Source organism: Dyella sp. GSA-30 (genome assembly GCF_027924605.1).
Classification (GTDB): domain Bacteria; phylum Pseudomonadota; class Gammaproteobacteria; order Xanthomonadales; family Rhodanobacteraceae; genus GSA-30.
Window position 1 is genome coordinate 4979802 of record NZ_AP027042.1, and the last position, 113765, is coordinate 5093566.

General features: G+C 62.5%; 112 protein-coding genes and 1 tRNA gene (2 of these 113 cut by a window edge). 29 read left to right on the forward strand and 84 right to left on the reverse strand.

All coding sequences use genetic code 11. The annotated features are described in order from the left end of the window. The 5 genes from QMG46_RS21450 to QMG46_RS21470 all read right to left on the reverse strand — a co-directional run. Nucleotides 1–792, reverse strand: partial view of a methyl-accepting chemotaxis protein gene (locus tag QMG46_RS21450; protein WP_281849926.1) — the start only. 933 nt of this gene lie to the left of the window's left edge; 792 of the gene's 1725 nt are visible here — the first part of the coding sequence; its start codon is at nucleotides 790–792; its stop codon lies off the left edge, out of view. A 36-nt stretch (nucleotides 793–828) separates the two neighbouring features. Then, on the reverse strand, nucleotides 829–1353 hold the full coding sequence (locus tag QMG46_RS21455) for a chemotaxis protein CheW (protein WP_281849927.1): 525 nt from the start codon (nucleotides 1351–1353) through the stop codon (nucleotides 829–831). A gap of 653 nt (nucleotides 1354–2006) precedes the next feature. Next, on the reverse strand, nucleotides 2007–3980 hold the full coding sequence (locus QMG46_RS21460; RefSeq protein WP_281849928.1) for a chemotaxis protein CheA: 1974 nt from the start codon (nucleotides 3978–3980) through the stop codon (nucleotides 2007–2009). 4 nt (nucleotides 3981–3984) lie between these two features. Beyond that, nucleotides 3985–4347: a response regulator gene (locus QMG46_RS21465; protein WP_281849929.1), complete on the reverse strand. Its 363-nt coding sequence runs from the start codon at nucleotides 4345–4347 to the stop codon at nucleotides 3985–3987. Between the two features lie 22 nt (nucleotides 4348–4369). Beyond that, nucleotides 4370–4630, reverse strand: coding sequence for an STAS domain-containing protein (locus QMG46_RS21470; RefSeq protein ID WP_281849930.1), 261 nt, complete (start codon nucleotides 4628–4630; stop codon nucleotides 4370–4372). Nucleotides 4631–4840: 210 nt separating this feature from the next. Between QMG46_RS21470 and QMG46_RS21475 the strand changes: the two genes are divergently transcribed. Both QMG46_RS21475 and QMG46_RS21480 read left to right on the forward strand, forming a co-directional pair. Further along, nucleotides 4841–6010, forward strand: a complete 1170-nt coding sequence (locus tag QMG46_RS21475; RefSeq protein WP_281849931.1) for a flagellar hook-length control protein FliK — start codon at nucleotides 4841–4843, stop codon at nucleotides 6008–6010. Beyond that, a complete protein-coding gene (locus tag QMG46_RS21480; protein ID WP_281849932.1) occupies nucleotides 6007–6264 on the forward strand; it encodes an EscU/YscU/HrcU family type III secretion system export apparatus switch protein in 258 nt (85 codons plus the stop codon). Before QMG46_RS21475 ends, QMG46_RS21480 begins: the two co-directional genes overlap by 4 nt. Before the next feature lie 1118 nt (nucleotides 6265–7382). Here the strand turns inward: QMG46_RS21480 and QMG46_RS21485 are convergent. The 34 genes from QMG46_RS21485 to QMG46_RS21650 form a co-directional block, all read right to left on the reverse strand. Beyond that, nucleotides 7383–7754 carry a DUF2802 domain-containing protein gene (locus QMG46_RS21485; RefSeq protein WP_281849933.1) on the reverse strand — a complete coding sequence of 124 codons (372 nt, stop codon included), beginning with the start codon at nucleotides 7752–7754 and terminating at the stop codon, nucleotides 7383–7385. Nucleotides 7755–7756: 2 nt separating this feature from the next. Continuing rightward, nucleotides 7757–8230, reverse strand: a complete 474-nt coding sequence (locus tag QMG46_RS21490) for a chemotaxis protein CheW (protein WP_281849934.1) — start codon at nucleotides 8228–8230, stop codon at nucleotides 7757–7759. 2 nt (nucleotides 8231–8232) lie between these two features. After that, nucleotides 8233–9252 (reverse strand): flagellar motor protein MotD, encoded by a 1020-nt coding sequence (gene motD / locus QMG46_RS21495; RefSeq protein ID WP_281849935.1) that lies wholly within the window; start codon nucleotides 9250–9252, stop codon nucleotides 8233–8235. After that, nucleotides 9249–9989, reverse strand: coding sequence for a flagellar motor protein (locus QMG46_RS21500; RefSeq protein ID WP_281849936.1), 741 nt, complete (start codon nucleotides 9987–9989; stop codon nucleotides 9249–9251). Before QMG46_RS21500 ends, motD begins: the two co-directional genes overlap by 4 nt. A 3-nt stretch (nucleotides 9990–9992) precedes the next feature. Beyond that, on the reverse strand, nucleotides 9993–11864 hold the full coding sequence (locus QMG46_RS21505) for a chemotaxis protein CheA (protein WP_281849937.1): 1872 nt from the start codon (nucleotides 11862–11864) through the stop codon (nucleotides 9993–9995). Nucleotides 11865–11878: 14 nt separating this feature from the next. Continuing rightward, entirely contained in the window at nucleotides 11879–12520 is a 642-nt protein-coding gene (locus QMG46_RS21510; protein WP_281849938.1) for a protein phosphatase CheZ, read from the reverse strand. Next, nucleotides 12517–12924, reverse strand: coding sequence for a chemotaxis response regulator CheY (gene cheY / locus QMG46_RS21515; RefSeq protein WP_281849939.1), 408 nt, complete (start codon nucleotides 12922–12924; stop codon nucleotides 12517–12519). Before cheY ends, QMG46_RS21510 begins: the two co-directional genes overlap by 4 nt. A 79-nt stretch (nucleotides 12925–13003) precedes the next feature. Beyond that, nucleotides 13004–13780 (reverse strand): RNA polymerase sigma factor FliA, encoded by a 777-nt coding sequence (locus tag QMG46_RS21520; RefSeq protein ID WP_281849941.1) that lies wholly within the window; start codon nucleotides 13778–13780, stop codon nucleotides 13004–13006. Then, nucleotides 13777–14709: a MinD/ParA family protein gene (locus QMG46_RS21525; RefSeq protein ID WP_345781780.1), complete on the reverse strand. Its 933-nt coding sequence runs from the start codon at nucleotides 14707–14709 to the stop codon at nucleotides 13777–13779. The genes QMG46_RS21520 and QMG46_RS21525 overlap by 4 nt, the downstream gene beginning before the upstream one ends. A gap of 47 nt (nucleotides 14710–14756) precedes the next feature. Then, the gene (flhF, locus tag QMG46_RS21530) at nucleotides 14757–16184 is read right to left on the reverse strand and encodes a flagellar biosynthesis GTPase FlhF (RefSeq protein ID WP_281849942.1); all 1428 of its coding nucleotides are present in this window, start codon (nucleotides 16182–16184) and stop codon (nucleotides 14757–14759) included. 137 nt (nucleotides 16185–16321) lie between these two features. Further along, nucleotides 16322–18412, reverse strand: a complete 2091-nt coding sequence (gene flhA / locus QMG46_RS21535; protein ID WP_281849943.1) for a flagellar biosynthesis protein FlhA — start codon at nucleotides 18410–18412, stop codon at nucleotides 16322–16324. A gap of 14 nt (nucleotides 18413–18426) precedes the next feature. Further along, a complete protein-coding gene (gene flhB, locus QMG46_RS21540) occupies nucleotides 18427–19566 on the reverse strand; it encodes a flagellar biosynthesis protein FlhB (RefSeq protein WP_281849944.1) in 1140 nt (379 codons plus the stop codon). Between the two features lie 4 nt (nucleotides 19567–19570). Further along, complete coding sequence (fliR, locus tag QMG46_RS21545; RefSeq protein ID WP_281849945.1) at nucleotides 19571–20341, reverse strand: flagellar biosynthetic protein FliR; 771 nt, start codon at nucleotides 20339–20341, stop codon at nucleotides 19571–19573. Further along, on the reverse strand, nucleotides 20338–20607 hold the full coding sequence (fliQ, locus tag QMG46_RS21550; RefSeq protein ID WP_281849946.1) for a flagellar biosynthesis protein FliQ: 270 nt from the start codon (nucleotides 20605–20607) through the stop codon (nucleotides 20338–20340). Before fliQ ends, fliR begins: the two co-directional genes overlap by 4 nt. Before the next feature lie 73 nt (nucleotides 20608–20680). After that, complete coding sequence (gene fliP, locus QMG46_RS21555) at nucleotides 20681–21427, reverse strand: flagellar type III secretion system pore protein FliP (protein WP_281849947.1); 747 nt, start codon at nucleotides 21425–21427, stop codon at nucleotides 20681–20683. Then, nucleotides 21424–21804, reverse strand: coding sequence for a FliO/MopB family protein (locus QMG46_RS21560; RefSeq protein WP_281849948.1), 381 nt, complete (start codon nucleotides 21802–21804; stop codon nucleotides 21424–21426). Before QMG46_RS21560 ends, fliP begins: the two co-directional genes overlap by 4 nt. 15 nt (nucleotides 21805–21819) lie before the next feature. Further along, nucleotides 21820–22161, reverse strand: coding sequence for a flagellar motor switch protein FliN (gene fliN, locus QMG46_RS21565; protein WP_281849949.1), 342 nt, complete (start codon nucleotides 22159–22161; stop codon nucleotides 21820–21822). Beyond that, entirely contained in the window at nucleotides 22158–23174 is a 1017-nt protein-coding gene (gene fliM / locus QMG46_RS21570; RefSeq protein ID WP_281849950.1) for a flagellar motor switch protein FliM, read from the reverse strand. Before fliM ends, fliN begins: the two co-directional genes overlap by 4 nt. 13 nt (nucleotides 23175–23187) lie before the next feature. Beyond that, nucleotides 23188–23685 carry a flagellar basal body-associated FliL family protein gene (locus QMG46_RS21575; protein WP_281849951.1) on the reverse strand — a complete coding sequence of 166 codons (498 nt, stop codon included), beginning with the start codon at nucleotides 23683–23685 and terminating at the stop codon, nucleotides 23188–23190. Nucleotides 23686–24148: 463 nt separating this feature from the next. After that, nucleotides 24149–25360: a flagellar hook-length control protein FliK gene (locus tag QMG46_RS21580; protein ID WP_281849952.1), complete on the reverse strand. Its 1212-nt coding sequence runs from the start codon at nucleotides 25358–25360 to the stop codon at nucleotides 24149–24151. Nucleotides 25361–25420: 60 nt separating this feature from the next. Continuing rightward, nucleotides 25421–25843: a flagellar export protein FliJ gene (gene fliJ / locus QMG46_RS21585; RefSeq protein WP_281849953.1), complete on the reverse strand. Its 423-nt coding sequence runs from the start codon at nucleotides 25841–25843 to the stop codon at nucleotides 25421–25423. Beyond that, on the reverse strand, nucleotides 25840–27195 hold the full coding sequence (fliI, locus tag QMG46_RS21590; RefSeq protein ID WP_281849954.1) for a flagellar protein export ATPase FliI: 1356 nt from the start codon (nucleotides 27193–27195) through the stop codon (nucleotides 25840–25842). The genes fliJ and fliI overlap by 4 nt, the downstream gene beginning before the upstream one ends. Beyond that, a complete protein-coding gene (locus QMG46_RS21595) occupies nucleotides 27195–27842 on the reverse strand; it encodes a FliH/SctL family protein (RefSeq protein ID WP_281849955.1) in 648 nt (215 codons plus the stop codon). The genes fliI and QMG46_RS21595 overlap by 1 nt, the downstream gene beginning before the upstream one ends. Then, entirely contained in the window at nucleotides 27842–28831 is a 990-nt protein-coding gene (gene fliG, locus QMG46_RS21600; RefSeq protein ID WP_281852947.1) for a flagellar motor switch protein FliG, read from the reverse strand. The genes QMG46_RS21595 and fliG overlap by 1 nt, the downstream gene beginning before the upstream one ends. A gap of 10 nt (nucleotides 28832–28841) precedes the next feature. Beyond that, on the reverse strand, nucleotides 28842–30539 hold the full coding sequence (gene fliF / locus QMG46_RS21605) for a flagellar basal-body MS-ring/collar protein FliF (RefSeq protein ID WP_281849957.1): 1698 nt from the start codon (nucleotides 30537–30539) through the stop codon (nucleotides 28842–28844). Between the two features lie 71 nt (nucleotides 30540–30610). Further along, nucleotides 30611–30943: a flagellar hook-basal body complex protein FliE gene (fliE, locus tag QMG46_RS21610; RefSeq protein WP_281849958.1), complete on the reverse strand. Its 333-nt coding sequence runs from the start codon at nucleotides 30941–30943 to the stop codon at nucleotides 30611–30613. 138 nt (nucleotides 30944–31081) lie between these two features. Continuing rightward, entirely contained in the window at nucleotides 31082–32515 is a 1434-nt protein-coding gene (locus QMG46_RS21615) for a sigma-54 dependent transcriptional regulator (RefSeq protein ID WP_281849959.1), read from the reverse strand. A 389-nt stretch (nucleotides 32516–32904) separates the two neighbouring features. Continuing rightward, nucleotides 32905–33459 carry a PilZ domain-containing protein gene (locus QMG46_RS21620; protein ID WP_281849960.1) on the reverse strand — a complete coding sequence of 185 codons (555 nt, stop codon included), beginning with the start codon at nucleotides 33457–33459 and terminating at the stop codon, nucleotides 32905–32907. 100 nt (nucleotides 33460–33559) lie between these two features. Next, the gene (locus QMG46_RS21625) at nucleotides 33560–33865 is read right to left on the reverse strand and encodes a flagellar protein FliT (RefSeq protein ID WP_281849961.1); all 306 of its coding nucleotides are present in this window, start codon (nucleotides 33863–33865) and stop codon (nucleotides 33560–33562) included. Further along, entirely contained in the window at nucleotides 33862–34296 is a 435-nt protein-coding gene (gene fliS, locus QMG46_RS21630) for a flagellar export chaperone FliS (protein WP_281849962.1), read from the reverse strand. The genes QMG46_RS21625 and fliS overlap by 4 nt, the downstream gene beginning before the upstream one ends. A 19-nt stretch (nucleotides 34297–34315) precedes the next feature. Then, on the reverse strand, nucleotides 34316–35809 hold the full coding sequence (gene fliD, locus QMG46_RS21635; protein WP_281849963.1) for a flagellar filament capping protein FliD: 1494 nt from the start codon (nucleotides 35807–35809) through the stop codon (nucleotides 34316–34318). 198 nt (nucleotides 35810–36007) lie between these two features. Further along, on the reverse strand, nucleotides 36008–37210 hold the full coding sequence (locus QMG46_RS21640) for a flagellin N-terminal helical domain-containing protein (RefSeq protein WP_281849964.1): 1203 nt from the start codon (nucleotides 37208–37210) through the stop codon (nucleotides 36008–36010). 184 nt (nucleotides 37211–37394) lie between these two features. Next, complete coding sequence (locus QMG46_RS21645; protein ID WP_281849965.1) at nucleotides 37395–37616, reverse strand: hypothetical protein; 222 nt, start codon at nucleotides 37614–37616, stop codon at nucleotides 37395–37397. Nucleotides 37617–37673: 57 nt separating this feature from the next. Next, complete coding sequence (locus QMG46_RS21650; RefSeq protein ID WP_281849966.1) at nucleotides 37674–38876, reverse strand: flagellin N-terminal helical domain-containing protein; 1203 nt, start codon at nucleotides 38874–38876, stop codon at nucleotides 37674–37676. Nucleotides 38877–39303: 427 nt separating this feature from the next. Between QMG46_RS21650 and QMG46_RS21655 the strand changes: the two genes are divergently transcribed. The 3 genes from QMG46_RS21655 to QMG46_RS21665 are packed head-to-tail and all read left to right on the forward strand — an operon-like array spanning nucleotide 39304 to nucleotide 44579. Then, on the forward strand, nucleotides 39304–40440 hold the full coding sequence (locus tag QMG46_RS21655; protein ID WP_281849967.1) for a DegT/DnrJ/EryC1/StrS family aminotransferase: 1137 nt from the start codon (nucleotides 39304–39306) through the stop codon (nucleotides 40438–40440). Further along, a complete protein-coding gene (locus QMG46_RS21660; RefSeq protein ID WP_281849968.1) occupies nucleotides 40437–41009 on the forward strand; it encodes an acyltransferase in 573 nt (190 codons plus the stop codon). Before QMG46_RS21655 ends, QMG46_RS21660 begins: the two co-directional genes overlap by 4 nt. A gap of 33 nt (nucleotides 41010–41042) precedes the next feature. After that, nucleotides 41043–44579, forward strand: coding sequence for a glycosyltransferase (locus QMG46_RS21665; RefSeq protein ID WP_281849969.1), 3537 nt, complete (start codon nucleotides 41043–41045; stop codon nucleotides 44577–44579). A gap of 1033 nt (nucleotides 44580–45612) precedes the next feature. On the opposite strand, the gene flgL is transcribed toward QMG46_RS21665, so the two are convergent. Genes flgL through flgB form a run of 11 tightly spaced genes read right to left on the reverse strand, consistent with a single transcriptional unit; the run spans nucleotide 45613 to nucleotide 55944 of the window. Next, a complete protein-coding gene (gene flgL / locus QMG46_RS21670) occupies nucleotides 45613–46839 on the reverse strand; it encodes a flagellar hook-associated protein FlgL (protein WP_281849970.1) in 1227 nt (408 codons plus the stop codon). 6 nt (nucleotides 46840–46845) lie between these two features. Then, nucleotides 46846–48726 (reverse strand): flagellar hook-associated protein FlgK, encoded by a 1881-nt coding sequence (gene flgK / locus QMG46_RS21675; RefSeq protein ID WP_281849971.1) that lies wholly within the window; start codon nucleotides 48724–48726, stop codon nucleotides 46846–46848. Between the two features lie 17 nt (nucleotides 48727–48743). Next, the gene (gene flgJ / locus QMG46_RS21680) at nucleotides 48744–49763 is read right to left on the reverse strand and encodes a flagellar assembly peptidoglycan hydrolase FlgJ (RefSeq protein WP_281849972.1); all 1020 of its coding nucleotides are present in this window, start codon (nucleotides 49761–49763) and stop codon (nucleotides 48744–48746) included. A 1-nt stretch (nucleotide 49764) separates the two neighbouring features. Then, the gene (locus QMG46_RS21685) at nucleotides 49765–50871 is read right to left on the reverse strand and encodes a flagellar basal body P-ring protein FlgI (protein ID WP_281852948.1); all 1107 of its coding nucleotides are present in this window, start codon (nucleotides 50869–50871) and stop codon (nucleotides 49765–49767) included. Nucleotides 50872–50888: 17 nt separating this feature from the next. Next, complete coding sequence (gene flgH / locus QMG46_RS21690; protein ID WP_281849973.1) at nucleotides 50889–51575, reverse strand: flagellar basal body L-ring protein FlgH; 687 nt, start codon at nucleotides 51573–51575, stop codon at nucleotides 50889–50891. Beyond that, nucleotides 51572–52357, reverse strand: a complete 786-nt coding sequence (flgG, locus tag QMG46_RS21695) for a flagellar basal-body rod protein FlgG (protein WP_281849974.1) — start codon at nucleotides 52355–52357, stop codon at nucleotides 51572–51574. Before flgG ends, flgH begins: the two co-directional genes overlap by 4 nt. A gap of 31 nt (nucleotides 52358–52388) precedes the next feature. Next, the gene (gene flgF, locus QMG46_RS21700) at nucleotides 52389–53129 is read right to left on the reverse strand and encodes a flagellar basal-body rod protein FlgF (protein ID WP_281849975.1); all 741 of its coding nucleotides are present in this window, start codon (nucleotides 53127–53129) and stop codon (nucleotides 52389–52391) included. Between the two features lie 13 nt (nucleotides 53130–53142). After that, nucleotides 53143–54372 carry a flagellar hook protein FlgE gene (flgE, locus tag QMG46_RS21705; RefSeq protein WP_281849976.1) on the reverse strand — a complete coding sequence of 410 codons (1230 nt, stop codon included), beginning with the start codon at nucleotides 54370–54372 and terminating at the stop codon, nucleotides 53143–53145. 42 nt (nucleotides 54373–54414) lie between these two features. Then, nucleotides 54415–55101, reverse strand: coding sequence for a flagellar hook assembly protein FlgD (locus QMG46_RS21710; protein ID WP_281849977.1), 687 nt, complete (start codon nucleotides 55099–55101; stop codon nucleotides 54415–54417). 13 nt (nucleotides 55102–55114) lie between these two features. Then, a complete protein-coding gene (flgC, locus tag QMG46_RS21715; RefSeq protein WP_281849978.1) occupies nucleotides 55115–55549 on the reverse strand; it encodes a flagellar basal body rod protein FlgC in 435 nt (144 codons plus the stop codon). Then, nucleotides 55549–55944: a flagellar basal body rod protein FlgB gene (gene flgB, locus QMG46_RS21720; RefSeq protein WP_281849979.1), complete on the reverse strand. Its 396-nt coding sequence runs from the start codon at nucleotides 55942–55944 to the stop codon at nucleotides 55549–55551. The genes flgC and flgB overlap by 1 nt, the downstream gene beginning before the upstream one ends. Nucleotides 55945–56433: 489 nt before the next feature. Here flgB and QMG46_RS21725 point away from each other — a divergent pair, with 489 nt between their 5' ends. The 5 genes from QMG46_RS21725 (at nucleotide 56434) to QMG46_RS21745 (ending at nucleotide 60730) form a co-directional block, all read left to right on the forward strand. Then, a complete protein-coding gene (locus QMG46_RS21725) occupies nucleotides 56434–57744 on the forward strand; it encodes a methyl-accepting chemotaxis protein (RefSeq protein ID WP_281849980.1) in 1311 nt (436 codons plus the stop codon). After that, nucleotides 57741–58463 carry a flagellar basal body P-ring formation chaperone FlgA gene (gene flgA, locus QMG46_RS21730; protein WP_281849982.1) on the forward strand — a complete coding sequence of 241 codons (723 nt, stop codon included), beginning with the start codon at nucleotides 57741–57743 and terminating at the stop codon, nucleotides 58461–58463. The genes QMG46_RS21725 and flgA overlap by 4 nt, the downstream gene beginning before the upstream one ends. A gap of 121 nt (nucleotides 58464–58584) precedes the next feature. Next, nucleotides 58585–58890, forward strand: a complete 306-nt coding sequence (flgM, locus tag QMG46_RS21735) for a flagellar biosynthesis anti-sigma factor FlgM (RefSeq protein ID WP_281849983.1) — start codon at nucleotides 58585–58587, stop codon at nucleotides 58888–58890. A gap of 4 nt (nucleotides 58891–58894) precedes the next feature. Further along, a complete protein-coding gene (locus tag QMG46_RS21740; RefSeq protein WP_281849984.1) occupies nucleotides 58895–59341 on the forward strand; it encodes a flagellar protein FlgN in 447 nt (148 codons plus the stop codon). A gap of 114 nt (nucleotides 59342–59455) precedes the next feature. Then, nucleotides 59456–60730 (forward strand): EAL and HDOD domain-containing protein, encoded by a 1275-nt coding sequence (locus tag QMG46_RS21745; RefSeq protein WP_281849985.1) that lies wholly within the window; start codon nucleotides 59456–59458, stop codon nucleotides 60728–60730. A gap of 246 nt (nucleotides 60731–60976) precedes the next feature. On the opposite strand, the gene QMG46_RS21750 is transcribed toward QMG46_RS21745, so the two are convergent. The 7 genes from QMG46_RS21750 to rsmD all read right to left on the reverse strand — a co-directional run bounded on the left by QMG46_RS21750 (nucleotide 60977) and on the right by rsmD (nucleotide 67014). Continuing rightward, nucleotides 60977–62017, reverse strand: a complete 1041-nt coding sequence (locus QMG46_RS21750) for a TMEM43 family protein (RefSeq protein WP_281849986.1) — start codon at nucleotides 62015–62017, stop codon at nucleotides 60977–60979. Then, nucleotides 62014–62868: an MBL fold metallo-hydrolase gene (locus QMG46_RS21755; protein WP_281849987.1), complete on the reverse strand. Its 855-nt coding sequence runs from the start codon at nucleotides 62866–62868 to the stop codon at nucleotides 62014–62016. Before QMG46_RS21755 ends, QMG46_RS21750 begins: the two co-directional genes overlap by 4 nt. Nucleotides 62869–62972: 104 nt before the next feature. After that, nucleotides 62973–64706: a gamma-glutamyltransferase gene (gene ggt, locus QMG46_RS21760; protein WP_281849988.1), complete on the reverse strand. Its 1734-nt coding sequence runs from the start codon at nucleotides 64704–64706 to the stop codon at nucleotides 62973–62975. Continuing rightward, complete coding sequence (locus QMG46_RS21765) at nucleotides 64703–64963, reverse strand: YfhL family 4Fe-4S dicluster ferredoxin (RefSeq protein ID WP_281849989.1); 261 nt, start codon at nucleotides 64961–64963, stop codon at nucleotides 64703–64705. The genes ggt and QMG46_RS21765 overlap by 4 nt, the downstream gene beginning before the upstream one ends. Before the next feature lie 150 nt (nucleotides 64964–65113). Next, nucleotides 65114–65620, reverse strand: coding sequence for a hypothetical protein (locus tag QMG46_RS21770; RefSeq protein ID WP_281849990.1), 507 nt, complete (start codon nucleotides 65618–65620; stop codon nucleotides 65114–65116). 35 nt (nucleotides 65621–65655) lie between these two features. Next, the gene (gene coaD, locus QMG46_RS21775) at nucleotides 65656–66180 is read right to left on the reverse strand and encodes a pantetheine-phosphate adenylyltransferase (RefSeq protein ID WP_281849991.1); all 525 of its coding nucleotides are present in this window, start codon (nucleotides 66178–66180) and stop codon (nucleotides 65656–65658) included. Nucleotides 66181–66450: 270 nt separating this feature from the next. Beyond that, entirely contained in the window at nucleotides 66451–67014 is a 564-nt protein-coding gene (gene rsmD / locus QMG46_RS21780) for a 16S rRNA (guanine(966)-N(2))-methyltransferase RsmD (protein ID WP_281849992.1), read from the reverse strand. A gap of 89 nt (nucleotides 67015–67103) precedes the next feature. On the opposite strand from rsmD, the gene ftsY reads away from it, so the two are divergent. The 6 genes from ftsY to QMG46_RS21810 all read left to right on the forward strand — a co-directional run bounded on the left by ftsY (nucleotide 67104) and on the right by QMG46_RS21810 (nucleotide 71656). Beyond that, nucleotides 67104–68246, forward strand: coding sequence for a signal recognition particle-docking protein FtsY (ftsY, locus tag QMG46_RS21785; RefSeq protein WP_281849993.1), 1143 nt, complete (start codon nucleotides 67104–67106; stop codon nucleotides 68244–68246). 15 nt (nucleotides 68247–68261) lie between these two features. Then, a complete protein-coding gene (locus QMG46_RS21790; RefSeq protein WP_345781781.1) occupies nucleotides 68262–69323 on the forward strand; it encodes an AsmA family protein in 1062 nt (353 codons plus the stop codon). Beyond that, nucleotides 69320–70384: an A/G-specific adenine glycosylase gene (gene mutY, locus QMG46_RS21795; protein WP_281849995.1), complete on the forward strand. Its 1065-nt coding sequence runs from the start codon at nucleotides 69320–69322 to the stop codon at nucleotides 70382–70384. Before QMG46_RS21790 ends, mutY begins: the two co-directional genes overlap by 4 nt. Next, on the forward strand, nucleotides 70381–70653 hold the full coding sequence (locus QMG46_RS21800; protein ID WP_281849996.1) for an oxidative damage protection protein: 273 nt from the start codon (nucleotides 70381–70383) through the stop codon (nucleotides 70651–70653). Before mutY ends, QMG46_RS21800 begins: the two co-directional genes overlap by 4 nt. An 85-nt stretch (nucleotides 70654–70738) precedes the next feature. Continuing rightward, nucleotides 70739–70814 (forward strand) — tRNA-Phe (locus QMG46_RS21805). A 128-nt stretch (nucleotides 70815–70942) separates the two neighbouring features. Then, nucleotides 70943–71656: a hypothetical protein gene (locus QMG46_RS21810; RefSeq protein WP_281849997.1), complete on the forward strand. Its 714-nt coding sequence runs from the start codon at nucleotides 70943–70945 to the stop codon at nucleotides 71654–71656. A gap of 195 nt (nucleotides 71657–71851) precedes the next feature. On the opposite strand, the gene QMG46_RS21815 is transcribed toward QMG46_RS21810, so the two are convergent. Then, nucleotides 71852–72196 carry a helix-turn-helix transcriptional regulator gene (locus QMG46_RS21815; RefSeq protein ID WP_281849998.1) on the reverse strand — a complete coding sequence of 115 codons (345 nt, stop codon included), beginning with the start codon at nucleotides 72194–72196 and terminating at the stop codon, nucleotides 71852–71854. 194 nt (nucleotides 72197–72390) lie between these two features. Here QMG46_RS21815 and QMG46_RS21820 point away from each other — a divergent pair, with 194 nt between their 5' ends. Next, nucleotides 72391–73146 (forward strand): hypothetical protein, encoded by a 756-nt coding sequence (locus QMG46_RS21820; protein WP_281849999.1) that lies wholly within the window; start codon nucleotides 72391–72393, stop codon nucleotides 73144–73146. Further along, complete coding sequence (locus QMG46_RS21825; protein WP_281850000.1) at nucleotides 73146–73928, forward strand: hypothetical protein; 783 nt, start codon at nucleotides 73146–73148, stop codon at nucleotides 73926–73928. Before QMG46_RS21820 ends, QMG46_RS21825 begins: the two co-directional genes overlap by 1 nt. 68 nt (nucleotides 73929–73996) lie before the next feature. Here QMG46_RS21825 and QMG46_RS21830 read toward each other — a convergent pair whose 3' ends face one another. From QMG46_RS21830 to QMG46_RS21850, 5 genes are all read right to left on the reverse strand, one after another. Then, nucleotides 73997–77092: an error-prone DNA polymerase gene (locus QMG46_RS21830; RefSeq protein ID WP_281850001.1), complete on the reverse strand. Its 3096-nt coding sequence runs from the start codon at nucleotides 77090–77092 to the stop codon at nucleotides 73997–73999. Further along, the gene (locus QMG46_RS21835; RefSeq protein WP_281850002.1) at nucleotides 77089–78486 is read right to left on the reverse strand and encodes a Y-family DNA polymerase; all 1398 of its coding nucleotides are present in this window, start codon (nucleotides 78484–78486) and stop codon (nucleotides 77089–77091) included. The genes QMG46_RS21830 and QMG46_RS21835 overlap by 4 nt, the downstream gene beginning before the upstream one ends. Before the next feature lie 9 nt (nucleotides 78487–78495). Beyond that, nucleotides 78496–79119 carry a translesion DNA synthesis-associated protein ImuA gene (imuA, locus tag QMG46_RS21840; protein ID WP_281850003.1) on the reverse strand — a complete coding sequence of 208 codons (624 nt, stop codon included), beginning with the start codon at nucleotides 79117–79119 and terminating at the stop codon, nucleotides 78496–78498. Beyond that, the gene (gene lexA / locus QMG46_RS21845) at nucleotides 79119–79739 is read right to left on the reverse strand and encodes a transcriptional repressor LexA (protein WP_281850004.1); all 621 of its coding nucleotides are present in this window, start codon (nucleotides 79737–79739) and stop codon (nucleotides 79119–79121) included. The genes imuA and lexA overlap by 1 nt, the downstream gene beginning before the upstream one ends. Before the next feature lie 182 nt (nucleotides 79740–79921). After that, nucleotides 79922–80227, reverse strand: a complete 306-nt coding sequence (locus QMG46_RS21850; protein ID WP_281850005.1) for a hypothetical protein — start codon at nucleotides 80225–80227, stop codon at nucleotides 79922–79924. A 5-nt stretch (nucleotides 80228–80232) separates the two neighbouring features. Here QMG46_RS21850 and QMG46_RS21855 point away from each other — a divergent pair, with 5 nt between their 5' ends. The 5 genes from QMG46_RS21855 to QMG46_RS21875 all read left to right on the forward strand — a co-directional run bounded on the left by QMG46_RS21855 (nucleotide 80233) and on the right by QMG46_RS21875 (nucleotide 83787). After that, nucleotides 80233–80802, forward strand: coding sequence for a hypothetical protein (locus tag QMG46_RS21855; protein WP_281850006.1), 570 nt, complete (start codon nucleotides 80233–80235; stop codon nucleotides 80800–80802). 201 nt (nucleotides 80803–81003) lie between these two features. After that, on the forward strand, nucleotides 81004–81915 hold the full coding sequence (locus tag QMG46_RS21860; RefSeq protein WP_345781782.1) for an SOS response-associated peptidase family protein: 912 nt from the start codon (nucleotides 81004–81006) through the stop codon (nucleotides 81913–81915). A gap of 2 nt (nucleotides 81916–81917) precedes the next feature. Further along, complete coding sequence (locus QMG46_RS21865) at nucleotides 81918–82544, forward strand: DUF6988 family protein (RefSeq protein ID WP_281850008.1); 627 nt, start codon at nucleotides 81918–81920, stop codon at nucleotides 82542–82544. A gap of 1 nt (nucleotide 82545) precedes the next feature. Next, nucleotides 82546–82914: a hypothetical protein gene (locus tag QMG46_RS21870; RefSeq protein ID WP_281850009.1), complete on the forward strand. Its 369-nt coding sequence runs from the start codon at nucleotides 82546–82548 to the stop codon at nucleotides 82912–82914. Nucleotides 82915–82917: 3 nt separating this feature from the next. Continuing rightward, nucleotides 82918–83787: a GIY-YIG nuclease family protein gene (locus QMG46_RS21875; RefSeq protein ID WP_281850010.1), complete on the forward strand. Its 870-nt coding sequence runs from the start codon at nucleotides 82918–82920 to the stop codon at nucleotides 83785–83787. 90 nt (nucleotides 83788–83877) lie between these two features. On the opposite strand, the gene QMG46_RS21880 is transcribed toward QMG46_RS21875, so the two are convergent. The 7 genes from QMG46_RS21880 to QMG46_RS21910 form a co-directional block, all read right to left on the reverse strand. Further along, entirely contained in the window at nucleotides 83878–84318 is a 441-nt protein-coding gene (locus QMG46_RS21880) for a DUF6573 family protein (protein WP_281850011.1), read from the reverse strand. 444 nt (nucleotides 84319–84762) lie between these two features. Then, nucleotides 84763–85530, reverse strand: coding sequence for a hypothetical protein (locus tag QMG46_RS21885; protein ID WP_281850012.1), 768 nt, complete (start codon nucleotides 85528–85530; stop codon nucleotides 84763–84765). Between the two features lie 104 nt (nucleotides 85531–85634). Further along, nucleotides 85635–86645: a hypothetical protein gene (locus QMG46_RS21890; protein ID WP_281850013.1), complete on the reverse strand. Its 1011-nt coding sequence runs from the start codon at nucleotides 86643–86645 to the stop codon at nucleotides 85635–85637. 73 nt (nucleotides 86646–86718) lie between these two features. Next, the gene (locus tag QMG46_RS21895; protein ID WP_281850014.1) at nucleotides 86719–86994 is read right to left on the reverse strand and encodes a hypothetical protein; all 276 of its coding nucleotides are present in this window, start codon (nucleotides 86992–86994) and stop codon (nucleotides 86719–86721) included. A gap of 120 nt (nucleotides 86995–87114) precedes the next feature. After that, a complete protein-coding gene (locus QMG46_RS21900; protein WP_281850015.1) occupies nucleotides 87115–87603 on the reverse strand; it encodes a hypothetical protein in 489 nt (162 codons plus the stop codon). A 61-nt stretch (nucleotides 87604–87664) separates the two neighbouring features. Beyond that, nucleotides 87665–88195: an ankyrin repeat domain-containing protein gene (locus tag QMG46_RS21905; RefSeq protein WP_281850016.1), complete on the reverse strand. Its 531-nt coding sequence runs from the start codon at nucleotides 88193–88195 to the stop codon at nucleotides 87665–87667. Nucleotides 88196–88273: 78 nt separating this feature from the next. Beyond that, on the reverse strand, nucleotides 88274–88549 hold the full coding sequence (locus tag QMG46_RS21910) for a helix-turn-helix domain-containing protein (protein WP_281850017.1): 276 nt from the start codon (nucleotides 88547–88549) through the stop codon (nucleotides 88274–88276). Nucleotides 88550–89181: 632 nt separating this feature from the next. On the opposite strand from QMG46_RS21910, the gene istA reads away from it, so the two are divergent. After that, nucleotides 89182–90681 carry an IS21 family transposase gene (gene istA / locus QMG46_RS21915; RefSeq protein WP_281850018.1) on the forward strand — a complete coding sequence of 500 codons (1500 nt, stop codon included), beginning with the start codon at nucleotides 89182–89184 and terminating at the stop codon, nucleotides 90679–90681. Continuing rightward, nucleotides 90671–91390 carry an ATP-binding protein gene (locus QMG46_RS21920; RefSeq protein WP_281850019.1) on the forward strand — a complete coding sequence of 240 codons (720 nt, stop codon included), beginning with the start codon at nucleotides 90671–90673 and terminating at the stop codon, nucleotides 91388–91390. The genes istA and QMG46_RS21920 overlap by 11 nt, the downstream gene beginning before the upstream one ends. 458 nt (nucleotides 91391–91848) lie before the next feature. On the opposite strand, the gene QMG46_RS21925 is transcribed toward QMG46_RS21920, so the two are convergent. Next, on the reverse strand, nucleotides 91849–93279 hold the full coding sequence (locus QMG46_RS21925; RefSeq protein WP_281850020.1) for a MobA/MobL family protein: 1431 nt from the start codon (nucleotides 93277–93279) through the stop codon (nucleotides 91849–91851). A 363-nt stretch (nucleotides 93280–93642) separates the two neighbouring features. Between QMG46_RS21925 and QMG46_RS21930 the strand changes: the two genes are divergently transcribed. Further along, nucleotides 93643–94011, forward strand: a complete 369-nt coding sequence (locus tag QMG46_RS21930) for an H-NS histone family protein (protein WP_281850021.1) — start codon at nucleotides 93643–93645, stop codon at nucleotides 94009–94011. Between the two features lie 347 nt (nucleotides 94012–94358). On the opposite strand, the gene QMG46_RS21935 is transcribed toward QMG46_RS21930, so the two are convergent. Together QMG46_RS21935 and QMG46_RS21940 are read right to left on the reverse strand one after the other, a co-directional pair. Next, on the reverse strand, nucleotides 94359–95030 hold the full coding sequence (locus tag QMG46_RS21935; protein WP_281850022.1) for a hypothetical protein: 672 nt from the start codon (nucleotides 95028–95030) through the stop codon (nucleotides 94359–94361). Nucleotides 95031–95336: 306 nt separating this feature from the next. Continuing rightward, entirely contained in the window at nucleotides 95337–95693 is a 357-nt protein-coding gene (locus QMG46_RS21940) for a hypothetical protein (RefSeq protein WP_281850023.1), read from the reverse strand. Nucleotides 95694–95999: 306 nt separating this feature from the next. On the opposite strand from QMG46_RS21940, the gene QMG46_RS21945 reads away from it, so the two are divergent. The 3 genes from QMG46_RS21945 (at nucleotide 96000) to QMG46_RS21955 (ending at nucleotide 97855) form a co-directional block, all read left to right on the forward strand. Then, the gene (locus QMG46_RS21945; RefSeq protein ID WP_281850024.1) at nucleotides 96000–96389 is read left to right on the forward strand and encodes an H-NS histone family protein; all 390 of its coding nucleotides are present in this window, start codon (nucleotides 96000–96002) and stop codon (nucleotides 96387–96389) included. Nucleotides 96390–96742: 353 nt separating this feature from the next. Next, nucleotides 96743–97015: a hypothetical protein gene (locus QMG46_RS21950; protein ID WP_281850025.1), complete on the forward strand. Its 273-nt coding sequence runs from the start codon at nucleotides 96743–96745 to the stop codon at nucleotides 97013–97015. Between the two features lie 123 nt (nucleotides 97016–97138). Beyond that, complete coding sequence (locus tag QMG46_RS21955; RefSeq protein WP_281850026.1) at nucleotides 97139–97855, forward strand: hypothetical protein; 717 nt, start codon at nucleotides 97139–97141, stop codon at nucleotides 97853–97855. 58 nt (nucleotides 97856–97913) lie between these two features. Here QMG46_RS21955 and QMG46_RS21960 read toward each other — a convergent pair whose 3' ends face one another. From QMG46_RS21960 to QMG46_RS22010, 11 genes are all read right to left on the reverse strand, one after another. Continuing rightward, complete coding sequence (locus QMG46_RS21960; protein WP_281850027.1) at nucleotides 97914–99062, reverse strand: cysteine desulfurase family protein; 1149 nt, start codon at nucleotides 99060–99062, stop codon at nucleotides 97914–97916. 6 nt (nucleotides 99063–99068) lie between these two features. Then, nucleotides 99069–101327, reverse strand: coding sequence for a ParB N-terminal domain-containing protein (locus tag QMG46_RS21965; RefSeq protein ID WP_281850028.1), 2259 nt, complete (start codon nucleotides 101325–101327; stop codon nucleotides 99069–99071). Further along, entirely contained in the window at nucleotides 101328–101975 is a 648-nt protein-coding gene (locus QMG46_RS21970; protein ID WP_281850029.1) for a hypothetical protein, read from the reverse strand. Continuing rightward, nucleotides 101972–102811: a phosphoadenosine phosphosulfate reductase family protein gene (locus tag QMG46_RS21975; protein WP_281850030.1), complete on the reverse strand. Its 840-nt coding sequence runs from the start codon at nucleotides 102809–102811 to the stop codon at nucleotides 101972–101974. The genes QMG46_RS21970 and QMG46_RS21975 overlap by 4 nt, the downstream gene beginning before the upstream one ends. After that, nucleotides 102811–106137, reverse strand: a complete 3327-nt coding sequence (locus tag QMG46_RS21980) for a hypothetical protein (protein WP_281850031.1) — start codon at nucleotides 106135–106137, stop codon at nucleotides 102811–102813. The genes QMG46_RS21975 and QMG46_RS21980 overlap by 1 nt, the downstream gene beginning before the upstream one ends. Then, on the reverse strand, nucleotides 106127–107182 hold the full coding sequence (locus QMG46_RS21985) for a DUF4007 family protein (protein WP_281850032.1): 1056 nt from the start codon (nucleotides 107180–107182) through the stop codon (nucleotides 106127–106129). Before QMG46_RS21985 ends, QMG46_RS21980 begins: the two co-directional genes overlap by 11 nt. Nucleotides 107183–107368: 186 nt before the next feature. Next, entirely contained in the window at nucleotides 107369–107764 is a 396-nt protein-coding gene (locus QMG46_RS21990) for a hypothetical protein (RefSeq protein WP_281850033.1), read from the reverse strand. Between the two features lie 50 nt (nucleotides 107765–107814). Beyond that, nucleotides 107815–108417 carry an RHS repeat-associated core domain-containing protein gene (locus tag QMG46_RS21995; protein WP_281850034.1) on the reverse strand — a complete coding sequence of 201 codons (603 nt, stop codon included), beginning with the start codon at nucleotides 108415–108417 and terminating at the stop codon, nucleotides 107815–107817. A 2-nt stretch (nucleotides 108418–108419) separates the two neighbouring features. Further along, nucleotides 108420–109514, reverse strand: a complete 1095-nt coding sequence (locus tag QMG46_RS22000) for a transglutaminase family protein (RefSeq protein WP_281850035.1) — start codon at nucleotides 109512–109514, stop codon at nucleotides 108420–108422. Between the two features lie 25 nt (nucleotides 109515–109539). Continuing rightward, nucleotides 109540–110055, reverse strand: a complete 516-nt coding sequence (locus QMG46_RS22005) for a hypothetical protein (protein ID WP_281850036.1) — start codon at nucleotides 110053–110055, stop codon at nucleotides 109540–109542. A gap of 3 nt (nucleotides 110056–110058) precedes the next feature. Next, nucleotides 110059–113765, reverse strand: the 3' portion of a protein-coding gene (locus tag QMG46_RS22010; RefSeq protein ID WP_281850037.1) for a phospholipase effector Tle1 domain-containing protein. The gene runs 595 nt beyond the window's last position; the window shows 3707 of its 4302 coding nt (coding positions 596–4302); the start codon falls outside the window, past its right edge; it ends in the stop codon at nucleotides 110059–110061.

The window sequence follows — 113765 nt, forward strand, 5'->3', positions numbered from 1 at the left end:
CAAGCGCTCATCCATCGTGCGGAAGGCTCCGAGCAACTTGCCCAGCTCATCGGTGCGATCGACGGTGATCTTGTGGCCCAGCTTGCCGTCGGCAATGGCGTGCGCAATGCCCACCGTGCGGTTGAGCGTGTTGATGATCGAGCGGATCACCAGGGCGGCGACAAGCAAGGCGATAAACAGGCCAGCGATCAGGGACGTCAGGCTCACCGCACGAATCAGCTTGTAGCGCGACACTTGTTGCTCGTAAATGCTCATCGCTTCAGCACGCTGCAGCTCGTTGAGCTTGGCCATACGTGCCTGGCGATCCATCAGCATCGGGCGAAGCTGCATTTCCAGGATATCGGCTGCGCTGGCATCGCCCTGCTTGAGCGCATCGAGCGTGTCCTGCTTGGCCTGGTTGTAGTCGGCATCCGTCTCATGCATCTTCTTGTATTCCTTGGCGATGACATCGCTCATCGGAATCTCGTCGAAGTGCTTGCGCAGATCCGCAAAACCTTCCTGCAGCTTGTCGTACTCGGCCAGCTTCTGTTTCAGCGCGTCGGGCTTGCTGACCTGGTTGGCCGCCTCACCCAGCACGATGAAAGACATCAGCGCCTGCTGTCCGATACGGCTGAGCAACTGTGCCGGCACCACTTCCTGTTCGTAGATCTGCTTCATGCCGTCGTTCTGCAGGCTCATCGAACCCAGGCCGATCACAGCGCCGCCGATCAGCATCACCGCGAGCAAGCCCATGACACCGTACAGACGCATGCGAACCGATAAGGAAGGGAGTTTGAAAGTGAACTTCTTCATTGCTGATCCAATTGATGACCGGAACGAGGAACTGCGTTAAGCCACGGCTTTTACGTCGGTGACCGCGGGCAAGGCGGCCTCGAGCATCTGCGCATCCTGCGGCTGCAACAGCTTGTCCACGTCCAGCAGCAAGACCATGCGCTGCCCGACCGAGGTCAGTCCCTTCAGATATTCGGTGTCCACAGCCGTGCCCATATCTGGCACCGGCTTGATCGCGCCGCCTTCGACGTCCAGCACGTCCGACACGCCATCGACCACGACGCCGAAATGGCGCCCGGCGACGGTGATGATCACGGTGACGGTCGTGGCGTTGTATTCCTCGCGTGCCAGCCCGAAGCGCAGGCGCAGATCGAGCACCGGCACGATCGCGCCACGCAGGTTGAGCACGCCCAGCACATAGGAAGGCGCTTGCGGAATGCGCGTCACCGGGGTCCAACCGCGGATTTCGCGTACGGCCAGAATGTCGATCGCGTATTCCTCCTGGGCGAGGTTTACGGTGAGGTATTGCGTGACGGCCGATTCAACGGCTTGGACTTGAGACAGGCTGGCTGTTTGGCTCATATGCATTCCAGGACGGGACCCCTCTATGTATGGGGTATCGGCAGAGGGGCTGGGAGCTTGAACGCGTGCGGGGAGTTTTTTTGCGCTTTTTTGGCCGGGGGTGCCGACTCCCACTCTCTCGCGCCACCTCACCTTCGTCATTCCGGCGTAGGCCGGAAGCGCTTTACAACAGCGAAGCTGGTCACCCAGTGGCGCCAGTGCTCGGTTCTTGCCTGGGTGTTCGGGCGATCTGGCCGCTTACGCAGCGGGCGTTTCGAACGCCTGCCGGCGTCCGAGTCACTTTCTCTTTGCTGGCCCACGCTTGCGCGTAGCGCATGCGAACGGCGAAGCCGGCCCGGAGGGCGGAGGACCTTTAGGTCCGGAGTAAAGAGAAAGTAACCAAAGAGAGAATGGCCTTTAGAGCCAAGGCTCTGAGCAGCATTGAGAGATACAACCGTTCGTGCCGCCTACTCGAATCGATAGGGGACACTTCTGGCGCTTCTGAGGTGCGCCGGAGCTGTGCGCGAGGCTTCGTGGCGGTGAGGACTTAAAGCGTTCATCCTCTCACCCTTGCCTACCCCTCTCGTCATTCCGGCGCAGGCCGGAGGCGCTTTTCAACAGCGAAGCTGGTCATCCATGCCTCAGCGCCTCCGCTTGCGAAGCCTTGTCCGAACTCAAGCTGCCTTTTTACGCCCCTGCATGCGTACCAGGCCAAGCACATCCACGATCAACGCCACCGAACCGTCCGACAGAATCGTTGCGCCGGAAATGCCGTTGACGCGGCGGAAGTTGGCTTCGAGCGACTTGACGACGGCCTGCTGCTGGCCGATCAACTCATCGATAAACAGACCGACGCGCGAACCTTCACCCTCGACAACAACCACCAAGCCCTCGTCGATCATCGTGCGTGCGCCGGCAATGCCGAACACTTCGTGCAGGCGAATGACCGGCAGATAGCCGTCGCGGAAACGGAACAGCTCCCCGCCGCCGGCCACGCTACGGATGGCATCGCCGCGCAGCTGTATCGACTCGACGATCGATACCAGCGGCACGATGTAACGCTCGTCGCCGACAGCAGCAGTAAGGCCATCGATGATCGCCAGCGTCAATGGCAGGGTGATGGTGAAGACCGTGCCCTTGCCCTCGGTACTGCGGATGGCGACGGTGCCGCCCAGGTCCACCACGTTACGACGGACCACATCCATGCCCACGCCACGACCCGATAGATCGGTGGTCGCCGCGGCGGTGGAGAAGCCCGGCTGGAAGATCAGCTCGGCAACGGCGTCGTCACCCAGGTTGTCGCCCGAGGCGATCAGGCCGCGCTGGATGGCCTTGTTGATGATGGCCTGGCGATTGAGACCCGCACCATCGTCGCTGACTTCGACCACGATCGAGCCACCGCGGTGAAAGGCTTCCAGCCGCAGCGTGCCGGTATCGCCCTTACCCGCAGCACGCCGACGGTCGGGTGACTCCAGGCCATGGTCGATCGCATTGCGCACCAGGTGCACCAACGGATCGCCGATTTTTTCCAGCACGGTCTTGTCGAGCTCGGTCTGCTCGCCGACCAGATCCAGCTTGACCTGCTTGCCGAGCTTGTTGCTCAGGTCACGTACCAGACGCGGGAAACGACTGAAGACCGAGCCGATGGGCAACATGCGGATGCCCATCACGCTTTCCTGCAAAGCGCGCGTGTGACGGGCGAGTTGCGCCAGGCCCTGACGCAGATGTTCCAGGCGCGACATATCGAAGTCGTCGCGGAACGGATCGAGCATGGATTGTGTGATCACCAGCTCGCCGACAAGATCGATCAGGCTGTCGATCTTGTCGATACCGACACGTACCGAGCTGGTTTCGTTATTCGTGGTCGCTTCGCGGACTGCGCGCGGTGCCGCTGGTGTTTCGTTTGCTGCGCGCGCCGCTGCGGGTACGGCGGCGGTTGCTGGCGCAACGGCGAGCAGCGGTTCGACCTTCAGGTCGCACTCGTCCTCTACCCAGTCGAATACACCGGTGATGGCCGAGCGCTTCACCGGCGCATGCAAGGTGATGCGCCAGGACAAGTGGCATTGCGACGGATCGAGCTTGGCCAGCTCCGGCAGCGCATCGCAGTTCGCGACCACTTCCAGACGCCCCAGCTCGGCCAGCTCGCGAATCATGCGAATGGGTTCGTTGCCACCGGCCAGCATGGTCGGATGCGGGCGGAAATCGATCACCCAGGCATCGGCCTGGTCGCTGACCTCGGCCTTGGCCACAACGGCTACGCCGTGTCCCATCGCCGCTGCCAGCTCCTGCCGCACGCTTTCGCTGACCGCGTCCGCCAGCGGTTCGCCGGCCTGGGCACGATCGAACATGCCACGCAGGCAATCGACGGTGCGCAACAACAGCTCGACGATGGCCGAGTCGACTGCACGCCGGCCGTCACGCAGTTCATCCAGCAGCGATTCGGCCTCGTGGGTAAAGGCCGCCATCTCCGGAAAACCGAAGGTCGCCGCACCGCCCTTGATCGAGTGCGCGGCGCGGAAAATGCCGTGCACCAGCTCCGTGTCGCCACCGTCGTCCAACGACAGCAGCGCCGATTCCATGCTGGCGAGTCCTTCGAGGCTTTCGTCGAAGAAAGTCTGATGAAATTGCGCAAGGCTGACATTGGCCATGGGATTAACCGAGCACGCGCTTGACCGTGGCCAGCAATTGCTCCGGATCGAACGGCTTCACCAGCCAGCCGGTCGCGCCGGCGGCCTTGCCTTCCATTTTCTTGTCGGTATGCGACTCGGTCGTCAGCATCAGGATCGGCACGCCCTTGTATTCGGTCAGCGTACGCAGCTCGCGCACCATGCTGATCCCGTCCATTACCGGCATGTTGACGTCCGCCAACACCAGGTCGAAGCGCGAACCGCGCGCCGCATCCAGTGCCAGCTGGCCATTCTCGGCCTCGCTCACCTCATGACCGGCGCCGCGCAGGGTAAAAGCCACCATGCCACGCATCGACGCCGAATCGTCCACCGCGAGAATCTTTGCCATCGTCTACCTCGTCGAGCCGGCTTTATGCCGGCAGTTCCAATGTCTGTTCCAGCCCCAGCAGCGCGACCGCATCGCGCAGCGGCTCGCCCACGCCCTGCCAGTTCACCTGTCGCCCGGAGGCATAGGCCGCACGGCGAAAAGCCGCCAGCAACTGCACCGCCGCCGTATCGACACGCGTCGTGGCCGAGGCATCCAGCGTGCAGGAGGGGTGCTCCAGCGCCGCCATCAACTCGTCGCGCAGCGCCGGCAAGGCCGCCATCCGGCAATCTTCCGGAAGCTGCACCTTTTGATCCGTCGCGTCGCGTGACGCTTTTGTGCTCTTGCCCGCCATGACTGCTAGCTCGCTGCTGTTAGGCTGTCGTTGGTGTGCTTATCGGCGGTCTTGGCCCGGGCTTTAGCGAATTGCCGAGCTCAAGTTATTGCGTCCCCCGCCGATGCAGTGGCCGCAACCCCTCATTGGTCTGCGATTAGCCCGAGCGTCACAGGAGCCTGTTTGATCATCCAACCCACCAGCCTTGCCGCCCTTACCTGGGCCGGCGCCGCCGCCGGCAGCACGGCTGACAGCTGGCGGATCGGTACCGTGCTGTCCGCGCGGCCACTGGGCGTGAGCCCGCAGGGGATGATGATCTTGCAGATCGGCGCGTTGGCGGTCGAAACCCAGTCGCCGAGCACGCAATTGCCGCCGCAGTTCCAGGTGCGCGTCCTGAGCATGGGCGCCGAGCCGCTGCTGGAGGTGATGATCCCCTCCGGGCCGGAAACCTTCGTGCAGCAGGCCATGCGTGAGCGCCTGCCACAGCAGAACGGCTATGCCCCGCTGCTGGCGACGCTCGATACCCTCGCGCAACGTCCGCAGGTACGCCAGTTGCCCTCTTCCATCCGTACCGCATTGGCCTTGCTCGAAAACGCCATGCGCACGCCGGAAGAAATCAGCGACGGCCCTGGTTTGCGTGAAGCAGTCGCCCGCAGCGGCTTGTTTCTTGAAGCGCAGCTCGCCGATCCGATGGCCATGGGCGAGGCGCTGGGCGAAGAAGACTGGAAAGGTGCGCTGTTGCGCCTGGCTACCGCCCTGCAGACCGGCGGTTATGTCGGCAAGCCCTCGACCAATGGACCGGGCAACGCCCCGGATACCGCACCGCCGTTGCAGCACCGCGGTCTGCTGGCGCAACCTCGCGCGGCCGCGCCTGAAGAAGGCGATCCCTTGCTCGGCGACGATGCGCAAGATCTCCGCCCGCTACTCGATCGACTCAACACCGACGTGCATGCCGCGCTGGCCCGCCTCGAAGTGGCCCAACTGGAAACGGCGGCTACCTCGGTCTGGATGGTCGAGATACCGGTGCAAGGCAAGGACGGGCGCGACGTCGTGCAGCTGCAGTTGGAACAGGGCGCGACCAGCAGCGATCCTTCCACGTGGACGTTGGGTTTTGCGCTGGAACTGCCGAGCCTAGGCCCGGTGCAGGGCGAGGTTCAATTGCGCGGCCAACGCCTGAGTGTTCGGCTTTGGGCGCATATGGCATCCACTGTCGAAAAGCTCGATCGCCGTTTCGACATGCTGCGCGATCGTCTTGCCGCCAGCGGGCTGATTCTCGATCAGTTGAGCTGCCAGCATGGCATGCCGCAAACCGGGCAGTCCCGTAGCGCCGTACTACTGAAGACCATGGCATGACCCAGGCACTCCCTCCTCCGCGTCGCAAGGTCAGCTTGCGTATCAGCCACAGCGAAGGGCCGGCACCGACGATGCCGCCTGAATCGCTGGAGCGTTTGCTTGCGCGGGCGCGGGATGCGGGGGTGCCGCTGCATCATGACCCACAGGTGGCGGCTGTGCTGGCTGCGCTGCGGTTGCGGGATGATGTGCCGGCGACGCTTTATGCGGCTGCGGCGGCGGTGCTTGGGTGTGTTTATGATGCGGCTGGGGAGTGAGTTGGGTTTTCGCTTCTCCTGCGCTGTGACTTAAAGCCGGTTTCGGCTGTGGTTGGTCCTCGCCTGTGTGTTCGCGCAATTTGACCGCTTACGTAGCCCCTCCTACTTCGTCATTCCGGCGTAGGCCGGAACCCAGTGGCGTCAGTGCTTGGTTCTTGCCTGAATGCTTTCGCGACCTGGCCGCTTACGCAGCGGGCGTTTCACTCGCCTGCCGGCGAGCGAGTCACTTTCTCTTTGCTGGCCCACGCTTGCGCGCAGCGCATGCGAACGGCGAAGCCGGCCCGCAGGGCGGAGGACCTTTAGGTCCGGAGTAAAGAGAAAGTAACCCAAGAGAAATGGCCTGTGGATCAAGAGCTCTGAGCAGCATTGAGAGATACAACCGTTCGTGCCGCCTACTCGAATCGTCAGGGGACACTTCTGGCGCTTCTGAGGTGCGCCGGATTGGTGTGCGAGGCGTCGTGGCGGTGAGGACTTAAAGCACCCCCTCACCCTAACCCTCTCCCCCGGCGGAGCCAGGGGAGAGGGGACTGACTGAGGCGAGCCTCTGTGTTGCGCACTTGCGCCACCTGCTCCCTCTCCCCTGGCTTTGCCGGGGGCGAGGGCTGGGGTGAGGGGGCCGGGTGCTCGCGGGAACATCACCAAAGTGCAGCTTTGCTCTCGACAAGCGATGCGCAGCGAGCGGTCAGCTCTTCGGGCCCCCTCGGGAGCCGAGTGAGGTTTGGACGATCAGGCCCCGAAGGGGGCATCGACAGGACGTCGATGCCTTTAGGACGGGACACGGATGTCCCGTCCTAAAGCCCGGCCAAACCTCACGGTCCGCAGGACGGCGGACTAGGGGTGTCCTTTCTTTGGTTAGCTTTCTTTACTCCGGGCCTTACGGCCCTCCGCCCTTCGGGCCGGCTAACGCCGTTCGCACTGCGTGCGTGGACAAGCAAAGAAAGTAACTCGGCGACCGGCAGGTCGGCGAAACACGCCAAAGGCGACTTTCTAGCCTAAACGCAGAACCAGAGCGATGCGCGCTCTCGCGACAACCAACCACCGAAGCCACTGGGTCCCCGCCTACGCGGGGATGACGAACAGGTGGGGGACCGGGCAAAACGTGCCGGGTCAAAGCACCCTCACGCCACACCATGCATCCGCCGAACCAACTCCGCCTCATCCCGCGACAACCCACACCGCAAAACCAACTCATCCACACCCACACCCTCGCGCGCCAACTGCTGCGCCAAGGCATACGTCTGTGGCGAAGCGGCTGGAACAGGCATATGCGCTCCATGACGCTCAAGATGTCGCTCGACGGATTCAAGGCGGCGTTCCAAACGACCGAGCATCATCACCAGCATCGAAGTCGGAACATCCGTGCCCGATGCGGAAAGACACTGCGCCAACTGGATGCGCAATCGCAACTGCTGACGCCACACCCAATAAAGCAACATCCCCTGTGCCGTCACCAACAAGATCAGCGCGATCAGGCCAATCTCAATACCCATACTCAATCCCCGTGCGCCGCCCCCTGCGGCAAACGGCATAGTTTGCGCACATCCAGCAGCGCAACGAAACCCTGTTTCCAGGGAACGACGCCACGGACGGGGTCGTCGGTGCGTTGGGCGCGGCCCGATGGCGGGGCGGCCATGTCCGCTTCGTTCAAGGACAGCAGCTCGTCGACGGCGTCGACACGCACACCGACCTGATGGGATTCATGCGTCAACACCACGATGCGCGCCTGCGCAAGCGTGGTGGTCGAGGTATCCAGCCCCAGGCGCAGGCGACCGTCCAGGACTGGGACGATCTGGCCACGCAACTGCCGGATGCCAAGCAGATCCGAGGCCGATCCAGGCACGGGCGTAACGGCGCCGTCGCGCACGATTTCGCTGACCTGAGCCGACGGCGCGGCATAGGACTGACCAGCGAGGAAGAACACCAGCCACTGGGATGGAGTCTGTGCAACTTGGGCCACGGCGTTCATGCTTATCCTTTGTTCTCCAGCTCCGGCGTTTGCAGCGCACTGATCGTCGCGGCGGCCGGGGCAGGTGCTGTGTCCTGGCCAGGGTTCACCGTGATCAGGCTCGGCAACGCAGGCAATGTGGCGGGTGCGGCCGCCGGCGTCGTGGAATCGGCCGGCTTCGGCGAAGACGGTGCATCGGCGATCGGGTGGTCCGCATCGCTGTAGAACCGACTCGGTGCGTTGCCGTCGCTCAATACGACGACCAGTACACGACGATTGCGGTTGCGGCCTTCTTCGCTAGTGTTATCGGCGGCCGGGCGAAACTGGCCCCAGCCGATGATTCCCAGGCGGCCGGGATCGACGCCCTTGTCGGCGAACAGGCGCGCCACGCTCGCTGCGCGTGCCGCGGACAGCTCCCAGTTGGACGGATACAAGGCCGTGTTGATCGGCTTGTCGTCGGTATAGCCCTCGACGCGCAGCGGATTGGGGAACGGCGAGAGGATCGCGCCGATCCGGCTCAGTACATCATCGGCGGAACTCGAAAGCTTGGCCACGCCGCTGGGAAACAGGATATCGGTGCGTATCTCGATCTCGAGATAGCTCTCCGTGCGACGCATGGTGATCAGGCTCTTGTCGATCAACGGCTGCAGCGCGTGCTGCACCTCGCCCTGAATCTGTTCGAGGTTGTGCTGTTGCGCTCCGCCGGTGCGCTGCACGGTCGGCTGTTCGCCCTTTCCGGGTGTGGGCTGACGACGCAGCGGCAGTTCGATACGGCGTGCCGACGATGTGGCCGTCGACGATGCACCGGCATCGGGCACCGGCGCCAGTACGGACGGCGTGCGGCTCGGGGTCGCTTCCAGTCGCTTGCTGTTGCCGTTGAAGGCTTCGATGATCGACTGAGACAGCACGCGGTACTTGCCCTCGTTTACCGCGGACATGGCATACATGACCACGAAGAACGCAAGCAGCAACGTAATCAGGTCGCCGTACGGAATCGCCCAGCGTTCGTGATTGACGTGCTCTTCGTGACGACGGCGTCTCATTGCAGATAACCCTGCAACTTGCTTTCGATCTGGCGTGGGTTATCACCCTGCGCGATCGATACCAGGCCTTCGATCACGATCTCGCGCATTTCGCTTTGCTTGTGCACCAGCCCTTTCAGACGCGCCGCCATCGGCAGCATCAGCAGGTTGGCCAGGCCGATGCCATAGATGGTGGCAACGAACGCGGCGGCAATGCCATGGCCGAGCTTGCTCGGGTCGGCCAGGTTCTGCATCACCGCCATCAGGCCCATCACCGCGCCGATGATGCCGAGCGTCGGCGAATACGTCCCCGCGTTTTCGAACACCTTGCTGGCATCCAGGTCGATCTGTTCGCGCGTGCCCAGCTCGACTTCCAGCACGCCGCGAATCGCTTCGGGTTCGCTGCCATCGACCAGCAACTGCAGGCCCTTGCGCACAAAGCTGTCCTGCTCGGCGTTGATCTGCGGCTCAAGACCCAGCAGCCCCTGGCGACGCGACAGCTCGCTCCAGCCGACGATGCGACTGATCAGATCGGCCGGTTGATGACGCGGCGGCTTGTAGACCATGGGCAGCATGCCACCGGCGCGCTTGAGCACCTTGCCTGGCGTCTGCACCAGCAAGGCGGCGATGGTGCCGAGGAATACGATCACGAAAGCAGCCGGATTCCACAGTGCCTCGAGCGTCGATCCCTTGAGGATCGTACCGATCGCGATCACCGCGAAGGCGAGGATGGTTCCGATGATGCTGACCAGATCCATGACTTAAGCCGTTTCCTTCAAAGCGGTTGAAAGCAGTGCGCCGCCCTCGTCGGCCAGACCGGCCAGATCGAGCACCAGTGCCAGCCGTCCGTCGCCGGTCACGGTCGCACCGGCAATACCGGGCGTGTCGGCGAACAAGGGACCAAGCGGTTTGACCATGACGTCTTCGCGACCGATCACCGCGTGCACCAGGCAGCCGATGCGTTGATGACCGATGTGCACCACCACGACCTGGCGTGGCGGCGCAGCGCCGTGCGCACGTGCCCATGCGGACAGATCGCCCAACGGCAACGCACGGCCGCGATGTGCGGCGACACGACGCCCATCCAGCCATTGATCCTGGCCTGCGGAAAGTTCGAATACTTCACTGACGTTGCTCAACGGCAGCGCAAACAGACGGTCACCCACGCCGACCATCAGCACGCGCTGGATCGCCAGCGTCAGCGGCACGGCCAGTTCCAGCTCACTGCCCTGGCCGAGCTTGGAGCGCACCTGCAAGGTGCCGCCGAGCTCGATGATGCGTGTCTTCACCACGTCCATGCCGACGCCGCGGCCGGAGATGTCCGAAACCGTCGCTGCCGTGCTGAAGCCGGGGCGGAAGATCAATTCCAGCGATTCGACTTCGCTCAGGCGCGCGGCCTGATCTTCGTCGATAACGCCCTTCTCCACCGCCTTGGTCCGCAACACCTGCGGATTCATACCGCGGCCGTCGTCGGAAACGATGATGACGATCCGCTCGCCACGCTGGCTGGCCGAAAGCCGCACACGCCCCTTGCGCGGCTTGCCGGCGCGTTCGCGATCCTCTGGCATTTCCAGGCCGTGATCGACCGCATTACGCAACAAATGCACGAGCGGATCGGCGAGTGCTTCGACCAGGCCACGATCGAGATCGGTGTCTTCGCCCTCGGTCACCAGCTCGATCTCTTTGCCGAGCTGACGCGCGAGATCGCGCACGATGCGTGGGAAGCGTTGAAACAGGCGCCCTACCGGCTGCATGCGCATGCCCAGTACCGCGCCTTGCAAATCATCGGCGACACGATCGAGATCGCCCGCCGCCACTTCCAGAGTTTCGTCGCCGCTGCGCGAGGCAAGGCTCAGCAGGCGGTTACGTACCAGCACGAGTTCGCCGGCGCGATTGACCAGATCGTCGAGACGACCGGTATCGACACGCACGGTTTGCTCGGCCTGTACCGGAGCACGCGCAGGCGATTTCGGTGTGGGCTCAGCGACCGGCGGTGCTGCAACAGCCACCGGAGGCGGTGCCACTGCCGTGGGTGCCGCGCCCTTGCCATGCAGGCTGTCGAGCAGTGCCTCGAATTCATCGTCGCTGATTGCGGTCGATGCGGCGGGCGCGGGCGCAGGCGCCCCCGGTGCACCATTGCGGCCGTACAAACTATCCAGCAACGCCTCGAACTCGCTGTCGTCGATCGCGCCGCCTTCTTCCGTCAGTGCGGGCATCGGCGCTGCAACCGGCGCGGGTGCGGGCGCATGCGCTACGCCGCTTTGCAGGCGACGCAACAGGCTGGCAGCCGGCGCCGGCAAGGTGTCGCCTGAGCTCATCGCATCCATCTGCACGTTGAGCAGATCGAGCGCTTCGAGCAAGGCATCCATCTGCGCCGAGTCGAGCACCACTACGCCGTTGCGCGCTTCGTTGAGCAGATCCTCGGCCTGATGGCACAACTGCACCATCGGGTCGATAGCCAGGAAGCCGGCGCCGCCCTTGACGGTGTGAAACGCGCGAAAGACCGCATTGAGCAGTTCGGCATCGCGCGGCGACGCTTCCAGCTCAACCAGCTGTTCGCTCAAGCGTTGCAGCAACTCCCTGGCTTCGACCAGGAAGTCATCGCGCAGCTCATCGTCCAAGGGTGAAGACATCCGCTTGAGTTCCTTTAGAAACCGAATTCGCTAAGCAGACGATCAGCCTCGTCCTGGCTGTTGACCTTGGCCGCTGCAGCAGGCGCTTCGCCACCAGCCAATGCACCGGTGAGGCGAACCAGTTCCAGCAGGGACGATTCCACGCTACCGATAAAATGCGCGACCTTCTTGATGCGCTGACCGGAAAGATCCTGCCAGGACTGCGCTAGCACCATGTCGTTCAGACCATCGCGACTCGCGGCGGCAAATTCACGCGCCTGACGCGCCAGCACGGCACCGGCTTCGTTCTCGTCGCTCCACGCGAGGATTTCGATCGCGTTGGCTTCCAGCGCTTCGGCCTGCGGACGCATGCGTTCGGCGAAATCGAGGCTGCGATGCGCGGCCTGCGAACTCATTTCCAGTACATCGAGCAGGTTCTTGCGCGCATCGGCGACGCTATCGGGTACGCCTTCCAATGCCAGGTCGCTGCCGAGGCGGCGTACCGCTTCGTGCAGGTCGCGCGCCAGCAGGCCCAAGGCGCGGAACAGATGCTGTTCACGCTGGCGTGCCAGCGCATCGAGCGCCAGTTCGAAATCGGCGCGGTCGGCACTGTTGAGCAGCTGCTGCAGCTCGGTCGGCAAGGCGGTCTCGGAAAGTAGCAACGAAGAGGTGCTCATGCGGTGGCTCCTTGCGCGGCGAGCCGCTCGAAGATTTTGTCGAGTTTTTCTTTCAGCGTGGCCGCGGTGAACGGCTTGACGATGTAGCCGTTCACGCCAGCCTGCGCGGCGGCGATGATCTGGTCGCGGTTGTTTTCCGCCGTCACCATCAGCACCGGCATGCCCTTCAACGAGGGCTCGGCGCGGATCGCGCGCAACAGGTCGATGCCGGTCATGTTGGGCATGTTCCAGTCGGTCACGACCAGGTCGAACGGCATCTCGCGCAGCATCGTCATGGCGTTATTGCCATCTTCGGCCTCCTGGATCAGCGGGTTGGAGAAACCCAGCTCGACCAGCAGGTTGCGCACGATGCGCCGCATGGTGGAAAAGTCGTCGACCACCAGGATTTTCATGTTCTTGTCCAACGGGAGGGCTCCGGCTTGTAGGTTGGGAACGGGGAATAAGGAACAGGGAACGGAAAAGAAGGTTGCGGATAGCTGGAGGTCAGCGGCGGCGCTCGACCCTCCCCGCTCCCCGTTCCCCATTTCCGGCGCCATCGCGCCAACCGGACATCCGTGCCCGTAACCGCACCAGCGCCTGGCCGTGGATCTGGCACACGCGCGATTCAGTAACGCCGAGCACGGCGCCGATTTCTTTCAGGTTCAATTCCTGTTCGTAGTACAGCGACATCACCAGCTGCTCGCGTTCGGGCAGGCCGGAGATCGAGTCGATCAGGGCCTCGCGCATGCCTTCCTGTTCGACGCGATCCTGCGGCTCCAGGCCATCCTGATCGACCACGTCCAGCGCAGCGCCGCCTTCGTCGTCATCCGGCGCGGTGAGGCTGAGCAGACGCGCGCTGGTCGCGTCGGCGAGAATCTGGTGGTACTCCTGCGCGGTGATGCCCATGCGCCGGATCACCTCGGCATCGATGGCATCAGCGCCGGTTTCGTTTTCGATCTGACGCACCACTTCGGTGACTTCGCGCAACTTGCGATGTACCGAGCGCGGCGTCCAGTCGGTCTTGCGCAACTCGTCGAGCATGGCGCCGCGGATGCGGATGCCGGCATAGGTCTCGAAGCTGGCCGAGCGATCGGTGGCGTAATTACGTGCGGCCTCGAGCAGGCCGATCATGCCCGCCTGCACCAGATCGTCCACGTCCACGCTCGACGGCAAACGCCCCATCAGGTGATAGGCGATACGCCGCACCAGAGGCGCGTGCTGACGCACCATGTCTTCGGTGCTCTCGCGTTGCAGTTGCAGATATTCGGAAGCCACGCTCATCTCGCCCACCCATCCCCTGCCAGGCTTGGCTCCAACGCCGCCTGACCACCAAAGAAGGCAATCCGGTCGTGGTTGGGGTACTCGGGTTCACCCCATGTATCGACCGCACCTGCCAATTGCTTGAATCCCTGTGCCGACCGGCTGCCCGGGGCGGCATCGACCACCGCGCACTGGCGCCGGATCGCCCGGCGCAGGTACTCGTCGTGCGGGATCATCCCCATGAAGTCGAGCGCGACGTCGAGGAACCGGTCGCTGACCCGAGAAAGCTTTTCATACAAGTGCTTAGCCTCGCCGGCATGGCGCACCATATTGGCCACCACGCGGTAGCGGCGTACCCCGAAGTCGCGGCTGAGCACCTTGATCAGGGCGTAGGCATCGGTCAGCGAGGCCGGCTCGTCACAGACCACCAGGATGACGTCGTCGGCCGCGGCCGCGAACATGGCCACGCTGTCGGAGACGCCCGCGGCGGTATCGACCAGCAGGTATTGGGGCGGGCGCACCAGTTCGTCGAAGGCGCGGATCACCGCCGCATGCTCGCCATTGCTCAGCTGGGCCAGGCGCCGCGCGCCCGAACCGGCCGGAATGATCTTCAGGCCATGCGGCGCAGTCACCGCCAGCTCGTCCAGCGTGCAGCTGCCGTCGAGCAGGTGACCGATATGCCGCGACGGCGTCAGGCCGAGCAGCACGTCGACATTGGCCAGGCCCATGTCCGCGTCGAGCAGCATGGTCTCGTGCCCAGCCATCGACAGCGCCATGCCCAGATTCACCGCGACGGTGGATTTGCCCACGCCGCCCTTGCCGCCGGCAATCGTGATCGCGCGAGTGCGCGGCCGCGGCACTGTCGAACTCAAACCCATCGCCTGATCTCCACGCAGATGTTCGCTGGCGTGCGCGTCGCGCGCACGCAGTGCCGCAAGGGCAGGAAACATCTGCCGCAATCCCCACGCCTGATTCATCGCTAAGGTTCCCATGGGGTTCAAGCGCTCGCCAGGCTGAGGCCGAAACGATCGGCCATGGTGGTGTCTTCGGTAGTGCCGCTGGATTTCAGCGCCTGCGCGGCACGGCAGACCAGTGCGCGCGCATCGGCGGCGGCAATGTCTTCAGGCACGCGCTGACCGTCGGTCACGTAGTCGAGCGGCAGGTGATGACGGATCAGCGTGGACAAGGCGCCACCAAGATTCGGTGTCTCGTCCAGCTTGGTCAGAATGCATGCCTGCGGCTTCAGCGGCAGGTAGGCGCGAATGGTGGCGTCCAGAGCCTGTGCCTGCGTGTTGGCGGCCATCGCCACGCACACGCGCACGTCGCCTACGTCGTGCAGCAGCTCCATCTGCTGCTGCAGACGCGGATCGTTACCCGCCACACCGGCGGTGTCGACCAGCACGGCCTGGCGACCGCGCAATGAAGTAAGTACCTGGCGCAGGCTGACCGCGTCATGCGCGGGGAATACGCGCACGCCGAGCAGGCGACCGTAGTGTTCGAGTTGCGCGGCGGCACCGATGCGATAGTTGTCGGTACTGATCAGTGCGACCTGGCCGGCGCCATGACGCAGGACGGCGCGCGCAGCCAGTTTGGCGATGGTGGTGGTCTTGCCGACGCCGGTCGGGCCGACCAGTGCGATCACGCCACCGGTCGCCGCCAGATCGCGGCCACTCACCGCAAGGCTGCGGCTCAGTACGCCCAACGGCAGGTAGCGCGCCTGTTCGGCACTGATCTGATCGGGGAGTTCATCGATCAACTTGCGCGCGACATCGGCTTCGATACCGAGCCGGGTCAGATCGCGCAGGATGCGCGCGCGCAGCGGATGGCGGCGCTCCATATCGTTCCAGGCCAGACTCGACAGCTGCGTTTCGAGCATCGAACGCAAGTCGCCCAGTTCGGCACGCATCCGGGCGCTGTCCTGCGCGGCGCGTTCGAGCATGGATTGAATCGGTGCCGGCTCGACGCGCGGTGTGGGCTGCGCTTGTGCGACAGTTTCATAGGACTGCTGCGGCTCGGGACGCGCAACACGTTCCTGCGCCACGCTGATATCGCGCAACGCTGGCTGGCCGCGAGGCGCATCGTCGACCTCGGCGTGTGCGGATGCCGTCGCCGCCGGCTGCGTCACCGGTGCAGCCGGTGCATGAGCGGCTGCGATCGCCTGCTTGGCGCGCGTCAGCAACGGCGTGCGCTCGGGCTTCGGCGGCGTGGGCGCAACCACCGGCGCCTCCGGCCTGGCACCCGGCAACGGCGCACCGTGCCGCGCGGCTTCGCGCACCAGGGCTTCGTCGTAATCGACTGCCGCGATGATCTCGATGCCGTCATCAAGTCGACGCGTCGACAGAATCACCGCATCCGGCCCCTGCTCTTCGCGGACTTCGCGCATCGCCTGGCGCATGTCGGAGGCGACGAAACGTTTGATCTTCATGCTTACGCGCTCCGCGCTTGGAGGTGGGAGATGGGTAGCGGGAGCGCGACAACCGATGCGCCGCGCGAGCCTGCAAGCTGCTCGATACGTTTCATGCATGCGCCCCCATTACCCATCTCCCATCTCCGCTCTAGAGGTTATCGACCCAGCGCCTGCACCAACCGAACCCGTCGGTTGTCAGGCACCTCGTTGTAAGCCAGTACGTGCAGGTTCTGTGCCACGTGGCGAGTGAAGCGCGCGAGCCATGGACGCAGCTGCGGCGGCACCAGCAGAACCGCTGGTTCACCGCTCTGATCCTGGCGTCGCGCGGCCTCGGCGACGCTCTGCTGGAGGCGGTCGGCCAGGCCCGGTTCGACCGCGGCGCCCGCCGCACCGGCGTTGCCGAGCGATCCGAGCAGGATCTGCTCCAGTTCCGGCGCCAGCGTGATGACGGGAATTTCGGTACCCAGGCCGGCGATCTCCTGAACGATCTGGCGACCCAGCGCGACACGCACGGCGGCGGTCAGCGTGCCGGGATCCTGACTCTGGCTGGCGTGCTCCGCCAAGGATTCGACGATGCTGCGCATATTGCGGATCGGCACCCGCTCGGCGAGCAGGTTCTGCAGCACCTTGACCACCACGCCGAGCGACAGGCGCTTGGGCACCAGGTCCTCGACCAGCTTCGGTGCGTTGGCCGCCAGGCGGTCCAGCAACTGTTGCACGTCCTGGTGGCTGAGCAGCTCGTGCGCATGGCCCTGCAGGATGTGTGAGAGATGCGTAGCGATCACGGTGGCCGGGTCGACCACGGTATAACCCAGGCTCTGTGCGTGATCGCGCTGCCCGGTTTCGATCCACACCGCTTCCAGGCCGAACGCCGGGTCCTGCGTGGCGATGCCTTGCAGGGTGCCGTGCACACGGCCCGGATTGATCGCCAGCAGGCGCTCGTTGTAAACCTCCGCCTCGCCCATCGGCACGCCCATCAGGGTGACGCGATACGCGTTGGGGCCGAGGTCGAGGTTGTCGCGGATATGCACCGCCGGCACCAGGAAACCCAGCTCCTGCGACAGCTTGCGGCGTACCGACTTGATCCGCCCCATCAGCTCGCCGCCCTGCGCCTTGTCGACCAGCGGGATCAGCCGGTAACCGACCTCCAGGCCGACCGGATCGACACTGGCGACATCGTCCCAGCCCAGCTCCAGCTTTTCGCCAGGCACCGGTGCCGGCAAGGCATCGACCGGCGTCGCGGCGAGACGCTCTTCGGCTTCGTGCTTGCGCTTGATCATCAACCACGCCGCGCCGCCGCAGGTGCCGCCGAGCAACAGAAAAGCAACGTTGGGCATGCCGGGAATCAAGCCCATGACGCAGAGCACCGCGCCGGCGACAGCCAGGGCACGCGGTTGGCCGAAGACCTGGCCGACCAGCTGCTTGCCCATGTCTTCGGAACGCGACACGCGCGTCACGATGATCGCGGTGGCGATCGACAACATCAGCGAAGGCACCTGAGCCACCAGGCCGTCACCGATAGTCAGCAAGGTATAGGTACGTGCCGCTTCGCCGGCCGAAAGGCCGTGCTGCATCACGCCGACGAAAAAGCCGCCGACGATATTGATCAACAGAATCAGGATACCGGCGGTAGCGTCGCCGCGAACGAACTTCGAGGCACCGTCCATCGAGCCGTAGAAGTCCGCTTCCTCGCGCACTTCCTGGCGGCGTTCACGCGCCTGTTCCTGCGTCAACAAGCCGGCATTGAGGTCGGCGTCGATCGCCATCTGCTTGCCGGGCATCGAATCGAGGGTAAAACGCGCGGTCACTTCGGACACGCGCGTGGCGCCCTTGGTGATGACCACGAAGTTGATGATGGTCAGGATCGCGAACACCACCAGACCGACGGCGAAATTGCCGCCGATGACGAACTCGCCGAACGCCTCGATCACCTTGCCGGCGGCGCCGGGGCCGTCATGGCCGTGCAGCAACACCACGCGGGTAGAGGCGATATTCAGCGCCAGGCGCAGCAGGGTCGCCATCAGCACCACGGTGGGAAACGCGGCGAATTCCAGCGGTCGCATCACGTAGATCACCGCCAGCAGGATCACCAGCGACAGTGCGATGTTGAAGCTGAAGAGCATGTCCAGGATGAAGGGCGGCAGCGGCAACATCATCATCGCCAGCATCGCCAGCATGATGATCGGCGCGCCGGCGCCCCTGCGTGTTGCTTGCTTCAGTGTATCGAGTGCACCAACGGCGGCCATCTGTCATCCGTCAATCAATTGTCGCGATAAGGGCCCATCAGGTCCGGATCGACCTCGGGTCTTGGCGGCTCGGGCGGCGTCATGCCGTGTGTAACTGCCTGTTTCACCTGATATACGTAGGCCAGCACCTGGGCGACGGCTACGTACAGGGAAGCAGGCACTTCCCGTCCGATATCGGTAGTCGCATACAAGGCGCGTGCCAACGGCGGCGCCTCGACCAACGGGATGCGATGACTGGCCGCAACAAGGCGGATCTGCTGCGCCAGAACGTCGACACCCTTGGCAATGACCTTGGGTGCACGCATGCGACCGTCGTCGTATTGCAGGGCGACGGCAAAGTGCGTCGGGTTGACGATGACCACGTCGGCCTTGGGCAACTCCTGCATCATGCGGCGACGGGACATCTGCTGCTGCACCTGGCGGATACGCCCTTTCAACTCCGGGCTGCCGTCGGACTCCTTGTGTTCATCGCGCAGTTCCTGCTTGGTCATGCGCTGGCGGCGGGTGTAATCGAAACGCTGCCAGATCGCATCGACACCGCCGATCAGGCCCAGCATCACGCCGAAGATCAATCCAGCGCGACCGAGCAACCCCAGTGACTGGGCAATACCGGCACCCACCACGCCACGGCCGGTCTCCATGATCTCTGGCTGCCAGCTGTGAATCAGGATCAGCAAAGCACCACCGATCATCAGCAACTTGAGCAACGACTTGCCCAGCTCGACCAGGCCGCGCATCGCGAAGATCTTGCCCAGGCCGGCGATCGGATCGAGTCGTTCGAACTTCGGTTGCAAGGCTTCTGCACTGAAATTGAGGCCGCCGAGCAGGGTCGGCGCGCCAAGCGCGGCCAGCAGCGTCGCCACGGCAATCGGCGCGACGATAGCGACTGCCTCATGCAATGCGCCATACCAGGCATGCACGGGCAACTGACCGGCAAACAAGGCTTCGCGCGAATAGCTCAAGCCGAGCCGATAGATCGTACGTGCGTGCTCCATCGCATCGTGGCCGGTCGAAATCAGCGTCGCTACCGCCGCCAGCACCACCATCGAGCCGGACAGGTCGCGCGAGCGCGGCAGATCGCCCTTTTCGCGCGCTTCGCGAATACGTTTTTCGGACGGTTGTTCGGTGCGGTCTTCCTGTTCCTGGTCGGCCATCGAGCTAGCCCCCGGCCAACTCGTGCATCAGCGACCAGGCCGATTCCTGGATCGCCTCAAATGCACCTGGCAGGCTGCGCAGCGACAGCCACAAAGCAATAAAGCCCAGCGACACGGTGATCGGAAAGCCCACCGCGAACAGATTCATCGACGGCGCAGCGCGGCTGATCGCGGCAAAACCGATATTGACCACCAGCAGCGACGTCATCGCCGGCAGCGCCACGCGTACCGCACCAGCAAAGAACTGTGTACCGAACTGCGCGACCGCATGCAGGCCACTCGGGCCGATGGTCGCCGTGCCCGGTGGCAAGGTGTGAAAGCTGTCGGCGAGCAAGGCGATCAAATGCAGATGCCCGTCCATCGCCAGGAACAGCAGCGTCACCAGCAAACCATAGATCTGCCCTAACACCGCAGAGCTGCCACCAGCCAACGGATCGAACGACTCGGCAAAGCCGAGATTCATGCTCAGCGAAATGAACTGCGCGCCGAACGACACTGCCTGGAACGCCAGTTGCAGCACGAAGCCGATCGCCACGCCGATCAGCAACTGCGAAACCATACTGGCCAGGCCTTCGCCGGTGAGCAGGTCGATATTCATCGGCGCCATCGGCGCCAATACCACGGTCAGCACCAGTGCGATAACCAGACGCACCTGCATGGGGACCATCGTCGAACTGAAAATCGGCGCGACCAGGCACATGCCGCTGACTCGCCCGAACGCCCACAGCAAACCGCCCAGCCACGCCTGCAGCTGGACCAGTTGCACGGTGGTCACTTCATCGCCCCGGGCAAGCCTTCGATCACATGCCGCGTGAACTGGACCAGCGTGCGCAACATCCACGGGCCGGTGATCAGGCCCACGCATGCCATCGCGATCAGCTTCGGAATGAAGCTCAGGGTCATTTCGTTGATCTGCGTCGCGGCCTGGATCACGCCGATCAGCAGGCCGACCGCCAATGCGGTAAGCAACAGGGGGGCGGCAACTAGCATGGCAACGTAAAGAGCATGCTGGCCGAATTCGATGACTGATTCGGGGGTCATGCGAGAGCCCCCTTCACCCCAACCCTCTCCCCCGGCTGAGCCAAGGGAGAGGGAGCAAAAGCATGCCGGCACGTCATGTGTAGAAGCTCCCCGCCAGCGTTCCCATCAATAGAGACCAGCCGTCGACAAGTACAAACAACATGATCTTGAACGGCAGCGAGATCGTTACTGGGGAGACCATCATCATGCCCATCGACATCAGCACGCTGGCTACTACCAGGTCGATGATCAGGAAGGGAATGAACAACAGGAAGCCCATCTGGAAGGCGGTCTTGAGTTCGCTGGTCATGAATGCGGGCATCGCCACGCGCAGCGGCACGTCGTCCTTGCTGGCATAGGGCTTCTCGCCGGCAAGCTTGGTAAACAACTGCAGATCCGAGTCGCGCGTCTGATCGAGCATGAAGTGCTTGAACGGCGATGTCGTCGCCTGCAACGCCTGCTCGGCGGGCATGGTGCCGTCCATATACGGTTTGACGCCCTCCACGTAAGCGTGATTGAGCACCGGCGACATCACGAACAAGGTCAGGAACAACGACAGGCCAAGAATGATCTGGTTCGGCGGCGTCGCCTGCGTGCCCAGGGCCTGGCGCAGGAAGCCAAGCACGATCACGATGCGCGTGAACGAGGTCATCATCAGCAGCACGCCGGGGAGCATGGTGAGCACGGTCAACAGTGCCAGCACCTGCAAGGAGAGCGTCCAGTTCTGCGCGCCACCCGCGTTCTGCACGGTCAGCACCGGAATACCGGCGGCCTGCTGGGCGGATACGGCAAACGGCAGCAACATCAGCGCCAGCGCGAAAAGAAACTTCAAGGTCTTCATGCCTTGCGCTTCCAGCGGTTGAGCAGCTCGCCGAAATTCGGCACCTGCGGCGCAGCCGGCAGCGTCGCGGGCGCAACCTCGCCTTCGTACACGTGCAAGGTGCGCATGCCACCCTGACCGGTACCTACCAGCAAGCGCTTGCCATCGGCCTCGATAAGCATCAGGCGATCGCGCGCACCCACCGAGAAGACTTCCAGGCAGCGGATACGGCGACCGCCCGGCTGCGTGCGGCCCTGCATGCGACGCGTAAACCAGCCGGCGACCAGGATGACCGCGATAATGGCGCAGAGGCTGAGCACGACGCGCAGCAGCTCGGCGCCTACGTTGACATCGGAGGCCGCGGCAATCGGGGCTGCGGCTGCAAGTGCGATAAACATGCTCGGAGTCACCACTCAGCGCAGCTTGCGCACGCGCTCGGACGGGCTGATCACGTCGGTCAGGCGAATGCCGAACTTCTCGTTGATCACCACTACTTCGCCATGCGCGACCAGCGTGCCGTTGACGAACACATCCAGCGGCTCGCCCGCGGCGCGGTCCAGCTCCACCACCGAGCCCTGATTGAGCTGCAGCAGGTTGCGGATGCTGATGCGGGTGCGGCCGACCTCCATCGCCAGCGTGACCGGCACGTCCAGGATCATGTCCAGGTTGACGTCCGACTCGCCCACGACGCGGTTGATCGCTTCGAAATCATTGGTGCCGCCGAGTTCGGCGGGAGTTGCGTCGCTGTGAGTCATACCGGTGTCGTCTCCGTAAAAGTATCGGTTACCAGGCGCACGCTGCGCCGGGCCGCGGGCCCCTGATAGCGCACCGAATTGCGCCCGTTGGATTGGCCGTAGCGACCGCGAAAAATCGGCACGTCCTCGGCAAACACCGTGGACATGTCAGGCATCTGCACCGGAATCACGTCGCCCGGGCGCAGCTTGAGAAAATCGCCGATGCTGATCTGCGATTCGAACAACAGGGAGCTCAGCTCCACTTCCGCATCCATGATCTCTTCGTGCAGTGCTTCGGCCCAGCGGTCGTCGCGTTCGACGCGATCGCTCTGCACGCCGGCATCGAGCAAGGTGCGGATCGGTTCGACCATCGAATAAGGCATGGTCAGATGGATCTCGCCGCCACCGCCATCGAGCTCCACATGGAAACGCGACACCACCACGGTTTCGGTCGGGCTGACGATGTTGGCGAACTGCGGATTGATCTCCGAATTGATGAATTCGAACTGCAATCCAAGCACCGGCGCCCACGCTTCGCTCATCGCAGTGAACACTTCGTTCAACATGATCTGGATCACGCGATTCTCGGTCGGCGTAAAATCGCGACCTTCGATGCGTGCGTGATAGCGACCGTCGCCACCGAAAAAATTGTCGATGGTAGAAAACACCAGGCGCGGCTCGATCACAATCAGGCCGGTACCGCGCAGCGGCTTGATGCGTACCAGGTTCAGATTGCTCGGCACGGCCAGGCCGTGCACGTATTCGTTGAACTTGAGCATGCGTACGCCATTGACCGAGACCTCGCAGGCCTTGCGCAGCACGTTGAACACACCGGTGCGGAAAAAGCGCGCGAAGCGGTCGTTGACCATCTCCAGCGTCGGCAGGCGGCCGCGGACGATACGATCCTGCTGAGTAAAGTCGTAATCGATCGCGGTTCCGGGCGGCGGGGGCTCGTCGCCGCCCGTCTCTACCGTGCCGCCGTCCACGCCATTGAGCAGCGCGTCGATCTCTTCCTGGGAAAGCAGGTCGCTCATCGGACGTTCTCCGTCACTGCATCACAAAGCTGGTGAAGTACAGCGCGTCGACGCCGGGACGGCCGAGGCGATCGTTAAGAATCTTGCGCACGGCGTCCAGCGCCTTGGCCTGCAGCTTCTGCTTGCCCTGCACGTCGTTGAGATCGGCGCCGGTCTGGCTGCTGAAAAGCAGCACGAGCGCGTTACGAATCACCGGATCGGCATTCTTGGCCGCTTCGATCGCCGCGGGGTCGTGCGACATCAGGGTCACACCTACTTGCAGATAGGTCTGCTGCTCGTCGCCCTTGAAGTTGACGACAAACGATGGCTCCAGCGGCAAGTATATCTCGGGGGTCTTCTTGCTCGATGTCGTTGCCACGCCTTCGGCTTGGGCGCTCTGCCCGCGAAGGGTGAATAGCGCGTAGCCGCAGACGCAGGAAATCAACACTAGCGCCAGCACCAGGGTGATGATCAAACCGCGGTTGCTCGGCGGTTTGGGTGCTTCGACGACGGGGGCTTCGGCCTTGGCCATGAATAACCTCAAGTAAGGAATGATGCTGTTACCTGAGGTTTAGCAAGCGCCATGCCATGTGTGGGAATGGCTTATCTGGTGCGGTTTTGCAGTGACCGGGGGGATTTATTGACGCGTGGCGTGGCGATGACGCGAAGGGTGGTGACGGTTTTTCGGCGGCGTCGGGAATTGGACCTGGGGTTTGGGGCCGGGGTCTTGGTCGCAGCTGAAGTCGCTCCTACAAGCTGGCAGTGCCTGCTGAGTTTGTAGATGTGATTTTAGGGAACCCCGAAAACTCTTCCTACTCGTCATTCCGGCGCAGGCCGGAACCCAGTGGCTTTGCGATAGGTTGTCGCCAGAGCCTATAAAAGTCATCTCTCTAGCGAAAACTGAAAACCGATGCCACTGGGTCCCGGCCTACGCCGGGATGACGACAATAAAAACTGAGGCTATGGGAGGCTATCTTCAGTCGCGACAGGCCAAATTAGGCAAACATATCCACCAATCCCACAGCTACCTGCCTGATCGGCGAAACCTCGACGTCCCCATCAGCACCGTCGCTACCAGCAAACGAACCTTTGCCGGAAGACGAAGAAGACCCATCTGACCCTTGATGCTGCTGCCCCACGAAGGTATGCCCCAACGAGAGGCCATGACCCGCCAACATGGTGTCCAACTGGCCCAAGGTCTGCTGCACGGCGGTCACCGCGGCCGGGTGCTGCGCGGCGAACGCTACGTCGACACGGTTGTTGTGATCGATGCTTACTTTCACTTCCAGCTCGCCCAGAGACTCCGGATTGAGCCTGATACGCGCTTCCTTGATGTCCTGCCCGCCCATCCAGGCCACTTGCTGGCCAAGCTCCTGCGCAAAGCCGCTGCTGTCGACGGATGACTGCATCTGCACAACTTGCGGTTGTGCGGTATGGGTGATGCCGCCGGGGCCGGCCGTCAAGCCGAGCATGGCGGTGATGTCGTTGTCTTTGTGGGTGGCGGTTTGCGGTAAGTCGGTCGGCGTGGCTTCGGCGGTCTGCACAGTCTTCGTTGCCGTGGTGGCAGTGGTCGTGCTCGCCTTGTTCGTTGCATTGGCGATAACGTGATGCCAATCGTCGTCACCCGCCTTGTCGTCAGCCTTGCTCTCGGTTGCACCTGCTTTACCGAGATCGGCGAGCTTGGGCATCGTGGGCAGCACGTTGGTGGGGATGCCAGCCAACTTGGCTTGCGCACTGGTGGCAGCGGGATCCTTGGTGGCCTGGGCATCGGTTGCCGGCACAGCTTGCGGCATGGCCAGAGCTAGCGCGGACATGCCCACGGGCGGTGTATTCGTAGCAGTCGGATCGGTAGCCGCGCCCTGAGCAGGCGCCGCTGACGAGTCCACCGCAGGCGCAGACTGCCCCAGCAACTGCAGCATGGTGCTGGCAAGGCTGGTGTCGTCGCTGTCGTCCTGGCTTTTGTCGTCGGTCGCACGGGCGGTCTTTTTGTCGCCATCAGCCGATGCCGTCTTGCCCTGCGCGACCGGCGTGCTGTTGTCATCGGACGCCTGGCGGTCATCGCCCTGCCTCGGCTGCTGCTGACGGCGAGCCGCATCCAGTTGACTGTCGAAACGATCGTCGCCCTGATTCTGCTGCGAAGACGGCGATGGCGAAGCCACGGGAAGCGGTGGTGTGGAAGCGACGGGCGAAGCTACGCTGGCAGTCATGGCGTCATCGTTTTGGCGAATATGGGACATAGCTGCCAGGCAGCAAGGATTGGGCCAGAGCTAACGCGGGCGCCGGTACTGCATGCGCTCGTCGATTTCCGATTGTTCGCGACGCTCTTCGCTTTTACGCTCCAGCTCGCGGTGGTGATCGATCACGCTACCGAGCGCGCGTTCACGCGCATGCGCTTCACGCCACTGCCCACCGGCCTGATCGAGCAGGCGGCGCTGCCGTTCGACTTCGCCGGTCTGCTGCACGATGGCCTGGTCAATGCGCTCGACAAAGCGCTGGCGGTTGAGCAAGGCCGTGACGTTGAGGTCGCCGCTGTCGAGTGCGTACTCGTCGCGATAACGCTTGAGTTCGCCCAGCTGCTGCTCGGCCTTGGCCAGCTTCTGCTGCTGTTCGGCCAGGCGCAGCAGCGCTTTTTCCTGGCGCTCTTTCGCCTGGTCAGCGGCCGGTTGCAAATGGGTGGCGCGGGACTTCATGCCATGGCCTCCTGAGCGATCACTTGCAGTGCCTCGATGGCGGAATTGAGCGGCATCGGCTCGTCCACTTCTTGTTGCAGGAAGTCACGCAGCCGCGGCCACATCGCGATGGCGCGATCGGTCTGCGGATCGGAACCCTTCTGGTACGCGCCCACCGCGATCAAATCACGCTGCTGGCGATAGGCCGAATAGACCTGCCGGAATTTCTGCGCCGCGCGCATCTGTTCGCGCTCGACCACCGCCGGCATGACACGGCTGATGGACGCTTCGATATCGATGGCCGGGTAGTGCCCGGCTTCGGCCAGATCGCGCGAGAGCACGATATGGCCGTCGAGAATCGCGCGCGCCGCGTCGGCGATCGGATCATGACGGTAGTCGTCGCCCTCGGTCAGCACGGTGTAGAAAGCGGTAATCGAACCGCGGCCTTCAGCATCGTTGCCGGCGCGCTCCACCAGTGCCGGCATCATCGCAAAGACCGACGGCGGGTAACCCTTGGTCGCTGGCGGCTCGCCGATGGCCAGGGCGATCTCACGCTGTGCCTGCGCGTAACGCGTCAGCGAATCCATCAGCAATAGCACGCGCTGACCACGATCGCGGAACCACTCGGCGATAGCCGTGGCGTATTGTGCGCCGCGCAAACGCTTGAGCGGCGGCGCGTCGGCCGGCGCGGCAACGATCACCGCACGGGCACGACCTTCCTCGCCCAGCGTATGCTCGACAAATTCCTTGACTTCGCGGCCACGCTCGCCGATCAGGCCGACCACCACGACGTCGGCATTCGTGTAACGAGTCATCATGCCCAGCAGTGTCGACTTGCCGACGCCCGAACCGGCGAACAGGCCAAGACGCTGTCCTCGCCCCACCGTCAGCAAGGCGTTGATCGCTCGCACGCCCACGTCGAGCGGGGTATCGATGGGCTTGCGTGCCATCGGGTTGATCGGATCGCGCTTGAGCGCGGCGTGCTCGTCGATATCCAGCGGCCCGCCACCGTCGAGCGGCGCACCGTCGGCGCCGACGACACGGCCCAAAAGAGCCTCCCCGACCGGTAAGCCGCCCGCATGCGAACACGGTCGTACGCGCGCATTCGGCAATACGCCGTGCATTTCGGCGACCGGCATCAATAACAGGCGCTCGTCGGCAAAACCGACGACTTCGGTATCCAACTCGGTGCCATCGGCGGTAGCCACCAGGCAGCGCGCGCCCAATGGCGCTTCGCAACCTTCGGCTTCCAGCATCAGGCCCACCACGCGACGCAGGCGGCCTTCGACAATCAGTGTCTGCGCGGCTTCCGCACGCTGACGCCGACGCGCCAGCTTGTCCTGCCAGGACGCCTGGCGCGCCTCGACGCTCATCAGGGCGTCACCTCGTCGACATCGTCGTCCTGGTCGCTATCGATACCCAGCACGGCGTCGATGACCGCAGCCAGGCGCGTCTCGACGCGAGCATCGAGACGTGAACGGCCACTTTCCAACAGGCAATCGCCTCGGTCCAGCGCGGGATCAGGCAGCAATTGCCAATGTGTTTCGACTGCATCCAGCTCGCGCATCAACGTCACATCATCGGGATGCAGGCGCACGCGCAGATCGCGTTCGGCCGATGGCAGGGCCAGGGCCGCCTCGCGCACCGCCTGCACCACCAGGTCAGGCGAGACACGCAATTCATGAGCCAGCACACGACGCGCGGCCACCATGGCCAGGCGTGCCAGCTCTTGTTCGGTGGTGTCGTCAAGCATTTGCAGCGGGCGCGCGACCGATTCGAACAAGGCTTCCAGGCGAGCCCGATGCTCGCGCAATTCTTCGGCGGCCTTGGCACGGCCTTCGGCCAGACCGGTGACAAAGCCCTCTTCGCGTGCCTGCCGCTCGAGCTCTTCGAGTTCGAACACAGTGGGGCGCGGCGCGGCCTCTTCTTCCTCCGCGGGAGCGGGTGGCTGTTCACCCATATGCGGTGGCGCCCAGCGCGTGAAGTCCTGCAGCAGCTCGCGCGCGAGGATCGGTTTCATCAAACGAACTCATCACCGCTGGCGGACAGACTGATCTGCCCAGAATCGGCGAGCCGTCGCGCGATACCCATCACTTCCTTCTGCGCCGCATCGACCTCGCTCAGACGCACCGGGCCCTTCACTTCCAGATCGTCGCGCAGCATGTCGGCAGCGCGCTGCGACATATTGGCGAAGATCTTTTCGCGCACGCCGGGTTCGGCACCCTTCAGCGCCACGACCAGGCGCGCGGAAGGTACTTCGCGCAACAGAGTCTGCATGCTGCGATCGTCCAGGTCGGCAAGGTCATCGAAGACGAACATCAGTTCTTCGATCCGGCCGCCGAGGCCGGCATCATGAGTGCGGATGGCCGCCATCAATTCCGCTTCGCGGCTGGCCTCCATCGCATTGAGAATATCGGCCGCCGCCTTGAGGCCGCCGACATTGGCCGACTTGAGCTTGTTGGTGTTGCCGGAGAATTGACGCTCCATGATTTCGTCGAGCTCGTTCAACGCATGCGGCTGCACGCCGTCGAGCGTGGCGATGCGCATCACTGCATCCGAACGTGTACGCGCGGGCAGGTAGCCGATGACTTCGGCAGCCTGGTCCGGTTCGAGATGCGCCAGTACCAGCGCGATGATCTGCGGATGCTCCAGCCCGATCATTTCGGCGATCGCGCGGCTTTCCATCCATTTGAGCGATTCCAGGCCCTTGCTGCTGCGGCCGAGCAGGATGCGGTCGATCAGGCCGCCCGCCTTGCTCTCGCCCAGCGCATTGACCAGGATCTTGCGGATATATTCCTCGGTTCCGACGCCCAACGCGGTCTGCTTGCCGAGTTCGTCATGCAGCAGCGTCAGCACATGCTCGACCTGCTCGCGTGACACGCTGGTCAAGCCCGCCATGGCGGTGCCGACGGCCTGCACGTCGCGCGCGGACAGGTGCTTGAGCACCTCGGCCGCATCCTGCTCGCCGAGGGTGAGCAGGAGAATGGCCGCGCGCTGCGCGCCGGAGATCACCGTCTGATTAGCCGCCATCCTCGCCCACCCAATTCTTCACTACCTGCGCCACCTGTTTGGGGTTCTCGGCAACCATGCGTCGCGCCAAACCGATGCGTTGTTCATAGGCCATCGCCTGTGGCGAACCCAGGCGGCTACGCCCGGATTCCGGTGCTGGCTGGTCGCCGTCGTCGTCGTCATCGGTCAACCGCACCGACACCGTGGGAATCGGCCCGGCAAGCGCCGGCTGCATCACTGGCGATGGCCCCTTGAGCAGGCCCTTCAGCATCGGACGCAGGAAGACAAAGCCGACGATGAGAGCGATCAGCACGCCGACGCCCTGCTTGATCAGATCCATCATGCCCGGACGCTGCCAGAACGGCTCCTGCGGGAGTTTCTCGTCAGCCGGGCTTTGGTGGAACGGCTGGTTGATCACGCTAACCGAGTCGCCACGCTTCTCGTCGAAGCCGATCGCGTTCTTGGTCAGATCGGTCAGATGCTGCAATTCCTGCGCGGTGAACGGCACGCTCTTGGCCGGATCCGCGCCGACCGGCTTGTTGTCGACCAGCACCGCGATGCTCAAGCGTGCGAGACGGCCCGCCGGATCACTGACATGGCTGACCGTGCGATCGAGTTCGTAGTTGCGTGTTGCGCTGCTGGAAGCTTCGCTCGGTGCGCTTGCTTGCGCCGTTGCAGCGTTGGTCGCGCCGGGCTTGCCGGCATTCGGACGTGCCGCTGTCGGTTGCGCCACCGTGTTCGGCGGCTGGTTGCTCAATGCACCCGGCACGCCATTGTTCTGTGCGACATCGTGACGCTGCTCGCTATTGGTCTGCTCGCTGCGCAGCGCGGGATGTTCGTGGTCGTACGTTTCGGTCGCTTTCTCGGTCTGGCTGAAATCCATCTCCGCCGACACCTGGGCACGAACGCGGCCCGGTCCGACCAGCGGCGTCAGCAGATCCTCGACGCGCTGCGCATAGGTATTTTCCAGTCGCGTGGCCAGGCGCAGACGGCTATCGCCAATCGCACTGGCGCTGTCGGGATCGCTGATCGTCAGCAACTGCCCCTGTTGATCGATGATCGACACCTGCTTTGCGTCGAGTTCCGGCACGCTGGAGGCAACCAGGTGCACGATCGCCGCGACCTGACTCTGGTCGAGCTGGCGGCCGGGATACAAGGTAAGCAACACCGACGCGCTGGCTTGGCGATTGTCGCGAACGAATGCCGACGGCTTCGGCAAGGCCAGATGCACGCGAGCCGAACGCACCGACTGCAAACCGCCGATCGTATTGCCCAGATCCGTTTCGAGCATTTGCTGATAGCGCGTCCGTTCGGCCAGATCGCTCATGCCAAACGGCGAATCGGCGCCCGGCATGACGGTGCCCGCACTGCCCTGCGGTAGACCTTGTGAGGCAAGTTTCAGGCGCACCGCAGCCAGGTCGGAAGCGGGCACGGAGATCGAGCTGCCATCCGGGCTCAATGTGTAAGGTGTGTTGGCCGCCTGCAATGCCTGCGTCACTGCTGCGGCATCCTTCGAATCCAGCCCCGCATATAGCAGCGCATAGTTGGGACCGCGCGACCACAGCACGACTCCGACGCCGATCGCCACCGCCAGCGCCACGCCCACCAGCAACATAAGCTGGCGCGTCGCCGGACTGCGGGCGATCTGCTTGAGTGGGTCAAGGCGCGCGCCGTTATTGGCGGGTTGCGCGATGGCGGAGTCGGCCATGAATTGGGCTCAATCGTTAGCTTGGGTTGACGAAGGATGTACGGCTCTTGTTCGGCGATTGCATGGATCGATTACATGGACATGTTCATGATGTCTTTGTAGGCATCGAGCAGCTTGCTGCGCACCGCGGTGACCGCACGCAAGGAGAGGTCGGCTTTCTGCATCTGCACCATCGTGGACGCCAGGTCCGAGCCCGGGTCGCCGCGTTCGAAGCTCGCCGCCATCTGGCCGGCCTGCATCTGCGTATTGCCCACCGCCGAAATCGATTGCTTGAGCAATGCGCCGAAATCCATGCCCTGGCTGGCGGCAGGCGTGGTGCTGCTGAAGCTCGTCTCGGGCATGCGCACCTGCGTGGACATCTGGCGCATTTGCGAAAGCAGGCTATTGACGTCGATCTGGCTCATGTCGAAATTCCAACGCTATGGGTGTTCACAGGTGTTAAAAGCACAAGCCGTGCCAGTGTTACGTCGCGTGTCGAAGATGCGTCACACGACTTACCCGTCACACCGTAAAATCCCCTAAAAACATGCACTCTCGTGCGATTACCCGTGTACCGACAACATCGGCTGCAAGCCGTACTTGCGCAGTTTTTCCACCAGCGTCGTGCGTTGCATGCGCAGCAGCTTCGCCGCGTGCGCCACCACGCCGTCGGTGGCGTCAAGCGCCTGACGGATCAGCCCGATCTCGATATCGGCCAGGTGATCCTTCAGATCCAGGCCGCCTTCGGGCAGCTGCACCGCCGAGTCGATGGTCTGCGTGGCGCCCATGGGGGTGCCGATCACATGACGGTCGTCCATCAGCGACATCAGTGCCACGCCGCCGACTTCATCGCTGCTGACCGTGCCGCGGTACTTCTCCGGCAGGTCGGCTGCGCGCACTTCGCCATGCGGGTAAAGAATGGCCAGGCGTTCGACCAGGTTGGACAGCTCGCGCACATTGCCCGGCCAGCTGTGGCTGCGCAGCGCATGCATCGCGCCGTTGCTGAAGCGAACGCCGTCGAGGCCGCGGCGCAGCAGGCGCTGATTGAACTCCTCGATCAGCTCGGGCAGGTCGTCCAGGTGCTCGCGCAAGGCGGGCATCTCCAGCGGGAACACGCTCAGGCGATAGAAAAGGTCTTCGCGGAAGCGACCGTCGGCGATCGCCTGCTCCAGGTTGCGATGGGTGGCGGCGATGATGCGCACGTCGCAACGCTGGGTCTTGTTGCCGCCGACGCGCTCGAACATGCGCTCCTGCAGCACACGCAACAATTTCACCTGCATCGGCAGGCTCATGTCGCCGATTTCGTCGAGGAACAGCGTGCCGCCCTCGGCCATTTCGAAGCGGCCCTTGCGGGTGCTGATAGCACCGGTGAAGGCGCCCTTCTCGTGGCCGAACAATTCGCTTTCGAGCAATTCGGCGGGAATCGCGCCGCAGTTGATCGCCACAAAAGGACGGTCGCGACGTGGCGAGCAATCGTGAATGGTACGCGCCACCATTTCCTTGCCGGTGCCAGACTCGCCCAACACCAGCACGCTGGAATCGAACGGGGCCACCTGACGGATCAGCGCATTGACGCGACCCATCGGCGATGAGCGGCCGACAAAGCGGGCTCGCCCCTGGGCGGCGCTGATCTGTCGTGCATGCAGGCTGCGCATCGCCTCGGCGACCTGCTCGTAGCGCAGCGGAAATTCGAGCCGCTCGACCCGACCGGCGAACGGTGAGTCGTTGCCGGCGAGCCGGATGGTTTGCGGCGAATCGGACGCGAGCAGCAGCGGAATCGCACCAGCTTGTCCGCCGAGTGCGCCAAGGCGCCGCTGCAGCTTGTTGTCGTCGACCACGTGACCGACGTAGACCGCCCGCCATTCCTGCTCAGCTGCCCTCTGCTCGGATAGTTCCGAGTCCAGCTGCGGGCGGTAGCCCAAGAAATGAAGCGCCGACATGACTGCGTCAGCTCGCCCCTGATCGGATTCAATCACCAGAAAGTCGGCGGTATCCATAATCGCTGCAGTTCCCAACTGTTGTACTCATCGTTCACGCCACGTCCGTTGTCGCGCGTCGATCCCCCTTGCCCGTGTCGACTATCCGTCGCCGACACTGGGAGGCAGTGGCAAGACCTGCGCCAAAATTACTGCGTGGTCCGGCCCGAGTTCATAGGGATTTGCCGTTAGATCGTGACGGCCGCATCACTGGAAACGTTTACAAGGCCAAGTATTTGTATGATTTTACTGAGAAAATTTTTGCCTACTCGGCCACTTGGACAGCCAAATTGGCTGTCAGGAACTTGTCGCAGGCCACGTAATTGGTTTCGACCGACTGCTCATAGTGTGATGAGCATCACATGAGGTTGCCGGGAGTGAATCACATTCAGCGCGTGACGAAGTTCTTGTCAGGTCAGTGACTGACGCGCTTCGGCCACTTTGCGACGATGGTGACGAAACACGAAACGCTCGAGCCCGTCATTCACTGCCTCACCCAGCGATTCGAACACCAGAAACGTCGAGCCCTGATCGGCGCCAGGATGTTGACGGACCGGCAATTCCAGCGGCAAAGCGCGGCAGGCATCGATATGCAGGCGAAGCAGTAGAGGACCGTTCGCTTGCGGCACCAGATCGCTGGAAACGAGCGCGCCCGTGGCGTTCAGGCGAATGCGCTGGCGTGCCGGCAATATGCTTTCGGGCACCAACAAGCGGGTGACGATATCCATCAATACATTGAGCTTGTTGTCGATGCGCGCAAGCTCCTGCACCAACGGACTTTCTTCATCGATGTCGCCACGGCGCTCCTCGAGCGAATCGAGCGTCGCGAGCACGTGCAGATTGCGCTCGCGAACTTCGGCCTGGCGTTTTTCGTCCCAGACGCCGTCGAGCGTTGCACACGCCAGATGCAAGCGGTCTTCATAGGAAACGCGCTCGGAAAACACCTGCCAGTCGTTGTCTTGCATGAAAATCCCCTATCGATGACGCGCGGCAATCAGGCCCGGGTGAAGCCTAGCGGCGATGTCGTCGCCACGCACGCTGCCACGCGCAAACAAGAGGAATGACTCACGGCTCTTCGGACGACGCGATGTAGGCGCTGAGCGCGCGATGGGAATATTTATGTTGTTGCACCTGCTGATTGACCAGTTCCCTGGCCTGCTCGGCCAGATCCATCAACTGCGCGTTCTGCTCGATCAGGATCCGGACGATATCGGCACTGCGCTCGTCGGGCGGATGCCCCATCCTGAGCTGTGCGTCGCGCTGCGGAGTCAGTTCCTGTACACGATCCCATTCACCCGCGCGTGCGGCTTCAAGTGCCTTGATACTGAGTTCGTAAGCGAGCTCAAGCGGGATATGGGTCTGCTCGATCATGCGCCGACACCTTCGGCCGCCTTGCGCTGCTGAGCCAGATAGCTTTCGCGAATCGCGTGCCAGCTGTCGCGGATAGGTATCAGCAGGCGAGCGGCTTCGTCCAGCGCCCGCAGGTCGTTATTGAGCTGCGCATGCAGCAGGCGACGTGTGACATATTCATAGAGAGCGCCCAGGCGCCCCGCCAGTTCGCCACCCGCCTCATGGTTCAGGCTGCTGCGAAGCTCGGCCAGAATGGCCAGCGCCTTGGAGAAAGCCACGCCCTTGGCCGCCACGTCTTTGTGATGGATATGACCGCGTGCCTGGTTGATCCGATCGAGCACGCCATCGAGCAGCATCGAGGTCAGCTGATGCGGATCGGCGTCTTCTACCCCACCGCGCGCACCGGTCTGCTGGTACATCGAGCTGGCCTTGCGCATGAGTCCGTACGTCATTTCCCGTTCCCCCTTTCACTCACTTGGAATTGCCGGAATTTTCCAGCTGGGCCAAAGCGGTGGTGAGATAACTGCTGGTGTTGTTGAGTGAGGACATCAACGTGTCCAGGTTGGTGTATTGCTTCTGCAACTGGTCCTGATACTGCGCCATGCGGTTATCCAGCGCGGTCTGCTGGGTACCCAGCTGGGTCAGGTTGTTATTGAGGCTGGTGGTACGCGTGCCGATGATGCCGGTCGAGGACGTATAGGTGTCCAATGCGGCATTGAGCTTGGTCGCGTAACCGTTGGTGCCGGCAAACAGGTTTTGCACCGCATTCGGATCGGCTGTCAGCGCCGCGGTCAGCTTGTCCGAATCCAGGGTCATCGTGCCGTCGTCGCCGCGCGTGATGCCCAGATTGGCCAGGGTGCCGATGCTGTTCCCCGACACTGCCCCGCTGAGCACGCTCGATACGCTGCGCTCCACCGAGGTCATGGTGGTGTCGCCGAACAATGCGCCGACCGCCTTGGTACTTGGGTTGTAGTCGAGCTGCTGTACCGCTGTGTTGTAGGCGTTGTAAGCGTCGACAAACCCCTGCACGGCGGTCTGCGCAGCCGTGTTGTCCTGAGTGACATTAAGCTTCGTGTCGCCGGTCTTGGTCAGCGCGATGGTCACGCCATTGAGCGCCCCGGTCACGCTGTTGCTGGCGCTGGTGATAGCGATGCCGTCGAGACTGAGCTTGGCGTCCTGGGCTTCGAAATTGCCCGGGGTGCTCAATTGGGTCGCCAGTGCGGTGAGCCCGTCGCTGCTGGTCGCGTTGGCACTGATGGTGAAGGCGTTGGCGACACCGGTCTTGCTGGAACTGAGCTGCAACTGGGTGCCATTGACACCGTTGATCACGGTGGCGACGACACCGGGGTTATTCGAGGCTTTGTTGATCGACGAGGCGATATCGGCCAGGGTCGCCGTGGAAGACACCGCCACATTGAAACTATTGGTACCCACGCCAATGGTCAGCGTACCCTCGCCGACCGCGGCCGTACTGGACAACGTGCTACTGGCACGCTTCTGCGCGGTCGCCAGCTGGCTGACGTTGAGGTCGTAGCTGCCCGGCACCGCATTGCTCAGCGTGGTCGCCGTGGCGATGGTATTGTCGGTGGCGGTGGCATTGAAACTGGCGAACGTGCTGGTCGTGGTGAGCTTGGCCAGCGCCGACTGCAACGTGGTGAGCGCGGAGCTGAGCGAGCTTAGCGCCGTCAGTTGGCCTTTGATCTGATTGGTCTTGTTGTCGATCTGATTCTGCGACGCCGCTTTCTTGGCGTTGACCAGGGCGGTCACGATCGCGTTCACGTCGAGGCCCGAGCCAATGCCCGCTGCGCTCAGCGTGCCGCCGCTGGAGCTACCCGTCCCGGTGGTACTGCCCGTGCCGCTCGTGCCGCTGGTGCCGCTCGTGCCGGAAGAAGAGCCCGCGCCAAGTGCATTCAGCAAGGACGTAATGCTGCTGGTCGCCGAGCTTGTGCTGCTGGTGGTAGTCATGACAATCCTCACGTTCCGATAGATGGCCCCGTTCACCGGGATACTGGCCCGATCACCGGAAAAGCAAGCAACTGAACTGCATGCTTTTCCCGTAATCCGTCTTGCCGGCAGGACGACGATGCCCGTCGCCGCTACCGTCATACTCCGGCCCTGCAGTCGACGGCGCCTTACTGCGCGCCGCCGACTTTCAAGAGTCGATTACTGCAGCAGCTTCAGCACCTGCTGCGGCTGCGTATTGGCCTGCGACAGCACCGAGATACCGGCCTGTTGCAGAATCTGCGCCCTGCTCAAGTTCGCCGTTTCCATGGCGAAGTCGACGTCCTGAATAGTCGACTGCGAGGTGATCAGGTTGTCCTGCTCGGCGCTCAACGTGGAGATGGTCGACTGGAAGCGGTTCTGGATCGCACCCAGGTTGCTGGTCAACGTCGATACGGTGCCCAATGCCACGTCGATGCGCGAGATCAAGGCGTTGGAGTCGTCGACCGTCAGCACGCCACCGCCCTGCAGGCTACCGCTGGCCACAGCCGTGACGGCCGTACCCGCGGTGGTCAGCGTGGAGGCACCATTCACCGAGGTGGCGCCAGCGAAGATACTGCCGGTAAATTGGGCAGTCGCATCGACTGCACCGGTGTCATCCAGAGAAACCGTGCCGGTCGAGTAGATGTTGATGCTCTTGCCGTCGGCGCTGACCGCCGCACTGGTACCTGCCACGTTGGCGGCATTGATCGCATCGGAAACGTCCTGCAGGCTGCTGGCCGTGCCGGTCAAGGCGACGGCCTTGCCATCGGCGCCGGTGAGGCTGATCTTGGACAGATCGAGCGTCAAGGCGCTGCCATTGGCATCCTTGAAAGCGTTGCTGATGTCGACGGTCGACACATGGGCCACCTGGCCGAGCTGGCTGGTCTTGGCGCCGCTACCCAGTGAGATCGAAATCGTCTGGCCGACATTGGAGCCGATCTGGAACGACAGCGTACCGGCCGAACCGTCCAGCACCTTGGTGCCGTTGAAGTCGGTCTGGTTGGCGATACGGGTGATTTCAGACAGACGCTGCTGCACTTCGGTATCGATCGCCTTACGGTCGTCGGCGGTGTAGTTGCCGTTGGCCGACTGCACGGCCAGATCGCGAATCGCCTGCAGGTTGGAGGTAACTTCGTCCAGGGCCGACTCGGTGGTCTGCGCCAGGGAGATGGCGTCTGACGCGTTGGAGCTGGCCTGACCGATACCGCCGATCTGCGTGCTGAAACGGGTGGAGATTGCGAAGCCTGCGGCGTTGTCCTTGGCGCTGTTGATCCTCAAGCCCGACGACAGACGCTGAGTAGCGGTCATCAATGCGCTCTGCGACTTGGACAGGTTGTTCTGTGCGTTCAGCGATGAAATGTTGGTGTTGATTACAAGTGACATGGTGTGCTCCCTGCGAAACCGATAGTCAGTCCATATGCGATGTCGAATCCGGCGGGATTCCTTGGGGTTTGCCATCCGCCTCGGAGAGTTTTTCGGCCCCCGCAGGCGATACTTGAGAGACACCCGTCGCATTTTTTTGACACCAGTTCGCTTTCCGGCAGCATCTGCAAGAGTGATGCCAGGGCTAAAGTTGCACTGATTCTGGTCTTGAATCGTCGATCGGATAGTGCGCCGCCACTTTTTTGGCGTTGACCAGAGCGGTCACGATCGCGTTGGATCCCACAAACAGCCTTGTCCACAAGGCCCCAGCCAGACCACCGGAAAAGCATCCAACATCGTCTGGTTGCTTTTCCCGTAACCCGGTCTTACCGATAGCGGCGGCATTGCTCACCGCCGCTATCGTCATACTCCGGCTCCGTTATCGGTGACGCCTTACTGCGCGCCACCGATCTTGACGAGTCGGTTACTGCAGCAGCTTCAGCACCTGCTGCGGCTGCGAGTTGGCCTGCGACAGCACCGAGATACCGGCCTGCTGCAGGATCTGCGCCTTGCTCAGGTTCGCCGTTTCCGTAGCGAAGTCCGCGTCCTGAATGGTCGACTGCGAAGCGGTCAGGTTGTCCTTCTCGGCGCTCAGCGTGGAGATGGTCGACTGGAAGCGGTTCTGGATCGCACCCAGGTTCGAGGTCAGCGTCGACACCGAGCTCAGTGCCACGTCGATGCGCGAAATCAGAGCGTTGGAGTCGTCGACCGACAGCACGTCGCCGCCTTGCAGGCTACCGCTGGCAGCGGCGGTGACAGCCGTGCCCGAGGTGGTCAGCGTGGACGAACCGTTCACCGAGGTGGCGGCACCGAAGATCGAACCGGTCGCCGTGGCCGTACCCGAAGCGGCACCCGCATCGCTCACCGTGATGCTGCCCGTCGAGTAGACGTTGATGCCCTTACCGTCGCCACTGACGGCAGCGGTAGTGCCCGGGACGTTGGCCGCATTGATCGCGTCGGACAGATCCTGCAGGCTGTTGGCCTTGCCGCTCAGGGTCACGGTCTTGCCGTCGGAGCCGGTCAGGCTGATCTTGGACAGGTCCAGCGAGGTGGCGTTGCCGCTGGCATCCTTGAATGCGCCACTGATGTCGCCCGTGGAAACTTCGGAAACCTGACCCAGCTGGCTGGTCTTGGCGCCGCCGCCCAGGGAGATCGAGATGGTCTGGCCGACGTTGGAGCCGATCTGGAACGACAGCGTACCGGCCGAACCGTCCAGCACCTTGGTGCCGTTGAAGTCGGTCTGGTTGGCGATACGGGTGATTTCCGACAGACGCTGCTGCACTTCGGTATCGATCGCCTTACGGTCGTCGGCAGTGTAGTTGCCGTTGGCCGACTGCACGGCCAGATCGCGGATCGCCTGCAGGTTGGAGGTAACTTCGTCCAGGGCCGACTCGGTGGTCTGAGCCAGGGAGATAGCGTCCGAGGCGTTGGAACTGGCCTGACCGATACCGCCGATCTGGGTGGTAAAGCGGGTGGAGATCGCGAAGCCCGCGGCGTTGTCCTTGGCGCTGTTGATCTTCAGGCCCGACGACAGACGCTGGGTAGCGGTTGCCAGCGCGCTCTGCGACTTGGACAGGTTGTTCTGCGCGGTCAGCGACGAAACGTTGGTATTGATAACGAGTGACATGGTGTGTCTCCTACGGAACCGGTAGCCGGTCAAGATGTGTTTTGAATCCGGCGGGGATTCCTGATGGGTTGCCATCCGCCTCGGGGAATTTATCGGTCTTCGCCGACAATACTTGAGAGATATCCACGCCCCTTTTTGTCATCGACTCGCTTCGTGACCGCCCTCGCAAGAACGGCAGCAACGATTAAAGTTGCGCCGCCTGCTGCCGAGCACTCGCGCAAACGACTGGCCTGAAGCGTCTTTTCGCATCTGAAACTTCCTGCGTTGGCATCAAGCTTGCTCCCTACCCCTTGAGCAGCGCATGGCGCGTCGGAAACCCGACGCCACGTCCATGCGCCTTGCGACGCTTATTTGGCTTTAAGGGGGTACCAGCGATGCCATCGATCCAAGCAGCGACAAACGTCAGTGCCCTCGCGAGCGCAAACGTATGAGCGCGCCGCGCATTCCCTTGCTGGTCGCGCAATTGCCCGACACCGACGCGCTGATTCCTTATCTAAGGCAGATCGACAGCAACCGCTGGTACACCAATTTTGGCCCGCTGGTGCTGCAGCTCGAGCAGCGTTTCGCCGCCAGCTTTGCACCGGCGTCGCTGGCGCCCACGGCGATAACCGCCTCGAACGGTACCGCCGGCCTGGAGCTGGCGCTGTGTGCGCTTGAACTCATGCAAGGCGCGCGCGTATTGCTGCCCGCGCTGACCTTCGTCGCCACGGCGACATCGGTAATACGTGCCGGCTATCGCCCCTTGATCGGCGACGTGGACGCGGACACCTGGCTGCTTACGCCGGAAACCGCACGCGCTTATGCCGCACGGCACCGCGTGGACGCCGTGATGCCGGTGGCCACGTTCGGCAATCCGCAAGATGTGGAGGCCTGGGACAAATTCGTCGAAGACACCGGCATTCCGGTGATCATCGATGCGGCCGGCGCATTCGGCAATCAACGTGTCGGACGCCGTTGCCACGTTGTTTTCAGTCTGCACGCCACCAAAGCCCTGGCTGCCGGCGAAGGCGGGATGGTGGTGAGCTACGACCAGCAGCTCACCTCACTGGTGCGCCGCCTGAGCAATTTCGGGATCGACCTCGAGCGCGGCAGCCAGGTATTCGTCGCTGGCGAAAACGGCAAGCTCAGCGAATACCACGCGGCAGTCGCACACGCCGCCCTCGACCAGTGGCCGGTCGTGGTGGAACGGCGCCGTGCCGTACAGGCCCGCTATCAACATATCCTGCAGCAATATTGTCCTGAGTTGCGGATGCAGCGCCGCGCCGAGAACGGCATCTATCCGATTCTCGTCGGCCTGCTTCCACCCGGCTATCGGGCACGCGAACTGCAACCGGCACTGCTCGCGCGCGGTATCGAAACACGTCAATGGTATTGCCCCACTCTGGACCGCCATCCGGCTTTCGCCAGTTTTGCCGTCGGCCCGCTGCCGGTGGCGCACGAGCTGGCCGAACGTCTGATCGGCCTGCCGTTCTTCGTCGACATCGATGAGGAACAGATGCAACGCGTCGCTCAGGCGCTGGCCGAGCTTACGCAAGTCACATCTAAACAGGGAGCCTACGCATGAGCCTGCTCGATCCCGCCCAGATGGGCTTTCGAAAAGTCGGCCGTAACGTACGCATCTATGCCGGCGCCAAGATCATCGGCGCCGAGTACATGACGCTGGGCGACAACATCATCATTGACGACTTCGTCATGATCTATGCGCGCGCGCCCAGCGTGATCGGCAGCCATGTGCATATCGCATCGTTCTGTTCGATCACCGGCGGCGGCGAGTTCGTGCTCGGGGACTTCTCCGGTTTGTCGTCCGGTGTGCGTGTCATCACCGGCTCGGACGATTTCCTCGGCGGCGGCCTCACCAATCCGACCATTCCGGATGCTTATCGAAGCGTCCTGCGCTCGCATGTACTGGTCGGACGCCACGCACTCGTGGGTACGAACTCCGTGCTGCTTCCCGGCGCGGAAATAGGTGACGGTAGCGCCGTTGGAGCGGCCAGCCTGGTCAATCGTCCGATCGCCCCCTGGGGAGTCTACGTTGGAGCACCGGCTCGGCGCATACGCGAACGCCCGAGCGAGACGATCCTGGCACAGGAAGCGGCGCTCGCCGCGAGCCATCCTTTTGTACGCGCCGCCTGAGCTGGCCGTCGCCCCGACCGAGAACAAACGCCCATGAGCGGACCCGAACCGTCCATCCTGCAATCGCAGCTGAGCCAGGCACACCAACGCATCGAGCTGATGCAGCAGTTCTTCAGCGAGCATGGCCTGCGCGAAAAAGCTCGCGTGCGCGGACAGGACAAGCAGCGTCTGCGCGCCTTGCGCGAACTGCCTGGATATATCGACGCCTATCGCCCCGACCCGCTGATTTCGATCATCGTGCCGACCTACAACCGGGCCCGGATCATCATCGAGCGCACGCTGCCCAGCGTGCTGCGGCAGACCTATCCACATTGGGAACTGATCATCGTCGGCGACCGCATGGACCAGGATCAGGCCGACCTGCTGCGTGAGGCGACCGCAGACGATCCGCGCCTGCACTTTCATAATCTGAAGCAACGCGGGAAATATCCCGCGAACAAAGGACCATCGTGGTATGTGGCCGGCACCAAACCGGTCAACTTCGGCCTTCGTTGCGCGCGCGGGGCCTGGATTGCCCATCTCGACGACGACGACGAGTTCCTGCCCGATCATCTCGCCTCGTTGCTGCAAGCGGCCCAGACCGCCCGTAGCGAATGGGCCCACGGCAAGGTGCAGTTCTACGACGACAACGGCGTCGAACAGACCGTAGTCGGTTCGGAAACGCCCATGCATGGCGCCATCGCCCGTATCGGCAGCCTTTACCATGCATGCCTGAAGACCTTTCGCTACAACCCTGGCTGCTGGAAATATTTCTATCCCGGCGACTGGGACCTGTGGGAACGCCTCTTGGAAATGGGTGTGCGCCACGTGCACAACCATCGCATCGTGGCTATCCATCATGGCGACTATTTCCGCCGCGAAGTGGTCGCGGACGAAGGCGCCATCAAATTTACCCGCAGGGTGCTCAACCCTGATGAGGCCTATCGCGAATGGCTGGCGCAGCTCAAGCTGCGTCCGCCGCAGATAGCGCAGGCGCAGGAACGCACCACGCAACTGGCTGTCGATGTCGTACTGATCGACACGACCGGCGACACCGCAGCCCTGCGCCGAAGTCTCGACAGCCTGTTGGCGCAGACGCACAAGCGTGTAGCGATCCATGTGCTTTCCAACCACGCGCCCGCCTTGCCCGACGGCATTGGCGTCCAGCCGCTGCGCGGCGATGGGATAGAGCAATTCAACACCCTGGCGAAACTCGGCCATGCCGACTGGCTCCTGCCGATCTGGGCGGGCGACGAACTGGCCGAACACGCCTTGTTGATCCTGGCCGACCATGCCCAGGCGCAGCCGGAACTGTCGTGCTGCTATCTCGACGAAGACGCGTTGGGCAGCGATGGCTACGAACAGCCGTTGCTCAAGCCCGACGTCAATCTCGACCTTCTACGCAGCTATCCCTATATCGGCCGCACCCTGGCCGTGCGCCGGGACGCGTTGACGGAGCTTGGCGGTTGGGACACCCGGTTCGACGCGCTCAGCCATGCCGACTTCCTGTTTCGCGTGATCGAACAACTCGGCCTGCCTGCGGTCGGCCATCTCCCGGAGGTGCTGTACCACGCTGGCACGCCCCACGCCTCCTGGCTGGCTCAACCCGCGGTAGCGGAACAGTCGTCGCAGATCGTGCAGGCTCACCTGGAACGCCTCGGTATCGCGCACGAGCTGCACTCGGGCGGCCTTCCCGGGGTCAACCGCGTACGCTACCTGCATCAACACAAACCGTTGGTGTCGATCATCGTGCCGACGCGCGACCAGCTGCCGATGCTCAACGGCTTGATCGACAGCCTGATCGAACGCACCAAGTACGCGCGTTACGAACTGCTGATCGTCGACAACGATAGCCGCGACCCGGCCGCCTGTGCATATCTGGACGGCATCGCCAAGCTGGGCAGCGAGAAAATCCGCGTGCTGCGTTACCCGCACGCGTTCAACTATTCGGCGATCAACAACTTCGCGGTCGCACAGGCGCGTGGCGAATACCTGATCCTGCTCAACAACGACACCGCCGTTCTACACGAAGACTGGATCGACGCCCTGCTCCATCATGCGCAGCGGCCGGAAGTAGGCATCGTCGGCGCCAAGCTGCACTACCCGGACGGGCGTATCCAGCATGGTGGTGTCGTGCTCGGCCTGCGCGGTCCGGCCGATCACCCGTTCATTCATGCTGAGCCGGATGCACCGGGCTACATGCAGCGTCTACAAGTCGACCAGAACTATACGGCCGTCACCGCGGCTTGCCTGATGATTCGCCGCTCGGTCTACGAGGAAGTCGGTGGCCTCAACGAAGTCGACTTCAAGGTTTCCTATAACGATGTCGACCTCTGTCTGAAGGTGCGCGAGGCCGGTTACCTTACCGTGTGGACACCCTACGCACGCCTCATGCACGAGGGCAGCGTCAGCCAGAAGAAAGTCGATACCGCGAGCCAGGAAGCGAAGGCGCTGCGCTTCCGTGGCGAGCAGAACGCGATGTATCGCAAATGGCTGCCCTTGTTGGCGCGAGATCCCGCCTATAACGTCAACCTCAGCCTGCACGACGAAGGTTTTCTGCTGTCGCCGCAGCGATCGATGGCATGGCAGCCGTTTTCGCAACCACTGGCGCCACGCATATTGGCCCACCCGGCCGACAGCAATGGCTGCGGACACTATCGCATCCGCCAGCCGTTCACCGCCATGCAGGATGCCGGCCTGATCGAGGGCTGCATCACCGACCGCCTGCACCTGCCCACCACGATCGAACGCTTCGATCCGCAAGTCATTATCTATCAGCGTCAGCTCACCGACATACAACTGGAGTCCATCCAGCATGTCGCCGACCTGTCACGCGCATTCCGCATCTATGAGCTGGACGACCTGTTGACCAACCTGCCGCTGAAGAGCGCGCACCGCAACGAGATGCCCAAGGACATCCTCAAATCGCTGCGCAAGGCGATGAGCCTGGTCGATCGATTTGTCGTATCCACGCCGGAGCTGGCGGACAAGTTCAGCTCCCTGCATGCCGATATCAGGGTCGTACGGAATCGCCTTCCACTGGACTGGTGGGGCGATCTTCGAGTGGAACGCCAGCACAACGAAAAGCCGCGCGTTGGCTGGGCCGGTGGCCTTAGCCATCGCGGCGATCTCGAGCTGATTGCCGATGTGGTGCGCGATCTGGCCGATGAGGTGGATTGGGTCTTCATGGGCATGTGCCCGGACAAGCTCAAACCCTATGTGAAGGAGTTCCATCCTGGGGTGCGCATCCATGAATACCCCGCCAAGCTCGCCGCTCTGAATCTCGATCTCGCACTGGCGCCGCTGGAAGAAAACCCCTTCAACGAATGCAAGAGTAATTTGCGCTTGCTTGAATATGGGATTTGCGGGTTTCCGGTGGTGTGCAGCGATATCGCCTGTTATCGCGATGATTTGCCGGTGACGCGGGTGAAGAATCGGTACAAGGATTGGATGGGGGCTATTCGTATGCATCTGGTGGATCGGGATGCGACGGTGGTGGCTGGTGATCGGTTGCGGGATGCGGTGCGTGATGGGTGGATGTTGGAGGGGGCGAATTTGGTGGAGTGGAGGGAGGCTTGGACGCCTGGGTGATTTTGTGGGGGCGCTTTTTTTGGGTCTGCGACGGTCGCCCCGGTCACCTCCATGTTTGACACGAACTCCCTTAGGTCGTCATTCCGGCGTAGGCCAGAACCCAGTGGCGTTAGTGCTTGGTTCTTGCCTGGATGCTTTGGCGACCTGGCCGCTTACGCAGCGGGCGTTTCACTCGCCTGCCGGCGAGCGAGTCACCTTCTCTTTGCTGGCCCACGCTTGCGCGCAGCGCATGCGAACGGCGAAGCCGGCCCGGAGGGCGAAGGACCTTTAGGTCCGGAGTAAAGAGAAAGTAACCCAAGAGAAATGGCCTGTGGATCAAGAGCTCTGAGCAGCATTGAGGGATAAAACCGTTCGTGCCGTCTACTCGAACCGAGTGGGGACACTTCAAGCGCTTCTGAGGTGCGCCGAATCTGTGCGCGAGGCGTCTTGGCGGTGAGGACTTAAAGCGTTCCCCCTCACCCTCACCCTAACCCTCTCCCCCGGCAAAGCCAGGGGAGAGGGGACTGACTGAGGGAGCCTCTTTTCTTCGTTCTCTCGCCACCTGCTCCCTCTCCCCTGGCTTTGCCGGGGGAGAGGGTTGGGGTGAGGGGGCCGGGTGCTCGCGGGAACATCACCCACAGTGCAGCTTTGCTCTCGACAAGCGATGCGCAGCGAGCGATCAGCTCTTCGGGCCCCCTCGGGAGCCGAGTGAGGTTTGGACGATCAGGCCCCGAAGGGGGACTCGGCAGGGACGCCGAGTCCTTTTCGACAAGACAGGGACGTCCTGTCGAAAAGCCCGGCCAAACCTCACGGTCCGAAGGACGGCGGACTAGGGGTGTCCTTTCTTTGGTTATCTTTCTTTGGACAAGCAAAGAAAGTAACTCGGCGACCGGCAGGTCGGCGAAACACGCCGTAGGCGACTTTCTGGCACGAACGCCAGGCCAGAGCGATGCACGCTCCAGCGACAACCCACCACCGAAGCCACTGGATCCCCGCCTTCGCGGGGATGACGATGTTTGGGGGCTGATCTGATGCACCAGGTGCACCCCACCCATCACTTCAAATAATTAAACAACGTCATCGACTTCATCTGCGCAAACACCTGCTGCGACGCCTGCAACGCCGACGACTGCAAGGACAGGTTGCTGATGGCCGTATAAGGATCGACATCCTGCACATCCGACAACGCCGAGGTATACGTCACATTGAGATCCGAATACGCCGAACTCTGCTGATCGAGCGTATTGAGGCGATTACCGATCAATACCTGGGTATTGGTGACACTGCTCTCGGCTTGGTCAATCGACTCGATCTGACGATTCATCGCATTGGCCAATTGCGTGTCGCTTGCACCGCTACCCAGCGCCGTAATCATATTGTTGAGGGTGCTGAAGACATCCTGGCTCTGATCCGTCTTGACGCCGATCGTGTCGCCAGCTGCCGGCGTGCCGCTCAAAGCAATCGACATGCCGTCGAAACTGATGCTGCCACCGTCGGTATACGTACCGCCCACCGGGTTGCCACTGCTATCGACAATGGCATTCCCGGTGGCATCGGTCGCCGTCCAAGCTCCGCCGGCAGCGAAAGTGATATTGATCGCACCACCGGTCGACACCTTGGCCGCATTCCAGGCGCTGGTATCGGTCACGCTGTTGTCGCCAACGATGAGCGTGCCTGTGTTGGCACCGCCCGCACCGGCAACGAACGAACCATTACCAGCCGGCAGGTTCATGAAGACAGTGCTACCTGCATCGCCGATCGGCACCTGCAGGCTTGAGCCGACGGCGGTATTCAACTGACCGTCGTTGCCGTTGTAAGTCACCGTGCCGTCCGAGTTCTTGGTAAACGGCGCAGTCGTGGTACTGGTGCCGGCAAACAGGGCGGCGCCGTTGGTGTCGGTGGTATTGGCCAATTGCACCAGCTGGTCGCGAATCTGGGTCAGCTCGGTCGCCATGTTCTGGCGATCGCTCGGCGACAAGGAACCATTGATGCCGTTCAACGCCAACGTACGTGCGCGGTCAAGCAGCGATGTCACCGAGTCCAGCGCACCACCCTCGGTGGTAAGGCGTGTATTGGCGGCATTGATGTTCGAGGTGTACTGCGCGTTGCTCGCCAGGATGTGATTGAGGCTGAGTGCCTGCGCGGCGCCGGTGGGATCGTCGGACGCAACATTGATGCGCTTGCCGGTGGTGACCTGGTTCTGCGTATTGGCCAGCGCGCTCTGCTGGTTGAGCATGGTGCTGAGCGACTGCTGAAACTGCCAGCTGGTGGAAATGCGCATCGTGGCTTATCCCTGTACGGCCTGAAGCAGGCTGGCGAAGATGGTCTGCGCGGTGGTGATGATCTGCGCGGATGCCTGATAAGCCTGCTGGTACTTGACCATGTTGGCGGCTTCTTCATCCATGTTTACGCCCGATACGCTCTGTTGCGCGCCGGCCGCCTGGTTGTACAGGCTGGTCTGGGTGCTGAGATTGCTCGCCGCCTGACTGCCGGCCGTACCCACGAAGGTGGTCAGGTTGCCATAGGAGGCGAGCACGGATGTCTTGCCGCCATTGAGCACACCACCATCGGCCAGCGCCGCCATGGCAAGCGCATTGGAGTTGTCGTTCAGACCGTTGCTGTTGGCTGCAACACTGAAGCTATCGTTGGCTCCCGGCGTACCGGTCAGCGTGAGGCTCCAGCCGTTTGCGGTGATCGGCTGCCCCGGCGTATAGGTGCCGCTCGAAAGCACATTGCCGCTGCTATCGGTGACCTGATACGCCGTTGCCGACGTAAACGTGACCTTGGCACTGCTGAGCAGCGCTGCGTTGGTCGGATCGGTGACCTTGATCGAGCTGACCGTGGCGTTGCCGTTGTTGGTGGTGCCCGCCGTGGTGGTCAGCGCAGCCGCTGCGGCTATCTTGGTCGGGTCGGTCTGTACCACGCTGAGCGAGGTGGCCGCATTGCGCGTCGGCTGGATGACGTAGCTGTCGCCGGCTTGGGCGGCGCCCGAGGCCACGCTGAAGGTCAGCCCATCGGCACTGAAACTGCCATCCGGATTCGTCGTCAACGGCACGCTCTGTCCGGTGCTGGTGTGCAGGTTCCAGGCCGTACCGTCGTAGCTGAGGTTGTAATCGGACGTTGTCAACTTGGAGACGTCGGTGATGCTTGCCGAAATCGCCGCGGTGCCGGTGTTCTTCGTGGAGGGCAACACGTTCGGCGTCGGCGTGCTGAAAATCGGCTGACCCAGGTTGCCGTTCGCGTCCAGGCCTTTGGCCTGCTGCGCATTGATGCTGGACGACAGCGCAATCGCCGCCTGCCCCAACTGGTTCTGCGCCGGGTTGAGCACGTTGTTGCGATAGTCGAGCAAGGCACCAAGGCTGCCACCGCTCAACTTGGTCGTGATGTCGTTGCCGGCACTATCGAAGAGATCCGTCTGGCCCGGATCGTAGACGTTGTTTCCGGTCGACAACGCGAATGATTTGTTGCCAGATACCAGGCTCTGCCCGCTCGACGTGTAAATGCTGATCGTGCCGTCGTTTTCGGCCACGGTCGACACGCCAAGCTGACCGGACAGCGTTTTTACCAGTCCGTCGCGCTGATCGAGCAAGGCATTGGGCACCTGGTCCGCGGGGCTCTGGCGGATCTGCGCATTGAGTGCGGCGATCTTGCTGGCCGTGTCGTTGACGCTGTTGACGGTATTGCTGATCTGGCTGTTGACCTGCGACTGCTGCGAGCTCAGCTGCTGGCCCAGCGTGTTGAAGACGGCCGTGACCGAGCCTGCACTGCCCAGCAGCGCGGTGCGACTGGAGGAACTGCCCGCCGAGTTGGCTACCGTGCTGAATGCACCGTAGAAATTATCGAGCGCGCCTTGCAGATTGCCGCTGCCGGTAAGAATACTGTTGAGCGTCGTATTGAGGTCGTTGTACGTCGTGGCGCGCTGCAAGCCGGAGTTCTGCTGCCAGACCGCGGTGGTCAGATAGCTGCTGTACTCACGCTGCACCGAATCCACGTTGACGCCGCCGCCGATCGTGAATCGCCCGTCGGCCTGGCCGATAACCTCGGACTGCACCACCGTCTGGCGGCTATAGCCATCCGTATTGAGATTGGCGAGGTTGTTGCCGACCGTATTCAACCCGACTTGCGCCGCGTTGAGGCCGGAAACACCGATGTTGAGCATATTCGCCATGGAACAGTCCTAGAGCTTCACAAAGGGGGTGTCGGCAAATTGACGGCATTCTTGAGCATATCGATCGCCTGACCGATATCCTGATTCACGGTATCGGCGACCGTCGTGGCCACCTTGCCCGCAGCCGAGGCAGTGCTCTGCATGGCTTGCTGCACGGCTGCCAGTGCCTGGCGCATCACAGGCCCATTGGCGATCGCCGCAAGCTTGTGCGCATAGCTGGGATCGGTGGCGTAGCCGCCAGCGACCAAGCCCTTGGCAAAACCCATCACATCGTCGCCGTGCCCCTTGGCACCGGCGTAGCGCGGGTTCTCGCTGATCATCTTGGCGTAGTCGTCGAAGGATTCGCCGGCCGAGTTGTACGCGCGGAACTGCGCCTGTTTGCGCACCGCCACGCCATCTTCGTATTCCAGCGTCGGCACGCTGACCTTCTTGCCGTCCCAACTGGAGCCAGCCTTGATCCCGAACAGGTTGTTGCTGCTCTGCCCTTTGCCGTGCGGCATATGTTGGCCCCATTGGGTTTCCAGCGCGGCCTGTGCGAGCACGGCCTTTACCGACACGCCGAGCTTCTTTGCAGCCTCTTGCGCACTCGGCAACAGCTTGGCGACAAAGTCTGCCGCGTTCTGCGGCAGGAACGGCTCGGCCTTCTGGGCGGCTGAGGCTACCGAACTGGCAGCTGAGTTCAGCTTCTGCTGCACGCTATCGGCAGAAATGCCGGCACTACCTGCGGCCCCACCGAGCTGCTTGACCAGCATTTGCGCGATACCCAGCCCGTTGCCATTCTGGGACAGATTGATCGACAGCTGTTGGTCGAACATGTCGCGCCAGGAGTCGCTGGCCTGGCTGTCGGTCAACCCATCGCCAACACCTGCATCGCGCATCGACTTCAGCATCATCTGAGTGAAGATCGACTCGAACTGTTTGGCGACTGCCGGCAGCGCCGACTTGGCGTCGCTCTGCGCAGCCGCTCGCATGCCGTTGAACCCGGACAGATCCGTCCAGGTGTTGACGCTTTGCATGGTGGCGTCGTTGACCGCCATGTCAGATCACGACGAGTTCGGCATGCAGGGCACCGGCTTGCTTGAGCGCCTGCAGGATGGAGATGAGATCGCTGGGCGCGGCGCCCACCTGATTGACCGCGCGCACGATGGAGTCCAGGCTCGCGCCGGGGCCGAACTTGAACATGTGGCCGCCGTCTTCGCTGACCGACACGCTGCTGTTGGGCACCACGGCCGTCTGACCCTGACCGAAAGCATTGGGCTGACTGACCGCCGGTTGTTCGCTGATGGTGACCTGGATCGCACCGTGCGCTACGGCCGCAGCACTGACGCGCACGTCCGAGCCGATGACCACGGTGCCGGTACGCGAGTTGACCACCACGCGTGCAGGCGCATCGCCCGGAGTTACTTCGAGCGCCTGGATCGCGCCCAGCCAAGCTACCTTTTGCGACGCATCGACCGGGCCGCGTACCACCACCGAACCGCCATCCTGCGCACGCGCCGTACCGGCGCCGTAGGCACGATTGATCGCATCGGCAATACGCGATGAGGTAATGAAATCGGGTGTATTGAGATTGAGCATCAGGTCGCCGCCCTGGCTGAACGACGAGGCCACGCTGCGCTCGACCGTCGCGCCATTGGGAATACGGCCGCTGGCGGAAATATTCACCTGCACGCTGGACCCACTCTTGCCCTGCGCGCTGACGCCACCGACCACGACACTACCCTGCGCAATCGCATACGTGTTGCCGTCGGCACCACGCAGCGGCGCCATCAACAGCTCACCGCCGCGAATGCTCTTGGCATTGCCGATCGACGCCACCGTGATGTCGATGGTCTGACCGGGCTTGGCGAACGGCGGCAGTTCGGCGGTAATCGTAACCGCCGCGGCATTCTTCAACTGCGGGCGAGCGCTGGCGGGAATGGTCACGCCAAACTGCTGCAACATGTTTTCCAGGCTTTGCGTAGTGAACGGCGCCTGTGTGGTCTGGTCGCCGCTGCCGTCGAGGCCGACGACCAAGCCGTAGCCGATCAACTGATTGCTGCGCACGCCGGCGACCTGCGCCAGGTCGCGCACCTTGTCGGCATGCGCATGCGTGGTAGCCAGCAACGCCAGGATGGCGAAGGCAAAGGCGGCAACTCCTCTCATGGCCATCGGCGTATTCATCAGTACGGCATCCACTTGGAGCTGAAGAAGCGCGACAGCCAGCCCTTGGTATTGGCTTCGGCCAGGGTGCCGCGACCGGTATAGGTAATGCGGGCATCGGCCACGCGCGTGGACGGCACGCTGTTGTCCTGGCCGATATCCTGTGCACGCACGATGCCCGAGATACGCACCAGTTCCTGGCCCTGGTTGATCGTCAGCCATTTCTCGCCGCGCACCAGCAGGTTGCCGTTGGTCAGGCGCTGCGCGACGGTGACGGTGATCTGGCCGGTGAGCTGGTTGCTCTGGCTGCTGCTGCCGTTACCGTCGAAGCTGCGCGCGGCATTGGTGGTGATGTCCGCCGCCTTGCCGCCGAACTTCAGCGACTGGCCCAGGATGGTCGGTGCATCGATACCGGTCTTATCGGTCTTGCTGGTGCTGGTTTCGGACTTCTTGCTGGCCTGCGTGCTTTCGATCAGCGTAATGGTGAGAATGTCGCCGACACGATGCGCGCGCGGGTCGGAGAACAGCTCCATATTCTGTTCGTCGTGAAAGATCGAACCGTCCGCTGCTGGCGCCGCAGAAGGCGCCACAGGAGCAGTTGCAGCCCATTCGGCATCGTCCTTGTGCGGCGACTCCATCGCGCAACCGGCGAGCGCGGCCAAGGCCAGCGCGGCCAGGGCCAAACGAGGGAGAATGAACGTGCTCATAGCTTGTCCGTGAGATCCTGCAGCATCTGGTCGGTGCTGCTGATGGATTTGGAGTTCATTTCGTAGGTGCGCTGGGTTTCGATCATGTTGACCATTTCTTCCACCACGTTGACGTTGGAAGATTCCAGCGAGCCCTGCGTAAGCGTGCCCATGCCGTTCAGACCCGGCTGACCGGTTTGCGCGGTACCGCTCGATGCGGTTTCGACATAGAGGTTCTGCCCCAGCGGTTGCAGACCTGCCGGATTGACGAAATTCGCAAGCTGGATGGTGCCGAGCGTGGTCGGTGTCGCGGTGCCGTTCGACGTTGCCGAGACGGTGCCATCGGTACCGATGGTGACACTGGCGTAATTCGGCGGCAGGGTGATCGCCGGCTCCAGCGGATAACCATCGGCGGTGACCAGCTGACCGTTCTGGTCGGGATGCAACGAACCGTCGCGCGTATAGGCGATCGTGCCGTCGGGCATGCTGACCTGCAGGAAACCGTCGCCACCGATTTGCAGATCGAAAGCGTTGCCGGTCTGGGTCGGATTGCCTTGGGTGAAGATCTTCTGCGTGCCGACGATCTTCACGCCGGTGCCGAGCATCATGCCGGTCGGCGACTGCGTCTGCTCGGTGGTCTGGCCGCCGGGCTGGCCCTTGTTCTGATAGATCAGGTCCTGGAACGAGGCACGCGAGCTCTTGAATCCCGTGGTGTTGGCGTTGGCCAGGTTGTTGGAGATCACGTCCATGCGCGTCTGCTGCGCATCGAGACCGGTCTTGGCAATCCACAAGGATGAAAGCATGTGCTTGGCTCCAGAAAAGAATTAGTTACGCTCAGCTCGCCTGCAACAGCTGCTTGGCGGAGTCGGCGTTGTCTTCCGAGGTGCGGATCGACTTCACCTGCATGTCGTACTGACGCGACAGCGAAATCATCTTCACCAGCTCGGCGGACGGGTTGACGTTGCTGCCTTCGAGCGTGCCCGACGACAACCGCACGTTGGCATCGGTCGGTGCCTGCGTACCGTCGTTCATGTGCATCAGGCCATCGCTGCCCATTTGCATCTGCGTCGGATCGGGATTGACCAGGCGAATGCGATCGACCGTCGCCACCGAGTCGGGCCCCTGCCCCAGCGGCACCGTCGACACCGTGCCGTCATTGCCGATCGAGATCTGTGCGGCATCGGGCAGGTTGATCGGACCGGAATTGCCCAATACCTGATTGCCGCGCGAATCGGTCAAACCACCATCAGCGGTCAACTGCAGGTCGCCCGCGCGCGTGTAACCTTCGTTGCCGTCGGGTGTCTGCACCGCAATCCAGCCGCCGCCCTGCACGGAAACATCGAGCGAACGACCGGTGGTGCTGGTCGTTCCCTGCGCAACGTCCTGGCCGATGCCTTGCGCCACCGCGTTGATGCGCGTGCCCAGCCCCTGGCCGAGCACGGGCACGCTTTGAAACGCATTCAACTCCGACTTGAAACCGACCGTCGACGCATTCGCCAGGTTGTGGCTGACGGCGTCCTGGGCGCGCATGATCTGCGTCGCCCCGGTCATCGCTACGTAGACGGAACGGTCCATGGCGGGCCCCTAATTAACGCGAGACCGCGTTGAACAGCGACGAAGCCAGCGTGTTGTCGGTCGACAGCACCTGCGCATTCGCCTGATAGGCGCGCTGTGCCTGGATCATGTCGACCAGCTGCGCGGTGGTATCGGCCGTATTGGACGATTCGAGCTGGCCCGAGGTGATGCTGCCGAACTGCCCGGTGTTGGCCGTACCCATTACCGCCGTACCCGAATCGCTGCTCGCCGCCCAATTGGTATTGCCGAGCTGGCGCAGACCCTGCGTGTTGGCGAAGTTGGCGATCGCCACCTGGCCCAGCACCGTGCTGGTGGTGTTGGAATAGTTCGCGGTGACCACGCCCGAACTGTTGATGTCGATGCTGGTCAGCGTGCCCGCTTCCGCGCCATCCTTGTTGATGGTGCCCGGCGTATAGTCGGTGCCGAACTGCGTGGTGTTGGAGAAGTTCAAGGTCAACGTCAGCGGATTGGAGCCATTGCCGAGGTTGATCGGGTTATAGGCCAATGTGCCGGTAGTGGGCGTGGCGATCTGGCCCGCGGAGTTGAACGTCAGCTGCTGCGGCGGCGTGGTGTCGGCGGATTGGCCGTCCACATACAGATGCGTGTCCCAGGTATTGGTCGCGGTCTTGACGTAATACACCGTGGCCTGGTGCGTACCACCCTGCGAGTCGAACACCGCGAACGTGGTGGCATTGGTGTAGCTATTGGCGTCGGTCGGGCTGAACGGCGTTACCGTCGGCGGCGCGGCGCTGGCCGGCAGGTTGGCCACGATGCTCGCCTTGGTGGTCGCGGTGGCCGTGCTCTGTGAGCTGACCAGCTGCAGGTTGGTCAGCGTGCTCGTATCGAACGAGCCGTTGGCGGTCGGCGGATAGATCTGCAACTTGTAGCCGTCGTTGCTTACGACAGTGCCGTCGTCCAGTTTCTTGAAATCGCCTGCGCGGGTATATGCAAGGCCGGCGCCGGTATTGAGCGTGAAGAAGCCGTTGCCGTTGATTTCCATGTCCAGGCTGTTGCCGGTGGTCTGCGTGTCGCCCTGGGCAAACTGCTGCGCCACATCGGACAGGCGCGTACCGCCGCCCACTGCCGTGGCATTGAGATTCAAACCGGTCACCGCGTACACGTCGGCAAACTCAGCACGCGAGCCCTTGAAGCCCACCGTGTTGGCGTTGGAGATGTTGTTGGCGATGACATTCAGATCGGCCTGCGCCGCGTTGATGCCACTGAGTGCCTGATTCAGAGCCATGCGTTAGTTCCTCAAGAAGGTGAAGCGCTCGGACGTCTTCGGTCAGAGAATTTGCGCGACCTGGCTCAGCGGCACGCCGCCCACGCCAGTCACTTGGAGATAGGTACCCACGCTGTCGCCACCGAAGCCGACGCCCGAGACCTTGCCGGACACATACGTATCCAACGAACTGCTGCTGCCGCTGCCGGTGCTGGCAGAAATCGCGTACGAACCCGGCGAGACCGCATTGCCGTTGTCGTCCTTCCCGTCCCAGGAAAACTGCGTCAGACCCGCGCTGGTGTTGCTGACGGTGATATGCCGGATCGGGTTGCCGGCTGCGTCGCTGATCGTCACCGTCGCCGTACCTGCTGCCGTGAAATTGACGGCACCGCCAGCGGGCGTGCCGCTGGTGAGCGTCATGTTCGTCGACGGCACCAGGACGTTGCGATCGAGCAGCGACGAGGAGTTGATCACCTGCGAGGTCTGCATCGAGGTATTGATGTTGGAGCTGAGCGACTGCAGGTTCGTGTCCAGATCCTGCGTTGCCTGCAGCTGGCTGAACTGGGCCAGCTGCGCGACGAACTGCGAGTTGTCCATTGGATTGGTCGGGTCCTGCGCCTGCAGCTGCGCGGTCAGCAGCTTCAGGAAATCGGCCTGGCTGATCGATGCCGAAGCGGCACTGCCCGCACCCGAACTACTGCTCGAGTTATTGGTGTTGTTCGTGGTGTTGTTGGTATTGACGGCAGTCATCTCATGTTCCCCGTTACTTGCCCACGTCCAGCGTCTTGAGCATCAGCTGCTTGGCCGTGTTCATGACTTCGACGTTGTTCTGATACGAACGCGACGCCGAGATCATGTTGACCAGTTCGTCGATCGGATTGACGTTGCTGCCGTAGACATAACCATTGGCGTCGGCCATCGGATTGCCCGGCTCGTAACGCGACTGGATATCGGCCTGGCTCTCGCTCACGCCCAGGGTCTGCACGCCGCTGGTGCCGTCGTTCTGCGCAGCCGCACCGGCCTTGAGCGCGTTGTCGTGCAGGGTCGCGAACAGCGGCTCCTTTGCACGATAGGCACCTTCTGGCGTCGAGCTGACCGTGTCGGCGTTGGCCAAGTTGCTCGCCACGGTATTGAGCCGCGTCGACTGCGCCGCCATGCCCGAACCGGCGGTATCGAAAATCTTGAAGAGAGAGGACATCAGCTCTGGCCCTCGGTAATGGCGGTACGCAGCATGTGAATCTGCGCCGTGATGAAACTGAGGCTGGCCTGGTAGTGCACCGTGTTACCGGCGAACTGCGCCTGTTCGACCTGCGTATCGACGGTGTTGCCGTCCATCGACGGCTGTGTGGGTACACGGTAGGCGAGCTGTTCACCCGCATTGGCATTCGGATCGATCTGCCCCGCGGTCGGCGCGTTCAGGGGCAGCTGATTACCACTCGCCTGGGTCAACGCCTTGCGGAAATCCACATCGCGCGCGAGATAGTCCGGCGTGTCGGCATTGGCCAGGTTGCCGGACAGCACCTCGGCACGCTTCTGCCAAAGGCCTAGCGCTTGCGTGTGCAATCCGAACAAGTTGTCGTTGATTTGACTCATCGCAAACTCCCCACGGCGGTCGCCGCGAGGTGTCTGTGGCAAGTTGCGTGCCATGGCCTGGAAAGTGGCTTGGCAGCTGGGTTTGCACTGGATCAGAGAAGGCCTTCTCGTCTACTCAAGGGTTGAGGAGACGGAAATCTGACGCGCAAGAGGACAGGTAGGTTATCGGCAGGATTGGGGGGAGCTTTAGCGTCTCCAGATTTCCAACAATACCCTCCTACCTCGTCATTCCGGCGCACGCCGGAATCCACTCCTCAGCCTCTCGCGTATCAGGTGGAGTTTCTCAAGCGGAAGTGCTGAGGAATGGATTCCGGCCTGCGCCGGAATGACGACTAAGAGGGCATGAGACATGGCGTGGAGATAGCGGCTCTTCTCACTCCTCACTCCTTTCCACTCACTCCGCCCCCTGGCACACGCCTTGCATCCTCAAGCTCCGCCGTCTCCAGCCGATCTATGGGGAGACAACCCTCATCAGGAATGCTTTCGTCCATGAGTTTTATCCGCAGCAAGCAACTCGCCGCACTGGCTCAGGCAGCCGCCAAAGGCCATACCGCGCAGGTCGAGCGTCTGTCGCGCGAGTATCCGGCGATGGCGGACGCATTGGCTCCCTTGCTTGCGCTGGCCAGGCCGAGCGAACCGGCAGCGGTGGCGCTGCAGGCGGTAGAGCAACAGAGTCTGATGCTCAACGCGGCGCAGGCGCTATTGCGCGAACACCAGGCGCTGGAAGAAGCCACCGGCGAGAGCCGGGCCGGCGTCGGACGTTTGACGGATGGGGGCGCCGGGATTTCGTCGGGGTTGCAGCAAACCGTCAATGGCATCGAGCAGGCCCGGGAAACCACCCGCCACGGTGCGGCGACGGTAAACGAAGTCGATGGGCAGCTGCGCCTGCTGCGCAGCGCGCTGTCGGCCATGAATCGCAACCAGGCCAAACTGGCCGAACAGGTCGCGCAGATCCGCAAGCTCACCGCGAGCGTGCAGGAGATTGCCCATCAGACCAACCTGGTCGCCCTGAATGCGGCGATCGAAGCCGCGCGCGCGGGCGAAGCCGGCAAGGGCTTTGCCGTGGTTGCCGACGAGGTGAAGCAGCTGGCCGAAAAAACCAGCCAGGCCACCGGCGAGATCGAAGCGGTAACCGGTTCCATCGGCGATTTCTCGCAACAGCTCGACGGCGACGTGCAGCAAGGCATGCGCCGCCTGGAGAACGCACAGGAACGCATCACCCACACCGCCAGCGCATTGCGCGAGGGCGCGGAGACCTTGCATGGCGCGATGACGCGCCTGCAAAACGTACAACAAAGCTCGGATTCGCAAAGCGCACGCATCGCCGGTTCGCAGGCCGCACTCGGTGTCTTGCAGAAACGTACGGTCGAAGCGCGTCGCCAGGCCGAGGCGCTGGACCGCGCCTGCGTGTTGTCGCACCGCTTGTGCCTGGGTTGGCTCGACCAGGATGCGGAGCATTCCCTGGCCGGCCTCAGTTTGAGCTTGCGCGAGTCGATCCAGGGCTTGCGACAGGCGATGGAGCTGGCCTTGCACGAACCGGCCGCACTCGACCGCCGCTGGTTCGACACCGCCGTACTCGATCATGTACTTGCACGCCTCGCCGACAAGCACGCCGCCCATCCGGCCGCCGAGCAGTTAATGGCCGCGGGCCAGCGCTTGAGCACCCATGCCGGCGCCTTCGTCAGCCTGATCAGCCAAGGCGATCTGCAACGCGCGGCCGATTACCCCAACCGAGTCGAAGCCGAACGCGAAACCATTCATCAGCAACTGGGCGTGCTGCTCGCGGATGCGGTTGCATGAGGTTTGTTCCGCGCAGCCCCTTGAGCTACGCCACAGCGTTCGCGCTGCTGGGCGCGGCCTGGGCGTGCGCCATGCCGGCGCAGGCCGCGCCCTCCTCGCCGGATCGTCTGCGTCAGGCCGCCGAGGATGCGTTGCGTCAGCACTACGCCGCATCGGGCAGCCGCGCGGAGGTGCAGGCAGACAAGCTTGACTCGCGCCTGCAGTTGGCCGAGTGCACCGCACCACTGAAAACAGCCATATCCAACGAGGCCCGCCCTTCCGCACGCATGGCCGTGGAAGTCAGTTGCCCCATGGCGGGCGGCTGGAAGATCCGCGTGCCGGTACGCCTGCAGCTTTATCGCCAGGTACTGGTGACCACGCGCCCCCTGCAACGCGGCGACGGCATCACCGCGGCCGACGTGCATGGCGAGGAACGCGATATCACACGGCTGGGCTATGGCTATATCGATTCGCTCGACCAGGTGGCCGGACGCTCGCTGGCCCGGCCGCTCATGGCCGGCAGTGTGCTCACGCCCAGCGCCATGGGCAGCCGCCAGACCGTAAAGGCCGGCGACCATGTTCAGATGATTGCCCGTATCAGCGGCATCGAGGTACGCGCCACCGGCGTAGCCCTCGGCAGCGGCGACACCGGCGCACGCCTGCGCGTGCGCAACGACAGCTCCGGGAAGCCGATCGACGCTATCGTGCGTGGGGCTGGGCTGGTGGAGGCGCTTCCGTGACCCAGTATGCATTAACCTGCCCGACCGGCGGCACGAGGAGCCTAAAGTTTCCCGTCAGCCAGCCGATAGCTTCCATAGGCAAGACCCGAAACCCATCGAGTCAGGGACTACGAGACCAGCCATGAACACCACCATCACCTCCAACGGACTGCCGGTTCTGCCGCAGACCCAAAGTGGTCAGAGCGGCGGCAGCACTCAGGACGCCACGGCGGCCAGCGCCAAGCCGGTGACCGGGCCGGCCAACGACAGCGTCAAGCTGACCGACTCGGCGCGCGCGCTGACCCAGGCGGCGCAAGGCGGCAGCGAAGTCGACCAGCAGAAGGTCGACAAGATCCGCCAGTCGATCGCCGACGGCAGCTACAAGCCCAATCCGGCCAATATTGCCGACAAGCTGATTTCGCTCAATACCCAGCTCGGCGGCAAGTAAGCGCATGGGCTCACGGCTGCTCGCGGAAATGAACGACGCGCTGTCGGCCGTGCTGGCCGATATGCAGGGCGCCGTCGCCGACCTGGACCAGGTGCTGAGCGACGAGCGCGCCGCACTGGACCGGGCCGACGCCGATGCGCTCAATCGCGCCGGCGAACGCAAGCAGAGCCTGATGCACCAACTGGAACAGCTCGATGGCGAACGCCTGCAGCTGACCCAGAACATCGATTCGCACAACGAAAACCATCAGCAGACCTGGTCAGGCATTCTCAAGACGCTGGCGGCATGCCAGCAGGCCAACCAGCGCAACGGCGATATCGTCGAACAACGGCTTCAACACGTCAGGCGCGCCTTGTCCGTCCTTACCGGCGGCAAAGACGAAGTCAACGTATACAACCCGGCAGGCAAGGTGCGCGGCGGCTTTCGATCGCTACCGCTTGCGCAAGCCTGATCGCGGTTCAAAACGAGCACATCCAGGGGACCGTCGCTTTCCATAGCGGCGACGGTGGAATGATTCGCAGGGGACCGTTCGCCAGAGCGCCTGTGCAGACATTGATGAGTCTTCATGAGTGATACCACCGTTGCCAGCACCGTGCCTGAAGCCTATCTAGCCGCCACCTTTAACGAAGTCCCGCTCCCGGTCGTCCGCGTGCCGATGCTGGACCGCGAACATCAGCTGGTCGCCTACGAGTTGTTGATCCAGGGCGACGGCGATGACGAATCGAACCTGATGCGTCGCGTTCTATCGACCATCATCGACGGCTCGGTCACACGCCTGGCGCGCGATAACCGCGTCTTCGTGCGGCTGTCGCACGAGCTGGTGATGGAGCAGTCGGAGCTGGTGTTGCGCTACCCGCGCATCGGCCTGGTGATCGACTCGGCCTGGGCCGAGGATGAAGCGATGATGGGACGCCTGCAGATGCTGTCGCAGCGCGGCTGCGCGCTGATGCTGGACCTGGGCGCAGATCCGATCCCTCAGGTCGGCGGCGACCGCTCGGCCAATATCCTGCTCAGCTTCGTGCGCTTCGTGCGCCTGGATGCCAAGCAGCTCGATCCGGCCACGCTGCGCGACCATTGCGAACAACTGCATGCACGCGGCCTGCAGGTCATCGCCGGCCATGTCGAAGATCATGAAACCTGCCAGCGTTGCATGGAGCTGCCATTCGCGGCGATCCAGGGCGGTTACCTGCTGCTGCCGGAAAAGGTGGATGTGCCGGTACTCACCGCCAATCGCCTGAGCGTGCTGCGCCTGTTGCGCGCGCTGGAGGAAGAATCGGCGGGCCCGGTCGAGCTGGGCCAGGTCATTCGTAACGACGCGATCCTGAGCTACAAGCTGCTCGGCTGCGTCAACTCGGCGTACTTCGCGCTGCCCAAGCAGTTGAAGTCGGTCGAGCAGGCGGCGATCTTTTTCGGTCTCAACCGCATGCGTAACTGGATCAGCACGATGGCGCTGAGCGGCATGAACGATCGCCCACCCGAATTGCTGCGTGCCGCACTGATTCGTGCACACATGTGCGAACAGCTGGCGCAGGGCATGCCGCGCGCCGAACGCGAAATGGCATTTACCGCCGGCCTGTTCTCGCTGCTGGATACGCTGATGTGCGCGCCGCTGGATTTCCTGCTCGAGCATCTGCCGTTGGCACCGGATATCCGCAACGCGCTGGTCGGCCGTCGCGGCCCGTTCGCTCCACTGCTCGACCAGGTCGTGCAATGGGAAGCCGGCGACATGCGCAACAACGGCACGCAACCGCAACAGATCCGCCGCATGGCCGGCATCTATCTGGAAGCGACGCGATGGGCCGACCATGTGTATTCGTTTGCGGAACAGCGGCCGAATTGAGTTGATTGAATTGGATGCAATAAAAAAGCGGAGCCTGGCTCCGCTTTTTTATTGCCAGCTTGAGACTCACTCTCTCTAAACTCGTCATTTCGGCGCAGGCCGGAACCCAGTGACGAAACACTCAGCTTTTCGCGATAGGTGAAAGGCTTTTTGTAGGCTATGGCAAAAATCGAATCCTGGGCCCACTGGGTTCCGGCCTACGCCGGAATGACGATCACGGGAGAGCAACCGCAATACGTGTAGCGCTTAAAGCGCGCGTCGAACCCGCAATCTCCAGGCGATGATCCCAAGTCCAACCAGCGCCGCCAGCAACCACCCGGCCGCCAACATCATCTCGTCGCCGATCCAGCAGATACCGGCCACGGCCGCGACTACCGCCACGCCAATACCCAATGCCAACAGTGGCTCACGCCGTGGTGCCTGCAATAGCAAGAACGCAGCAAACACACCGAGCAGCACCGAAACAATCCGCCGCACCCACAACAACGAGGGCGCTGGGGGCACATCAGGCAGGACATCGTCGAGTCGGCGGTCGCCGATCTGCACATCGAAGCCCTTGCCATCGGACGCATCCGCCGCCGGCACCAGCCGATCGCCACTGACACGAGCGAAAACCGTCACCGTCTGTACCGGTATGGCCTCCCAGCTGACCCGAATATCGCCGAGCCGCGGATCGCCGGGCCTCGCGCTCGTGACCAGATGGTTGTCGTTCAACGTAAACGTCGCCGCCATATTGGACGGCAAGTTCTTTATATCCGGAGTGACCGGCTCACCGCCGGGCAAGGCATGCACCAGAGCGGGCCCCAGCGCCAGGCCATTCATGCGCACCAGCCCCGCATCGAACTGCTTGCCTTCGATCGGGAAGGCGCCGGGATTCTCGTGCCCCCTGGGCTGCGCGAACCGGCTCGAATCCAGCGGGCGATCGACCCAGTCCACTTCGTAGTGCACCTGGTCGCCAATGCGCACTTCGCGCCATTGGTACATCTCCACATGGCGCACCAGCACCGGCGTTTTCGCATGCTGGTTGAAATCCGGGTCGTACGGCGACTCGATCACCTGCGGCTCGCCGGCAACGCGCACCATGTGGCCGTACTGACCCGGCTGCACGCGCTCCTCGCTGCCGAGATCCAGAATCTGGCCACCATGGCGTTCCGACGCCGCCATGTGGACGGCCAGACTCTTTTCCGTCGTCGCGGCCAGACCGATGCCGGCGAGCAGAAGCAACGCGCCAAGCGCGCGCTGAATCCAGATCGATACGCTCAGATCCTCGCCCCGGCCGAACCTCATGCGATAACTACCCCTTTGAGTTCACGTTGTTCGTCGGCGGTGCCGTAGCGGCCACGCTCGTCCCGGGTCACGCGCGCCATGGCGCAGTCGTGATCGTGCGTGAAGAAAAGCTGCACCCCGCGCTCGAGCTTGTCGTCGAGAAACCCCCGCTTCTCGTCGATCAATTTCTCAGGCCACCGATCGTAGCCCATGGTAATGGGCAGGTGCACCCAGAAGCGACCGGGGATAAGGTCGGCGCAGAACACCACCTTGCCGACCTCGGCCAGCATCAGACCGGGCGTATGGCCATCCGAATAGCTCAGGCGCACGGCTTCGCCCAGAACCTTGGAATAGTCGCCTTCGACCAGTTCAAGCCGGCCGCTGCTTTCGAGCAGATCGCACAGCTCGGGAATGAACGATGCACGATCGCGCGGATGCGGATGCCGCGCGCGCTGCCAATGCTCGGCGCCGACGACAAAAGTCGCCTTGGGAAACAACAGGCTCGGCGCCTGCCCTTCCTGCCAGGGCGCAAGCAAGCCGCCGGCATGATCGAAATGCAGATGCGACAGCACCACGACATCGATGTCTTCGTGGGTGAGGCCCGCCTCGGCCAGCGAATCGAGCAACACGTGTTTTTCTTCGACGACGCCATAACGTTCGCGCAAGGCGGGCTCGAAGAAAGCGCCGATACCGGTTTCGAAAAGTACATTGCGACCGTCGAGGTCTTTTACCAACAGGCAGCGGCAGGCCAACGGAATGCGATTTTGTTCGTCGGTAGCGATCCAGCGCGACCACAATGCCTTCGGCGCATTGCCGAACATCGCGCCGCCGTCGAGGCGCTGCGAGTTACCGATGAGTGACCATAGCTGCATATAAATCCCCAGTCTGGCTAGCTTGTAGGAGCGGCTTCAACCGCGACACGCGGTTACGTCACGGCTTGTCGCGACTGAAGTCGCTCCTACAAAACTTCCGAGCGTTATTGCACCTTGCCAAGCCCCGAAGGCCGGCGCGGGTCGCTCGCTGCATCGAGCTTGTGCGTCTTCAGATCCCAGGTGACCACATTCATAAAGCCCCACGACTCACGCGTCTTCAGGTCGTAGCCCATCGCGGTTAGCGCATCGGAGGTCTGCTTGTCGAACGCGCCTTCTTCCACATCGACGCGGTCGGGCATGAACTGGTGATGGAAACGCTTCTGTGCAGCGATGTCGGTGGCGCTCTTGCCGTCGACAAACGCCAGGATGCCTTCGAGCACCTGGGTGATGATGGTCGAGCCGCCCGGCGAGCCAATCACGCCAACGCGGTCCGGGCCGATCACGATGCTCGGCGCCATCGAGGACAGCATGCGCTTGCCCGGCTCCGGCGCGTTCGCCTTGCTGCCCAGCAGGCCATAGACGTTCGGCTTGTTGGGCACTAATGCAAAGTCGTCCATTTCATCGTTGAGCAGCACGCCGGTATCGCCTGCAACAAAAGTCGAACCGAGCGTGTAGTTCACCGTCGACGTGATCGACACCATGTTGCCGTCGGCATCGATGATCGAGAAATGCGTGGTATGCATACCCGGATCGGTGCCGCCGCTGGATGGCAGCATCGACGACGGCGTCGCCTTGTCGGGCAGGATGGTCTGGCGCAGGCCATCGGCGTAGTACGGCGACAACAACATGTCCATCGGGATCTTCACGAAATCCGGGTCGCCCAGGTAATCGTTGTGATCGCGGAACGCACGACGCATCGCCTCGATCACCAGATGCGTGCGATGTGCGTCATCGAGTTTGGTCAGGTCGAAGCCGGAAAGGATATTGAGGATCTCCGCGATCGCCACACCACCGGAAGACGGCGGCGGCGCGGTGACGATCTTGTAGCCGCGGTAGTCGAGCACGATCGGCTCGCGCTCTTTTACGCGATAGCTTTCCAGGTCCTTCAACGTCCAGCGGCCGCCGGCAGCCTTGACCGCATCGACCATCGCCTTGGCCGTTTCGCCGCGATAGAAACCATCCAGGCCGTGCTCGGCGATACCCTCGAGCGTCTTGGCCTGGTTGGGATCGCGCCACAGTTCACCTTCGGCTGGCGCCTTGCCGTCGGGTAGGAACTTGGCCGCCGAGGCGGGCCAGCGCTTGATATCTTTCTGCCGCGACTGGATCGCGCCGGCAAGACGGCTGTCGAGCTTGAAGCCATCCCGCGCCAGCTTGATCGCAGGCGCCAGCGACACTTTCAGCGGCAGCTTGCCGTAATGCTGGGCCAGCCACACCAGGCCGGCGGGCTGCCCCGGAATACCGGCGGACAGCGGGCCATTGAGCGAGTTGTCGCGATTGGGCGTGCCATCGGCGTTGAGGTAGTCCTTCACGTCGACTGCCGCCGGTGCGGTTTCGCGCGCATCGATAAAGATGTCACGGCCGTCGGAAGCACGGTGCAGGATGCCCATGAAGCCGCCGCCGGTGCCCGAGCTTTCCGGCTCCACCACCGATAGCGACGAAGCTACCGCAACCGCCGCATCGAATGCGTTGCCACCTTTGGCGAGCACTTCCAGACCGGCTTCGGTGGCGTGGAAGTTCGCGCTGGCGATCGCCGCATGGCCGGGCTTTTCGCGTGCAACGAGCGTGGACTTGGCCGGGCTATGTGCAGCCCCATTCTGCGGCGCGACATCAGCCGCAAAGGCCGCACTGCCGCTTACCACCAAGCCAAGCAGCAACGCAGGCCCATTGAGAAACCTCATGCTCCAGTCTCCTTGCTCATCAATTGCTGGTATTTGAGTTCGAGTTGCGCGTGCGTCTCGGTGTGGTTCGGGTCGACCTCGATGCATTCGACCGGGCAGACCACCACGCACTGCGGCTCGTCATGGTGCCCGATGCATTCGGTGCACAACGAGGGATCGATCACGTAGTACTCCTCGCCAAGCGAGATGGCCTTGTTCGGGCAGACCGGTTCGCAGACGTCGCAATTGACGCAGGTATCGAGGATTTTCAGGGACATAAAGACGAGTTTACACGAGGGACGGATGGGCGCCTTATAACGATTGAAGGCCCGCAAATGACGTGGGGGCGATTCCCGCCGTGGCAACCCGTACGGGCCGCTACGGCGGAAACCGCCCCCGCGTCCAAGAGCGCAGATGCGCCCTTGCGATTACATCGCGACGAAACGCACCTGCGCGCCGGTCGGCTGCAGCGTTTCGGTGACGCGCTGCTGGTCAGCCTGGTCGCCGATGAACAGGATGATCACATCCTTGAACGAACCCGGCTTGGCGTCCTTGAACGCGGCCTGGATCAGGTCGGCGGTCTTGGCGGACTCCGGACCGGCAAACACCAGCATATTGCCCGGCAGCACGCCACGGGCGATCACGTCCTGCACGTTCTGCAGCTGACGGTCGCGCGACGCCTTGGCGTCATCGGTGTCGCCGGCATTGACCAGGTACGGGTACGGACGGTCGGCCGTCATACCCTGCATGTTCTGGGTGACGATCTGGCCGAGGTAGGCATTCCACGCCTTGGAGTCGTTCGGATCGGTCGGCTTGGCAACCTTCTGCACCTGTTGCTGCTGCGAAGCCTGTTGATCGTCATCCGACTTGCTGCAACCGGACAGGACCACGGCACCGGTGAGCGCGAGGAGGGCAACGAGAGCGAACTTACGCATGATGATCACCTTGAATGTTTTTGCGTTGAATGGAATCAAGCCTGCTCGGACAGACTCTGTTGCCAGCGCTGACGCATGGCCTGTTGAACCGCCGGATGCACGAAGCCGGAAATATCGCCGCCGAGGCGGCCGATCTCGCGCACCAGCGAGGAAGAAATAAAGCTGTACTGCTCGGCCGGCGTCAGGAACAACGTCTCGACCTTGGGAATCAGATGGCGGTTCATGCTGGCCAGCTGGAATTCGTATTCGAAATCGGACACAGCGCGCAGCCCGCGGATGATCACGCCGGCGCCGATCTGCGAGACGAAGTCGGCCAGCAGGCAATCGAAACCGCGCACTTCCACATTGCGCAGATCGGCCAAGGCCAGACGCGCCAGCGCAATGCGCTCGTTGAGGCTGAAGCCCGGCCCCTTGCCCTTGTTCGGGCTCTCGGCCACCGCCACCACGATGCGCTCGAACAGCGGCGCGGCGCGCGCGACCAGATCGGCATGGCCGTTGGTGATCGGGTCGAAGGTGCCTGGGTAAACGGCGAGACGTGTATTGACCGGCGGCTTGTCCACGGAAAGGTCGCGGTTCGGTGAAAAAGGAGCGCTAGCTTAGCCCAAGGCGCGGCCAATATCTCGGGTTTTGCCGTACTGGTGCGGATGCTGGGGTGCGGGCTATCGAGCCTCCGACAAACTTCCCTACTCGTCATCCCGGCGCAGGCCGGGACCCAGTGGCTTCGGTTCTTGGTTTTCGCCGCAGGGCGAATGCTTGACGACTCTCGCGACAAACGACTTCAAAGCCACTGGGTCCCGGCCTGCGCCGGGATGACGGATAGGAAGGGGTTTCTAGGACTCCACTCGCCGATAAAGCGCATAACGCACCTCACCGGCTGCACCTTCCCTATGAAGCGCCCAGCCAGCAGGCAAAGCCGGGGCTCCATCACGTGGCGACTCCACATAAACCCAGGCCCGCGGCGCCAGCCAGCCACCCTGCTCCAACCGTTCGGCCAAGCCGCCCCACAAGTCCAGGGCAAACGGCGGATCGAGAAACACCAGATCGAACGCCTGCACCGCGCCCTGCAGATAAATTGCCGCATCCAGCGTACTGACCTCACCACCGGGCATCTTCAACCGCAGCAGATTCCCGCGCAGCGCCTGCGCCACCCGCGCATCACGCTCGACAAAGCGCACGCTGGCCGCCCCGCGCGACAAGGCCTCGATCCCAAGCGCCCCCGTACCGGCGCACAGGTCCAGGCAGCGCGCCCCCGAGATCACCGGCATCAACCAGTTGAAAAGGGTTTCGCGCACGCGCTCGGGCGTGGGCCTGAGCCCGGGCAGGTCGGGTACTTCCAGGCGCGAGTTGCGCCATTGGCCGCCGATCACGCGGATACGACCGGGGGTAGCGCTCATGCGCGGCCTCCGCCAGAGGGGCCGCGCTCAGCGGTGGGTATGAATGAGGGTGGTAGCATTCCCTCTATTGTCTTTGAATCCCCGCCCCGATGCTCAAGTTCTGGAAGAAGAAGCCCACCGACACGGCCGAAGAACAGCGCCAGGACGCCCCGGCGACCGCCGCGGATGCCGCCGCGCAGGACCTGTCCCCCACGTTGGGCGAAGCCCTGGCCGAAGCCGCACCACCGGAGGCCGCGCCGGCCGCCGACGAGGCCGTCGAATACCTTCCCGAGCAGGCCACGCCCGCACCGGTTGCCGCCGAAGCGGCAGCGGCAGGTAAGCGCTCCTGGCGTGAGCGGCTTTCCGGCAGCGGCTTTGCCCGCGGCCTCAGCACGCTGTTCAGCCGCAACCCCAAGCTGGACGACGACCTGCTCGACCAGCTCGAAACCACCCTGATTACCGGCGACGTCGGCGTCGAGGCCAGCACACAGCTGGTCGAGTCGCTGCGCAAGCGCATGCACAAGCGCGAGTTCGCCGACGCCAACGCCCTGCTCGCCGCGCTGCGCAAGGCGCTGGTCGATCAATTGACGCCGGTACAGCAACCGCTCGATGTCAGCGGTCGCAAGCCGTTCCTGATTCTTACCGTCGGCATCAACGGCGTCGGCAAGACCACCACCATCGGCAAGCTTGCACGCCGCTTCCGCGACGAGCGCCGTAACGTGATGCTGGCCGCTGGAGACACGTTCCGCGCCGCCGCGGTCGAGCAGCTCAAGACCTGGGGCGCGCGCAACGACGTGCCGGTGATCTCGCAGGGCCAGGACGCCGATTCGGCCAGCGTGATCTTCGACGCGCTGCAAGCCGCGCGCTCGCGCGATGTCGACGTGCTCATCGCCGACACCGCCGGCCGCCTGCACACCCAGGGCGGCCTGATGGACGAGCTGGGCAAGATCGCCCGCGTGCTGAAAAAAATCGACGCCGAAGCGCCGCATGAAGTACTGATGGTGATCGACGGCACTACCGGCCAGAACGCAGTGAGCCAGGTTCGTCAGTTCCGCCAGATCGTCGGCGTGACCGGCCTGGTGGTGACCAAGCTCGACGGCACCGCCAAGGGCGGCGTGGTGTTTGCCCTGGCGCGCGAATTCGGCCTGCCGATTCGCTTCATCGGCCTTGGCGAAACCGCAACCGACCTGCGTGTGTTCGATGCCCAGGCGTTTGTCGACGGTCTACTACCGGCAGCGTTGGGCCATGCGTAAGCACCGTTCGCCGCGATGATGTCACGCACGCTTCGCCTCGCGCTGATCATCCTCGCCAGCACTATGCTGATCGTCGCGCTGGTGGCGATCGTCACCGTGCATCTGTTGCTGCAGCCGGAGCGTTTCACCGCGATGCTGCAAAACCAGGCACGCGCGGCAGGGCTCGAACTCAATCTCGCCAGCCCCGCCAGCCCGTCGCTGTTTCCACGCCCCGCGCTGGAGCTGCAGGGCCTGACCTTGAATGCGCAAGGCGCCACCGCACCGATCCTGATCGCCGCCAACGGCCGGCTCGCCCTGCCCTGGCGCACGCTGTTCGGCGGCGACACGGTGATCACGCAGATGGAGATCGATTCGCCGCGTGTCGACCTCGACGCCCTGCAGGACTGGTTCTCCAACCTGCCGCCGCGCCCGAGCAGTACGCCGCTGCAAATACCGCGCATCGATACAGGCATTCTGATCACTCGCGGCAGCATCCTCAGCGGCGAAAAACTGCTGCTCGACGATGTCACCCTGGAAGCCGGCAAGCTTGCCTCGGGCCAGGCATTTCCGCTGAGCGTTTCGGCACGTATCGCGAACGGCGACGCGATCCAATTGCGCCTTACCGGCACGCCGCGCATTGCCGGCCAGGCGCTGCAGTTGGACAACATCGCGCTGCGTCTCTCGCAAGGCAGCTCGCTGGTGTTGCAGCTGACCGGCGACGCGCGCTGGCATGGCGCGGCCGATGCCTCGGTAAGGCTGGGCGGCAAGCTCGATCACGCCGACGCCGGCAGCTACAACGTGGCGGTAACGCTGACGCCGGCAAACCAGACCGATCCGCTGCTGCTCGCGCTGAAACTCGACGGCCCCGACAGCCATGCCGATCTCAAGCTGCCGCCGGTCGCCTTGACGCATTGGTGGTCGCAGCTTGCCGATGCCGATCAACCCGGCTTATCGCTGCCACCCGGCAGCGGTCAGGTCGATATCGGCAAGGTCGACACCGGCAGCGTCAGCATCGAAGGCCTGCATCTGGAAACCGGACCGGCAGCACCCGCCGCGGCCAGCAGCACCACGGCGCCGACCGCAGCTCCCAAACCATGAACGATTTCGCTGCTGCGTTACTGGCCTGGTTCGATCGCCACGGCCGCAAGGACCTGCCCTGGCAGCAAGCCGATGCCAAGGGTCGCCGCGATGCTTATCGCGTTTGGCTGTCCGAAGTGATGCTGCAGCAGACGCAGGTCGCCACCGTCATTCCTTATTTCGAGCGCTTCGTTACCGCACTGCCGACGCTGCGCGACCTCGCTGGCGCAGAAGAAGACCAGGTGCTCGCGCTTTGGTCGGGCCTTGGCTACTACCGCCGTGCACGCTTTCTGCATCGCGCGGCGCAGCTTTGCGTCGAGAAGCATGACGGCCAGATGCCGCCCGATTTCGATGCACTCGCCGCCCTGCCCGGCATCGGCCGCTCAACGGCGGGCGCGATTCTGGCGCAAGCCTATGGACTGCGATTCCCGATCCTCGATGGCAACGTCAAGCGCGTACTCACGCGCTTTCATGGCGTGCACGGCCACCCCGGCGAAAGCGCGGTCGAGAAAAAACTCTGGCAATACGCCGACGAGCACACGCCCGCCGAGCGCGTCGCCGACTACACGCAGGCGATCATGGATCTGGGTGCCACGCTTTGCGTGCGCTCGCGGCCGCTGTGCCTGGCCTGTCCGGTGGCCGATCATTGCGTGGCCAAGCGCGACGGGCTGACCGCGCAATTGCCCACACCAAAGGCAAGCAAGACCATTCCGACGCGCGCCACGGTGATGCTGATCCTGCGCGACGAGCACGATCGCGTGTTGCTCGAACGGCGCGGCCCGCAAGGCGTGTGGTCCGGTTTGTGGAGCCTGCCCGAAGCGAGCGATCACGACGACGCGTGGCGCGTCGCCCAAGGTCTCGCACGCATCGACGACGTCGTCGCACTGACACCGTTCGTGCACGTTTTCAGTCACTACCGCTTGAATGTCGAACCCTGGCTGTTCGACGACGCCAGCGCCGCCAAGGCCGTAAACGACACGCCCAACCTGCGCTGGTACACCCTCACCGAATCGCTCGCACTCGGCCTGCCCGCCCCCGTGCGCAGCCTGCTGCAAGCACTCCCCGCAAGGAAACCCGTATGAGCCGCACCATCCACTGCGCCAAGCTCGGCATCGACGCCGAAGGCCTCGATTTCGCCCCCTGGCCGGGCCCGCTCGGCCAGCGCGTCTACGCCGAGATCTCCAAGCCCGCATGGCAGCAATGGCTGGCCCACCAGACCATGCTGATCAACGAATACCGCCTCAACCCGCTCGACCCCAAGGCCCGCCAGTTCCTGGGCACCGAGATGGAAAAATTCCTCTTTGGCGGCGACGTCAAACAGCCCGAAGGCTATGTGGCGCCTCAAGACTAGGCCATGAGTCTTGACGCGAGCCGTCGCGTTCGGTTTAATACGCGGCTCCACGCAGTATCGATGATCGTTCCAGATCATCCACCCTGGCCGGGTAGCTCAGTTGGTAGAGCAGGGGATTGAAAATCCCCGTGTCGGCGGTTCGATTCCGTCCCCGGCCACCACATTTTCAATGATTTAGCCTGCCTCTTCGGCAGGCTTTTTCGTTTGTGGGCCCGCGGTGGGCCCCTGCGGTTCTCTTTTTGCGCGACTGCCATTTGCTCGCTGCGGATCACGTCGATACGCTGCATGCATGCCGCAAAAAACACTCGAAGAACTGGCCGCCGATCCGTTTCTCGCATCCCTTGCGGGTCGCGACGACGCATCACTGCTGATGGAAGCGCACGTCGCGGGATTACTTCAAGTCAGCCCGAATGTGCTGGGGCAGTGGCGACGCGAAGGAAAGCAACCGCCAATCTGGTTGGATCCACATCGTCGTCCAGGTGAACCACCTCGCCCTGGTCGCACATCGATCCGCTACCCGTTGGGCCCACTTCGCGAATATGCGCGAGCCATGGTTGCAGCCGCACTCGCCGACTTCGAGGCGAACGACAAGACGAGCTCGTCCCACGACCCTGCTTTAACGCCGATTGCGCGAACCGATCGAGACCTTGCCGCTGACGCCTACAACTTGCCTGGGATGAAAGGCGGACGCCGCAAAGGGACGGGCAGAACGTTGCCCCGACACGCCTCGTTCGCATCATTTCTTGCTGCCGGTGCGCCAGCCGACGAATGGTTATTCATGCGCATGGGCGCGCGTCGAAGGCCCGTCGATTTCATCTTCTCCCTTGACTTGGAACTGGGCGAAGACGATGCGCCAGAGTGGCTATCCTTGGCTGCGTATCTCGATGCGCTGAACGCGTCGGCGCATGAAGAAACCATGGCCGCCATCGCCGAACAAGACCGCGATGCCATCGTGAAGATGGCCCCAGACCTGAACCCCAAACCAAGTCGGCCGAGGTCTTAAGCAACCGACGCAGGCGCCCATAACGACGCCGGACGGCCTTTTCTGAATACCTGCAATCCGACTATTCCATAGGTTGAAGTGATAGCCTCACCTGTGCGATACATGCACCGCCGGGAAGTCAGGCGCTACGGTGTGCCCCTTGCATAAAGTCTTGACCGACGCCCGACCGGGCCGCTGCTAATCCAGCGGCCCGTTTTATTTCCGGGCTCTTGGAGGCTTCTTGGCGGCAGCCTTGGCAGCGGGCCTTGCGGGAGCCTTACGGGTCAGCCTCGGTGGCCGCCGATGGCTCTCCAGCGCCTTCAATCTTTGCTCAAACTGCACGGCAAAACGGGGAAAAGTGACCCCATAAATCTCGCAAAACTCCCGCACCTGGACCAAATCCAGATTTCGTCGCCCGACTTCCACCGCTGAAACGTAGGTCTGCGGTCGTCCCAGCGCCGCTGCGGCCTCGACCTGGGTGAGGTCGGCCCGTCGGCGAAGGTCAAACAGCAGCGTGATCAGCTCCAGGTGCTCCGGGGAGTGAACTGTTTTCCGCTTCATTATGCCGTCCAAAAAAGAGGTCGGCCGTCAAACTATTACTCGCTATACGCCTACGCGGAACTCGTGTCTTTACCCGTATTACGACTATTCGTTTACCCTTCGTTTTGTGTATCGATCGTATGCTCGCTTCGCCAGGGACGGACCGGGTGCGTCTGGCGCGAAGTCGTATTCACCCGCCGAAACAGGGGTTTCGCATGAAAAGGTTACGTTGGCTTCTGACCACTGCCGCGCTCGTCGGAATGGGCCTGGCGCCCGTTGCGGTTCTCGCGCAGGACACCGGCCTTTCGGGATTCCTCCACCGCGCGGGTGCCGCCGTGACCCGGACCGCCACCGCCGCAACCCACCCAACGGGGTCTCCACAGCAAGTTGACCCGGCTGGCGCCGTGACCACTGGGCCGTATTTCCGTCCGATCAGTCCCGCTCACGGCGGACGATTTGAAGGGCTCTTTGCGAACTTCCGGCCGGGCTTGAACTCATTCCCACGCGCCGCCCTCACCTTTACCCACTATGGCTCCGCGCTGCCTTGCTGGAATGTGACGGCAAGGATCTGGCAGTCGGCGACGAAACACGAAGATGAGGTCTTCGAAATCTGCAACTCACCGATCGAGGCCCGGGATGCGGTCGGCAACGTCGCGACCGTCAACGTCGGCCAAGGCCTGCAGCTCGCCAACTTTCTGCTCCCGGCCCAAAACCTCGAAGGCGCGACGCATGCGCCCACGTCGACGGCTCGGAACAATGGAGTAAATCCACCCCTCATGTTTTTCAATATGCCGTTCACCGGGTCGACGGCGTATGCGATGAGCACCCAATATCGCCAGATGCTGCTTCGGTTGAGCTGGGTCTCCGATTTCGTTGATCCCGCTTCCCCGGATGTGAATTCAACGGTGGGCAAGGTCATGTGGACGGCCGGCTTCGATCCGAACGGAAACGCTGATAGGGCGGCGCTGTGATGGGCGCCCTTTCCTTTCGATTGTTCGTCGCTGCAGCTCTGGGATTCATCGGCTACGTCGGTGTGATGACGGTCTTTGCCCTGCTCCATCGCTTTCGCGTCAATGACGGTCCGATCCCTTACAGCGGATTTGTGGTCGGTGCGATGGTGGGATGGACGTGGGCCACGCGCATCGCAAAGAAGCGCGGCTGGATTGGGAAAGCTGGTTATGGACCGCCGCTGATCGTCGAGGATCGCGGCACATGGACCTACATCTACGCGCGGCCCAATGCGTTGCCGTTTCGGATCACCCTGGTTTCTGGAGCCCTTGCCCTTGCGCCAGCGGTGGCCATCGGCTTTCTCGCGGTGTCGAGCATGAGCCGGCCGCCGATCCCACTCTTCGCGCTCATCGTCGGTGTCGCACTGGTCACGCTCAGCGCGCTGTTTAAGCAGTTCTTCGCATGGTTCCACAACGGCCGTCGCAACATTCAACGCCATGGCTTTGGCGTTAGCCCGGTCGGAATCATCCTCGCCGACGGCACCACCATTCCTCATGCGTCGATTGCACGCATCACCGTCCGCAACGCATGGGACAGTCGTTTCGTGGTGGCTGCTGGGTCAGGCGTCGCAATGGGGGTGGCACAGATGGGCCTGGAGACACAGCGGCAGATCGGTCGCATCAGCTATGTCGTCAGCGTGGAACACCAAGGCATGCAAAGTGTATTGGCCGGAGGGCTCGACGAGACTTTGGCGCGTGCAACCATGCAGGAAATCACCCGCCGACTGCCTCGTTCACTTGTGTGATGCGCAACAGCCGCGGTCCGATCGGCGCCGACCTCCATCGGGCCAGGTCGAATGTTGGTTTCCATGGACTAACGAAAATCCCGTGACCGAGCATCCAATCCACCCAGCAGGGTCGTGAGATCAAGCAGCCTCCGGGCAACCACGTGACACGTTCCGTCCACCATCTGCCACACCCCCTCTACCCCCAGCAGTTGCGACTCCAGCAACTCGCGCCGCTGGACCTCCGCAATCCGTCGCCACACGATCACGTTGACCATCCCGTGCTCGTCCTCCATGGTCAGGAACGTCACGCCGCTGGCCGTTTGAGGACGCTGGCGCAACGTCACGATGCCGGCGACGCGCACCCAACTTTCATGTGGTCGCGTTCGGAGTGTCTTGCTGTCGAGGCATCGCGCCGCGCGCAAGCGAACGCGGATTTGTTGCATGGGGTGTGGCCCCAGGCTGAGGCCCACGCGGGCGTAATCCGCCAGCGTGTTCTCGGCCTGCGTCGGCAGCGGCAATGCCACGCTCGTCTCGGCAGGGCTGTCCCCGCCGAACAGCGGCAACTGTGGCTCGACACCCGCAATCGCCCACTGAGCCCGGTGGCGATGACCGGCCAGGGAACGCAAGGCACTCGCTTCCGCCAGCAAGTCCTGGTGGCGCTTATCCAAACTGGCCCGCGCACACAGATCGGCCACATCGACGAAGGGCCGTTGAGACCTCGCCGCCTGGACGGCCAACGCGACAGTCTCATTGAAACCGCGGAGCTGGCGGAATCCCAATCGGATCGCCCAGCGTCCGCGTGGATCGGGCTCCAACGTGTTGTCCCAATCGCTGGTCCGGATGTCCACCGGGCGCACCGCGATGCCGTGCCGCTGGGCGTCTTGGACGATCTGCGCTGGCGCGTAGAAGCCCATGGGTTGCGCGTTGAGCAATGCACACGCGAATGCGGCCGGGTGGTGGCATTTCAACCAGCAGGACGCATAGACGATGCCGGCGAAGCTGGCGGCATGGCTCTCCGGAAAGCCATACGAACCGAAGCCCTTGATTTGCTCGAACAACTGTTCCGCGAACCCCGGCGTGTAGCCGCGTTCCAACATGCCCGCCATGATGCGCTCGCGGTGTTTCTCCATGCCGCCGTGCCGTTTCCAGGCCGCCATCGCGCGGCGCAACTGATCGGCTTCGCCGGGGGTATAGCCGGCGGCCACGATCGCCAACTTCATGACTTGCTCTTGGAACAGCGGCACGCCCAAGGTTCGCTCAAAGACGACCTTCAAGTCCTCCGATGGATAGTCCACGGGCTCTTCCTTGCGTCGGCGCCGCAAGTAGGGATGCACCATATCGCCCTGGATGGGTCCCGGCCGCACGATGGCCACCTGGATCACCAGGTCATAGAAGTTCTCCGGGCGGTGCCGCGGCAGCATCGCCATCTGCGCACGGCTTTCGATCTGGAACACGCCGATGGTGTCGCCGCGTTGAATCATCTCGTACGTGGTCGGGTCTTCGGCCGGGAGTGTTGCCATCGTCAGGTCCACCTGCTCGTGCCGGCGCAACAGGTTCAGGCACTTCTGAACGCAGGTGAGCATGCCCAGCGCCAAACAATCCACTTTCAGAAGATTCATCGTGTCCAGATCGTCCTTGTCCCATTGGATGATCGTGCGATCCGGCATCGCGGCATTCTCGACCGGGACGAGTTCGTGCAGGGGAGCATCGGCGATCACGAACCCGCCGACGTGTTGCGACAGGTGGCGCGGCATGTCGATGAGTTCGGCGGTCAGGGCCACAACCTTCCGGATCACCGCGCTTTGCGGATCAAACCCACGTTCGCGCAACAAGTCAGCCAGCGACACCTCGCCATCCCACCACGCAAAGATTTTGCTCAAGAGATCCACCTGGTCGAGCGGCAAACCCAATGCCTTGGCCACATCCCGCACCGCGCTCTTGCCCCGGTAACAGATGACCGTGGCCGCCAGCGCTGCGCGCTCGCGGCCGTATTTGCGGTAGATGTATTGGATGACTTCCTCTCGGCGTTCGTGTTCGAAGTCGATATCGATGTCAGGGGGTTCGTTGCGCTCCTTGCTGATGAAGCGCTCGACCAATAGGTTCATCCGAGCTGGATTCACCTCGGTCACGCCCAGCGCAAAACACACCGCGCTGTTCGCTGCCGATCCACGCCCCTGGCACAAGATGCCTTGGCTGCGTGCGAACCGCACGATGTCCTGGACCGTGAGGAAATAGGGCTCATACCTCAGGTGCTCGATGAGCTCCAGCTCATGCTCGATTTGCGACAGGGCTTTCGGGGGCACTCCCATCGGCCAGCGCCAACGTGCGCCCTCCTCCGTCAACTGGCGCAACCATTGGATGGCGGTGTAGCCAGTGGGCACCAACTCGGCGGGATACTGGTAACGCAACTCATCAAGCGAAAACCGGCAGCGCTCGGCGATTCGCACCGTTTCGGCTAACAAGCGCTCCGGATACAAAGTATCCAACGTGGTGCGCTTGCGCAGGTGACGCTCACCGTTGCGAAACAGCACGGCGCCAGCCTCCGCGATCGTCAGTCGGTGGCGAATGGCGGTCATCGTGTGCTGAAGCGGCAAGCGTCGCCGAACATGCATGTGGACATCGCCCGCCGCCACACAGGGCAGCCCCAGGGCGTCGCCCAGCGCCAGCAGATCCGCACAGCGGCGCGGATCGTTCGAGTCACGCACCAACTCGACCGCCAGCCAAGCGCAGTCGCCAAAGGTCGCCTTGACCCAATTCCCTTCCGAGCGATCCGGCTGTCGTCCCGGCATCCACAACGCCAGCACGCCCGCATGGCCTTCGGATGTCTTTACCATCGCCTCGACGTTCTCGCGGGTAAGAACGTAGGTGCCCTTTGCCGAAGCTCGCCGGCCCTGGGTGATCATCTGGCACAAAGCGGTGTAGCCGCCTTTCGTTTCCGCCAGCAAGACCATCTTGGGGCCATCGTGAAGTTGGACTTCGGTGCCGACAATCAGCTTGACGCCGGTTTCCCGTGACGCCTCCAGGGCACGCACGATGCCGGCCATCGAACATTCGTCCGTGATCGCCAATGCGGTATAGCCGCAGGCCTTGGCCCGCTCGAACAACTCGCGCGCCGTCGAAGCGCCGCGCTGAAACGAAAAGCAACTCAGGCAGTGGAGTTCGGCATACGGGGGCGCACTCATGCGAACCAGCCGTGCAGCATCCAGCCGCCCTCCTCATCCGGCGGACAAAACGCCCACGCGCGCTGCCCTTGCATCGTTTCGACCAAGTAATAGTCGCGCCGCACAGGATCACCATCCCACCAGCCCGTTTCCATCCGCTCGGGGCCTGCAAGCACCTTGGGCGCAGGGCCGCGCAACGGGATCGGCCGCTCCAGCAACCACGTTGGTCGTGGCCACACTTCAGCGTGACCCTCATCGCGTGCGCCGACCCGCTGCGATCGTTCCGGGCGCGGATCGATGGTCGTGGATATCTGATACACCGCATCATCGCCAAGGCGCGCACGCAGACGTTCGCGAACCTGTTCGAACGGCAACGCATCGGCAGGCCGCTCGTCGAACAGGTCCCGGCCTTCCGGCACGAATGGCGGGAGGTGTTCGGCCTTGAGGCGCACCGCTAGCACGGGTGCGGGCAACGTGGTCTGCTCCATGCGTCCGCGGGCCGCCTCGAACAACACCCCTGCACCGCGCTCGGGCGACAGCATGCCAATGGTCACCGCCGTCGCGCCTTCACGGTGTTCGAGGTGGAGTGTGAAGCGTTGAACCCCGCCATCGCGGGAGGACAGGTAAGCGGCCAGGTCCGCGGTCATCCGCCGCAAGGGGAACACCAGTGCGGCAACGTTCTCGACTTCGTGCGAGAGCTCAATGCGCCAGTCCACCGAATCCGGAGGGGCGTAGAGCGCCAGCCCAGCCGGTCGGTCGCCCAGCAGTTGGTCGAGCGCATCCAGCAGCTCGGCGCCGAACCGTCGGCGCAATCCGTCCCGAGGCATGCGCAGAAGCTGGCCCAGGGTGCGGATGCCCATACCGGCCAAGGCCTGGGCTGATTGGGGCAATCGGCCCTTCCCCAACGGCACCGGGTCGAGCGCCCGGCGCAGGTGCTCTGGGGTGGCGACGGCCAAGCCATCGCCGACGCCGGCCAGCACGTAGGCCCCGTGCGGCGTTGGCGCGGCGGCCAGCCGGTGCCGAAATCCCAACGCCGTCAGGTCGGCCCGTAGGCGGCGCTCAATCTCGGGCCAGGGTCCGAACAGGCCCTGGCTATGGCTGACTTCCAGCACCAAGGCATGCGGCAGAAGGCACACCTCGGACGAATATCGGTAGGCCACCCCTGCCAAGAAGGTTTGCCACCGTCCGACCTCGGTGGCGTCATGGGGCACGACGGCAAACTGGGCCAACAGTGCCTGTGCGGCGCTCAGCCGCTGGCCGACCCGTAAACCGGCGGCGCGGGCCTCAGCATTGAGCGCGACGATGGTTCGGGTCTGGATCGGGCCATCGACCAAGACCAAGGGACCCGAGTCATCCCGGCGGCGGAGGACCCCATCCAGCGCCAGATGAGGCAGCAATACGCAGGCCCAGAGCATGGGGCGCCCTCAAGGGGCCGTGTCCGCAAAGGGGACCGGGCGCTGAGGGACATTCCCACCCCGGCATTTGCGCACCCAGATGGCCGGATCCGGATAGGCGGTGAGTTCGACCCGCAACGGGGCCGGCGAGGCGTTGGCCAAATGGCGGCGATCGCGGAACACAAAGCCCAATGCCCGGCCATCGGCCGCGGCGACCTGCAGCCGACGCATCGCCCGGTCGTCGGCGTGGCGGGGCCAGACCAGCACGGCTGCACAACTACCGGACCGAAGGCATTGCTCCGCGGCCCACAGGACCTCGGACTCGGGTGCCCGGACAAAGTGGACCTGGCCCAGGGCCAAGCCTTGCTGGCGCCAGCCCATCCCGCACGGGACGTAGGGCGGCGACACGACCACCACGGGGCGCTTGCCCTGGGTCAGCCGGGCCAAGGTGGGCAGCACCAGGCGGAGCTCCCCCACCCCATCCAGGGGCAAAAGAATTTCCGACACCGACGCGTCGGGCCAACCTGCCGTGGGTAACGCCGCATCAAGCTCGGGCCAACCCGTCGGCTGGTCGCCGGCCGGGATGGGTGCGGCATCGCCCCGCCAGACCCGGCGCGCATCGAGCAAATCCGTGAGGGCAACCACCGCTCCCATCAGCTCCGCCTCAGCAGACCTGCAAACAAGCCTTCGATGGCGAAGTCGTCGGTGGGGTCCGGATCGATCGGGTGGTAGCCGGGACTGTTAGGCAGCAACCGGATCACATCACCCAACATGTGCAGCCGCTTGATGGTGAAACGGTCCCCGCCGACTCGGGCGGCGACCACTTGGCCGTGCCGGGCCACCGGGGTGGCGTGAACCCCAACAAGGTCACCGTCCAGGATGCCTTCATCGCGCATCGAGTCACCGATGACCTCGACCAGATAGTCGGGCTTAAGCTTGAACAGCCAGCGGCTGACACGCACGGTCTGCTCGACGCGCTCGGCCGAGAAGATGGGTTCACCGGCCGCGATCCGGCCGACAAGGGGCAGCTCCATCGTGTCGGCGTCCAGGGGATCGGCCTCGTCCACCAGGCGGATGCCCCGGGCCTTGTTTCGCTCGATCGTCAAGCGACCTTTGGCCTCCAGCGAGCGCACGTGTTTGAGCACAGCGCTGACGTGCCCAATGCCCAGGGCCTGCCCGATTTCGTCCAGGGTGGGGGCTTCTCCATCCCGCTCCAGGCGGGCGCGGATGAAGGCGAGGATGTTGGCTTGGCGGCTGGTGAGTGTCAGGGTCATAACCGCATCATTTCACCTTTTTAGGTGAAAATGGAAGGGCCAGCAGCCGAGCCGCCCTCCCATCAACCGCTTGTCGTCGCCACGGGTTACATGTTCGTTCTTGGCCGATGTAGCGGCGACGCCATTCAACGACCGGGACCGCGCGGCTTGCTCCTCAATTCACTGCGTAAAGCAGGCCAATCTCACTTGTCCTGATCCCGATCAGTTACTCCATCGCGATCCAACGCTTTGCGCTCTTCCATGATCGCTTGAACGGCGTCGGCGATAGGCGCTTCCCGCCGCATGTGGGCACGGGTGATGAGCACCGCCCCAACCGCCTGCGCGAATGCTTCTGCCGAGCGCGGCCTTGAATGAAGCTCTGCGAGCTTGTTGATGATGTCGCCGTCCGAAATGTCGGAGCGGTCCGCGACCCTGAGCCAATACCGATCGGATCGATCAGCGCCTTGTTGCGTAAAAGTCCGCCGTGGCGGCGGTGTGTCACTCGACATGATTGATGCCTCCTTTTCAGGTCAAGGTTGCGGTGGCCGCAAACCTCGGGCGATGCCGTCATCGCCCAGGCAACATTGCGCGTGAAACCGTGGTCGGTGAGCGATGGCCACGTTCGATTTTCGTTTATGCCGATCGAGTTCGAGGGCACTGCTTCGCCTGCGAGCACGCGAGAACAAAACACAAACCAATAAAATTAGTGAAATTCAGATTGAACCATGAACGACAAAAAGCGATCCCGCATGTGTGCTTTTTGAAAACGCTCAATTTGATAGCGGCACAACGTTCTTTGCTGGCGTTGTGTCGTCCCTCAATCAAAAAGAGCAGATTAAAGATGACAAATTTTTTCTTCCATCGATATGCCGAATCCGCACGTCAAGCCATCCTCGCCTGCGAAGTAACCGAGCACACGCCGCTCGGCTGGCGACTGTCCATGGACGCCTTATTCTCAATCTGGGACGTCTATGGGCAGGGTTACTTCGATCATGCCCTCTTCTCACTGCGTCGAGACGGTCTGATCCACTGGACCTCGGGGAACCGGGTCTACCTGACCAGGCGTTCCTCACCGGCGCGATAACCTTCCAGGGCACCCCGCCAGGGGTGCCCTCTAATCCATGACGTGACGAGCCTCCTCGGAGGCATGATCACCTCTGTCTCAGCCCCTGAGCCGACGCCTGACGTAAGATCTAGCGATCACGGTGCCGGGGGGCATGCCATGTGTTACTCAGCGTTAGCTTGGGCGGACTATCACCGCTTCACCCGCGAGTTCGGGGCCATCTTGTCCATCGGTGCGTTCGTGAAGCTCTTTGGCGACCGGGGCCGCGGTGCCAAGCTCAAGATTCCCAAGGCCATGGCCGACGCCTTTGCCCACCCCACCACGGACGAGGAGCGGGAGGTCAAGGCGGCCATTGACGCCTTCAGTGCCGCACAGGCTCCCCTGCTGGAACAGGAGCTCTTCAAGCAGAAGAAACGCCTGGCCGACGCCGAGCGTAAGTTGGCGAGCGGCAAACCCACCAAGAAGGCGGCGGAAGACCAGCGCATCGCGCTCAACAAGATCCCCGACCTTCAGACCAAACTGGCCGACCTTCGGCGCACAGAGCCCAAAACCCGAGACAACCGCATTTTTCCGGACAGCTATGCCCCGGTGATGCTCATGCGCGGCGGGCAACAGGTCGTCATGCCGATGCGCTACCACTGCCGCCCCGCGGGCATGCCCGCCAGCATCGACCGCACGAAAGACGGCAAGGTCAGCGGCACCTACAACGCGCGGCGCGATAACTTAGAGCGATTCTGGCGGGGTCAGTTCGGTTACACGCACGCGATCATGGTGGTCACGGCGTTCTACGAGAACGTGTCCAAGCATGCGATGGAACACCGTGCGCTGGCGCCGGGCGAACCCGAGCAAAATGTCGTCGTTGAGTTCAACCCGAACCCGCCACAGACGATGATCATCGCCTGCCTGTATTCCCATTGGACCGCGCCTGGGGAAGAGGATCTGTGGTCCTTTGCGGCGATCACCGACGAGCCACCTCCGGAGGTCGCGGAGGCTGGGCACGACCGCTGCATCATCCAGATCAAGCCCGAGCACGTCGACGCCTGGTTGAACCCGGATCCGGCCAACCGCGAAGCACTCTACGCGATCCTGGATGATCGGCCACAGGCGATCTACAACTATCGGCTGGCCGCATAAGCATGATCGCAGAACTGCTGCAGCAATCGGATGCGTTCCAGGACGCGCTGAACGAAATCTTTGTCACGGCGCCTCCGCCGATGTTGGATGAGCCACGTCATGACATGTGTTCGGTGAGTGCCCTGCTGGCGGTAGAACATGGCTCCGCGGCCCGCCTGTGTTTCGCCGCCAACTGTCCGCAGGCGGCCACTGTGCTCATGCGCCCCCAGTTTGAAGCTGCGGTGCGCGCGAGTTGGTTGCTATACGCCGCCAGCGACACAGAAATCGCTCTCGTGAGCGGCCCCCTGGATGAGGAATCGGACCGACTTGCGCGCAAACTGCCGGGCGCCACTGACATGCTTAAAGTGTTAACGGAAAAAGCCCCAGAAGGATTGGTGGCCCCACTCCAGCAGTTCCATACCGTCGCCTGGAAGGCGTTGAACTCGTATGTTCATACCGGGCTCCACCCACTGCGCCGCCGCAGCGAAGGCTATCCTTTGGGGCTGGCGGTCCAAGCGATCCGCAGCGGCAATGGACTGCTTCATGTGTCTTATCGACTGCTGGCGGCACTGACCGGCTCTCAAGCGACGATGACGAAGGTCACCCGAATCTGGGAAGCTCACCAGGCCTGTCTGCCCATAGGAGCCTGAAGTGACCTCAACGATGGAACGGATAACGAAACGAGACCGGGTGCTGGAGGCCATCAAAGCGATCGGCAGGCCCTGCTCGATCAAGACCATGCAGGAATGGTTGGAGCATCGATATGCGGGGCCACCCTATGCCGATGTGCCCAATTATTTGTCCGCCCTGACGGTCAACGATCGCAGTCGCCGCCACAACGACCGCGGCCGAAAGAATTTCACACCGGATCCTCACCATCCCAGGGATTTGCTCATCAAGGCGCGCGTGCGCGGCACAAAGTTCGTGCGGTATTGGTTCTATGACCACGCCACCGACGCGCCGACCGCGCATGTCAGCAACGAGGACCTCGATTGGTCTTACAACAGGCGCAAGGGCTAACGCATGGATCAGTTGCTTCGCATCGGCTTTCACCACGTCGGTTATTGGATGCTTGACTCAAAAAGGACCGGAAGAATTCAATGCAGTTTGCGCACCGCCGCTCCCTATGAAAAGACGCTTTATGCATTCATCGTAAATGGCGACGTGAAATATGTAGGGAAGACGACGCGCACGCTGGCAATGCGTATGAAGGACTACGAGGCCGGCCTGCGTGAGCGAGAAAAGGCTTCCCGCAATGACATTCCAAGCCCACGAGCCCCCAGCACCAACGCCCGGGTAGGACGAGCTCTTTTCGCCGCGTTGTCTGGTGGCGATATGGTCGAAATCTATGTGTTGCCGGATGTCGATCTTCACCACTACGGCGACTTCCATCTCAACCTCGCCGCCGGTTTGGAGGACAGCATCATTGAGGTAATGGCCCCGGCGTGGAATGGTGGCAAAAAAGTCCTCAGCGACGGCACGGAGGAAGACATCAAGCAATCAAATGCGCCACTGCCGCCTACCAATCTTTCTTATCGTGACTGGCCCATCGCCACGGTCTTCATCAGGATGGGAAAGACCTACTGGGACCAAGGGTTCTTCAACGTCAGCGCCGAAGTTAGTGAGGCTTTTGGCGCAGACGGCGAGAACATTGAGATTTTCTGTGGCGACCAAGCGGAGCCGCTTCTTGGCACGATCAATCGGCGCGCCAACTCTAACCAGACGCCGCGTATCTTCGGCGGCAAGCGGTTACGGGAATGGATCCAGCCTAATCTGGCGCGCGATGCCACGATGCGAGTAGATGTGTTGACCCCCACCGCGATCCGACTGTCCGCCACCTCGGGTCAGCAGGATGGAAACGAGAGCCCAGATTGCGATACGCGGTCAGCGTGATTTGGAGCCATTGAGAGATTATTCGTAGACCAGAACCCGCTGACGGGTTCGCCGGAAAGCAGGCGCGGTGCCTCCCTCCCGGCGTGAGGCTCAGTCTTCGCGAATCACCATGATGGTCCCTACCGGTGCGCCGTCGTCGCCAGCATGGATGACCATGTAGAGGGCAACCGTCACCATCGAAGCGACACCGTCCCGCAGCACAACCGTTTCCACCTGAAAATCGATCCGGTTCGACTGCTGCTCAATTCCCGCTTGCTGCCGACGGCGATGCGCGCGGGCTTCCGCAACCGCAGCCAACAACAGCGTGTCTTCCCGCAGCCGCAGAATGGCCGCGAGCTTCGGGTCGGGTTCGTCCCACGCCACACAGGCGGCATGGACGGCGGTGGTGATCGCCACCGGCACACGGAATCCGACCTCTTGCGCTTGGGGCAGTTCGATCAGCACGCCGTCGCGGATCGCGTCCGCACGGGTGTAGGCGTAAACCAGATCGGCGTCGGTGAACAACGGAGGATGGTTGTGGCTCTTGCTCATGGTTCTTCTCGCTTCGTCAGGGCTGGCCCAGAGGGCAGCAGTTGAAAACTGCTGCCGATGGCAGCCGCCCTGCCCGGATGACCTGCGCGGTCAAGGGAGGAAGCGAGGAACTGGCGCGGCCCGCAGCCGCAGGCGAGGACACGGGTTCCGAACGACCCTTGACCGGAGAAGCGGGGCATTCGGGCCGCTCTTGATCTGGCTGTCGCCGTGGACGTTGGGAAGGCCGGACCGCCCTACGGTCCAGCCGTCTGGCGGTGGTGCTTTTGACTTAGCCCTGAAGGGCCGAAGTGGGGGCAAGTGGGTGGGCGACGTGCGTGGGTAACTCGCCCGAGTTATCCATCCACTCGTCCACGCACTTGTCCCCACGGTGCCGAGGGCATCGGCCTTGCCCTCATCGATCAACGACGCGTGGTGCCCACATTCCGCCGCCGATGCGGTTAGCCACTATCGCGCTCGCGCCTTTGCTTTCGCATCCACCGTTGCACCGCTGCGCTCAAGGGAATGCGTCCTCCGCCAAGGCCCAGAACGAGGGTCCTCTGGGTGGTCCAACGAGGACTCCCCTTCCGCGAGCGGCGGCCACGGGTAGACCAGCCACAAGGTATGCGGTGGATTCACGCGAGCTAAATGTCGCTTCACCGCGGCAAGATGCATACCCACCGCTTGGGCGATTGCTTCAGTGGACAGCCCGCCCTCCGCGTAGTCCTGCACCGCCGCTTGGCGTTCAAACGCCCTCATCTCCCGTGGCTTCAACTCGTAAGCACGTTGCTCTCGAAGACGCCGCTCATCTCCTCCGGAAGAGTTATAGGCGTCCTCAATGAGTTTGATCCGCTGCGCCAGGGATGGGTCGCCTTGTTGAAGGGCAGCATGAAGGGTTCGCATTCGATCAACGAGTCCGATCGCGGAATCGATCACGCCATCCTCAAACTGCCATCCTAGCTCACTGGCTACTCGTTCCCATTCGATTTGGGAAAATTCCTGATGGAGGATCGGCATCCCCATTGAACGCGCCAGCTGCAACACCCCTAACGCCAGGATATCGTCCACTTGATCGTAGAAATGGTCCGAACGCACCAACAGGGTTGGCAGCGGTGCCTGAGGATCGAGGAAAGCGAGATGAATCGCCTCAGCGAACGCGAGGCAGCGTTGTTGCTGACCTTCCTTCGTTTTCGGAAAGTCGTCCGGCATGACATTGGCTAGGTAATCGACGGCCACAAGACACCTTGGGTTGTGAAGGGTGTCTTGACGCTAGGATCGCCAACATGAATGTCAAGGCGCTGCATCCGCCCGCCACGACTGGGGCAACGGCACGGCGACCGTCAACCCAAAATCGTGATCGTGCCCGTTTTGTTGATCTCATAGAGAATCACCGACGCGCTGCAGCGATTCAGCGCGGCGGAAAGATCGCTCGCAAGCGTGCCCCCCTGGGGCAACACAATGTGCTTTCGGCAAGCGTCGCCGCGAGCATGCGTCATCAACTGCCCTATGGCTGTGTAGATGTCACCCCGATCTCGGGAGGTCTTGACCTCGAACAGGTCCGTCATCGTTCCCTGTCGCTCCAACGCCAAGTCAATCAAGACGTTCTTCTTGGAACTCGTGCCGGCGCGCGATCGAGGTATCGCCCATGCCTCCAGCGCTTTGACCACGTCACCGTGACGCGAAATGTAGTCAACGACGTCGGAACGTTTTCCTCTGCGACGCCCACTGGGCTCGTCGAAATAGTCCTTCAACTCAGCCACTTTCTTTCGAAAAGAGGCCGTGTCCAGTTCGCCAGCGCGCACCGCCTCTTTGAACTCGGCAATATCCTGGACGAAGGCGGTTAAGGGGGCAACAACGCCATCGCCATCGATGGGCATGACGAGCACCATGTGGCGCCGCGTTCCTTCACGGTCGAGAACATCGATGCGGGGCCGCGGTGTCCACGCCAAAAATTCCGTCTGACCGACGCCTTTCTGCCCGCCACCCACCCCGCCGCTGTGAGCCAAGTAACGCACTCCCGTGGACGGGTCCACCACGAAGCACCCCGCCACGCGCGCTGTGGGCGTCAGAGGAATGTTGATCTCCGCCGTGATATTGAGGCTCGATTGGTTGCCGTCGCCCCATTGGCCAAACCAGTTGTAGGTGCGCGGCGTCGCCCCTTCGTCCTCTGCTGTCGATCGGCGTGTGTGGAACCAAATCGTGCCGTCGGTGCGCACCTCCGCGTCACGCACATGACCGCTCGGAAAGCCGATGGTTTGTGCAGCGTTCGTTCGAAGCGCTTTTTTCAACTGCGCTTCGAGTTGGGCCTGAGCGGCATTCCGTTCAGCCGCTTGCTCGATGAGCATGAACATGTTGCCCCCTATCCAGCGGTGACCTCGTCGTGGTATTGGCGATTGCCTTGACGTAGTTTCAACTGGAACACTTTCAACTCGAAGGCAAATGATAAGCCTGACGAATCAGGTCGACGATCGCGTCTGCCTCTTGGGTATTCAAGGCCAATACTGCTCCATGATGCCGAAGCGTCACACCTGTTGGACTTTCTTCAAATCCGACCAAAGGAAGCCGGTCATAATTAGTTACGTATTTGATCGCCTCTTCCTTTGAGATAAGAACATCCCAACCGGCAAGGATTCGGACACCTAATGCACCGGCTTCGGCGAAGACTGTGAAGTTACGATGGAACTCGCGAGATAAACTCATAGCAAACACCCCTGTCTAAGATGGATGATCCGGGCAATTGTGTCCCACTTCACTCGAACGGTGCCACGTTGCTGACATTCTCTGGCAGACCGTGACTGCCAACGTTTTGACCGATGTCTTTCAGTCGAGCGCAGCCTTGATGGGCTTCAGCCCAAAGGGCGACCAAAGGCCCTTAGGATAAACCCCGCCAATCCCTAGCACTCGCTGTTGCAACTTATAGCTCTCGCCACGAGCCGAAAAGATCAAGAATTCGATATCAATGGCCAACTTTTGACGAATGGCTCTCTGAACAAATAGTCCTGGAACTACCGTCTTTACCAACAAGATCTTTCCTGGCTTGATGACGCCCGGAAGTTGCTTAGAAGCGAGTTCAGGCAAGAGCACATCGGGTGCGTCCCCCACCAGGTCAACGCGCACTTCGCTCACGAGAAGTTCGACGGTTCCGGTGTTGGAATGCCCGAACTCAAGCACAGTTTCCTTGTCCTCATCCTCGGTCAGTTGGACTACCCACGCCGTCACAGACGCTGTCTTCCGAAGAACAGTTAGATACAAATTCGTGCAGGAAACAGCCAGAGCCGTGAGTGATAAGGCATTGCTGATCGGATCCATCCTATTCTCCTTGCCAAGATGCAATGCGTTGAGGGCGATGGGTGCGCCGCGCTAGGGAGTCCTACTTCGTGCGCCACTCACCCAAGATAAACGCCGGCGGGTCTTCCGCACCAGCACGCCGTAGCCGTTGAATCAAATCGTCGTTGGATGCGCTTCGAGCAAAGGCCATTGCCGTGTCGCCATCCTGGTCGCTGGCGTTGGGGTCGGCACCCAAATCCAACAGCGCCAAGGCCACGCCATCGACGCTGTCCTCGTAGTTGGCCGCCTGCTCGATCAACGGCGTGCGTCCCAGGAGGTCCCGGGCATCGATGTCGGCGCCCTCGCCCACCAGCACGGCGACACCCTCCGGATCACGGATCGTGTGGAGCAGTGTGCGTCCATCCGCGTCTCGCGCGTTGATGTCCGCACCGTGCGCCAAAAGGAGCGACAACATCGCCGCATTGAAATTCTGAAAGAGCGCGTGGATCGCCTGTTCGCCCTGGGCATCTGCTGCGCTGGCCAGCGCGCCATCGTTCTCCAACATCGTTCGGACAACATCGATCTTGCCGAGCGCCACTGCGTCGTGAAACTGCTTGAGTATGTCGCTATCCACAACCGCCCCCTTTCACCATGAGACCCGAGCATAACGTGAGCCCGAATTGACCGGCGGGTTCGCCGGGAACCACCGCCGTCAACCGAGCCAACCTTCGTCCTGTGCGCCTGGCGTTTTCGGCGACGCACGCGCTGCGTCTTCCGCCAGCATCAATTCGAGATACTTGAGCAACTGTTCGGCCCGCTTGGTCTTCTTACCCAGTCCTCCCCGGGCTTTCTCTTCCAGGGCCAAAAACGTTGAGGCGGGGATGCCGAAGATCCGGGCGTAACGGTCGAGGAGGTCCAACGACGGCCGCTTCTTCCCGCTTTCAATCTCCGACAGATACGAGGGGGAAATCCCGAGCTGGTCGGCCAAGTCCTCCTGAGTCCAACGCCGAAACGTGCGGGCGTGCCGAAGTGCCGGGTTCCGCATAGCCACCTCCCCCTGACGATTGGAGCCTTGGGTCGCGATCGGCGGTTCCGAGCCCGCATCCTCCCCCGCGCGGACCCCGCTGATCGGTGTCCGTCTTGCCCAGCTTACCGCCTCTGGGCGAAGCAACTTCGCTGTGAGCGAAGCTTCTTCGCGTCCGATGCTGCGTCACAAATGTGAAGAATCGGTTAAGAAGGACAAAACCTGATCCAAATGATCCACTTAGACAGCGGCAAAAAGTCCAGTGAAAATCAGATGTTCGCGTTTGATCTCGACCGATTGACAAGCATGGGGTTCGGCCTAGAACGGAGGCCGTCGGCGCTCGAACGCGCCGACGCCACCCACCGTTCGATTCGGTGCCCCCACCCCCACCTGGAGCCTTCGTCCCGAAGCTGTTCCCTTCCCTCGCCCACGAAAAAGCCGAAGAGCGCCAACTCCTCGGCTTGCTACGGCATCGCAGTGTTTGAAGCCTCTGCAATGCCGGTATAGGGCCAACCCCCTGTCTTGTCAAATGTTCGGCCGCCCTCGGTCGAGCACGGGCGAACTCGGCCCACGAGACCCTACACCGGAATATCCCCATGTCTCTGCACACCCTCATCCGCGCCATCAGCACGACCCCGTTCAACAACTACGACCTCGCCGCCTCGACCGGCAAATCCGAAAGCACGGTCCGCCGTTACCGCCGCATCCTGGCGGAGAAAGCGTTGACCTGGGCCCAGCTTGAGTTCCTCCGGGACGAAGAGCTTTACCTCGCGCTCAACCAGCCGCGGCGCGGTCGGCCGCTGGGCCACATGCCCGATTTGGATGCCGTCGTGGCCGAACTCGAAGCCACGGGCATGTCGTTGCAAACCTGGTATTGGCGCACCTACGGCGCGAGCACGGAGAAAGTCATCTCTTACTCGCACCTGGCGGCGAAGTTGAAGCACCGCCGGAAGGCGCTCAAGCTGACGATGCGCCAGCACCACACCCCGGGCGAACGTGTTTTCGTCGACTTCTCTGGCAAGCGGCCTTCGTATGTGGATCCACTGACCGGTGAACGCACGTATGCCGAACTGTTCGTCGGCGTCCTCGGCGGCAGCAGCCTGCTGTATGCCACCGCCATCCCCAGCCAGAAGGTCCCCGACTTCATCGCCGCGCACGTGTCGATGTTCAACTACTTCGGCGGCGTGCCGCAGGCGATCGTGCCGGACAACCTGAAGTCGGCGGTGATCAAGCCGGGCCGCGATGCCGTCATCCAACGGAGCTTCGCCGACATGGCGGCGCACTACGATGCACTGGTGATCCCCACGCGCCCGCGGCGCCCGCAAGACAAGGGCAAAGTGGAGGTGGGCGTGAAGATTGCGCAGGACCGCATCCTTGCGCCGTTGCGCGGGCGCACGTTCCCATCGCTGGCCGAACTCAATGCAGCCATTGCCGAGTTGGTCGACGCCTTGAACGATCGCCCCATGCGCCTGGGCCCGAGCCGCCGCGAACAATTCGAAACCTTCGAGCGCGCGGCGTTGCGGCCGCTCCCAGCCACGCCGTATGTCTACGCCGAGTGGCAGACGGTGGAGACGGTCGCCAAGGACTATCACGTGCCCGTCTACGGCCATTTCTATTCCGTGCCGCACACGATGGTGGGCCAACGTCTGGATATCCGGGTCACGACGGACACGGTGACGTTCTTCGATGGGCGCACGGAAGTCGCTCGCCATCCGCGCAACGATGAAGCCCGCAAGAGCACGGCACGGCTGTCGCACATGCCCGAGAACCACCGGCTTCAAGCCGAACGCAGCCCGGACATGATTCGCGCCTGGGCGGCGGATGCGGGCCCGAACATCATTCGCTTCGTGACCGAACAATTGGATCAGCCACATGCGGTGCGCGGACTGAAGCCGTGTGAGACGTTGCGCGACCTCGCCGAGGAATATGGCGTGGCCGATGTGGACCAGGCGGTGGGGGACGCCTTCCAGCGCGGCGTGGTGAACGTCACCTCTGTCCGCCGTGCGCTGTCGGCGCGGCAGGAGGCGGCGGGCACGGGTCCCACCACGTCGAACCGTTCGGTGCGGCGTTCGCGGAAGTCCGACGATGTTGCGTGAAGTCACGGGGCAACTGACGGCCCTCAGGCTCGGCCACATGGCGCGAGGGCTGGAGCGTTGGCTGGAGAACCCGGCCAACGCGGAGCGATCGCCCCTGGAGTGCGTGGCGGCCATGGTCGCCACGCACCAGCAGATGAGGAGCACCGCGCGCGTTGAGGATTTCCTCACCGCGTCAGGTCTGCCGCCCCACCTGACGCTGGGGGCCTTCGACCTTCAGCGAGTCCAGGGGCTGTCACGGCCCCGCTTCGCGGCCCTGCGCACGCTGGCGTGGCTGGAGATGGGGCACAACCTCATCGTCACCGGCGGCCCCAACACGGGCAAGCGGCACCTGGCGGCAGGGCTGGCGGTGGAGGCGATCCGGCGGGGATGGTCCGCACGGTATGTGCAGGTGGCTGACCTGCTCCACCAACGGGACCTGGCGCTGCGTCGCGGGAACCCGGATCAGTTGTTCGCGCGCATGGTCCGCCCGGCGCTCCTGGTGCTCGACGGGTTCGCCGACGCGCCAGCGCTGGCGGCCGAGACGGCATGGTTACGGCGGATCGTGGTCCGTCGGGGCACCCTGAGGCGCCCGCTCATCGTGACGTCGCGGCACGCGCCCAAGGCATGGGCGCTATACCTGGAGGGACTGAGCGTTGCCGACGCGGTGATTGGGGAGTTGAAGCGAGACGCCGAAACCATCCGGCTGCAGCGACGCTCCACCGCCCCCTAGCGTCTCCCGGCATTGGAGCGATGAGCCCCGCGCGCCGGGGCTTTTTTGTTTGCTTGAGAATTTTGCAGATCTAGACTCCCTGCGCTCGTTCCGTTTGCCTGAGAATTTTGCAGATCTAGATTCCCTGCGCTCGTTCCGTTTGCTTGAGAATTTTGCAGATCTAGCTTCCCTGCGCTCGTTTACCAGAGTCTACGCGTGCCGATTCCCAGACCTGCATGCGTTAGCTGTTCAGACCTTACAGGTGGTAGCTATAGAACCGCTCGCGCTTTCGGTCTGATATCCAGCACGTTTACCTTCCGAGAAACCTAAGAGGCGCGTGCACGCTGCAACCGCGCGAAGGCATCGGCGTAGAAACGGATGTGGCGCGCCAGGTCATGACGCGCCACTCCAAGGGGTTGACTGGAGACGCCGCGCGCTAGTCACGCGGTCTCGATATCCGGGACTTCATGGGCACGGCCTCAACTGCGCTCCTCCGTCGTTGGTTGATGCGCAGGCGATGACGGAGCCTCCTTGAACTCGGGCCGCCGAGACGCACCCGACGTCATCCAAGACGACAGCAAATCCCGATCCTGGGTTGAGACCAAATTCAGCACGATGTCCATCGCGTGCGAATGCGAGTGCTGAATCTGGTCCACCGCACGCCCAAGCGCGGCCTCAGCGGTCGCGATTTGCTGCACCAGCGTTGCCTCCTCATTGCGCAGCTCCTCCCGTTGAACTGCCGCCCCCTGCTGTGCCGTCGGGTCATCTTGGTTCGGACGCCGCAGCAAATCGTTGAGGCGCGCCGTTGCGTCGCTCAGCGTGCGCAGGTTTCGTTGGATGACCCACACGAAGCCACTGGCTCGGAATAGCGCGAAGCGCTCGAATTCGTCCTTTGGCACAGCCATATGCGCCACAAACCGGTCCGACAACGTGGCATCGGGCAACCGCCCGCGTTCGCGAGCCGCTTCCAAGTCGGGCTTCAATGACGACGTGGCCTCTGATGGCGTGGCCATGTCTGCGCCACGCGCCGTGTGTTCGTGCGCGGCATCGGCCTGCGCTTGCGTCCGTTGCGTGTCCAACGTATCCGCATGGATCTGCTGGTAGAGGCGGAGCGCCGCTCCGATTTCATTGGCGCGCTCCGCTGGCGACGCCACATGCGCCGTGTCTGCGGCCGCCATCGGGGAACGGGTGGGCTCCGCGGCTGGCTGTTCCTCGGCGCCACCGGACGCATCCAAAGGATGGTTCGAATCCGTCTCACGTTCCGCTTCCTCGGTGATGGCGTATCCAAGCACTCGCCACTCCCGGTCGTAGTTCTTGATGAGTCCAGCATTCATGCGTCGATTCTCCAGCGGCCGCAGCTTCGTCCCGAAACCTTGACGCATCGCCTCTTTGAGCGCAGCGCCAGCGCGCACTCGCCCTTCTTCGGGTTCAAGCAAACGCCGGGTGGGATACAACAAGTGCGCCTGATACCCGCGTTCGGCCACCGGCTTGAGCAAGCCCATCGCGTCGGTGTCGGCATCGCGATGGAGTCCCACCGAAACCGGGGTGTGAAGTCGCTCGGCAATGTAGAGCGCCAACACTCGCGCTAAATGCTCTGCCATCGCATCGGTAAGAAACGCCGGGAGAGGAAAAACAACGTCCCGACAAACCTGAGAGTCCTGCCGTTGCTCACAGGCCTCGACGCGATTCCAGAGCTGTTCGGGGCGCGTGGCCCAATTCGGCGCTCCATTGGGGGCGACCGTGAAGGCCGCAATAATCTCCGCATCGGCGACACGGTGGCGGCAGTCGTTCCACACCTCCCGGATTTCATCGAAGAGCCGGAGACCCATGCGATACGCCGCATCGGTAATGGCGTTGTAGCCTTGGTTACGGTTGTGCGTGGTGAAACGGGGGCGCAAGTGTTGGTTCAAGTGACATCCTAGGTGGAGAGATGAGAGGCGGAGAACTGCCGCGGACGAGAGCGCCATGAATCGGCGAATCGATGCGGGTCCCCTCGATCAAAGAGGAGTGGCGATGGTTGTCAATGGCACACATCGGCGTGACGCTCGCATTCCCGCTCGATGTGAGATCCGGTTCACGCGATCGCCTCGTTTTCGCAACCTCCTGCGACGCCGACACGTTGCTCAACATGCGATGCATCGATGGTTCGGCAAGGCCGCGCGCCGAACTCACATCAAGAACGGACTCGCGCTCCAAAGTGTGATGGCCATCCCCTTGCGCCTTTCTTCATTTCGACTAGTTTCGCCATCCCCTTCCGATGGCGACCATCACCCATGACTCTGCAATCCCTTGCACATCCGATCGACACCCACGCAACTCAGACGGAGGTGGATCTTCAGCACCTCTCGACGGGCCAGCTTGAAGACTTGGTTTATCAGGCGCGCGTACAACTGCTCGTCCTCCACAAGGCGCGCATCGCTGAACTGCGCGGAAAAGTTAAAGCCCTGATCGCGGAGCACGGTATCCCATTCGATGAAGTCTTTCCGACGGCCAAACGCCGTGCACCCCCAGCCCGCTACGAGAACCCCGATGATCCCCGCGAAACTTGGTCTGGTATTGGCCGACCGCCACTCTGGGTGAGGGATGCCAAGCTGAAGGGCAAGACCATGGAACAACTGCGGATTGCGCCTGTGGCGAACTGACCTACGGTCGTCGGCGAGCGACAAACACACCCACCATGAGAGAAACCGCCAGAACCAGCGGCTCCTCTGAGGATTTGGCGCCTTGGCCGGCACAGTCTAGCGACGCGTGCATCGGGCGCTAGGCCGACCGTTCCGCAAGAAAACTTACCTGGGCACTCAGCTCATCAGCCCTTGTCGCGATGTGCTGATGCGTGGAAGAAATTGTGCGAGCAACGACTGGGACTGCCCGCACTCGCCGGACGGACCCAGCCACCGAAAGCATTCGGCACCGCGAAATGTCCTCCCGCGGTGCTGACGTTGCCGTCTATCTGTTGGTTAGCACCGACAACGGAGTGCTCCTCTCCATGTCAGGCCGTAGCCCACGTCGCATCAGCCGCTCGGCCCAAATCCTCCTGCCACTTCGGCTTCATCAACAGCAACGTGTGTGCGGGGAACGTCCAGCAGGCTCCATCTTTTCCCATGACCATCTGGATCCCAGTCATGGATGCAAAACGCGATGACGCCGAGCGCTCGGCCTTCTTCGTTGCGTTCGCCTTGGATCGCCGCCTTTCCTCCAGCGATCCATGGGCCACGGCACCAAAGGAATGGCCGTAGGCATCAACACATGCGGACATCGCATACGTCTGCTCAATGCGCTCCAAGGCAAAGATCGTCAAATTGCCTTCTCCCTTCATTTCACCGTGAAGCGTGCGCATGCGGTGGGCGAGCTCCATCGCGGTCTTCACCACTTCCGGCGGAAACGGGTATTTCAGTGCCTGAGCAACCGCGATCAAGGCGCTTTCTGACACAGGCTCCCAAGGAACAGGAAGACCTTGGCTGCGGGCGTGCTCCAAGAGCACATTGGCCAGGAAATCGAGGATTTGCTCTTCGGACTCGTCCGATCGGCAAATCATGACTGGCAGCGGCGCCTCGGGGTCCGCGTGTGCCGCGATGAGCGCCATGACGTAAGCCTCGTAGCGATCCATGCGGCCCATTTCAGTGTTCGGGAACGGATCGAGTCCAATGTCAAAGTCGAGCATGAGAGTTCCTTTCGGAGTTGAGGGTGCCCGCAACCTAGGAGGGACGAAAAGGATGTCAATCCCTCCGATCGGCGAAATCGCCTCCGATTTTTCCGTTACGGGACACGAGTCCCGGTTCCGGTTGCCACTGACCCGTCTCCAGGTGCGAGTCACTGCGACGCTGCCGGCAAGCGCGCGCCACGCGTCGACTTTCGGGCACTCACCTAAGTTTTTCGGAAGCAAGGCCTTGGACAGATCTTGGTGACGGTCAGCCCGAAAGTTGGAGGGATGTCGGTGTAACGCGGCATTGCACCGCAATCCACTGGCCTACTCGGCTGCTTGGACCTGCCCGACCGTGACGTGCCCGCCACACCGCGTGTTCAGCTGCTGAGCAGCAAAGCCGGCCGAGAGCGTCGCACTTAGCCGCCGTGAAGCGACCAAGTAACGTTGAACGTCGTTCGCCTTGCCCGTCATTTCTAAATGATGTCGCGCCTCATCGTTGGCATGGGCCAGATGCCGCTGTGCTTCGTCGTAGAGATTCAAGCGCTCGGCCGCAGTGACACAACCCGCTTCCCGCGCCAGACGATCTTCGACACTTGCATCTTTGATGTGGTCGCCCGTATCGCAGCCCACCAAAAGGAGAGCGGCGAGGCTGAAACCATGTCGTGTGAAATGCAACCGCATAGATGCTCGGCCTCCCCCGTGTCGCGACATGCGATGACCACCGCCCGAGGCGAGCACGCCATCGGGCAGACTCCAATTTAAGGTGACCCGGGAGTGCGAGGCAACACTCCGCCCGTTCAACGCTCATAGGTATGCCACTCAATTCAAATGGATTATCTCGGCCGAGCCATCTGCTTAGATCGCAGACGGGTTGATAATCCCGACATTGGCCCGGCATTTGCAAATCCATTAGCGGTGTGAATTAATCTGTAAATCGGATGGACCCATATGAATTCCCATATGGCCTTTTCATCCTAAAGGACATTCATGGCCGCCGACCTCAAGCAGTTATCGTTTGACGAACTTCAAATGCTGATTCAGCAGGCCAGGGCCCAGTTAGGCACCGCCCGGAACGACGGCATCCAGCAGGCCCGCAAACAGATCACCGCGATCCTGGGGCACTTCGACATCACGCTGGAGGACGTCTTCCCGGGGGTCACCAAACGTCAGCCGGGCCGACCCGCCGGCAAGGGCAAAATGCCGCCCAAATACCGTAACCCAGCCAACCCGGAAGAAACCTGGTCCGGACACGCACGCAAGCCCGGTTGGTTGGTCGACGCGCTGCGCAAACGTGGGGTGACGTTGGATCAGTTTTTGATTGCGGCGCCGGCGAAGCGCCGGGGCCGACCGCCGAAAAGTTTGACGCCCAAAGGCTGACCTGATGGCGTTAAAAAGGATGACGGCTGTCGTCGGGGAGCCAGTGGCCACCTTTTCATAAAGGTTCCGCATGGAGTGCTCATGTTGACCAATCGTCATCGTAAAGGGGGATGGTCAGATCGGGCCATCGCGATGATTTTCAGTGCAAGAAGGATTTGGCAATGAGCACTTCTTCAACACAATACAAGATCCGATACGCATACAAGAAACCAGAGCACAAAAGTTGGGCGTCGCGAATCGCGCACGTTAAGGCGACAACCGAGTCGGGAGCCATCACGATCATCGAAGGCAAGCATCCTGGCTGCGATATCGAGATTCGCAGCATAGAAATCGAGTCGTAACGGAAGCCAGCCATGGAAAATGACGATGAGGAGGGCGGATTTTTCGACAAGGAAAATCTGGAGAATCCCTTGTACGAAAAACACCTGTTTTCGTTATCCCCCGCAGTTGACGAAGTTCGCCATGCCATTGGCGTGGGCGAGACGGCCGGGGCCACCGCCAAGCTTGTCGGTAAGACGGTCGCCAACACAGCGGTGATCGCCGCCAAACTGGGATGGGTCACTCTCAAAGGTGTGGCGGCTACGGCGGAAAAGCTCGCCGCCGAGGCAGCGAAAGCAGCAAAGTGACGCCACTGAGCCGCCACCCGCTACCGGATGGCGGCCCTTTGTTGTTCGAACGGCCAAACAATCTCAGCCGCTGAGATAACGAGGCGCAATGATCGCCCCATCTTCAGGATTGGGGGAGTCCGTATGGAGCACGTGTCAAAGACCGGTTCGTTCGCGTGGTTCAAGCGCCATGCCATCGTGACCAACGCTATGGTGACCACCGCCGTAACCCTGCTGACGTGGTTTGCCTCAGGGCAAGCAGCCGTGGTGAGACTTTCGATCGCCACCGAGCGAGTCGATGCACTCACTGCCCAGGTGGCCGACCTGAAAACGACGCACCAGGACGAAGTGAGGGAGTTGACGGACCTTCGGGCTGGCGAACGATCTCAACGTGAGACGTTGGCCACGTGTCAGCAAGAACGTGCCGTCTTCGCTGCGCAAACGCAACAATTGCCCGACTTGAAAGCTCGACTGGCGGAAGCCAGTGAAGAAGTTGCGAGCGCGCGCCATGAAGGCACGTTGGCCCACACCATTGATGGCATGTATGCCCAAGAAAAAGATATCGACAAGGAAATCATCAAGCGGACCGGTTGGGCCGGCTATAAGATGGACGGAACGACCGACGAAACGAAAGACCCTTACATCCACCAACTGACGGAGCAGCGGCACGATATCGCTGAGCACATCAACACCCTGTTGGCGGCTCATCCCTCCGTCGGGCCTGACTTCCTGGGACCAACTGCGTCCATGCCGACGTCCAGTTTGGTTGCTCCGAATGCGCTTGGGCCAATGTCCAGCGTTGTGGCTCCCGGAGCATCGCCGCTGGATGACATGCCTCCCAAGATTCGAACGACGCAGTGAATGGCGGTCTGCGCAGAACAGTCCACTTAACCCCTGCGTTGCCCCTGATGGGAGGCGATCACGCCTGCGCGGCGACGCAGGCCTCCGCCAGGCCGGCGGCTGCAACCGTCACTTCGGTCAAGGTGGTTTGACGGCCGAAGCCCACTCGCAAGACCCCCGCGGCGGTTTGCTCCGACAATCCGATGGCACGGAGCACGTGCGACGCCGTGATCTCCCCGGACGTGCAGGCCGACCCTGTGGAGGCGGATAACGCGTTCCTGCAGCGATCGAGCACATCCCGGGCATCGAGCCCCAGGAGCCGGAGGCTACGGAGCCCAGGGAGCGTGTGGTCCGGATCGCCCAGACGCTCAAAGGCCACGCCCCTGGCGCGCAAGATGTCGGTGAAGTGGGTCGCCAACTGCTCCACATGGAGCCGATCGGCCGCCAGCCGGCGTTCGGCCAATTGGCACGCAACTCCGTAACCCACTGCCAGGAACACCGGAACGGTGCCCGAGCGCAACCCGCCCTGCTGCCCGCCCCCATAGAGGATCGGTCGGAACTCCGAGCGAAGGTCCGGGGCGATGTAGAGCGCGGCAATCCCACCGGGACCGCCGATCTTATGCGAGGACAGCGTCACCACATCGACCTGTAGCTCGCTGACATCGAAGGGCATCCGTCCCGCGGACTGAGCAGCATCGGTGTGGAGGATGGCGCCCCGCCCTAGCTCGGCGGCGATTTGCGCCAGCGGCGCCACCGTGCCCAATTCGTTGTTGGCGTGCATGACCGATACCAACAGGTCCGGTCGATCGTTCGCTTCGACCAAGTTCCGGATGGCCTCGGGCAGGATGCGCCCCTGCCCGTCTGGGGCCACGACGGAAACCGCACAGCCCTCGTCGCGTAGCGCCTGCCCTGCCTCCATCACGCACTTGTGTTCGATGGCGCTGTGAATGAGCGCCCCCGTGGCCTTGCGGTGCCGCAGGTAACCCAGCAAGGCCAGGTTGTTCGATTCCGTGGCGCTCGACGTGAGCACCAGGTCGTCGCCGTCCGCCCCGATCAGGCTGGCGATGGCTGCCTTGGCCTGCTCCACGGCCACCGCTGCGCGGTGCCCGTGGAAGTGTTCGGAATGCGGGTTGGCATGGCGGTCCGATAACCAAGGCAACATCGCGTCCACCACCTCCGGATCAGGCGGTGCGCTTGCGTTGAAGTCGAGGTAGATCGGAGATGCCAACCTAGTTCACCCTGCCGCCTGCTGAGAATCGGTAGCGGAGAGAACTCCGAGTTGGCCCTTGAGGCCGTCAGCCACCGAACGTAGGTCCGTTTGCTTCCGACGCACGTTGCCCAGAAACTTCTCGTAGGTTCCCTTCACACCGTTGAGCACGGTTTCCCGCTGCTCGCTCGTTACATTTTGCTCAGCAATCACATGCTCATTGCAGAAATCAGTGAGCGAACGTTTAAAGGCGCTCTTCATTACCGCGGTGCGGCAAACGTTGAGATCTCCCTTAACCATTTTCGCCAGCCTCTCATCCGTGGGCTCCCAGAGCTCCAGGATCAAGTAGCGATACTTCGGCCATTCTTCCGGCTGCATTTCACCTGACATGATGAACTTGCCGAATGTAGAAGCACTTTGAGTTAGCGAGATGTCGCCTTCGATGGCAGCAATCTCTCCCTTGAAGACGCCGGCAAGATGGGCGAACGAATCAAACGAGACAGGACGGAAGAGTTTATGGAGGGCGTCGACATACGCACTCACCTCGTCGTCGGTTATGGAATGAATATCACCCGCGGACGCATCGTAAACATGTTCGTATGCTTCCACGAGGGTCAAAACGACTGCAGCCTGGAACGCAATCGTCGAAAACACGGTTTGGTAAATTTCAGTGGTGATCTCGGCCGCCTTGTTGACCACCTCACCCTGCGCAGGCAACAGAGATTTGGATCCAGGGCCCTTCACATTGGCGAGGAACGCCACCGCACGGGCGCGCTTAAATCGCTCAATTTCTGCCTCGTACTCGTTGATATGCGCATGAACATCCTTCTTGATCGCGCGAAGCTCTCCTGTATCCCAGGTCGGGTCGCTATCCACTTTGAGATCGAGGCGATCCTTAAAGTCGATGAAGGTTCGCGCACTGGCTTGCCCATCAAAAATCAGCGCCCAGAGCTTCGTTAGATTGACGGACTTTAGACGTTCACTGATGCTGAGCGACCCTTCGCAATGCGCCTTAAATGGGTGGAAGTCACTGAAGATTTTTTCGATGACACGCCCATATCGCTCCTCCCAACGCTTTTCCACAACACGAGCCACTTGGTCGGTGTAGTTCTGGCGCGAGTTCTCCTCACGCTCCGTTACCGTTAGATCGTTCAAAAGGCCAAGCCTCGTGTAGGCATCTCCCAGACGACGCGCACGAGCCGGACGACCTTTCCGTGCTCCCGTATCCGCATTACGCTCCTGATAAAACAAAATGTGCTCAGTGATGTAATACAGGTGAGAGACGCCAGTGATGGCCACGGGACTCGAAATCACCGACCGATCTTGGGCTTGGTCGAGTTCGACATTCCAGATTCGCAACGAACTCGTGGTGTTGATGTTGTATTTCTTGATGCTGGCCAACACGATGCGCAAGCACTCCGAAACCATGTCCTGGTCATCGAGTAGTTTATTGCGCGAATCGCTGACTTTCTTGGCGTTCTTGTTGAGATCGAGGAACACCCGGCGAGCAGCCCGGATAACATCCATCTCTGCCGGATATGTCGAATCGAGTTGAGGGAACGTGCAGATAATCATCGGCATCTGGAGATCCTTCAATTCGTAAGAACGAATCTCATCACCAGACCAGACGCGGTAATATTGCTCATACGCTGCCCTCTTCGCATCACTCCAGGCTGACGTCATGTTCCGATACAAGGCCAGGAGCGCCATGGCGCGATGCTGTCCATCGACGATGGCTAGCGCACAGTTCATATCGGACACACTCAATGAGGAGTGCGCGGTATCATAGGTCCCGTCCGGACGACGAAGGCGCTTGAGGCTGAACTGCTCTTTGCCAAGCGGACCCGCCGTAATTCGCTCCCACGTGAATGAAGCATCAGTGTCCTCAGGCTTTTCGTCCCTGACAATGTCAGCATAGCGCTGAGCCGGCTTCCTATTCAGTTCTTGGAGCGGGAGAACAACAACGACGATCGGTGGGAACAGTTTGACCAAGCCGGAGCTGCGATGGTCCAGAAGATATGGAATGAGATCCATCGAGACACGCGCATCATCGATGTCGCGTTGCATGATCTCCTCAAAGCTAAGCTGATCGATATCGAACACCTCGCGCACCGGCGCCAGCATGTCCAACAACTTTGCTTGAGAGGTGTCTAATGAGACGTGGGTGAGCAGGTAGTTCACCTCGATGCAGCTCGACGGCTGATCCTTCTTCGAGATCGAAAACGAACCCAATGTGCCCTGGATTTCCACATTGAGCGCTGACGGCGTCTTGGAGATAAGTCCCATTTAATTTCTCCCGAAGATAGGAAAGTTGATGCGGTTGAGAATGTTTTCTAGATCAACCTGTTCCTGCTGATCGATGCCCTCGATGGGAATGCATGCGACAAATAGCTGGGTTGGGTTGAAGCCACGTTTGATTACTTGCTTCGCAAAACCAGCCGATCCTTCGTCGCTCCCCGTTAATCCGGGATTGTCCGCAAAGTCGTTGATCATGCCTTTATGTTGGAGCAACCGATGCCGCAAGTTGGTTGCCATGCCGATGTATAGAGGAGCCGTAAAGAAGGGTGCCGCCAGGTTGAGCACATTGGCAATCGGTCGAAGTCGACTAGGGTTAGCGACGAGCCTTTCGACGAGACCTTCTGACGAAGAGGATTCATGGGCCAGCTCACCCCGATATTTTGGTTTGAGGGGTCCATCTAGCCGGACCTTATAGGGCGTCTCTTGGAACGGATGGAAAAAATGACGATCCAACATGCCAGACACGACCTGATTTGCTTGTCCGTCTGCGCGGTCGCGCTTCGCCTCCACCTCGCTCTCGAAGGCGCGCAGGTCTGCATCCCCTAGGAAAAGGCGCACATACCAGGCGTAAACGCCTGGTCCATCAGGTGCTTCATTGAGTTTTGCCCACGTAAATGTTGGCGGGGTCTGAATCATTTGTGGCACACCAAGCATGCGCTGGCAGTCGAAAAGGTTTCTTCGAGCTCCAGACCTTCCATCTGGGCATCGTCCGGGCGCAACGGGTTGACGCGGCGACGCGCCCGCGCCCGCTCTAACCGCTTTTTGTGTTCGCGCTCAATCATCTCCACGCGCTCCGGCCGCTCAAGGTCTTCGAGCGATTCCCGGTCCGACCAGGTGAACGGTGAACCGTGTTCCAGCGCGTTCTTTTCGTAGCGCTTAGCCTCTTCGAACTCTTCGGGATGTTCCCGTTTGAGCCGGACCCATTCGATCTTCTGCTGGAAGAAGCAGAAGGTGCAGCCGCTTCGAGAACGCCAGTCGTAATACTTAGGCAGGCCGATGCCGGCACCATTAAGCAACTCCAACACCCCGGCATGGTCCACGCCGGCCGTTCGGAACGGCAGATGGACGGTCAAGTTCTCGTGGCTGGAGTCGTATCCCTCGCGATGGTTTTCATCGGCACGGATGGCGACGTAACTGTGGACCGAATCACCCGCCTCCAGCCAAGGCTTCACCCAGTTCCGGAATGGCACCAACTTGAGCTGACGGGTGCACCAGCGCGTGCGCGGCGACGGCAAGAAATGGCCGTATTCGCGCAACCAGAAGTCGAAATCCCGATCGGGGTTAAGTTTCTGAATCGGCTTACCCAGGAAACCTTCGAGCTTCGCCAGGAAATCGTAGACCTCCGGCAACTCTTTACCGGTGTCGGTGAAGAAATACTGGATATCCAGTTCGGGGTGATACAGGCGCATGAACACGGCCAAGGCTGCACTGTCCTTGCCGCCTGAAATTCCCAACACATGTCGTTCCGCCATCAGAACTTCTCCTCTTCGCGTTGCGCCAGCATTTTCATGCCCGCATCCACTAGTGCCGCCAGGAACACATCTGGCTTCACCTTTCCCGGCACAAACCGATCCATCAGCCGTTTGGACATTTCTTGCACCGCATTGCGGTCCGAATCGGACACGTCGAAGGTGGCCGACAAGGTTTCACCGGCCCCAAAAACCACCGCCAATGCCTGGCGTTTCGACGCGCGACCTTCGACTACCGACAGCGCTTCCACGCGACGGAACTCGAACGCCCACTTGGCCAACTGGAGGTTGGCCTGGTCAATATCGTGATCCGTCAACGCTGTAATGGGCTTGCTGACTGCGATGGAGACCAAGGCTTCAATGTCTTCCAGTCGCCCGGTGTAGACGCTCAGGCGCGCGGCAAACGCGTCCAACTTGAAGTCACCCGATACGCCCTGGACCAACCGTGCCCGTTCGTGAAGCGGCTCCCAACCTACGCGATGATCGTGATCGATCGCATCGAGCATACGCTTTTCCAACAAGGCCAAAACCTCGGGATACGCCTCATCCAGCTCTTGGATGATCTCGCCGATGTCCGACACCAACCGTTCGGCCTCGTGTGTGCCCAGCAACTCTGGCAAATCTGTAAACAACACCTTGACCGGGTCCGAAGCCTTCAACAGCGTTTGGCGCACGGTGCGAGCACGTTCCGATACGCGATTGGTTTTCTGCGTCCATCCCGGAAGAGCCAGCGCGATGGCCACCAGGGCGCGTGCCGAATCGAGCGGATCGGCCGCCACCTCGCGTTTGACCGCCTGTTCCAGCCGCGCGGCTAACTTCGTCAGGAAGCGCTTTGCAGCCGCATCGATCTGAACCAACTTCCAGGTGATGCGCTTGGGATCTTGAAGCCACTCATCCACGCTCGCCGGTGTGAGGTTTGGCACGAACATGCCTTCGGCATACAGCGCGATGCGACTACGGTTGGCCAGGAAGAACGCCAATGCCAGGATCGGCATCACGCCCTCTTTCACACCATAGGGTCGGGCCTTCCAAAGTGCATAGATGTCCGCCAGCGTCACCGGGCCGCGCGCGTTTTCCAGCAACGATTCGGTGGCAAACCACAACGGGAGCAAGGAGCCCGAGTTCCCAGCCTTGGCTTTCTCGGGCGATTGGAACGCCCACGCATCACCTTGCTTGCGGTGGATCCCCAGGGACGCCACCACCGTGTAATAGAGACCCGCATCGGCCGGGTAGCCATCGTATTCAAGCTTAGGCCGCGATCCATACTCGACCATGCGATGAAGCAACAAACGCTGCGCCTTGGCGGCATTCGATGACGGGACATCCCGGTTCACCAGTTCACTGTGGATCACCGGTGCCAGGGGGAACGCCTTTTCGCACAACTCACTGGCCAACGGAGACAGCCCTTCGCCCGCGTGCGTCGTCTGGCGCTCGCCATCGAGATACCAGCGCGCGGAGGCAAAGGCTTCATTGACTTGCGTGGATAAGTCCCCGCGCAGTTGACGCAGGCGCCCATCAATTTCTCGCCGGGCCACTGAATCGCCTTCCAGCTCCGGCTTGTTGCGGCTGACATGCTCCAGCGCGGCAAGCTCAGCGACCTGCTCCATGAAGTCAGCCTGGCGAAGCGGCACGCCATACACCGCGATGTCCGAGCCGTCCTCGAACTTCGACAAGCCGGCGGCGATTCCCATGGCTTGCTTGTCCGTCACGTCGGCGGAGGGCAACACCAACACGAAGCGACCGGTGCGCGCACCGGTGCGCAGGTCTGCCGGCTGGCGTTTCGCTTCCGACAACGGCACCACCTCACGCTCGAACCAGCGCAGCGTGCCGGTGGTGACATAGTGGCGTCGCGCCGGCACTGCCGGCATCGCCGTGAGTGTCTTGAAGACCGACGCATCGACCGGCCCCATGGTCTGGCGCGCATCGGCCACCGCGGCATCGATGTCGAAATCGCTGCCGGCGAACAATGCCCACGCCTGAAGGTGCTTGCGGTAGATGAGGATGCTGGCGCGAGCCAGATCCTGGAGAGCGGTCTCGATCTGCTTGTGCGTCGTTCCCGGAACACACTCATTCAACAGTTCAAGATCGGCAGACAGGCCGGATCCCGCGCGGAACAGCTCAATGAGCCCAACGGTCTTGACCAGGGAAATATGGGGTTCGTCGAAGCGGGCTTCCACCCGCTCCACGGCCTCGGCGCCGATCGCCCAACGATGGCCATCGGGCGAGCTAAGGATGGCGCTTTCCAGATTGGCGCGCAGGTAATCCCAATATTTCGCCGGGGTGTAGTAACCGTCGGGCTCTTCCCCCGTTCGGTTTCTCAAGAAGTCGCGGAAGCCCATGGGTTCGGCGGACGTCAAGAACCCGAATACGCTTCGTTCGTTCTGCCCAAACTTCCGGCGTGAGCTCGGCCCGAGCAGCGCCGCTGTGACCGGATGGAGCGGCCAACATTTGTCCAGCGCCTGGTCGAGGTCCGCTGGCGTGGAGGGCCGGCGCTTCCGCATGGACGCGGCGATGTGCTTGGCCACCCGTAGGGTCTTCGGGTGCTCGGCCTTCGTCTCTACGGCGCGACCGATCAGGTCGATAACTTCATCGCTGCCGGCGACCACGGGGATATCCACGTAGCGGCCTTGGACCTTGGCCCACTCTTCGCGCACGTCACGCCCGGAACGAGCGGCATACTGCTCGAAGGCCTGATGAAGCACGCCGATGATGACCAATCGGCCCTTGCACCGGCTAGCTGCTTCCGCCAGCTCCTGGTAGAAGAAGATGTCATCGCCGGTGGACGCCGCCGATTCCAGCAATTTGCCCAACTCGTCGAGGATCAGCAGCACCCCGCCGTGTTCGTTGCTGTCCGCCTGTCGCACCAGTTCGGTGATGACATCGCGCTTCCCATCGCGAACCGGCTTGCGCCCGCGCGTGGGCGCATATTGGTCCAGAGCAGCGGCAATCACGGCTTCGACCGACTCGCGCCGGCCGACTGCCGGCAGCACCAGCCAGGGCTTGCGGGTGCCGAATGCTTGATCCACCAAGCCACCCTGCTGAACTCCCAAGACCTTACGCGCCACGCGGCGGCCATCGGTATGTCCCCCTGCGAGCACGGCTGTGGCCAGAGCAAGCGACGACTTGCCGCCACCATAGGGGCCCGTCCAAGTGAACGCGCGCTGCTTCGTCTGGCAGATGTGACGCGCGACCGTCTCCAAGGCCTGCCGCGGGCTGGGCTGCAAGATATAGCCCGCCAGCGCGTCGGGCAAATCGAAATCAGAATCAAGGCGGACCGAACGCTGAAACTGCGAGCGCACGGTGACCTGAGGAATACCGTTACCGGCCATAAGCTTTCCGAAGCAAATCGAATGCACCCTTGCGGGACAAAAGGCGGGTGCGAGACACCTGACGCAAGCCCGCGCTATCGCTCCAGCGGAAGGTGCCGTGAGTCAATGCCTCTAAGTTGAGTAGTCGATCGGCGACCGAAGACTCGTCCAACTTGAACACGCGCCCCGGGGAACCGTAGTCATGGGCGATCGCTTCAAACGACAAGGTGTTTTGTGAGGACCCCGTCATCTGCTCCCAGCGGTCCCAGAACTCGGCAAGCGCAAATGCAAATACGGCATCCGGCAGACTGGGCTGCGCGCCCCGCCTGAATTGAAAAATGCCTGACGGCCCCTCGGTGATGAGCCCCAGTTCCGCCAGCAACGGTTCGGCGGCATCGTCGGCCTCACGGCCATCCCGACGCGTGAGATAGCAGCGCAAGCAAACTTCCACGTCACGCTTGAGCGTGGTGGCCGACGCGCGTAAGCGTCGGTCAGCCACTAGCTCGGACAGGTCGGCCACGACGGTCTCACGATCGAACGTCTGGTGGGTCATCCGGTTGAACAACCAATACCAAGTGGTGGAGCGCTGTGCCCGTCCCGCCAATTGCCAATGGATCAGCCAGCAGGTCGCAGGCCGCTCCAGATAGTTATCTAAGCCATTGGCACCAAAGAGAAAGTTACCAATTTCGCCCAATTCCAGCGCACCGGCCGCACCCTCCACAAGCACATCGGTCGCTAGTGCCCAATGCCGGATCGCGGATACCATGTTTTTGCCGACGCCGAAGTGGCCAACGGCCGCCTCGTCAGAAAATACCGCGGTGCTGTCATCGCTGTCCGCGACGGCAAAATAAGCCTTGCGGAGCCAAAGTTGGCGGAGCGGGAAGGTCTCGTGACCGGAGAATTGAAGCTTGCTCGGAGTTGCGTGAATAGCCATGCGTGATTCTAACTGGCGATGATCGCCAGTTTCTAGCGGTGAACTGGAAGACTTATCCAGCGGGACGACCTCCACGTTCGCTAAAACGTCACCCGACCCGCCCATTTTCTCTTTTATATCAAGGATATACATGGGATTCGATCGAGTGTGGACCGAACCCATGAGATCAGCGAACAGTGTCACGGACTGCGACATACGCCCTACGGCGCCCTAGACAGGTAGCCCGCCAAGCTTTTGGCGGTCACCCCCAAACGGCGACTGGGCGAGCGGTCCAAGTGGCCACCTCCGCTCGCGGATTCGACGTGGCTAGCTAGGCATTCATTTCCCGCACGCAGCCGGGCAAGGCTTCCCTTTCGGCGGCGGCATTGGCTCCTTCACTTGAGTCAGAGCGTTCGCGAAGGCCATTTTGTCCAACGCAAACTTTTCGTTCCCGTGCCGAACGATGCCGCTGTTGTCGACAAAGTAGACATCACCAGGGGCCAGGATGACCTTCGCCCGCACGTAACCCGGCATGTAGCCCTCCGAAGCGGGGCGAGGCGAAAGTAGCGCGAGGAAGGCTTGCCGATTGACGGCGTAACGGCAGAAGCGTGCGCTGTCCAAGTCCGCCTCCTTCTTGCCCACCGGCGCCTCGCTGCGAAAATCCCAGAAGCACACTTCCACGTCCGCTGCACCCAACTTCAGCGGTGGATGATCGGCCCACGCCAGGGCCGCCATCAGGCCCAACGCTCCACTGACAAATCGCACTATGGATCGGTTCATGACCATCACTTCCCGGGCTCGTAGTAGCCAGTTCGTGCGGGATACCCCATCTCCGCGCGTTCCGGGTTTTCAACCATGCGCACGTTATCGCCCAATGGGTCCGTGGCCGTCGCGTTGTCGAAGTAAAAGATATGCCCCAACTCATGACCGATCACGATCGGAAGTGTGGCGCGCTGAAGTCCCGCTGTCGTCGGGATCATGGGCAGGTGGCACGGATCCACAAAAACTGTGGTGTCATGGCCATTGCAGTCCGGCTGACTGCCATATTGGCAATATTGATCAAAGTTCGGGTCATGGGTGACCTGGATCTTGTAGACCGTAGCCGAGGCTTCCAGCATGGCGTTGTAGGAGCGTGCTGTCGTGGAACGGGCATTCAATTGCGCGTAGGCGTTCATCAGTTGCTGCGCCACCGCCGGATTGCCCTCAACCACGCGCACAACCAACCCGGTGGGGTCGACGAACCTGAGCGGGTTGTTGCCCACATAAGCATACGTGTTCGGCCCACCCTTCAACCCGATCGGGTCGGATTGAAGGTAACGGGCCTGCGCGGATGTCCCGAACGCCAGGGCACCCATTGTCACGACGATCGCCAAGAGTTGCTTGATCATGCTCATCTCCCTGTTCGAGCCTGTTGGGCTTTGACCTGTTGGATGGACCGCAGGTAGTCCGCCTTGTGCTCGGCTGTTTCCTCTACCCAGCCCAAGGCTTCCGCACTGCGGAACATATCGATGTTGTTGGTGTGGAGCACCGCATACTGGTCGCGCAACTCCGGCGGAATGGCGTCGACGCTGCCATATTTATGAAGAAACTTCTCGTCAATGAGCGCGGCATACGCTTCTCCGCGCCACAGCCACCCGCTCACATTGGTCATGTCGGTGGTCAGCACGCGTAGGGTCAATCCGAGTAAGTCGTCGGGGGCGCGGTGATGCCGGTAATACTGTTCGAGCGTGTCGACCATCACCAAGATCTCTTGCTGCTTGGTGAGGGATCGCAGGTAAGCCCCGGACTGGATGGCGCGTGGGGTGATGGCCAGGTCCTGCTGGTAATGCGCATCGGACACCGTGCCGAACGATGTCGCTTCGATGTTCAACCATGAGCCATCGTCCCGGCGCACGCGTGCAAACACATGAGCGGGCGCGCTGACCAACGTGGCCTCAATCCCCACCTTCTGACTGAGCACGACCAGCAGCACCGGCATCGACACGCAGTTGCCCTTGCGCGTCGCAAGATACGTGGACAACAACTTGTCCTTCGGGTCCTCGCCCATCGGGTTGTCCAGGTCGTAGCGAAACGGCCGATTGCCGTTCCACGGCCCAGCTGCCTGCAATGAGTTCAACAGCAACCCAATCTTGACCTCGTTGTCCGTCGCGTCCCCTTGTGGAAACCGTGCCCGGATCGCCTGGGCCAAGTTATCCAAGGCACGCAGCGTAGCGGGTTGGTTGACCTTGGGGTCGATCATCGCCTCGATGGTGACCTCGGCGCGAGCGAGATCAATGGCAGTCTCCGGTTGTGCGAGCAACAGGTTCAATGTCGCCAAGTTCGGATCGCGCTTCGCACGCGAAGCAAGGTCGGCCTGGACCTGGGCACGAAGCGCAGCCCGCTCGTGCGCATCTGCGGGCGGCCCTGATTGAGCATTCACCGCCCCACATGCGGCCAACAAGCCGACGATCGCCCATCCCCTGACTGTGCTCCATGGTTTTTCCACATCCATTCCCCTGAACTCAGGCGCCCTATTGGCGCAGTTCCACCGGCCGGTATTGCTTCTTGTCCCCGACGCGAGGCGCCTTGTCGTCCACCCGCGCGCACAATCGACCGTCGCCGCACGGCACGACATCCGCACGATTGACCGCATCCAGATACGTCACCTGTTGAACCAACTTGTCGTAACGCGCCTGGTAGAAGCCGTAGAGACCTTCATAAGTCGCCACCAGACTGATGAGGCACAACAGCACGACCGCGCCGAGTCCCCAGAACAATCGACGGCGCTGTGCGGAAAACGCCGACTGAGCTTTGGCCAAGTCATCGACGGCGCGATCCGCTTTGGCAATCATGTCTTCCAATTTGCGGTTCAACGTCGCGCTAGCGGCATGCGCCTCCTGCTTGAACCCCTCGCCTGCGTTGCGCACTTCCGCGCGCATGGCCGCCTGAAGTTCTTCGGCTTGGGCTTTCATGGTGGAGCGCAACAGCGCGAGGGTGACAATCGCCTCCCGTGCCACGTTGCCCGTCTCTTTCGCTTCGTTCGTCATGGCTTAACCTCCGCCTCCACCACCGCCGCCACCCCCACCTCCACCGCCTCCCCCACCACCGCCGGCGCCTCCGCTAGCTCCTGCGCCTCCGCCAGGACCGGCTCCCGACGGCGCGCCTCGGCCTCCGGGGGGTTCCATCTGCATCAGAGTCATCATTCGAACGGGTCCTTCCTGTTGCATGCGCTCTGGCATTTGGGCGACGACGGCTTGGGCCGCTTCGGCACCACCCCAGGCCATCGCATCCTTGGCCTGCTGCGTCTGTTGCGCGACCAAAAAGTTGTCGGCCTCTTTCAGCAGCGCTTGGGCTTCTGGGCGCTGCGCGAGCCGATCGCATGCCTGATCGATGGCACGGCCGTCTTTGGACTGGAGCGCCAGCCAGAGGTCCGCGATTTCTTTGTCTTCCATGGCCTCGCCCGGGCCGAAGGGGTTGCGCTGCGCGCCGCCTAGGTCGGTCTGGTTCGGCTCTTGGCCGACAGCATCGCTGGCCAGCTGATTGGCCGCGCCGACTTCCAAACCGGGCTTGCCCGGCTCCGTTGATGGCATGGCGACCTGGCCCTCAGCCGCGTCAACCTCTGGCGGTCCGCCTACGTTGCCGGCGGGCACTGCCAGGGTGGCGACCTCTGTGGCCTGGGCCAGGTTGGCTCCAGGCTGAGGCGCAAGGTGGGGTTCGTCCCCGGAGGTGACCCGGGGATCACCCGCGGCCGCGGGCGCCTCGGGTCGAACCGCGGACGCGGATCGGTCTTCGGGGTCGCGCTCGGACGTTCCCGGGTGCTCGATCGCGGGTGCCGCCGAGTGGTCCTGCGCCGCCGATGCGCGGGGATCCTTCGGTGGCTCCCGCCCGGGGACCGGCTGAGCATGGGCCGCCTCCTTCGCCAGCACGGCGGAAGCGCCCTCCCGCTCCAGGGTGGGCAACCCATGCTTTGTAGCCTCCGGCTCCGCCGGGGGTTCCAGGGCCTCCCGCTTCAAAGCCCCGATGGCAATCGGCGCCGCGGCGTGGGCGGCACCGGGCTCGGGCTGATGAAGCGCCGCCTGGCTCTGGCTAACCTCGTGGGAGCCGCGCTCTTGCGTCAGCCGGCCTTCAACCGTTGCTTCGGCCTGGGTGTGCGGCCCTTCCTGGTCGGTGGGCGAAGAGGGTCGCTGCGCCTCCGATTGGACCGCGTGCTCCTGGGCATCTCGGTCAGGGTGCGCCGCGACGTCACGCTCGGCGTTGGCCTGCGTCGCCGCGTGGGCGCCCGGCTCGGCTTGGTGCGCATCGGCGGTGGCCGGCGTGCCATGGGTGGCGGAATCTGCCGCCTCCTGAGATTCGCGAGACGCGTGACCGGCGTGCTCGGTCGCCGGAGTCCCCGCGGGCGATGGCTCGGGCGTGCCGGGAGCATGACCGGGTGGGTGACCCGCCTCGGCCGTCGAAGAACCATTCGGGGCCTCGGCATGGCCCGGCCCAGGCGCATGCGCTTGGGCGTGAGCAGGATCGCTCGACGGCTCAGTATGGTGGGTCGCCTCGGCGGCTTTGGCCGTGGCTTCCTGGCGCTCTTGCTGCTGGCGGTTCTGTTCGTCGTGCCGGTCCCGCGCCTCTTCATGGGCTTGGTCGCGCTGGCGCTCGGACTCGCGAGTTTGAGCCTCCTGACGCGCGGAGGCCTCCCGCTCTTGTTGGACCTGGGCCTGCTGTTGCTGGACGACTTCCCGTGCGGACTCGGCCGCCGCTTGCACCTGATCGTTGGCCTGGGCGTGCGTGGCCTGCTGCGCTTGCGCCACGTGATGCGCGGCCGCCTCGGCATGCGCGGCTTTGTCGACCTGATGCTCACGCACGCTCGCCTGCGTTAACGTCGAATGGGCGCGCAGCGCATCCTGGCGCGCATCGGCCTGTGCTGCGGCTTCGTGGTCGGGCTGCTGCTCACCGGGGCGCGCCACCTTCTGCTCGTCGGCCACAATTTTCGCAGCCTGGCCGCGTGCCGCGGCATCCCCGCCATGCATGGCGGCCTTGGCCTCCGCTGCGTCGCGATGCTCGGCAGCCTGGGTTGGATGGTCCCGCGACAACACCGCATTCGGGGTGGCGCCCGCCTTTCCCAAGTCTGCAAGGTGCGCCGCGTCGATCTGTTGTGCAAACGCATGCGTCGTGGCCAGTTCGTCGCGCAAGTTGCCGCTGGCGGTGACCGTGCTGCCGAAGTGACCGGGGCGATGCCATTCGCCTGCAGCGTCGCGCGTGTAGGTATGCCCATCGGAAGCCGCAATCTGATCGCTCGGCGTTTTGAGCGCGTCGCTCACCGGTTGCGGCAAGCCGCCAAAACGGTCCCATCCCTGCGAGTGAAACCGCGTTTCGTATTGCTGCGCCAAGCCCTTCGGCGACGTATACGCGTTTTCTGCCATCGTCTTCGCGGCGGCGTGATCCAACTGCGCGGCACGCTCGGGACTCGCCGTATCCGTCACTGTATTTTTTAGTCCGTGCTCCAACTCCTGGACCACGGCTTGGCGTGACCATGCATGCGTAGTCGGATCGCGCGTCCACGATGCAGGCTCGACGCTGGGACGATCACCCGCGGATGACGGTTGTTCGAACGGATCGCGCGCGGTGTTTGGGTGCGACAGGTTCAAGTTGGTGCGCGCGGTCGTCCCTTCATAGTTCAACCGATCACTGAGCGCTTTGTCCGCCACCAACAGTTGCGAGTTCTGAACAACGGGCACGCCTTCGTTGTAAGCGGTCGCATTCCAGTCGATGGTTTGCGCCTCGCGCACCCACGCGCCATCGTTGCGCATCGTCCAGGTGTTCCCTTGCGGGTCCGCCTGGTGCGTCATGATGTAGGTGTCCACCTGGTCGGCGATCTTATTGCCGGCATACATGCCGACCGCGCCGCCGATCAGACCGGTGAAGAATGCTCCGGGTCCTGACTCACTGCCGCCGAGCACACCGATGGCCGTTCCAATTTCCGCACCCGCGACCATGCCGAGGTTGCGCGAGCCGAAATGAATCAACGCCGATTGCGCACCGATCGTGTTGTCGTGCGCGAGCAAATCCTTGGCGTTCCAGGCGGACGTCACCCCGTCGTAGGCCACCGCGAGACCGGTAACGCCTTGGACCAACTTTGGTGCCAATGGCACGCTCCGTCCGGCGGCGGCGATCGCTTCCGCACTGGCCGGAGGCGGCACCAAGACCGCCGGCTCACTCGGCACCAACCCCTGCGGGGTCTGTCGATAGGTGAGTTTCAGCGTCAGCGATTCATTGATCGGCTGCGGTTGATGCGGCAGTGCGCCCGCGTCGGTCACATGTTGGGGGGCGAGCACCGTGTTGGTGCCACTGGGCGCGCCGCGAATACCCTCACGCGGGTCGAGCCGATACATGAGCATGCCTTCCGTGGATTTGTGGACCACGTTGAAGCGCACGTCTTGGGGCTCAAAACTTTTCTGGAGATACGGCTGATTGGAGAGCCCGTTGAGGTAGTCCACCATGAGGTTGCCGCTGCGCACGGACAACCCATCGCGGTGGTAACTGCCCCCGACGTCCGAATGCGCGCCCGGCACCATGACGTTCAAATAGCGACCGTTGGCCGACAGGCCGGGCGGCACAATCTGGTCGGACGGAAACACCACACGCATTTCGTTCTGGGCCGTGACTTGGAATGCGCTCACCACCGACGACGGCAGGCGTCGATCGAAGTTCATCGGCACACCGGTAGCCACCGGATCGAAGAGTCCTACCGCTTGGATCGTTTCACCCG

Excerpts from the sequence above, each read along its gene's own strand:
- QMG46_RS21810 (WP_281849997.1), top strand. The coding sequence starts at position 70,943 with ATGCCGCAAAAAACACTCGAAGAACTGGCCGCCGATCCGTTTCTCGCA.
- QMG46_RS21740 (WP_281849984.1), top strand. The coding sequence starts at position 58,895 with ATGGGCTCACGGCTGCTCGCGGAAATGAACGACGCGCTGTCGGCCGTG.
- flgH (WP_281849973.1), bottom strand. The coding sequence starts at position 51,575 with ATGAGCACGTTCATTCTCCCTCGTTTGGCCCTGGCCGCGCTGGCCTTG.
- QMG46_RS21595 (WP_281849955.1), bottom strand. The coding sequence starts at position 27,842 with ATGAAACCGATCCTCGCGCGCGAGCTGCTGCAGGACTTCACGCGCTGG.
- QMG46_RS21950 (WP_281850025.1), top strand. The coding sequence starts at position 96,743 with ATGGAAAATGACGATGAGGAGGGCGGATTTTTCGACAAGGAAAATCTG.
- QMG46_RS21765 (WP_281849989.1), bottom strand. The coding sequence starts at position 64,963 with ATGTCCCTGAAAATCCTCGATACCTGCGTCAATTGCGACGTCTGCGAA.
- QMG46_RS21900 (WP_281850015.1), bottom strand. The coding sequence starts at position 87,603 with ATGGATCCGATCAGCAATGCCTTATCACTCACGGCTCTGGCTGTTTCC.
- QMG46_RS21800 (WP_281849996.1), top strand. The coding sequence starts at position 70,381 with ATGAGCCGCACCATCCACTGCGCCAAGCTCGGCATCGACGCCGAAGGC.
- flgE (WP_281849976.1), bottom strand. The coding sequence starts at position 54,372 with ATGGCTCTGAATCAGGCACTCAGTGGCATCAACGCGGCGCAGGCCGAT.
- QMG46_RS21990 (WP_281850033.1), bottom strand. The coding sequence starts at position 107,764 with ATGGCGGCCCTGGCGTGGGCCGATCATCCACCGCTGAAGTTGGGTGCA.
- flgB (WP_281849979.1), bottom strand. The coding sequence starts at position 55,944 with ATGAGTCAAATCAACGACAACTTGTTCGGATTGCACACGCAAGCGCTA.
- QMG46_RS21615 (WP_281849959.1), bottom strand. The coding sequence starts at position 32,515 with ATGGATACCGCCGACTTTCTGGTGATTGAATCCGATCAGGGGCGAGCT.
- QMG46_RS21880 (WP_281850011.1), bottom strand. The coding sequence starts at position 84,318 with ATGAGCAAGAGCCACAACCATCCTCCGTTGTTCACCGACGCCGATCTG.
- motD (WP_281849935.1), bottom strand. The coding sequence starts at position 9,252 with ATGAGACGCCGTCGTCACGAAGAGCACGTCAATCACGAACGCTGGGCG.
- fliM (WP_281849950.1), bottom strand. The coding sequence starts at position 23,174 with ATGAGCGACCTGCTTTCCCAGGAAGAGATCGACGCGCTGCTCAATGGC.
- QMG46_RS21710 (WP_281849977.1), bottom strand. The coding sequence starts at position 55,101 with ATGACTGCCGTCAATACCAACAACACCACGAACAACACCAATAACTCG.
- ggt (WP_281849988.1), bottom strand. The coding sequence starts at position 64,706 with ATGAGGTTTCTCAATGGGCCTGCGTTGCTGCTTGGCTTGGTGGTAAGC.
- flgG (WP_281849974.1), bottom strand. The coding sequence starts at position 52,357 with ATGCTTTCATCCTTGTGGATTGCCAAGACCGGTCTCGATGCGCAGCAG.
- fliF (WP_281849957.1), bottom strand. The coding sequence starts at position 30,539 with ATGGCCGACTCCGCCATCGCGCAACCCGCCAATAACGGCGCGCGCCTT.
- QMG46_RS21465 (WP_281849929.1), bottom strand. The coding sequence starts at position 4,347 with ATGGCAAAGATTCTCGCGGTGGACGATTCGGCGTCGATGCGTGGCATG.
- flgM (WP_281849983.1), top strand. The coding sequence starts at position 58,585 with ATGAACACCACCATCACCTCCAACGGACTGCCGGTTCTGCCGCAGACC.
- flgA (WP_281849982.1), top strand. The coding sequence starts at position 57,741 with ATGAGGTTTGTTCCGCGCAGCCCCTTGAGCTACGCCACAGCGTTCGCG.
- QMG46_RS21625 (WP_281849961.1), bottom strand. The coding sequence starts at position 33,865 with ATGATCGAGCAGACCCATATCCCGCTTGAGCTCGCTTACGAACTCAGT.
- flgL (WP_281849970.1), bottom strand. The coding sequence starts at position 46,839 with ATGCGCATTTCCACCAGCTGGCAGTTTCAGCAGTCGCTCAGCACCATG.
- QMG46_RS21945 (WP_281850024.1), top strand. The coding sequence starts at position 96,000 with ATGGCCGCCGACCTCAAGCAGTTATCGTTTGACGAACTTCAAATGCTG.
- QMG46_RS21985 (WP_281850032.1), bottom strand. The coding sequence starts at position 107,182 with ATGTATATCCTTGATATAAAAGAGAAAATGGGCGGGTCGGGTGACGTT.
- QMG46_RS21995 (WP_281850034.1), bottom strand. The coding sequence starts at position 108,417 with ATGATCAAGCAACTCTTGGCGATCGTCGTGACAATGGGTGCCCTGGCG.
- fliS (WP_281849962.1), bottom strand. The coding sequence starts at position 34,296 with ATGACGTACGGACTCATGCGCAAGGCCAGCTCGATGTACCAGCAGACC.
- QMG46_RS21655 (WP_281849967.1), top strand. The coding sequence starts at position 39,304 with ATGAGCGCGCCGCGCATTCCCTTGCTGGTCGCGCAATTGCCCGACACC.
- QMG46_RS21895 (WP_281850014.1), bottom strand. The coding sequence starts at position 86,994 with ATGAGTTTATCTCGCGAGTTCCATCGTAACTTCACAGTCTTCGCCGAA.
- QMG46_RS21520 (WP_281849941.1), bottom strand. The coding sequence starts at position 13,780 with ATGAGCGTGGCTTCCGAATATCTGCAACTGCAACGCGAGAGCACCGAA.
- QMG46_RS21500 (WP_281849936.1), bottom strand. The coding sequence starts at position 9,989 with ATGGATCTGGTCAGCATCATCGGAACCATCCTCGCCTTCGCGGTGATC.
- QMG46_RS21930 (WP_281850021.1), top strand. The coding sequence starts at position 93,643 with ATGACTCTGCAATCCCTTGCACATCCGATCGACACCCACGCAACTCAG.
- fliE (WP_281849958.1), bottom strand. The coding sequence starts at position 30,943 with ATGAGCCAGATCGACGTCAATAGCCTGCTTTCGCAAATGCGCCAGATG.
- QMG46_RS21725 (WP_281849980.1), top strand. The coding sequence starts at position 56,434 with ATGAGTTTTATCCGCAGCAAGCAACTCGCCGCACTGGCTCAGGCAGCC.
- QMG46_RS21965 (WP_281850028.1), bottom strand. The coding sequence starts at position 101,327 with ATGGGACTTATCTCCAAGACGCCGTCAGCGCTCAATGTGGAAATCCAG.
- flgJ (WP_281849972.1), bottom strand. The coding sequence starts at position 49,763 with ATGGCGGTCAACGACGCCACCATGCAAAGCGTCAACACCTGGACGGAT.
- QMG46_RS21525 (WP_345781780.1), bottom strand. The coding sequence starts at position 14,709 with ATGTTTCCTGCCCTTGCGGCACTGCGTGCGCGCGACGCGCACGCCAGC.
- QMG46_RS21455 (WP_281849927.1), bottom strand. The coding sequence starts at position 1,353 with ATGAGCCAAACAGCCAGCCTGTCTCAAGTCCAAGCCGTTGAATCGGCC.
- QMG46_RS21620 (WP_281849960.1), bottom strand. The coding sequence starts at position 33,459 with ATGCAAGACAACGACTGGCAGGTGTTTTCCGAGCGCGTTTCCTATGAA.
- QMG46_RS21490 (WP_281849934.1), bottom strand. The coding sequence starts at position 8,230 with ATGAACGCCGTGGCCCAAGTTGCACAGACTCCATCCCAGTGGCTGGTG.
- QMG46_RS21560 (WP_281849948.1), bottom strand. The coding sequence starts at position 21,804 with ATGTTTATCGCACTTGCAGCCGCAGCCCCGATTGCCGCGGCCTCCGAT.
- QMG46_RS21970 (WP_281850029.1), bottom strand. The coding sequence starts at position 101,975 with ATGATTCAGACCCCGCCAACATTTACGTGGGCAAAACTCAATGAAGCA.
- lexA (WP_281850004.1), bottom strand. The coding sequence starts at position 79,739 with ATGACCCTGACACTCACCAGCCGCCAAGCCAACATCCTCGCCTTCATC.
- flgF (WP_281849975.1), bottom strand. The coding sequence starts at position 53,129 with ATGGACCGTTCCGTCTACGTAGCGATGACCGGGGCGACGCAGATCATG.
- QMG46_RS21750 (WP_281849986.1), bottom strand. The coding sequence starts at position 62,017 with ATGAGGTTCGGCCGGGGCGAGGATCTGAGCGTATCGATCTGGATTCAG.
- flhA (WP_281849943.1), bottom strand. The coding sequence starts at position 18,412 with ATGGCCGCCGTTGGTGCACTCGATACACTGAAGCAAGCAACACGCAGG.
- mutY (WP_281849995.1), top strand. The coding sequence starts at position 69,320 with ATGAACGATTTCGCTGCTGCGTTACTGGCCTGGTTCGATCGCCACGGC.
- fliD (WP_281849963.1), bottom strand. The coding sequence starts at position 35,809 with ATGACTACCACCAGCAGCACAAGCTCGGCGACCAGCAGCATTACGTCC.
- QMG46_RS21935 (WP_281850022.1), bottom strand. The coding sequence starts at position 95,030 with ATGCTCGACTTTGACATTGGACTCGATCCGTTCCCGAACACTGAAATG.
- fliI (WP_281849954.1), bottom strand. The coding sequence starts at position 27,195 with ATGAGCGTCGAGGCGCGCCAGGCGTCCTGGCAGGACAAGCTGGCGCGT.
- QMG46_RS21790 (WP_345781781.1), top strand. The coding sequence starts at position 68,262 with ATGATGTCACGCACGCTTCGCCTCGCGCTGATCATCCTCGCCAGCACT.
- QMG46_RS21685 (WP_281852948.1), bottom strand. The coding sequence starts at position 50,871 with ATGAGAGGAGTTGCCGCCTTTGCCTTCGCCATCCTGGCGTTGCTGGCT.
- QMG46_RS21575 (WP_281849951.1), bottom strand. The coding sequence starts at position 23,685 with ATGGCCAAGGCCGAAGCCCCCGTCGTCGAAGCACCCAAACCGCCGAGC.
- QMG46_RS21890 (WP_281850013.1), bottom strand. The coding sequence starts at position 86,645 with ATGTTCATGCTCATCGAGCAAGCGGCTGAACGGAATGCCGCTCAGGCC.
- QMG46_RS21485 (WP_281849933.1), bottom strand. The coding sequence starts at position 7,754 with ATGGGTATTGAGATTGGCCTGATCGCGCTGATCTTGTTGGTGACGGCA.
- QMG46_RS21850 (WP_281850005.1), bottom strand. The coding sequence starts at position 80,227 with ATGTCGAGTGACACACCGCCGCCACGGCGGACTTTTACGCAACAAGGC.
- fliQ (WP_281849946.1), bottom strand. The coding sequence starts at position 20,607 with ATGACCCCCGAATCAGTCATCGAATTCGGCCAGCATGCTCTTTACGTT.
- flhF (WP_281849942.1), bottom strand. The coding sequence starts at position 16,184 with ATGAAGATCAAACGTTTCGTCGCCTCCGACATGCGCCAGGCGATGCGC.
- fliJ (WP_281849953.1), bottom strand. The coding sequence starts at position 25,843 with ATGAAGTCCCGCGCCACCCATTTGCAACCGGCCGCTGACCAGGCGAAA.
- rsmD (WP_281849992.1), bottom strand. The coding sequence starts at position 67,014 with ATGAGCGCTACCCCCGGTCGTATCCGCGTGATCGGCGGCCAATGGCGC.
- QMG46_RS21480 (WP_281849932.1), top strand. The coding sequence starts at position 6,007 with ATGACCCAGGCACTCCCTCCTCCGCGTCGCAAGGTCAGCTTGCGTATC.
- QMG46_RS21980 (WP_281850031.1), bottom strand. The coding sequence starts at position 106,137 with ATGGCCGGTAACGGTATTCCTCAGGTCACCGTGCGCTCGCAGTTTCAG.
- QMG46_RS21825 (WP_281850000.1), top strand. The coding sequence starts at position 73,146 with ATGGGCGCCCTTTCCTTTCGATTGTTCGTCGCTGCAGCTCTGGGATTC.
- fliN (WP_281849949.1), bottom strand. The coding sequence starts at position 22,161 with ATGACTCACAGCGACGCAACTCCCGCCGAACTCGGCGGCACCAATGAT.
- QMG46_RS21815 (WP_281849998.1), bottom strand. The coding sequence starts at position 72,196 with ATGAAGCGGAAAACAGTTCACTCCCCGGAGCACCTGGAGCTGATCACG.
- QMG46_RS21865 (WP_281850008.1), top strand. The coding sequence starts at position 81,918 with ATGATCGCAGAACTGCTGCAGCAATCGGATGCGTTCCAGGACGCGCTG.
- flhB (WP_281849944.1), bottom strand. The coding sequence starts at position 19,566 with ATGGCCGACCAGGAACAGGAAGACCGCACCGAACAACCGTCCGAAAAA.
- QMG46_RS21830 (WP_281850001.1), bottom strand. The coding sequence starts at position 77,092 with ATGAGTGCGCCCCCGTATGCCGAACTCCACTGCCTGAGTTGCTTTTCG.
- flgC (WP_281849978.1), bottom strand. The coding sequence starts at position 55,549 with ATGTCCTCTCTCTTCAAGATTTTCGATACCGCCGGTTCGGGCATGGCG.
- QMG46_RS21975 (WP_281850030.1), bottom strand. The coding sequence starts at position 102,811 with ATGGCGGAACGACATGTGTTGGGAATTTCAGGCGGCAAGGACAGTGCA.
- QMG46_RS21920 (WP_281850019.1), top strand. The coding sequence starts at position 90,671 with ATGTTGCGTGAAGTCACGGGGCAACTGACGGCCCTCAGGCTCGGCCAC.
- flgK (WP_281849971.1), bottom strand. The coding sequence starts at position 48,726 with ATGGCGAATATGCTCAACATCGGTGTTTCCGGCCTCAACGCGGCGCAA.
- QMG46_RS21510 (WP_281849938.1), bottom strand. The coding sequence starts at position 12,520 with ATGAGCACCTCTTCGTTGCTACTTTCCGAGACCGCCTTGCCGACCGAG.
- QMG46_RS21835 (WP_281850002.1), bottom strand. The coding sequence starts at position 78,486 with ATGCTCTGGGCCTGCGTATTGCTGCCTCATCTGGCGCTGGATGGGGTC.
- QMG46_RS21745 (WP_281849985.1), top strand. The coding sequence starts at position 59,456 with ATGAGTGATACCACCGTTGCCAGCACCGTGCCTGAAGCCTATCTAGCC.
- QMG46_RS21955 (WP_281850026.1), top strand. The coding sequence starts at position 97,139 with ATGGAGCACGTGTCAAAGACCGGTTCGTTCGCGTGGTTCAAGCGCCAT.
- QMG46_RS21820 (WP_281849999.1), top strand. The coding sequence starts at position 72,391 with ATGAAAAGGTTACGTTGGCTTCTGACCACTGCCGCGCTCGTCGGAATG.
- QMG46_RS21650 (WP_281849966.1), bottom strand. The coding sequence starts at position 38,876 with ATGTCACTCGTTATCAATACCAACGTTTCGTCGCTGACCGCGCAGAAC.
- QMG46_RS21855 (WP_281850006.1), top strand. The coding sequence starts at position 80,233 with ATGCCTCCTTTTCAGGTCAAGGTTGCGGTGGCCGCAAACCTCGGGCGA.
- QMG46_RS21770 (WP_281849990.1), bottom strand. The coding sequence starts at position 65,620 with ATGCGTAAGTTCGCTCTCGTTGCCCTCCTCGCGCTCACCGGTGCCGTG.
- ftsY (WP_281849993.1), top strand. The coding sequence starts at position 67,104 with ATGCTCAAGTTCTGGAAGAAGAAGCCCACCGACACGGCCGAAGAACAG.
- istA (WP_281850018.1), top strand. The coding sequence starts at position 89,182 with ATGTCTCTGCACACCCTCATCCGCGCCATCAGCACGACCCCGTTCAAC.
- QMG46_RS21875 (WP_281850010.1), top strand. The coding sequence starts at position 82,918 with ATGGATCAGTTGCTTCGCATCGGCTTTCACCACGTCGGTTATTGGATG.
- QMG46_RS21505 (WP_281849937.1), bottom strand. The coding sequence starts at position 11,864 with ATGTCTTCACCCTTGGACGATGAGCTGCGCGATGACTTCCTGGTCGAA.
- QMG46_RS21580 (WP_281849952.1), bottom strand. The coding sequence starts at position 25,360 with ATGACTGCCAGCGTAGCTTCGCCCGTCGCTTCCACACCACCGCTTCCC.
- fliP (WP_281849947.1), bottom strand. The coding sequence starts at position 21,427 with ATGAAGACCTTGAAGTTTCTTTTCGCGCTGGCGCTGATGTTGCTGCCG.
- imuA (WP_281850003.1), bottom strand. The coding sequence starts at position 79,119 with ATGGGAGCGGTGGTTGCCCTCACGGATTTGCTCGATGCGCGCCGGGTC.
- QMG46_RS21645 (WP_281849965.1), bottom strand. The coding sequence starts at position 37,616 with ATGACGATAGCGGCGGTGAGCAATGCCGCCGCTATCGGTAAGACCGGG.
- QMG46_RS21940 (WP_281850023.1), bottom strand. The coding sequence starts at position 95,693 with ATGCGGTTGCATTTCACACGACATGGTTTCAGCCTCGCCGCTCTCCTT.
- QMG46_RS21665 (WP_281849969.1), top strand. The coding sequence starts at position 41,043 with ATGAGCGGACCCGAACCGTCCATCCTGCAATCGCAGCTGAGCCAGGCA.
- QMG46_RS21640 (WP_281849964.1), bottom strand. The coding sequence starts at position 37,210 with ATGTCACTTGTAATCAACACCAACATTTCATCGCTGAACGCACAGAAC.
- QMG46_RS21660 (WP_281849968.1), top strand. The coding sequence starts at position 40,437 with ATGAGCCTGCTCGATCCCGCCCAGATGGGCTTTCGAAAAGTCGGCCGT.
- QMG46_RS22005 (WP_281850036.1), bottom strand. The coding sequence starts at position 110,055 with ATGACGAACGAAGCGAAAGAGACGGGCAACGTGGCACGGGAGGCGATT.
- QMG46_RS21755 (WP_281849987.1), bottom strand. The coding sequence starts at position 62,868 with ATGCAGCTATGGTCACTCATCGGTAACTCGCAGCGCCTCGACGGCGGC.
- QMG46_RS21460 (WP_281849928.1), bottom strand. The coding sequence starts at position 3,980 with ATGGCCAATGTCAGCCTTGCGCAATTTCATCAGACTTTCTTCGACGAA.